The organism is Massilia sp. CMS3.1 (assembly GCF_051262535.1).
Lineage (GTDB): Bacteria > Pseudomonadota > Gammaproteobacteria > Burkholderiales > Burkholderiaceae_D > Telluria.
Genome location: NZ_JBIMES010000005.1, coordinates 113665 through 226509, shown reverse-complemented (window position 1 = coordinate 226509; position 112845 = coordinate 113665). Strand labels below are relative to the sequence as shown.

General features: G+C 61.9%; 108 protein-coding genes and 1 pseudogene (2 of these 109 cut by a window edge). 55 read left to right on the top strand and 54 right to left on the bottom strand.

Going from position 1 to position 112845, the window contains the following annotated elements:
- From flhF to ACHAC9_RS10555, 6 genes are all read left to right on the top strand, one after another.
- Positions 1 to 694: the end of a flagellar biosynthesis protein FlhF gene (gene flhF, locus ACHAC9_RS10580; protein ID WP_435759877.1), read on the top strand. 716 nt of this gene lie to the left of the window's left edge; 694 of the gene's 1410 nt are visible here — the last part of the coding sequence; its start codon lies off the left edge, out of view; the stop codon is at positions 692 to 694.
- Positions 687 to 1514 (top strand): MinD/ParA family ATP-binding protein, encoded by an 828-nt coding sequence (locus ACHAC9_RS10575; RefSeq protein WP_435759875.1) that lies wholly within the window; start codon positions 687 to 689, stop codon positions 1512 to 1514. The genes flhF and ACHAC9_RS10575 overlap by 8 nt, the downstream gene beginning before the upstream one ends.
- Positions 1515 to 1530: 16 nt before the next feature.
- A complete protein-coding gene (locus ACHAC9_RS10570; RefSeq protein ID WP_435759873.1) occupies positions 1531 to 2259 on the top strand; it encodes an RNA polymerase sigma factor FliA in 729 nt (242 codons plus the stop codon).
- Positions 2241 to 2984: a flagellar motor protein gene (locus tag ACHAC9_RS10565; RefSeq protein WP_435759871.1), complete on the top strand. Its 744-nt coding sequence runs from the start codon at positions 2241 to 2243 to the stop codon at positions 2982 to 2984. The genes ACHAC9_RS10570 and ACHAC9_RS10565 overlap by 19 nt, the downstream gene beginning before the upstream one ends.
- 1 nt (position 2985) lies before the next feature.
- Positions 2986 to 3711, top strand: coding sequence for a flagellar motor protein MotD (gene motD / locus ACHAC9_RS10560; protein ID WP_435759869.1), 726 nt, complete (start codon positions 2986 to 2988; stop codon positions 3709 to 3711).
- A gap of 101 nt (positions 3712 to 3812) precedes the next feature.
- Positions 3813 to 4304 carry a hypothetical protein gene (locus tag ACHAC9_RS10555; protein WP_435759867.1) on the top strand — a complete coding sequence of 164 codons (492 nt, stop codon included), beginning with the start codon at positions 3813 to 3815 and terminating at the stop codon, positions 4302 to 4304.
- 3 nt (positions 4305 to 4307) lie between these two features.
- On the opposite strand, the gene ACHAC9_RS10550 is transcribed toward ACHAC9_RS10555, so the two are convergent.
- From ACHAC9_RS10550 to flgA, 5 genes are all read right to left on the bottom strand, one after another.
- On the bottom strand, positions 4308 to 5411 hold the full coding sequence (locus ACHAC9_RS10550; RefSeq protein ID WP_435759865.1) for a M35 family metallo-endopeptidase: 1104 nt from the start codon (positions 5409 to 5411) through the stop codon (positions 4308 to 4310).
- A gap of 238 nt (positions 5412 to 5649) precedes the next feature.
- Positions 5650 to 6669 carry a M35 family metallo-endopeptidase gene (locus ACHAC9_RS10545; RefSeq protein ID WP_435759863.1) on the bottom strand — a complete coding sequence of 340 codons (1020 nt, stop codon included), beginning with the start codon at positions 6667 to 6669 and terminating at the stop codon, positions 5650 to 5652.
- A gap of 135 nt (positions 6670 to 6804) precedes the next feature.
- Positions 6805 to 7272 (bottom strand): flagella synthesis protein FlgN, encoded by a 468-nt coding sequence (locus ACHAC9_RS10540; RefSeq protein ID WP_435759861.1) that lies wholly within the window; start codon positions 7270 to 7272, stop codon positions 6805 to 6807.
- A 6-nt stretch (positions 7273 to 7278) separates the two neighbouring features.
- The gene (gene flgM, locus ACHAC9_RS10535) at positions 7279 to 7584 is read right to left on the bottom strand and encodes a flagellar biosynthesis anti-sigma factor FlgM (protein ID WP_435759859.1); all 306 of its coding nucleotides are present in this window, start codon (positions 7582 to 7584) and stop codon (positions 7279 to 7281) included.
- 146 nt (positions 7585 to 7730) lie between these two features.
- Entirely contained in the window at positions 7731 to 8429 is a 699-nt protein-coding gene (gene flgA, locus ACHAC9_RS10530) for a flagellar basal body P-ring formation chaperone FlgA (RefSeq protein ID WP_435759857.1), read from the bottom strand.
- 160 nt (positions 8430 to 8589) lie between these two features.
- Between flgA and flgB the strand changes: the two genes are divergently transcribed.
- The 11 genes from flgB (at position 8590) to flgL (ending at position 19342) form a co-directional block, all read left to right on the top strand.
- Positions 8590 to 9015 carry a flagellar basal body rod protein FlgB gene (gene flgB / locus ACHAC9_RS10525; RefSeq protein ID WP_435759855.1) on the top strand — a complete coding sequence of 142 codons (426 nt, stop codon included), beginning with the start codon at positions 8590 to 8592 and terminating at the stop codon, positions 9013 to 9015.
- A gap of 2 nt (positions 9016 to 9017) precedes the next feature.
- Entirely contained in the window at positions 9018 to 9419 is a 402-nt protein-coding gene (flgC, locus tag ACHAC9_RS10520; protein WP_435759853.1) for a flagellar basal body rod protein FlgC, read from the top strand.
- A 29-nt stretch (positions 9420 to 9448) separates the two neighbouring features.
- Positions 9449 to 10144 (top strand): flagellar hook assembly protein FlgD, encoded by a 696-nt coding sequence (locus ACHAC9_RS10515; protein WP_435759851.1) that lies wholly within the window; start codon positions 9449 to 9451, stop codon positions 10142 to 10144.
- A 34-nt stretch (positions 10145 to 10178) separates the two neighbouring features.
- Positions 10179 to 11714 carry a flagellar hook protein FlgE gene (locus ACHAC9_RS10510; protein WP_435759849.1) on the top strand — a complete coding sequence of 512 codons (1536 nt, stop codon included), beginning with the start codon at positions 10179 to 10181 and terminating at the stop codon, positions 11712 to 11714.
- 101 nt (positions 11715 to 11815) lie between these two features.
- Entirely contained in the window at positions 11816 to 12556 is a 741-nt protein-coding gene (flgF, locus tag ACHAC9_RS10505) for a flagellar basal-body rod protein FlgF (protein ID WP_435759847.1), read from the top strand.
- Between the two features lie 64 nt (positions 12557 to 12620).
- On the top strand, positions 12621 to 13403 hold the full coding sequence (flgG, locus tag ACHAC9_RS10500) for a flagellar basal-body rod protein FlgG (RefSeq protein WP_435759845.1): 783 nt from the start codon (positions 12621 to 12623) through the stop codon (positions 13401 to 13403).
- A complete protein-coding gene (locus ACHAC9_RS10495) occupies positions 13400 to 14044 on the top strand; it encodes a flagellar basal body L-ring protein FlgH (RefSeq protein ID WP_435759843.1) in 645 nt (214 codons plus the stop codon). The genes flgG and ACHAC9_RS10495 overlap by 4 nt, the downstream gene beginning before the upstream one ends.
- Positions 14045 to 14056: 12 nt before the next feature.
- On the top strand, positions 14057 to 15121 hold the full coding sequence (locus ACHAC9_RS10490; protein ID WP_435759841.1) for a flagellar basal body P-ring protein FlgI: 1065 nt from the start codon (positions 14057 to 14059) through the stop codon (positions 15119 to 15121).
- 9 nt (positions 15122 to 15130) lie between these two features.
- A complete protein-coding gene (gene flgJ / locus ACHAC9_RS10485) occupies positions 15131 to 16063 on the top strand; it encodes a flagellar assembly peptidoglycan hydrolase FlgJ (RefSeq protein WP_435759839.1) in 933 nt (310 codons plus the stop codon).
- A gap of 74 nt (positions 16064 to 16137) precedes the next feature.
- Complete coding sequence (gene flgK, locus ACHAC9_RS10480) at positions 16138 to 18096, top strand: flagellar hook-associated protein FlgK (RefSeq protein ID WP_435759837.1); 1959 nt, start codon at positions 16138 to 16140, stop codon at positions 18094 to 18096.
- A gap of 22 nt (positions 18097 to 18118) precedes the next feature.
- Positions 18119 to 19342 (top strand): flagellar hook-associated protein FlgL, encoded by a 1224-nt coding sequence (gene flgL / locus ACHAC9_RS10475; protein ID WP_435759836.1) that lies wholly within the window; start codon positions 18119 to 18121, stop codon positions 19340 to 19342.
- 21 nt (positions 19343 to 19363) lie between these two features.
- Here the strand turns inward: flgL and ACHAC9_RS10470 are convergent, their stop codons facing one another.
- On the bottom strand, positions 19364 to 19744 hold the full coding sequence (locus tag ACHAC9_RS10470; RefSeq protein ID WP_435759834.1) for a MerR family transcriptional regulator: 381 nt from the start codon (positions 19742 to 19744) through the stop codon (positions 19364 to 19366).
- A gap of 76 nt (positions 19745 to 19820) precedes the next feature.
- Here ACHAC9_RS10470 and ACHAC9_RS10465 point away from each other — a divergent pair, with 76 nt between their 5' ends.
- The 6 genes from ACHAC9_RS10465 (at position 19821) to ACHAC9_RS10440 (ending at position 26069) form a co-directional block, all read left to right on the top strand.
- Entirely contained in the window at positions 19821 to 20216 is a 396-nt protein-coding gene (locus tag ACHAC9_RS10465; RefSeq protein WP_435759832.1) for a hypothetical protein, read from the top strand.
- A 129-nt stretch (positions 20217 to 20345) separates the two neighbouring features.
- Complete coding sequence (locus ACHAC9_RS10460) at positions 20346 to 22319, top strand: type VI secretion system Vgr family protein (protein ID WP_435759830.1); 1974 nt, start codon at positions 20346 to 20348, stop codon at positions 22317 to 22319.
- 26 nt (positions 22320 to 22345) lie between these two features.
- Complete coding sequence (locus tag ACHAC9_RS10455) at positions 22346 to 23194, top strand: DUF2345 domain-containing protein (RefSeq protein WP_435759828.1); 849 nt, start codon at positions 22346 to 22348, stop codon at positions 23192 to 23194.
- The gene (locus ACHAC9_RS10450) at positions 23194 to 24744 is read left to right on the top strand and encodes a hypothetical protein (protein WP_435759826.1); all 1551 of its coding nucleotides are present in this window, start codon (positions 23194 to 23196) and stop codon (positions 24742 to 24744) included. The genes ACHAC9_RS10455 and ACHAC9_RS10450 overlap by 1 nt, the downstream gene beginning before the upstream one ends.
- A gap of 8 nt (positions 24745 to 24752) precedes the next feature.
- Positions 24753 to 25739 carry a hypothetical protein gene (locus ACHAC9_RS10445; protein WP_435759824.1) on the top strand — a complete coding sequence of 329 codons (987 nt, stop codon included), beginning with the start codon at positions 24753 to 24755 and terminating at the stop codon, positions 25737 to 25739.
- Between the two features lie 66 nt (positions 25740 to 25805).
- Positions 25806 to 26069, top strand: coding sequence for a PAAR domain-containing protein (locus ACHAC9_RS10440; protein WP_435759822.1), 264 nt, complete (start codon positions 25806 to 25808; stop codon positions 26067 to 26069).
- Positions 26070 to 26579: 510 nt separating this feature from the next.
- On the opposite strand, the gene ACHAC9_RS10435 is transcribed toward ACHAC9_RS10440, so the two are convergent.
- The 15 genes from ACHAC9_RS10435 to fliF form a co-directional block, all read right to left on the bottom strand.
- Positions 26580 to 26840: a DUF504 domain-containing protein gene (locus ACHAC9_RS10435; protein ID WP_435759820.1), complete on the bottom strand. Its 261-nt coding sequence runs from the start codon at positions 26838 to 26840 to the stop codon at positions 26580 to 26582.
- An 8-nt stretch (positions 26841 to 26848) separates the two neighbouring features.
- Positions 26849 to 29233 (bottom strand): sensor domain-containing protein, encoded by a 2385-nt coding sequence (locus ACHAC9_RS10430; RefSeq protein WP_435759818.1) that lies wholly within the window; start codon positions 29231 to 29233, stop codon positions 26849 to 26851.
- A gap of 165 nt (positions 29234 to 29398) precedes the next feature.
- Positions 29399 to 30253, bottom strand: coding sequence for a flagellar biosynthetic protein FliR (gene fliR, locus ACHAC9_RS10425; protein ID WP_435759816.1), 855 nt, complete (start codon positions 30251 to 30253; stop codon positions 29399 to 29401).
- A 12-nt stretch (positions 30254 to 30265) separates the two neighbouring features.
- Positions 30266 to 30535: a flagellar biosynthesis protein FliQ gene (gene fliQ, locus ACHAC9_RS10420; protein WP_435759814.1), complete on the bottom strand. Its 270-nt coding sequence runs from the start codon at positions 30533 to 30535 to the stop codon at positions 30266 to 30268.
- Between the two features lie 8 nt (positions 30536 to 30543).
- The gene (fliP, locus tag ACHAC9_RS10415) at positions 30544 to 31284 is read right to left on the bottom strand and encodes a flagellar type III secretion system pore protein FliP (protein ID WP_435759812.1); all 741 of its coding nucleotides are present in this window, start codon (positions 31282 to 31284) and stop codon (positions 30544 to 30546) included.
- On the bottom strand, positions 31274 to 32092 hold the full coding sequence (gene fliO, locus ACHAC9_RS10410; RefSeq protein ID WP_435759810.1) for a flagellar biosynthetic protein FliO: 819 nt from the start codon (positions 32090 to 32092) through the stop codon (positions 31274 to 31276). Before fliO ends, fliP begins: the two co-directional genes overlap by 11 nt.
- Positions 32089 to 32508: a flagellar motor switch protein FliN gene (gene fliN / locus ACHAC9_RS10405; RefSeq protein ID WP_435759808.1), complete on the bottom strand. Its 420-nt coding sequence runs from the start codon at positions 32506 to 32508 to the stop codon at positions 32089 to 32091. Before fliN ends, fliO begins: the two co-directional genes overlap by 4 nt.
- Before the next feature lie 15 nt (positions 32509 to 32523).
- Positions 32524 to 33504 (bottom strand): flagellar motor switch protein FliM, encoded by a 981-nt coding sequence (fliM, locus tag ACHAC9_RS10400; RefSeq protein WP_435759806.1) that lies wholly within the window; start codon positions 33502 to 33504, stop codon positions 32524 to 32526.
- A 20-nt stretch (positions 33505 to 33524) separates the two neighbouring features.
- Positions 33525 to 34040 carry a flagellar basal body-associated protein FliL gene (gene fliL / locus ACHAC9_RS10395; protein WP_435760060.1) on the bottom strand — a complete coding sequence of 172 codons (516 nt, stop codon included), beginning with the start codon at positions 34038 to 34040 and terminating at the stop codon, positions 33525 to 33527.
- Between the two features lie 131 nt (positions 34041 to 34171).
- The gene (locus tag ACHAC9_RS10390; protein ID WP_435759804.1) at positions 34172 to 35476 is read right to left on the bottom strand and encodes a flagellar hook-length control protein FliK; all 1305 of its coding nucleotides are present in this window, start codon (positions 35474 to 35476) and stop codon (positions 34172 to 34174) included.
- 7 nt (positions 35477 to 35483) lie between these two features.
- Positions 35484 to 35924 carry a flagellar export protein FliJ gene (fliJ, locus tag ACHAC9_RS10385; RefSeq protein WP_435759802.1) on the bottom strand — a complete coding sequence of 147 codons (441 nt, stop codon included), beginning with the start codon at positions 35922 to 35924 and terminating at the stop codon, positions 35484 to 35486.
- Positions 35925 to 35961: 37 nt separating this feature from the next.
- Complete coding sequence (gene fliI, locus ACHAC9_RS10380; RefSeq protein ID WP_435760059.1) at positions 35962 to 37278, bottom strand: flagellar protein export ATPase FliI; 1317 nt, start codon at positions 37276 to 37278, stop codon at positions 35962 to 35964.
- A 95-nt stretch (positions 37279 to 37373) separates the two neighbouring features.
- The gene (locus tag ACHAC9_RS10375; protein ID WP_435759800.1) at positions 37374 to 38096 is read right to left on the bottom strand and encodes a flagellar assembly protein FliH; all 723 of its coding nucleotides are present in this window, start codon (positions 38094 to 38096) and stop codon (positions 37374 to 37376) included.
- 22 nt (positions 38097 to 38118) lie between these two features.
- Positions 38119 to 39123 carry a flagellar motor switch protein FliG gene (gene fliG, locus ACHAC9_RS10370; protein ID WP_435759798.1) on the bottom strand — a complete coding sequence of 335 codons (1005 nt, stop codon included), beginning with the start codon at positions 39121 to 39123 and terminating at the stop codon, positions 38119 to 38121.
- Complete coding sequence (gene fliF / locus ACHAC9_RS10365) at positions 39120 to 40823, bottom strand: flagellar basal-body MS-ring/collar protein FliF (RefSeq protein ID WP_435759796.1); 1704 nt, start codon at positions 40821 to 40823, stop codon at positions 39120 to 39122. Before fliF ends, fliG begins: the two co-directional genes overlap by 4 nt.
- Before the next feature lie 193 nt (positions 40824 to 41016).
- Between fliF and fliE the strand changes: the two genes are divergently transcribed.
- Complete coding sequence (gene fliE, locus ACHAC9_RS10360) at positions 41017 to 41388, top strand: flagellar hook-basal body complex protein FliE (RefSeq protein WP_435759794.1); 372 nt, start codon at positions 41017 to 41019, stop codon at positions 41386 to 41388.
- 80 nt (positions 41389 to 41468) lie between these two features.
- Here fliE and ACHAC9_RS10355 read toward each other — a convergent pair whose 3' ends face one another.
- The 7 genes from ACHAC9_RS10355 to ACHAC9_RS10325 all read right to left on the bottom strand — a co-directional run bounded on the left by ACHAC9_RS10355 (position 41469) and on the right by ACHAC9_RS10325 (position 49240).
- The gene (locus ACHAC9_RS10355; RefSeq protein ID WP_435759792.1) at positions 41469 to 42218 is read right to left on the bottom strand and encodes a flagellar brake protein; all 750 of its coding nucleotides are present in this window, start codon (positions 42216 to 42218) and stop codon (positions 41469 to 41471) included.
- Entirely contained in the window at positions 42211 to 42573 is a 363-nt protein-coding gene (locus ACHAC9_RS10350) for an EscU/YscU/HrcU family type III secretion system export apparatus switch protein (protein ID WP_435759790.1), read from the bottom strand. Before ACHAC9_RS10350 ends, ACHAC9_RS10355 begins: the two co-directional genes overlap by 8 nt.
- The gene (locus ACHAC9_RS10345) at positions 42570 to 43616 is read right to left on the bottom strand and encodes a flagellar hook-length control protein FliK (protein WP_435759788.1); all 1047 of its coding nucleotides are present in this window, start codon (positions 43614 to 43616) and stop codon (positions 42570 to 42572) included. Before ACHAC9_RS10345 ends, ACHAC9_RS10350 begins: the two co-directional genes overlap by 4 nt.
- A 14-nt stretch (positions 43617 to 43630) precedes the next feature.
- Positions 43631 to 43960 carry a flagellar protein FliT gene (locus ACHAC9_RS10340; RefSeq protein ID WP_435759786.1) on the bottom strand — a complete coding sequence of 110 codons (330 nt, stop codon included), beginning with the start codon at positions 43958 to 43960 and terminating at the stop codon, positions 43631 to 43633.
- The gene (gene fliS / locus ACHAC9_RS10335; RefSeq protein ID WP_435760058.1) at positions 43957 to 44397 is read right to left on the bottom strand and encodes a flagellar export chaperone FliS; all 441 of its coding nucleotides are present in this window, start codon (positions 44395 to 44397) and stop codon (positions 43957 to 43959) included. Before fliS ends, ACHAC9_RS10340 begins: the two co-directional genes overlap by 4 nt.
- A 633-nt stretch (positions 44398 to 45030) precedes the next feature.
- The gene (locus ACHAC9_RS10330; protein WP_435759784.1) at positions 45031 to 46908 is read right to left on the bottom strand and encodes a putative bifunctional diguanylate cyclase/phosphodiesterase; all 1878 of its coding nucleotides are present in this window, start codon (positions 46906 to 46908) and stop codon (positions 45031 to 45033) included.
- 127 nt (positions 46909 to 47035) lie between these two features.
- Positions 47036 to 49240, bottom strand: a complete 2205-nt coding sequence (locus ACHAC9_RS10325; RefSeq protein ID WP_435759782.1) for a tetratricopeptide repeat protein — start codon at positions 49238 to 49240, stop codon at positions 47036 to 47038.
- A gap of 361 nt (positions 49241 to 49601) precedes the next feature.
- Between ACHAC9_RS10325 and ACHAC9_RS10320 the strand changes: the two genes are divergently transcribed.
- The 3 genes from ACHAC9_RS10320 to fliD all read left to right on the top strand — a co-directional run bounded on the left by ACHAC9_RS10320 (position 49602) and on the right by fliD (position 52270).
- The gene (locus ACHAC9_RS10320; protein ID WP_435759780.1) at positions 49602 to 50423 is read left to right on the top strand and encodes a flagellin; all 822 of its coding nucleotides are present in this window, start codon (positions 49602 to 49604) and stop codon (positions 50421 to 50423) included.
- Positions 50424 to 50515: 92 nt separating this feature from the next.
- Complete coding sequence (locus tag ACHAC9_RS10315; RefSeq protein ID WP_435759778.1) at positions 50516 to 50878, top strand: flagellar protein FlaG; 363 nt, start codon at positions 50516 to 50518, stop codon at positions 50876 to 50878.
- A gap of 39 nt (positions 50879 to 50917) precedes the next feature.
- Complete coding sequence (fliD, locus tag ACHAC9_RS10310) at positions 50918 to 52270, top strand: flagellar filament capping protein FliD (protein WP_435759776.1); 1353 nt, start codon at positions 50918 to 50920, stop codon at positions 52268 to 52270.
- Between the two features lie 71 nt (positions 52271 to 52341).
- On the opposite strand, the gene ACHAC9_RS10305 is transcribed toward fliD, so the two are convergent.
- The 4 genes from ACHAC9_RS10305 to ACHAC9_RS10290 all read right to left on the bottom strand — a co-directional run bounded on the left by ACHAC9_RS10305 (position 52342) and on the right by ACHAC9_RS10290 (position 56763).
- Complete coding sequence (locus tag ACHAC9_RS10305) at positions 52342 to 53913, bottom strand: GGDEF domain-containing protein (protein WP_435759774.1); 1572 nt, start codon at positions 53911 to 53913, stop codon at positions 52342 to 52344.
- 111 nt (positions 53914 to 54024) lie between these two features.
- Entirely contained in the window at positions 54025 to 54672 is a 648-nt protein-coding gene (locus ACHAC9_RS10300) for a response regulator (protein WP_435759772.1), read from the bottom strand.
- A gap of 19 nt (positions 54673 to 54691) precedes the next feature.
- On the bottom strand, positions 54692 to 56149 hold the full coding sequence (locus ACHAC9_RS10295) for a histidine kinase (RefSeq protein ID WP_435759770.1): 1458 nt from the start codon (positions 56147 to 56149) through the stop codon (positions 54692 to 54694).
- A 2-nt stretch (positions 56150 to 56151) separates the two neighbouring features.
- Positions 56152 to 56763: a hypothetical protein gene (locus tag ACHAC9_RS10290; protein WP_435759768.1), complete on the bottom strand. Its 612-nt coding sequence runs from the start codon at positions 56761 to 56763 to the stop codon at positions 56152 to 56154.
- A 99-nt stretch (positions 56764 to 56862) separates the two neighbouring features.
- On the opposite strand from ACHAC9_RS10290, the gene greB reads away from it, so the two are divergent.
- Positions 56863 to 57429, top strand: a complete 567-nt coding sequence (gene greB / locus ACHAC9_RS10285) for a transcription elongation factor GreB (RefSeq protein ID WP_435759766.1) — start codon at positions 56863 to 56865, stop codon at positions 57427 to 57429.
- A 35-nt stretch (positions 57430 to 57464) separates the two neighbouring features.
- Entirely contained in the window at positions 57465 to 58097 is a 633-nt protein-coding gene (locus ACHAC9_RS10280) for a biliverdin-producing heme oxygenase (protein ID WP_435759764.1), read from the top strand.
- A gap of 53 nt (positions 58098 to 58150) precedes the next feature.
- Here the strand turns inward: ACHAC9_RS10280 and ACHAC9_RS10275 are convergent, their stop codons facing one another.
- The 4 genes from ACHAC9_RS10275 to ACHAC9_RS10260 form a co-directional block, all read right to left on the bottom strand.
- The gene (locus ACHAC9_RS10275) at positions 58151 to 60388 is read right to left on the bottom strand and encodes a RelA/SpoT family protein (protein WP_435759762.1); all 2238 of its coding nucleotides are present in this window, start codon (positions 60386 to 60388) and stop codon (positions 58151 to 58153) included.
- A 78-nt stretch (positions 60389 to 60466) separates the two neighbouring features.
- On the bottom strand, positions 60467 to 60670 hold the full coding sequence (gene rpoZ, locus ACHAC9_RS10270; protein ID WP_435759760.1) for a DNA-directed RNA polymerase subunit omega: 204 nt from the start codon (positions 60668 to 60670) through the stop codon (positions 60467 to 60469).
- Between the two features lie 52 nt (positions 60671 to 60722).
- On the bottom strand, positions 60723 to 61367 hold the full coding sequence (gene gmk / locus ACHAC9_RS10265) for a guanylate kinase (RefSeq protein ID WP_435759758.1): 645 nt from the start codon (positions 61365 to 61367) through the stop codon (positions 60723 to 60725).
- A gap of 174 nt (positions 61368 to 61541) precedes the next feature.
- On the bottom strand, positions 61542 to 62429 hold the full coding sequence (locus ACHAC9_RS10260; RefSeq protein ID WP_435759756.1) for a YicC/YloC family endoribonuclease: 888 nt from the start codon (positions 62427 to 62429) through the stop codon (positions 61542 to 61544).
- 95 nt (positions 62430 to 62524) lie between these two features.
- Here ACHAC9_RS10260 and ACHAC9_RS10255 point away from each other — a divergent pair, with 95 nt between their 5' ends.
- The 5 genes from ACHAC9_RS10255 to hemW all read left to right on the top strand — a co-directional run bounded on the left by ACHAC9_RS10255 (position 62525) and on the right by hemW (position 67122).
- Complete coding sequence (locus ACHAC9_RS10255; RefSeq protein ID WP_435759754.1) at positions 62525 to 63535, top strand: serine/threonine protein kinase; 1011 nt, start codon at positions 62525 to 62527, stop codon at positions 63533 to 63535.
- A 30-nt stretch (positions 63536 to 63565) separates the two neighbouring features.
- Positions 63566 to 64489: a PP2C family protein-serine/threonine phosphatase gene (locus ACHAC9_RS10250; protein ID WP_435759752.1), complete on the top strand. Its 924-nt coding sequence runs from the start codon at positions 63566 to 63568 to the stop codon at positions 64487 to 64489.
- Between the two features lie 11 nt (positions 64490 to 64500).
- Positions 64501 to 65232, top strand: coding sequence for a ribonuclease PH (rph, locus tag ACHAC9_RS10245; protein WP_435759750.1), 732 nt, complete (start codon positions 64501 to 64503; stop codon positions 65230 to 65232).
- A 70-nt stretch (positions 65233 to 65302) separates the two neighbouring features.
- Complete coding sequence (gene rdgB, locus ACHAC9_RS10240) at positions 65303 to 65887, top strand: RdgB/HAM1 family non-canonical purine NTP pyrophosphatase (protein ID WP_435759748.1); 585 nt, start codon at positions 65303 to 65305, stop codon at positions 65885 to 65887.
- The gene (gene hemW / locus ACHAC9_RS10235) at positions 65884 to 67122 is read left to right on the top strand and encodes a radical SAM family heme chaperone HemW (RefSeq protein WP_435759746.1); all 1239 of its coding nucleotides are present in this window, start codon (positions 65884 to 65886) and stop codon (positions 67120 to 67122) included. The genes rdgB and hemW overlap by 4 nt, the downstream gene beginning before the upstream one ends.
- Before the next feature lie 3 nt (positions 67123 to 67125).
- Here the strand turns inward: hemW and ACHAC9_RS10230 are convergent, their stop codons facing one another.
- A complete protein-coding gene (locus ACHAC9_RS10230) occupies positions 67126 to 68109 on the bottom strand; it encodes a M28 family peptidase (RefSeq protein ID WP_435759744.1) in 984 nt (327 codons plus the stop codon).
- An 843-nt stretch (positions 68110 to 68952) separates the two neighbouring features.
- Between ACHAC9_RS10230 and ACHAC9_RS10225 the strand changes: the two genes are divergently transcribed.
- Positions 68953 to 69474 carry a PEP-CTERM sorting domain-containing protein gene (locus ACHAC9_RS10225; RefSeq protein ID WP_435759742.1) on the top strand — a complete coding sequence of 174 codons (522 nt, stop codon included), beginning with the start codon at positions 68953 to 68955 and terminating at the stop codon, positions 69472 to 69474.
- Between the two features lie 114 nt (positions 69475 to 69588).
- Here ACHAC9_RS10225 and ACHAC9_RS10220 read toward each other — a convergent pair.
- From ACHAC9_RS10220 to ACHAC9_RS10205, 4 genes and pseudogenes are all read right to left on the bottom strand, one after another.
- Positions 69589 to 70157: pseudogene (locus tag ACHAC9_RS10220) on the bottom strand (recombinase family protein).
- 389 nt (positions 70158 to 70546) lie between these two features.
- Complete coding sequence (locus ACHAC9_RS10215) at positions 70547 to 71983, bottom strand: efflux transporter outer membrane subunit (RefSeq protein WP_435759740.1); 1437 nt, start codon at positions 71981 to 71983, stop codon at positions 70547 to 70549.
- Complete coding sequence (locus tag ACHAC9_RS10210) at positions 71983 to 75144, bottom strand: efflux RND transporter permease subunit (RefSeq protein ID WP_435759738.1); 3162 nt, start codon at positions 75142 to 75144, stop codon at positions 71983 to 71985. The genes ACHAC9_RS10215 and ACHAC9_RS10210 overlap by 1 nt, the downstream gene beginning before the upstream one ends.
- Before the next feature lie 29 nt (positions 75145 to 75173).
- Positions 75174 to 76391, bottom strand: coding sequence for an efflux RND transporter periplasmic adaptor subunit (locus ACHAC9_RS10205; protein ID WP_435759736.1), 1218 nt, complete (start codon positions 76389 to 76391; stop codon positions 75174 to 75176).
- A 257-nt stretch (positions 76392 to 76648) separates the two neighbouring features.
- On the opposite strand from ACHAC9_RS10205, the gene ACHAC9_RS10200 reads away from it, so the two are divergent.
- Entirely contained in the window at positions 76649 to 77167 is a 519-nt protein-coding gene (locus ACHAC9_RS10200) for a TetR family transcriptional regulator (RefSeq protein WP_435759734.1), read from the top strand.
- Positions 77168 to 77254: 87 nt separating this feature from the next.
- On the opposite strand, the gene tal is transcribed toward ACHAC9_RS10200, so the two are convergent.
- Together tal and ACHAC9_RS10190 are read right to left on the bottom strand one after the other, a co-directional pair.
- Positions 77255 to 78184, bottom strand: a complete 930-nt coding sequence (gene tal / locus ACHAC9_RS10195; protein ID WP_435759732.1) for a transaldolase — start codon at positions 78182 to 78184, stop codon at positions 77255 to 77257.
- A 76-nt stretch (positions 78185 to 78260) separates the two neighbouring features.
- Complete coding sequence (locus tag ACHAC9_RS10190; protein WP_435759730.1) at positions 78261 to 78758, bottom strand: GAF domain-containing protein; 498 nt, start codon at positions 78756 to 78758, stop codon at positions 78261 to 78263.
- A gap of 278 nt (positions 78759 to 79036) precedes the next feature.
- On the opposite strand from ACHAC9_RS10190, the gene ACHAC9_RS10185 reads away from it, so the two are divergent.
- Positions 79037 to 80665, top strand: a complete 1629-nt coding sequence (locus ACHAC9_RS10185) for a methyl-accepting chemotaxis protein (RefSeq protein ID WP_435759728.1) — start codon at positions 79037 to 79039, stop codon at positions 80663 to 80665.
- Positions 80666 to 80686: 21 nt separating this feature from the next.
- Here the strand turns inward: ACHAC9_RS10185 and ACHAC9_RS10180 are convergent, their stop codons facing one another.
- Complete coding sequence (locus tag ACHAC9_RS10180; protein WP_435759726.1) at positions 80687 to 82987, bottom strand: choice-of-anchor I family protein; 2301 nt, start codon at positions 82985 to 82987, stop codon at positions 80687 to 80689.
- A 457-nt stretch (positions 82988 to 83444) separates the two neighbouring features.
- On the opposite strand from ACHAC9_RS10180, the gene ACHAC9_RS10175 reads away from it, so the two are divergent.
- The gene (locus ACHAC9_RS10175; RefSeq protein WP_435759724.1) at positions 83445 to 83849 is read left to right on the top strand and encodes a hypothetical protein; all 405 of its coding nucleotides are present in this window, start codon (positions 83445 to 83447) and stop codon (positions 83847 to 83849) included.
- 10 nt (positions 83850 to 83859) lie between these two features.
- Here the strand turns inward: ACHAC9_RS10175 and ACHAC9_RS10170 are convergent, their stop codons facing one another.
- Together ACHAC9_RS10170 and ACHAC9_RS10165 are read right to left on the bottom strand one after the other, a co-directional pair.
- The gene (locus ACHAC9_RS10170) at positions 83860 to 84255 is read right to left on the bottom strand and encodes an ASCH domain-containing protein (protein ID WP_435759722.1); all 396 of its coding nucleotides are present in this window, start codon (positions 84253 to 84255) and stop codon (positions 83860 to 83862) included.
- Positions 84252 to 86435 carry a hybrid sensor histidine kinase/response regulator gene (locus ACHAC9_RS10165; protein ID WP_435759720.1) on the bottom strand — a complete coding sequence of 728 codons (2184 nt, stop codon included), beginning with the start codon at positions 86433 to 86435 and terminating at the stop codon, positions 84252 to 84254. Before ACHAC9_RS10165 ends, ACHAC9_RS10170 begins: the two co-directional genes overlap by 4 nt.
- A 76-nt stretch (positions 86436 to 86511) precedes the next feature.
- On the opposite strand from ACHAC9_RS10165, the gene ACHAC9_RS10160 reads away from it, so the two are divergent.
- On the top strand, positions 86512 to 87258 hold the full coding sequence (locus ACHAC9_RS10160; RefSeq protein ID WP_435759718.1) for an SDR family oxidoreductase: 747 nt from the start codon (positions 86512 to 86514) through the stop codon (positions 87256 to 87258).
- Between the two features lie 46 nt (positions 87259 to 87304).
- On the opposite strand, the gene ACHAC9_RS10155 is transcribed toward ACHAC9_RS10160, so the two are convergent.
- From ACHAC9_RS10155 to pgi, 4 genes are all read right to left on the bottom strand, one after another.
- Positions 87305 to 88159: an SIS domain-containing protein gene (locus ACHAC9_RS10155; protein WP_435759716.1), complete on the bottom strand. Its 855-nt coding sequence runs from the start codon at positions 88157 to 88159 to the stop codon at positions 87305 to 87307.
- 17 nt (positions 88160 to 88176) lie between these two features.
- Positions 88177 to 89652, bottom strand: coding sequence for a glucose-6-phosphate dehydrogenase (gene zwf / locus ACHAC9_RS10150; RefSeq protein WP_435759714.1), 1476 nt, complete (start codon positions 89650 to 89652; stop codon positions 88177 to 88179).
- Between the two features lie 138 nt (positions 89653 to 89790).
- Complete coding sequence (locus ACHAC9_RS10145; protein WP_435759712.1) at positions 89791 to 90687, bottom strand: SMP-30/gluconolactonase/LRE family protein; 897 nt, start codon at positions 90685 to 90687, stop codon at positions 89791 to 89793.
- A 26-nt stretch (positions 90688 to 90713) separates the two neighbouring features.
- On the bottom strand, positions 90714 to 92354 hold the full coding sequence (gene pgi / locus ACHAC9_RS10140; RefSeq protein WP_435759710.1) for a glucose-6-phosphate isomerase: 1641 nt from the start codon (positions 92352 to 92354) through the stop codon (positions 90714 to 90716).
- Positions 92355 to 92584: 230 nt separating this feature from the next.
- On the opposite strand from pgi, the gene edd reads away from it, so the two are divergent.
- From edd to ACHAC9_RS10120, 4 genes are all read left to right on the top strand, one after another.
- Entirely contained in the window at positions 92585 to 94504 is a 1920-nt protein-coding gene (edd, locus tag ACHAC9_RS10135; RefSeq protein WP_435759708.1) for a phosphogluconate dehydratase, read from the top strand.
- An 8-nt stretch (positions 94505 to 94512) separates the two neighbouring features.
- Positions 94513 to 95139 (top strand): bifunctional 4-hydroxy-2-oxoglutarate aldolase/2-dehydro-3-deoxy-phosphogluconate aldolase, encoded by a 627-nt coding sequence (gene eda / locus ACHAC9_RS10130; protein ID WP_435760057.1) that lies wholly within the window; start codon positions 94513 to 94515, stop codon positions 95137 to 95139.
- A 5-nt stretch (positions 95140 to 95144) separates the two neighbouring features.
- Complete coding sequence (locus ACHAC9_RS10125; RefSeq protein ID WP_435759706.1) at positions 95145 to 95390, top strand: hypothetical protein; 246 nt, start codon at positions 95145 to 95147, stop codon at positions 95388 to 95390.
- A gap of 663 nt (positions 95391 to 96053) precedes the next feature.
- Positions 96054 to 96440, top strand: coding sequence for a hypothetical protein (locus tag ACHAC9_RS10120; RefSeq protein WP_435759704.1), 387 nt, complete (start codon positions 96054 to 96056; stop codon positions 96438 to 96440).
- Positions 96441 to 96909: 469 nt separating this feature from the next.
- Here ACHAC9_RS10120 and ACHAC9_RS10115 read toward each other — a convergent pair whose 3' ends face one another.
- Together ACHAC9_RS10115 and ACHAC9_RS10110 are read right to left on the bottom strand one after the other, a co-directional pair.
- Entirely contained in the window at positions 96910 to 97497 is a 588-nt protein-coding gene (locus ACHAC9_RS10115) for an SCO family protein (RefSeq protein WP_435759702.1), read from the bottom strand.
- A 25-nt stretch (positions 97498 to 97522) separates the two neighbouring features.
- Positions 97523 to 99193 carry a multicopper oxidase family protein gene (locus tag ACHAC9_RS10110; RefSeq protein WP_435759700.1) on the bottom strand — a complete coding sequence of 557 codons (1671 nt, stop codon included), beginning with the start codon at positions 99191 to 99193 and terminating at the stop codon, positions 97523 to 97525.
- Between the two features lie 771 nt (positions 99194 to 99964).
- On the opposite strand from ACHAC9_RS10110, the gene ACHAC9_RS10105 reads away from it, so the two are divergent.
- The 6 genes from ACHAC9_RS10105 (at position 99965) to ACHAC9_RS10080 (ending at position 104364) form a co-directional block, all read left to right on the top strand.
- Entirely contained in the window at positions 99965 to 100384 is a 420-nt protein-coding gene (locus tag ACHAC9_RS10105; RefSeq protein WP_435759698.1) for a hypothetical protein, read from the top strand.
- Positions 100385 to 100579: 195 nt separating this feature from the next.
- Positions 100580 to 100870 carry a hypothetical protein gene (locus ACHAC9_RS10100; protein WP_435759696.1) on the top strand — a complete coding sequence of 97 codons (291 nt, stop codon included), beginning with the start codon at positions 100580 to 100582 and terminating at the stop codon, positions 100868 to 100870.
- Between the two features lie 207 nt (positions 100871 to 101077).
- The gene (locus ACHAC9_RS10095) at positions 101078 to 101905 is read left to right on the top strand and encodes a hypothetical protein (RefSeq protein WP_435759694.1); all 828 of its coding nucleotides are present in this window, start codon (positions 101078 to 101080) and stop codon (positions 101903 to 101905) included.
- Positions 101906 to 102001: 96 nt separating this feature from the next.
- The gene (locus ACHAC9_RS10090; RefSeq protein ID WP_435759692.1) at positions 102002 to 102496 is read left to right on the top strand and encodes a hypothetical protein; all 495 of its coding nucleotides are present in this window, start codon (positions 102002 to 102004) and stop codon (positions 102494 to 102496) included.
- A gap of 250 nt (positions 102497 to 102746) precedes the next feature.
- A complete protein-coding gene (locus ACHAC9_RS10085; RefSeq protein ID WP_435759690.1) occupies positions 102747 to 103571 on the top strand; it encodes a toll/interleukin-1 receptor domain-containing protein in 825 nt (274 codons plus the stop codon).
- 271 nt (positions 103572 to 103842) lie between these two features.
- Positions 103843 to 104364 carry a Rhs element Vgr protein gene (locus ACHAC9_RS10080; protein WP_435759688.1) on the top strand — a complete coding sequence of 174 codons (522 nt, stop codon included), beginning with the start codon at positions 103843 to 103845 and terminating at the stop codon, positions 104362 to 104364.
- Positions 104365 to 104629: 265 nt separating this feature from the next.
- Here the strand turns inward: ACHAC9_RS10080 and ACHAC9_RS10075 are convergent, their stop codons facing one another.
- Positions 104630 to 105253 (bottom strand): recombinase family protein, encoded by a 624-nt coding sequence (locus ACHAC9_RS10075; RefSeq protein WP_435759686.1) that lies wholly within the window; start codon positions 105251 to 105253, stop codon positions 104630 to 104632.
- A 743-nt stretch (positions 105254 to 105996) separates the two neighbouring features.
- On the opposite strand from ACHAC9_RS10075, the gene ACHAC9_RS10070 reads away from it, so the two are divergent.
- Together ACHAC9_RS10070 and ACHAC9_RS10065 are read left to right on the top strand one after the other, a co-directional pair.
- Complete coding sequence (locus ACHAC9_RS10070; protein ID WP_435759684.1) at positions 105997 to 107172, top strand: reverse transcriptase family protein; 1176 nt, start codon at positions 105997 to 105999, stop codon at positions 107170 to 107172.
- The gene (locus ACHAC9_RS10065; RefSeq protein WP_435759682.1) at positions 107165 to 107386 is read left to right on the top strand and encodes a cold shock domain-containing protein; all 222 of its coding nucleotides are present in this window, start codon (positions 107165 to 107167) and stop codon (positions 107384 to 107386) included. Before ACHAC9_RS10070 ends, ACHAC9_RS10065 begins: the two co-directional genes overlap by 8 nt.
- A gap of 1811 nt (positions 107387 to 109197) precedes the next feature.
- Here the strand turns inward: ACHAC9_RS10065 and ACHAC9_RS10060 are convergent.
- Positions 109198 to 110889 (bottom strand): recombinase family protein, encoded by a 1692-nt coding sequence (locus ACHAC9_RS10060; RefSeq protein WP_435759680.1) that lies wholly within the window; start codon positions 110887 to 110889, stop codon positions 109198 to 109200.
- Between the two features lie 56 nt (positions 110890 to 110945).
- Between ACHAC9_RS10060 and ACHAC9_RS10055 the strand changes: the two genes are divergently transcribed.
- The 4 genes from ACHAC9_RS10055 to ACHAC9_RS10040 all read left to right on the top strand — a co-directional run.
- Entirely contained in the window at positions 110946 to 111239 is a 294-nt protein-coding gene (locus tag ACHAC9_RS10055) for a hypothetical protein (RefSeq protein ID WP_435759678.1), read from the top strand.
- Between the two features lie 146 nt (positions 111240 to 111385).
- The gene (locus ACHAC9_RS10050) at positions 111386 to 111880 is read left to right on the top strand and encodes a hypothetical protein (RefSeq protein WP_435759676.1); all 495 of its coding nucleotides are present in this window, start codon (positions 111386 to 111388) and stop codon (positions 111878 to 111880) included.
- Between the two features lie 74 nt (positions 111881 to 111954).
- Positions 111955 to 112329, top strand: a complete 375-nt coding sequence (locus ACHAC9_RS10045) for a BlaI/MecI/CopY family transcriptional regulator (protein ID WP_435759674.1) — start codon at positions 111955 to 111957, stop codon at positions 112327 to 112329.
- Positions 112330 to 112331: 2 nt separating this feature from the next.
- On the top strand, positions 112332 to 112845 hold the 5' end (the start) of the coding sequence (locus tag ACHAC9_RS10040; RefSeq protein WP_435759672.1) for a peptidoglycan DD-metalloendopeptidase family protein. The gene runs 953 nt beyond the window's last position; 514 of the gene's 1467 nt are visible here — the first part of the coding sequence; its start codon is at positions 112332 to 112334; the stop codon falls past the right edge of the window.

Here is a 112845-nt window from a genome sequence, read left to right as displayed (position 1 = left end):
CAAGGGCGGCGTGTTTGCCCTGGTCGGCCCGACCGGTGTCGGCAAGACCACGACCACCGCCAAGCTGGCGGCGCGCTGCGTGATGCGCCACGGCCCGGAAAAGCTGGCCCTGATCACCACCGACGCCTACCGTATCGGCGGCCACGAGCAACTGCGCATCTACGGCAAGATCCTGGGTGTGATGGTGCACTCGGTGAAAGACGAAGCCGACCTGCGCATCGCACTGAAAGAGCTGCGCAACAAGCACACCGTGCTGATCGACACCATCGGCATGTCGCAGCGCGACCAGATGGTGGGCGAACAGGTCGCCATGCTGCAGGGTTCGGGCGTCGACGTGAAGCGCCTGCTGTGCCTGAACGCGACGTCCACCAACGAGACGCTGGCCGAAGTCGTGCGCGCCTACCAGGGCAGCGGCCTGCACGGCTGCATCATGACCAAGATGGACGAAGCCGCGTCGATCGGCAACGTGCTCGATGTGGTGATCCGCCAAAAACTGAATTTGCACTACATCTCGAACGGCCAGCGCGTGCCGGAAGACCTGCACCTGGCCGACCGCGCGATGCTGGTCGACCGCGCTTTCCGCAGCCGCCGCGACGCCGCCAATCAGTTGGATGATGCCGACCTGCCGCTGATGATGGCAGGAACAAGCCATGTGAACCGCGACGAAAGCCTGCGCGAGGTGCGCTTTGGCTAGTTTTGATTTCGACCAGGCCGAAGGCCTGCGCCGGATGCTGGCCGGCCCCCAGCCACGCATCGTCACCTTTCTCTCGGCCACCCCGAGCGACGACAAGGGCGCGATGCTGGTCAACCTGGGCGCCTCGCTGGCACAAGCCGGCAACGAAGTGATGATCGTCGACGCCTGCCAGCGCGATTACGGTGTCGCACGCCGCCTCGAGATGGAGCGCCATGTCAGCCTGCTGCAGGTGGCACGCCAGGAGTGCGCGCTGAACCAGGTGGTGCAGAGCGCGCCGCAAGGTTTCAATGTGGCGCTGCTGGCGCGCGATGGCCAGGCCCTGACCCCCGGCAGCGATGAAGCGCGGCGTCTGGCGAAAGCCTTCGATGTGCTCGTGAAAAAGCAGGGCGGCATCGTCATCGTCGATGGCGAACTGAACCGCGAAGGCGGCTTTGCCGTGCCGCTGCTGGCCGATTCCGAAATCGTCATCCAGGTCTCCACCAGCGCCACCTCGATCACGAACGCGTATGGCCTGATCAAGCGTTTGGCGCAGGAATTCGGGCGCCGTCCGTTCGGCATCCTGGTCACGGGCGCCTCCGAGGCAGAGGCGCAAGTGGTTTACGATAATATGGCGGCAGCAGCAAGTCGTTACCTTGCAGTAACGTTGAGTTCGATGGGCTCGGTGCCGGCCGATGAGCACCTGCACCGCGCCGCGCGTCTCGGACGCTCGGTGGTCGATGCCTTCCCGCTGGCCGGGGCCTCGGTGGCCTTCCGCGCGCTGGCGGGGCGCTTCGCCCTGCCGCGCATGGCGCGCCAGAGTGGCGCCCATTTTGGTTCCTGAGAAAAAAAGCACAAGCATGTATACGGTCAAAGGGAAAGCGGACAAGAACCACCTGCTCACTGAGCACGCGCCGCTCGTGAAGCGCCTCGCGCACCAGATGAAGGCGAAGTTGCCGCCATCGGTCGAGGTGGACGACCTGATCCAGGCCGGAATGATGGGCCTGCTTGATGCCATCAACCGCTACGAAGACAACCACGGCGCCCAGTTCGAGACCTATGCCGTGCTGCGTATCCGCGGCGCCATGGTCGACGAGCTGCGCAGCAACGACTGGATGCCGCGCAGCACACGCTCGACCATGAAGAAGGTCGAGACCGCGATGACGAAGCTGCAGCAGCAACTGGGGCGTCCGCCGACCGAACTCGAGGTGGCCAAGTCGCTCGACGTGTCGCTCCCGGACTACCAGGAAATGCTGTTCGAAGGCGGCGGCCACCAGCTGGTCTATTACGAAGATTTCCACGATGAAGACGGCAACGACAGTTTTCTGGACCGCTATGCGGTGGACGACGACGATCCGCTGCGCGCGCTGCTCGACACCGACTTCCGTTCGGCCGTGATCGCCGCGATCGACGGCTTGCCGCCGCGCGAGAAGATCCTGATGGGCCTGTACTACGAAGAAGAACTGAACCTGAAGGAAATCGGTGCGGTGCTCGGCGTGTCCGAGTCGCGCGTCTCGCAACTGCACACGCAAGCAGTCGCCCGCCTGCGCGCTTCGCTCAAGGAAAAGCTGTGGACTTCGCCAGCCTGATCGGGTTGGGCCTCGCCCTGGCCGGTCTGTTCGTGGGGCATACGCTCGACGGCGGACGTTTTGCATCCTTGATCCAGCCGGCCGCGTTTGCGATCGTCGTGGTCGGCACCTTTGGCGCCGTGCTGCTGCAATCGGATGCGCGCACCTTCAGTCGCGGCATGCGCATGCTGCGCTGGGTCTTTTTCCCTCCAAAAAGCCGACGCCAGCCGCTCTCGCGCGAGATCGCGCTGTGGAGCCATACGGCGCGACGCGACGGCCTGCTCTCGCTCGAACAGTACATGGAAACGAAGGACCTGTTCATCCGGAAGGGCCTGCGCATGGTGGTCGACGGCATCACGCCGGATAAAATCCGCAACCTGCTGGAAACGGAAGTGAGCGCCATCGAATTCGCCGAGCGCCAGGCGGCGCGCGTGTGGGAAGCCGCTGCCGGCTACTCGCCGACGATCGGCATCGTGGGCGCGGTACTGGGCCTGATCCACGTGATGGAAAACCTGTCGGATCCGTCGCGCCTGGGTTCCGGCATTGCGGTGGCGTTTGTCTCGACGGTGTACGGCGTCGGGCTGGCAAACCTGTTCTTCCTGCCGTTCGGGAACAAGCTCAAGGCGATCGTGTCGGACCAGATCGCGCAGTACGAGCTTCTGATCGAAGTGTTCCACGACATCGCCAGCGGCAACCACACGCGCGTGGTCGAGGAGCGCGTGGCCAGCCTGCTGGCGAAGCGCTGACATGGCTCGCCGGCGCTACGATGACCAGGATGATCGTGAAAGCCACGACCGTTGGCTGATTTCCTATGCCGACTTCATCACGCTGCTGTTCGCCTTCTTTGTCGTCATGTACGCCATTTCGGTGGTCAATGTCGGCAAGTACAGGGTACTGTCCGATGCACTCGGCGACGCCTTCGGCGGCCGGCCCGACGTGCCGCAGGCCAGCTCCACGATCGAACAACTCCCCCTGGCGAACCTGATCGCGCGCAAGCGGGCGGACGCCGCGCGGCGTGAACGCGAACGCCTCAATACCCTGGCGCGCGAACTGAATGCGTCGCTGGCGCCCCTCGTGAAAAACGGGCAGGTGCGCGTGACCCAGACCGGGCGCGGCGTGACGGTCGAAATCAATGCGAAAGCGCTGTTCGAGGAAGGGCGCGCGGCCCTTGGCGGCGAGGCACGCGCGACGCTGGGAACGGTGGCCTCGCTCTTGAGAAACGATCCGCATGCGATCCAGGTGGAAGGGCACACCGACAACCTGGCGATTGCAAACCCGGCATTTCCTTCAAACTGGGAATTGTCGAGCGCGCGCGCGAGCAGCGTGGTGCGCTTGTTCATCGATAGCGGGGTCGCGGCGGGGCGTTTGACCGCGGTGGGGCATGCGGCGAATGTGCCGGTGGCGCCGAACACGGATGAGGCGGGCAGGGTGCGTAATCGGCGGGTGGCGGTGACGATCCTGGCTGCGATGTGAAATAAAATTTCATTTTCTCAGCGTAGATGAAATAAAATTTCATCCTTGGCTTTTCACTCCTGCGCCCGCACAATGGGCGACCCAACCATATGGAGCTGACAATGCAGCGCAGACCTTTCCTGCTGGCCGCCCTGAGCGCGTTCAGCCTCCTGCCCCTGTTTGCGGGCGCTGCCGGAGAACCCACCGTGGATGTCAAGCAACGCATCGAGATCGAAACGCCGCCCGGCAAGGTGCTGGTGAGAGTGACTTTCACGAACCAGGGCACGACCACCGTCTGGATTCCGCGCGAACTGGCGGTGGAAAAAGAATTGACCGGACGTCGTTTCGACGTCCGCGACTTCGGCAACAGGCCGCTCGATTACACGGGGAAGATGGTCAAACGTGGGCCGCTGACCGCCGCCGACTACCAGGCGATCGAGCCCGGGAAAATGCTGACGAACGTGATCGACATCACCAACGCCTACGCATTCAAGAAGGGCCGGCACAGCTACAACATTGGCTATACCGGCCCCGTGTTGCCCGATGTAAAGCGGCTCGACGCCCCGGCGGAAAGTCCCGCCCGGCCCGTTGCCTTCATCTACACCGGGCGCTAGCGTTTAGTTCAGTGCCGGCGTGTTCTCGGCAAAGTACTCGTGGTTGTCGGCGTTCTTCACGGCTGCGGCCGGATTGCTGATCGCCAGGCTGGCGGCGCCGCTCTGGCCATAGACGTTGTCGTCGGTATTGGCGACGATGTCGAAGTGGCTCATCTCATGCACCAGGGTGCCGCCCTTCGAGTCGGTTCCGCTCATCGGTGCCGACCAGAACGCATTACAGACATAGATACGGTAAGGCTGGGTCGGGTACACATAGGCGTAGTAGCTTTCCTTGCAGCTGCAGTCGACCACGACGTTCTGGGTGTCGAAAGCGTTCTTGATCTTCGTGAAGTTCGACTTGACCGTCGACTGGCGCGAGGCGTTGGTGGCGCCGAACCACTTCGTGTAACGCGGGCCCATGGTGGTGTTCGCCATATAGGTGACCGAGCTGTTCGACATCGTCTTGGCGGCCGCGATCGCCGAGGCGACCGTGCTCTGCTGCGAGGCGGTGCATGACGCGTAGCTCAGGCCCATCGGTGATACCGTGCCGCCGCCGGGACGCTTGAGCGCTTCCATGATCGGCGACTCGGTGCCGCGCGCCAGGCGGCCTTCGATATACAGCTGCGCCGTTTCCGACTGCAGTTCGCCGATGTCGTTGGCGGCGCCGGCTGCCATCGCCGAGGCGCGGCCATTGTTCGTTGCCAGGAACAGGTCTGGCGAGGCGGTGCGGTATTTGATCGCATAGTCGCCGCTGACGCTCATGTCGTAGAGCGACGACAGCTCGACTTTGACCGTATGCGAGGCGCCCGGTTTGAGCAGGTAGTAATCAGCCTGGGTCGGTTTGCCGCGCTTGATCAGGGCGCCCGTATAAGCCACCTTGGCGCCGTCGCGCGTGATGTCGAACAGCGGGGCGGACAGGCCCTCGAACGGGGTGCGCGCCTTGAGTACGTATTGCGGGGTGGACGAGGTGTTGGTGATGGTGACCTTGACCAGCACGTCATCGCTCGGGCCGAGCGCGGCCTTATCCAGGGCCACGTCCACCTTCACGCCGTTCGAGCCTGCCTGCGCGCCGACGGCGAGGCTCAATGCTGCGATACCAAATGCCGACTTCCAGATGCTGTTCTTCATGCGTGTTCTCCGTATGATGTGTGTGGCCGTATCGGCCATTCTTTTGACGAGTTTCCCCATAAAACCTGATTTCGATCTAAGGGAAAACGCATCCCCATACTGGCGAACTCATGAGCTGAGAGCAATGCAAATCGGATATGTGTGGCTTCGATTTGCGAAAATATTACAATCGTGCATTTTCTTCAAGTCGTGCTGGATTTCTTTTCCCCCGCGTGATAGCGCGACTCGACGCGCCCGTTTAATTGAGCGGCGGCGAATTCTCTCCAAAATATTCGTGCGAATCGGCGTTGTTGATGGCGCGCTGCGGCGCCGTGCGCGCCATGTCGGCCGCACCCTGCTGGCCGTAGACGTGATCGTCCGTGCCGGCGACGATGTCGAAGTGGCTCATCTCGTGCAGCATGGTGCCGCCTTTCGAGTCGGTCCCGGTCATCGGCGCCGTCCAGAACGCATTGCAGACATAGATCGTGTACGGCTGCATCGGATAGACGTAGGCAAAATAATCCTCGTCGCAGCCGCAGTCGACCTTGACGGGCTTGGTCTCGAAGGCATCCTTGATGGCCGTGAAGTTCTTGTTCACCGTCGCCTGGCGCGTGGCGTCAAGCGCGCCGAACCAGTTGGTGTAGCGCTGGCCCTGTTCTTTGCCGCTGGAGAGGTAGGCCAGGCCCTGGGCGGCCATCGCGCTGCCGGCCGCGACTGCTTCGGCGATCGTGTCCTGCTGGGCGTTCGAGCACTGCGCGTAGGAGAGGCCCGGCCCGGCCGGATTGGTCAGCATCGGCATGGCCGTGCCGCGCGGCAGGCGCCCCTCGATAAAGATCGCCGCGGTGTTCGACACGATGCCGCCTGTCTTGAGAGTAGGTGCGGCTTGCGTGCCGCGGTAGCGCACGGCATAGGCGCCGGTGGCGGCCATGTCGTAGGAGATCGACAGTTCGACCTGCGCGCTGCGGCTTTCGCCGGGAGCGAGCACCAGGAAATCGGCGTCGCGCGGTACCGGGCGTTTCACTTCGCGCCCGAGGTAGCGCACCGGCTGGCCGTCGCGCGTGATGTCGAACAGGGCGAATTCGGCGGGACCGAAGGGCGTGCGGGCTTTCAGGATGCGTTCCGGGGCGGTGCCGGTGTTGGTGAGAGTGACAGTCACCATGACGTCATCGCGCTTGCCGAGCGCCGCACGCTCGGGCGTGATGGTGACGGCGATGTCGGCCTGGGCGGGCAGGGCGATGGCCAGCAGGGTAGTAGCGATCAGGGTGTGCGTGCGGTGCATGGATTCCTCCGTCAGGGTTTGACAATCAGGAATACTTTCCGCTTGTTACGCAAATTGAGTTTGTGTTGCAGCAAGGTTTGCTAAAAACAACAACGGCCGCATGGGCGGCCGTCATCGGGAGAAGCAAACGCCAACTCACCCAACCACGAAGCGCCTCGACGGTGCACTGCCAAAGGTCTGCCCTTTTGCGCCATACAGCGTCGATTCGGGTGCCGCGGTCGGCGTGCGCAGCGCGTTGAGCACCGTCTGGTTATGCGCCATCTGGCGGTTGATCAGCATGCCGTTGACGCGGTTCAATTCCTTGGCCTCGGCGGTGAGCGCCAGCAGCTGGGCCCACGCGCTCCGTCCCGCTTCGTCGCCATGCGTCACCAGCCAGGGTTCCATGCCGGCTTCCGATGCGGCAAAGCCGGCACCGGCGAGTGCCGCGTGGCGTTCGCGCGACAGTTGCGCCAGCTCCTGTACCAGCGCCACCTTGCGCGGGGTGATTTCTTCCAGACGAATCGCATCCGCCGCCACGAGCAATTGCTGTTCCTGCTTCATCAATGCGACCAGCGCGTCGATGCGCTCGTGCTCAAGGGGAAGGGTGGCGTGCGGAAGGGTCATCGGTCGTTATCGGTTGCGTGAGTGGAGCAGGTCGCGCACGGTATCGAGCAAGCCGTCCGCGATCCTTTCGGAATTGACCTGGAATTGCCCATCGGCGATTGCCAGTTTAATACGTTCGACTTTTTTGGCATCGAACACCTGGGCGCTGCCAGTGGTGCCGGTCGCAGCCTGCGCCTGCGACGACAGGCGTACGCTGTCGGTCTGCGCGGGCGTGGCCGTTGCCGCGGCCTTTTCGGCCTGCCTGGCGTTCGCTGCCGTGGTATTCGGTTGCTGGAGACCTTGCGGGCCTTTGAGGGTATCGTTAATTTTCACAGCATCATCCTTCTCTGTTCGGAGCAGGAACTCCGGGATCTGCAGTGTGTAACGGCTGTTCGCCCACAAACTTTAGCGCAGAACCCAAACAAAGAAGCTTTTTCAAAAATACAAGCCCGGCAGGGCATCCGCCTGCCAAACGCTTCCTACAATGCCACTTCGACAATGCCGCCATGGCGCGCGGTGCCGCTGATGATCGCTCCGCGCGGCGTGCGCACCTGCACCACCTGGCCTTCGCCGGCATTCCCGATCGCCTTGCCTTCGCCCGAGACCGAGAAATTCTCACCGCGCGACACGATCCGCACCGCCTGGTTTTGCTGCACCACCGGCTTGCTCTTCAATGCGTCGAGGCGCAGCGGCGCGCCGGCCGGCAGCGAGACCGTCGGCGTGCGGCCGATTGCCTGCGCCATGTCGGTGATGATCCCGTTCGGCATGGCCGCGATATCGCCCTGCAAGGTGGCCAGCTGGCTGGCGTCGATCGCCTGGCCCTGGGCCAGCGGTACGGCAGCAGTCACGTAATCGGCCACCACGCTCACCTGCGCCTGCAGGAACATCGTCCACACGGGCGCCGTGCAGCGCACCCCGACCGTGGTCTTGCCCCAGGGCCGGGCGCCCGGTTGCTGGAAGGCTTCCGGCGCCGGGCAGGCGGCCAGGGACACGCGCGGGTCGACCGCGCCGACTTTAATCGTTACCTTGCCCGGCAAGCCGGCGCTTTGCGACTGCAAATAGCCCTCGGCGAGCGTGCGCAGCGCGGCGCCATCCTGGCGTTTTGCCGGGGACGACTGGGCCAGGGCCAGGGGCGCCGCGAGTAACAGGACCGACAACAGCTTGACATTCTTGAACATGGCGAACAGGCCCTTTCGTGATGAATGTCATCTTAGGCCCGTTGATGCCGTAGTGAAACTTTGAATAGCCGGGTGTTGGGGGTCCTGATCCTTCGATGGACTAGTGTTGCTCAAACGTATGATTCACGCTGTTCCAACAAGAAATCTCCCCGGAGGCGGCATGATCGGCAAACTCGACAACTACTTACGCTTCAACGAATCCGCGCTCTCCCTGCGAGCCCAGCGCCAGGAACTGATTGCGTCCAACATCGCCAACGCCGACACGCCGAACTTCAAGGCGCGCGACATCGACTTCGCCAGCGCCATGCAAGGCGCCCTGGCCAAAGCCAGCCCCGGCGCGGCAGCCAATCCGCTGGCGGCTACCAACAAGGGTCATGTCCAGCCCGGCGCCGCTGGCCATGCACTGCCCGACGGCACCCCGGTGCTGTACCGCGGCGTGGTGCAGGGCGCGGTCGACGGCAACACGGTCGACATGGATGTCGAGCGCAACCACTTCGCCGACAACGCGCTGCGCTACGAAGCCGGCATCACGATGATCAACCACCAGATCCGCGGCCTGATGGCGGCGATCCAGAACGGCCAATAATCATGTCGCTATTTAATATCTTTAACGTCTCCGGCTCGGCCATGAGCGCCCAGGCCCAGCGCCTGAACACCGTCGCCAGCAACCTCGCCAACGTCGACAGCGCGACGTCTTCCACCGGCGAAGCCTACCGCGCCAAGCAGGTCGTCTTCGAAGCCGTGCCGATGGCGACCGGCGGCACCGGCGTCAAGGTCAAGGAAGTCGTCGACGATCCATCGCCGATGAAGCAGGTTTATGACCCGAAGCACCCGATGGCCGACGACAAGGGTTACGTGTCGATGCCGAACGTGAACCCGGTGGACGAGATGGTGAACATGCTGTCGGCCTCGCGTTCCTACCAGAACAACGTCGAAACGATGAACGCGGCCAAGAGCATGCTGCTGAAAACTTTGACCCTGGGTCAATAACGTACTGAATAACTGAGCCGAGACCTTCCATGTCCACCGTAAATTCCGCCGCCCCCGCCTCGTCGATCAACGACCTGATGTCGACCATGAACGCCAAGAAAAAGGATGCGACCGACAGCGTCCAGGCCGATACCGACAAGTTCATGACCCTTCTGGTGACCCAACTGAAGAACCAGGATCCGCTGAACCCGCTCGACAATGCCCAGGTGACCAGCCAGCTGGCCCAGCTGCAGACCGTGACCGGCGTGAACAAGCTCAACGAAACGCTGGAAACCCTGAAGTCGAGCTACCAGTCGACCGAGGCGATGTCGGCAACCAACCTCATCGGCCATGGCGTGCTCGTCGAAGGCAGCGAGCTGACCCTGACTGGCGGCAAGTCGGTGTTCGGCATCGAACTGGCAACCGCCGCCGACAACGTGCAGGTGATCGTCACCGATCCGCGCACCGGCAAGGACGTGGCGACGATCGACCTCGGTGCAAGCGAAGCGGGCGCGGTGCCGCTGGCCTGGGACGGCAGCAGCGACAGTGTCGACGCCGCCGTGCTCGCTGACGGCCGCTATTCCTTCCGCGTCGTCGCCACGCTCGGCGGCCAGCCGATGACCGATGCAAAAGCCTTGAGCCTCGACACGGTCGCCAGCGTCAGCACGAATTCGAAGGACGGCGTCAAGCTGAACCTCGCCGGCAAGGGTGCCATCACCCTCGCCGATATCAAACAAGTCTTGTAATCAAGCCGCTTACCCATCTTTTCAGGAGCATCACATGTCTTTCCAACAAGGTCTTAGTGGCTTGAACGGCGCAGCCAAATCGCTGGACGTCATCGGTAACAACATCGCCAACGCCAGCACGGTCGGCTTCAAGAGCGGCCAGGCGCAGTTCGCCGATGTGTATGCCAGCTCGCTGAACGGCGCGGGCGGCGCGACGGCCGGTATCGGTGTCAAGGTCTCGCAGATCGCCCAGCAGTTCACCCAAGGCAATATCGAATCCTCGAGCAATTCGCTCGACGTGGCGATCAACGGCCAGGGTTTCTTCCGTACCGAGTCCTCGGGCATGGTGCAGTACACCCGCAACGGCCAGTTCTCGCTCGACAAGAACGGCTTCATGACCAATGCGCAGGGTGCCAAGCTGACCGGTTACAAAACCGGTCCGGGCGGCGAGATCCTGGCAGGCGCTCCGAGCCCGCTGCAGATCACCACCGGCGACCTGAAACCGGTCTCGACGACCAAGGTCGGCATCGAAATGAACCTCGATTCGCGCGTTGCGGCCCCGATCGTGACCCCGTTCGACGCGACCGACCCGAACAGCTATAACAAGCAGTCGCCGGTCGACGTGTATGACACGCTGGGCAACCCGCACGTGCTGTCGACTTTTTACGTGAAGAACGGCCCCGGCACCTGGGACGTGTACGCGGCCAACGACGGCACCGAAGTGACCAACCTGAAAGTGGCCCAGGCCGCGCAGGGCGACACCGCCCCATTTGCCGCAGTCAACGCGGCGCGCGCCGAATGGGATGCGGCGACCAAGGCGATTCCGCCGGTCGCCTCGACGATCGCGGCGGCACTGGCCAAGTATGCCGACGCGGCATCGAGCATGGTGGCGAGCGCTGCCGGCACGGCAGGTGCGGATGCGACCGCCCAGGCGGCGATCGTTGCCGCCGGTGGCGACGCGGCGCGTGTGGCCGGCAACTCGCCGGACCTGGTCGACAAGGCGATTACCAATGCGGTCAAGGTGCCTGCGGTGCCTGTCGGCACCTTGCGCTTCGACGAGAACGGCGCGCTGAACGCGGCGACCACCCAGAATGGCGGCAAGTTCAACATCGTCCTGCCGATCTTCCCGTCGACCGGTTCCGAGCCGACCCAGCAAATGGAACTCGCCTACACCGGCAGCACCCAGTACGGCACTTCCACGAGCGACAAGAAGCTGGTCCAGGACGGCTATACGGCCGGCCACCTGCAGCGCTTCTCGATCGGCGACGACGGCACGATCCTGGGCCAGTACAGCAACGGCCAATCGAAGCCGCTGGGGCAGGTGGTACTGGCGAACTTCACCAATTCCAACGGCCTCGAGCCTTTGGGTAACAACGCCTGGGCCGAGTCGGCCGATTCGGGCACGCCGCTGATCGGCACGCCCGATTCGGGCAGCCTGGGTGTGTTGCAGTCGTCGGCGGTCGAGACCTCGAACGTCGATTTGACGGCCGAATTGGTCAACATGATCACCGCCCAGCGCGTGTATCAGGCGAATGCGCAGACGATCAAGACGCAGGATTCGGTGTTGCAGACCTTGGTCAATCTGCGTTAATCGCCAGGTTTCATGCCGTGATACCGCGTGGGCTCGAGAGCCCACGCGGTGGAACAGCAGCACATCGAAACGCAAAAAAACGGCACGAACAAGGAAAACAAATGGATCGCTTAATCTACACCGCCGCCTCCGGCGCCAAGCACATCCTCGAGCAGCAAGCCACGACCTCGAACAACATGGCCAACCTGAACACCACAGGTTTCCGTGCCCAGCTCGACACCTTCCGCGCCGTGCCGGTGCAAAGCGAAGGCTTGCCGACCCGTACCTTTGTCGTCAACAACACCGTCGGCGCCGACTTCAGGGCCGGCCCGCTGCAAATGACCGGCCGCGACCTCGACGTCGCCATCAAGGGCCCGGGCTGGCTCACCGTGCAGAACCCGGACGGTACCGAAGCCTACACAAGGAACGGCGCCCTGCAGATGAGCCCAAACGGCGTGCTGACCACGACGAGTGGCGCGACCATCGCAGGCGAGGGCGGTCCGATCACGATTCCGCCCGACGTCATCGTCACGGTCGGCGGCGACGGCACGATTTCCACGATCTCGACCGCGGAGCGTCCCGCCGCCCCGGTGATCCTCGGCCGCTTGAAGCTGGTGAACCCACCGGAAAAGGACCTGGTGCGCGGCGACGACAGCCTGTTCCGCTTAAAAGATGGGGCGCCTGCCCAGCTCGATCCTGCGGTGCGCGTCGCCGGCGGCGCTTTGGAGGGCAGCAATGTGAATGCCGTCGATGCCATGGTGTCGATGATTGGCCTGGCGCGCTCGTTCGAGACCCAAATGAGCCTGATGAAGAACACCGAGAATAACGCCGCGAAAGCCAGTCAGATCCTTGCTTTGAATTAAGTGTTTCTCCAGCATAATTCTATTGTGCATAGCGGCCTTCGGCTGCCGCCAATAGGAGAAACCCATGATTCGTTCGCTGTATATCGCCAAGACCGGCCTCGAGGCACAGCAGACCAACCTCGACGTCATCACCAACAACCTTGCCAACGTCAGCACCAACGGCTTCAAGCGTTCGCGTGCGGTGTTCGAGGACTTGCTGTACCAGACCGTGCGCCAGCCCGGTGCCCAATCTTCGCAGCAAACCAATCTGCCCTCCGGCCTGCAGCTCGGCACCGGTGTGCGCGCCGTCTCGACCGAACGCATCTTCACCCAGGGTAATCCCCAGCAGACGGGTAACTCGAAGGACGTGATGGTCAACGGCTCGGGCTTCTTCCCGGTGCTCCTGCCCGACGGCACCCAGGCCTATACCCGCGACGGCTCGTTCCAGACCGACGCCAACGGCACCCTGGTCACGTCGAGCGGCTACCCGGTCCAGCCACCGATCACGGTGCCCGCGAACGCCGAATCGATCACGGTCGGGCGCGACGGCACCGTGTCGATCAAGGTGGCGGGCACCACTGCCACCACCCAGGTCGGCAACCTGCAGCTGATGACCTTCGTCAACCCGGCCGGCCTGGAGTCGAAGGGCGAGAACCTGTACATGGAAACGACCGCATCGGGCAACCCGAACGCGAACACCCCGGGCACCAACGGCGCCGGCGTGCTGATGCAGGGCTATGTCGAAACCTCGAACGTGAACGTGGTCGAGGAAATGGTCAACATGATCCAGACCCAGCGCGCCTACGAGATCAACAGCAAGGCGATCACCACGTCCGACCAGATGCTCGCGAAACTGTCCCAGCTATGAAGTCGCTTCTGTTCCCGATCCTGTTGGCCCTGGCCGGCTGCGCCGTCACTCCGACCACCATCGTGCAGGAAACGCGCAGCGCGCGTCCGGCCCTGGCCGAACTCGCGCCGCCGCAAGATGGCGCGATCTACAACGCCAGAAGCTACCGCCCGATGTTCGAAGACCGCCGCGCACGCCAGATCGGCGACCTGTTGACGATCAACATCGTCGAGAAGACCTCGGCCAACAAGGCCGGCAACAGCTCGGGCAACAAGACGGGCAGCGCCAGCTTTGGCTTGCCGGGCCCGCTGCAATCGAAGCTCGGCGCGAATATCGCCACCGAAGGCGGCATCAAGTTTGCCGACGGCGACAACCAGACTGCCAGCAACGCCTTCACCGGCACCATCGGCGTGACGGTCACCGAAGTGCTTTCGAATGGCAACCTGATCGTCGCCGGCGAGAAACAGGTCGCGATGAACAAGGGCATCGAGTTCATCCGCTTCTCGGGGCTCGTCAGCCCTGACACGATCCAGAACGGGAATGTCGTGTCCTCGACCCTGGTTGCCGACGCGCGCGTCGAATACCGTACCAACAGCCGTATCGACCGCGCCGAAGTCAATTCGATGATGTCGCGTTTCTTCCAGTCCCTGCTGCCGTTTTAATCCGGAGTGATCATGCGTTCGACTTTCCCGCTGCTGGCGCTGTGCGCCTTTCTTGCTGCCACCCCGCCAGCCGCTCACGCCGAACGCCTGAAGGACATGGCCAGCATCGCCGGCGTGCGCCAGAACCAGTTGTCGGGCTATGGCCTGGTGGTGGGCCTGGACGGAACCGGTGACCAGACCAGCCAGACCCCGTTCACGGTGCAGTCGATTATCGCCATGCTCCAGCAAAAAGGCGTGAACCTGCCGCCGGCCGGCCAGCTGCAACTCAAGAACGTCGCCGCCGTGATGGTCACGACCTCGCTGCCGGCCTTTGCCCAGCCGGGCCAGAACATCGACATCACGGTCTCGTCGATCGGCAACGCGAAAAGCCTGCGCGGCGGCACCTTGCTCATGACGCCGCTGCACGGCGCCGATGGCCAGGTGTATGCCATGGCCCAGGGTAATGTGCTGGTCGGCGGCGTGGGCGCCGCTGCCGGCGGCGCCCAGGTGCAGGTCAATCACCTCGCGGTCGGCAAGATTTCAAGCGGCGCCACCGTCGAAAAAGCGGTCGCCTCGAACCTGGGCGAAAACAACCAGATCCGTCTGGAGCTGAACCAGACCGATTTCGCGACCGCCAGCCGCGTCGTGACTGCATTGAACGACCAGTTCGGCGTCGGCACCGCCACCGCGCTGGACGGACGCGTGATCCGCGTGCGCACCCCGTCGTCGTCGGACGCCCGCGTGAGTTTTATTGGCCTGATGGAAAACATCGACGTCAAGCCGGCCGCGGCCGCCGCCAAGGTGATCCTGAACGCGCGCACCGGTTCGGTGGTGATGAACCAGTCCGTCAAGTTGGACACCTGCGCCATTTCGCACGGCAACCTGTCGGTGACGGTCGGCGCCGATCCGCTCACCGCCGCAACTGCCGTGGAAGTGAAAAAAGATCCGGGCAAGGTCTTGCTGGTCAAGGGCGGCGCCTCGCTGGCCGAAGTCGTGAAAGCCATGAACTCGATCGGCGCGACGCCGCAAGACCTGCTGGCGATCCTGCAGGCGCTGAAAGCGGCCGGTTCGCTGCGCGCCGAACTTGAAATCATCTAAGGAATCGGCATGATCGGCACTCCATCAAAAAGCAACCTGACCAGCGGCTTGGCGCTCGACACCCAGGGTCTCGGCGACCTGAAGCGTTCGGCCAAGGCCGGCTCGCTCGATGCCACGCGCGGTGCGGCCCAGCAGTTCGAGGCGCTCTTCATCAACCAGATGATGAAGAGCATGCGCGACGCCACGCCGTCGGAGGGCCTGAGCGACAACCAGCAGACCAAGATGTTCACCTCGATGCTCGACCAGCAACTGAGCCAGAACATGTCCAAGCGCGGCATGGGCCTGGCCGACGTACTGGTGCGCCAACTCTCCGCCCAGACCGATGCCAAAACGCTGGCGATCGGCGGGGCGGACGGTGCGGCGGGGATGAATGGCGCCGCTAGCGCGCTCGACATTCCAATGCTGCCGAAGGGGCTCGGTTCCCTGAAGGGCCTCGAGGAAGCCGCGCAGACGAATGGCCTGAGCGCCAGCGGCCGCACCCAGGCGCCGCACGTGCGCGCCTTCCAGGAAAAGCTCGGCTCGCACGCGGCCGAAGCGCAAGCCGTCACCGGCGTGCCGGCCAAGTTCATGCTGGGCCAGGCGGCGCTCGAGACGGGCTGGGGCAAGCGCATGATCAGGAATGCCGACGGCAGCAATGCCAACAACCTGTTCGGCATCAAGGCCGGCCCGGGTTGGAAGGGCAAGGTCGCCACCGCCGTGACGACCGAATACGTGAACGGCCAGCCGCACCAGAAGGTGGAGAAGTTCCGCGCCTACGAGACCCCGGCCGATTCGTTCAAGGATTATGCGCGCATGCTGGCGAACAACCCGCGCTACGAAAAAGTGCTGGACCACGCCGGCGACGCCTCGGCGTTCGCGCACGGCCTGCAGCGCGCCGGCTATGCGACGGACCCGCAATACGGTGCCAAGCTGTCGAAGATTATCAAGAATTCATTGGCATAAAAACAAGACCCGGTAATTAACGCTCAAGTTCTGGCGCGTTCTGCCGTAGAAGAAGAGTCAACGAAAGAAACCACATGTCCGGAAACCTCCTCAGCATCGGTAAAAGCGGATTGTTCGCGGCGCAAACCGCGCTGGCGACGACCGGTCATAACATCACCAACGCCAACGTGGAAGGCTATAGCCGCCAGGGCGTGGTGCAGGCAACCTCGACGACGATGGAGACGGGCGTCGGTTTTATCGGCACCGGCACCAAGGTGGCCGAGATCAAGCGCTACAGCGACGGTTTCCTGAACCAGCAAGTGCGCACGGCGACCGCGTCCACGGCCTCGCTCGATTCTTACTATGCCCAGATCAGCCAGATCGACAACCTGCTGGCCGACACCACCTCCGGCCTGTCGCCGGCGATCCAGAATTTCTTTTCGAGCGTGCAAAATGTGACGGGCAACGGCGCCTCGATCCCGTCGCGCCAGGCGCTGCTGTCCTCGGCGGAGACGCTGGCGGGGAGCTTCCAGCAAATCGACGGCCGCCTGGAAGAAATCGGCGCGGGCGTGAACAGCCAGATCGAAACCAGTGTCAACCTGATCAATACCTACGCCAAGCAGATCTCCGAGATCAACTCGAAGATCGGCTCCTACGGTTCGATCGAACAGCGTCAACCAAACGACCTGCTCGACCAGCGCGACCAGCTCGTCATCGAGCTGAACAAGCATGTCAAGGCGACGGTGACCCCCGGCAGCAACAATGCGCTCAACGTTTCGATCGGCAACGGCCAGCCGCTGGTCGTGGGCCAGCAAGCCTTCCAGCTGGCGGCGATGAAGACGCCGACCGACCTGACGCGCCTGACGGTCGGCTATGTCACCGGCGACAAGGTCACCGCGCTGCCGGAAAACGCCGTGTCCGGCGGCGAACTGGGCGGCCTGCTCGAGTTCCGTAGCGGCACGCTCGACCGCGTGCAGAATTCGATCGGCCGCCTCGCGATCGGCATGGCAATGACCTTCAATGACCAGCACAAGCTCGGCATCGACGGCGCCGGCCAGCAAGGCAAGGATTTCTTCGTGCAGGCCCCCGCGTATGTGGCAGCGGCCGCCGACAACGCCCGCCCCAGCTTGGCGAAGGTGGGGGCGGTGGTGACCGATCCGACCAAACTGACCGACAGCGACTACAAGGTCGAGTCCGACGGTGGCAGCTTTTTCGTCACGCGCCTGTCCGACAACAAGCGCACCAAGATCGAACCCTACAACCCGGCCGGCACGACCAGCAACATCGATGGCGTCGACTTCACCATTTCGGGCACCGCCCCTGCGGGCGACAACTACCTGGTGCGCCCGACCGTGAATGGCGCTTCGGGCTTCCAGGCCGCCCTGTCCGACGTCAGCCAGATCGCTGCCGGCGCGCCGATCGCCACCAGCGCGCCGATCTCGAACAGGGGCAGTGGGCAGATCAGCGCCGGCAGCGTCAGTGCGGACTATTTCGCGGCGCCGCCGGCACTGCCGGTCTCGCTCAGCTATGACAGCAGCGGCAGTGGCCAGCTGACCGGTTTCCCGGCGAGCGCCACGGTTACGGTGACCCTGAACGGCACCACCACCACCCACACCGGCGGCAGCGCGCCCTTCAAGGCCGGCGCCAGCTACAGCTTCAGTGGCGTCAACATGACGATGTCGGGCGCGCCTTCGAACGGCGACAAGTTCAACATCAACGCGAATGTCGCCGGCAGCGCCGACACGCGCAACATCCAGGCGCTCGGCGCCTTGCAGACCAAGAACATCTTCAACGGCGGCAGCGCCACCTACCAGTCGGCCTTTGCCCAGACCGTGAGCGCGGTCGGCAACAAGACGCGCGAAGTGCAAGTCAATGCCAGCGCCGGCCAGGCCCTGCTCAAGCAGGTATCGGGCGCCGCCTCGGACGTGTCGGGCGTGAACCTGGACGAAGAAGCGACCAATTTGCTGAAATACCAGCAGGCCTACCAGGCCGCGGGCAAGGTCATGCAGATCGCCAATACCATCTTCGACACGCTGCTGTCGATCGCACGCTAACGCGACGCAACGGAGTTAAACAATGCGCATCAGTACCAGGAACATCTACGAAAACGCAACGACCCAGCTCAATACGCTGCAGTCGAACATGGCGCGTACCCAGAACCAGCTGGCCACCAACAAGCGCATGCTGACCGCGGCCGACGATCCGATCGCCTCGGCGCGCGCGCTCGAGGTCACCCAGTCGAAATCGCTGAACGAGCAGTACGCGACCAACCGTTCGAACGCAAACAGCTCGCTGTCGCTCGTCGAAGGCGCGCTCAACAACAGTGGCGACCTGCTGATGGACGTCCAGACCCTGGTGGTGCAAGCCGGCAACGGTACGCTCTCGAAAGCCGACCGCAACATGATCGCCACCGAGATCGAAGCGCGCATGGACGATCTGATGGGCGTGGCCAACACGTCCGACGGCGCGGGCGGCTACCTGTTCTCGGGCTACCGCGGCACCACGATCCCGTTCGTCCAGACCGACACCGGCGCCGCCTACCAGGGCGACCAGGGCCAGCGCAAGCTGCAAGTCGGTTCCTCGCGCTCGATCGCGATCAGCGATTCGGGCAGCGCGATCTTCGAGAACAACCGCACCGGCAACGGCAGTTACCAGACCGTGATGGTCGACGGTAACCAGGGTGGGGCGGTAGGCCTCTCCGGTTCGGTGTCGGACGCAAGCAAGCTCACCGGCCACAATTACAAGCTCGAATTCAAGGTCGCCGGCACCCCGGCCGTGACCACGTATACCGTCACCGACAGCAGCGGCACGCCCGCCGGTCCGCTGCCTACCGACGAGCCGTATGTGAGCGGCAAGCAGATCAGCTTCGACGGCACCTCGTTCTCGATCAGCGGCGAGCCGGCCCACGGCGACAAGTTCGAAGTCAAGCCGAGCCAGAAGGAATCGATCTTCACCACCATGACCTCCCTGGTCAAGGCCCTGCGCGATTCCGGCGACGACACGAATGGCCGGGCCACGCTGTCGAACAAGCTGATCACGGCCAGCGAAAGCCTGAAATCCTCGCTCGACAATGTCCTGACGGTGCGCGCCTCGGTCGGCTCGCGCATGAAGGAACTCGACTACCTCGACAGCTCGGGCGCGGACCTCGGCGTCCAGTACGAAGCGACCCTGTCGAAACTGCAGGACCTCGACATCGTGAAGGCGATCTCGGAGTACGCGACCCAGCAGACCACGCTGGAAGCGGCGCAGAAATCGTTCAAGACGATGTCGTCGCTGTCGCTGTTCAATTACATCGGCTAATGACCCCCGGCCAGTGCCGGTTCAAGCCGCGCGCGCGGCATCAAGAGGACGCAGCGGGCAGTCGGCCCCGAGGTCCTCGATCTTGCCCGCGAGCACGGCGCGCAACTGCGCCAGCCCGGCGATCCGGACATCGATGTCATCGAGTTTGCGCGCCAGCGCCGCGCGCAGTTCAAGACCGGCATGTGCCGGATCGGCCAAGAGCGGCATCCCCGCTTCGATATCGGCCAGCGTAAAACCCAGCGTCTGCGCGCTGCGCAGGTAGCACAGCCATTCGACCGCCTCCGGCGGATAGTCGCGGTAGCCGTTCGCGCGGCGCCGCGCCGTGAGTAAACCGCGTGCTTCGTAGAAGCGCAGCGTGTCCCGACTGAGTCCCGTTGCAGCCGCCAGTTCGCCGATCCGCATACTATCCCCCGAAATGCCTTGACCTTCGAGTGTACTCCAGGGTTGAGGATGGTGCTTTCCATTCCAGGAGGCAGCCATGCAAGTGTCCACTTACCACTACCTGGTGCGCGCAAGTGCCGTCTACGACATCGTCTTTACCGTCGCGCTCGCTAGCTCTCCGACCCAGGCGTTGGTGCACGCGCTGATGTCGGACCTGAACGTCCAGCTCGGCGGCGCGGCGCTACCGGCCTTCGCGCCTTTCCACATGTTCATCGCGGGCCTGCTGGGCAGCGTCGTGCTGGTGTGGTCGCTCCTGCGCCTGCGGTTCCCGAGCCTGTTGCTCGGGCGCCATGACGGCATTGCGCGCTTCCTGTTTTCAGGCTGGATGATGTGGGCGCTGGCGCATACGGATGCGCCCATCCTCTGGCTGCTGCTGGTTCCCGAGTTTGCGTGGGGTGTGGCGCAGTGGTGGCGGGTCGAGCCGTCTCACTAAGCGCACAAAAAACCGTGCGGTGTATCCATCGGGAAGCTGTTTTGCATTTGCAATGATAAGCATCAAGTCAGATGTGTGTTCCGCATGGCACTTTCTTGTGCAGGTCTTTCGTATAGGAAGAAATCTCACATGAACTCGCTGAATGCAGTCGGTCTTAGATCCAGTTTGACGCAATTGAATCGCCCGATCCGAGTGCGTCTATGGCATCAGAATCGGGTTCTCGATGATGTTTTGCTTGTCAAGCATGTGAGCGGCCAGGAAACGCTATGCGGCGGCATTGAATACCGTTTGTTCTGCGTCTCGATGCAAGCCTCTCTCCCTCTGAAGGAATTCATCGCACTGCCGGTGGAGCTGCAATTCGTCACCGACCGGCGTCAGTTGCGTTCGGTGTGCGGCATCGTGGCACAAGCGTCCGCAGGACAAAGCGACGGAGGGCTGGCGACGTATCAGTTGATCGTGCGCGATGCGTTGGCGTTGATGGAGCAGCGCATCAATACGCGCATTTACCGCGACATGAACGTGGTCGATATCTCCGCGGCATTGGTGCGCGAGTGGCGCAACATCAATCCGATCCTCGCCAAGGCTTTCTATATCGATACCTCCGGCATTGCCGAACGCTATTCTGCACGTGAATTCACGAAGCAACACAATGAGTCGGATGCCGCCTTTTTACGCCGATCGTGGAAGCGCGAGGGGATTGCCTGGTTCATGCGACCTGGCCAACCGAGCAAATCGGGCAGTTCGTCCACACCCGCGCATACCCTTGTGCTGTTCGATACGTCGCATTCGCTGGCACAAAATACTGCCGGTACGGTGCGCTTTCATCGTGATGCCGGCACCGAGGCACGCGATGGCGTTATCAACTGGAGCGCCGTGCGCACCCTGAGTGCCGGCAGCATCACCCGACAAACTTGGGACCACCTGCAAGGCCGAATGGTGTGGGTCCAATCGCCGACCACCATGCAGCAGGGAGATAGCGGTAACCAGTTCGCATTCAGCCTGGACGACTATCTGATCGACGCGCCGCATGTCGGTGACGATAGGAACGATTACCGCCGGCTGGGAGAATTGCGCATCCAGCGCCATGAATACGAAGCCAAGTGCTTTCATGGCGAAAGCGGCGTACGCGATTTATGTGTCGGGCAGTGGTTCCGGCTCGACGACCATCCGGACATCGACACGCATCCGGACGACGAGCGCGAGTTTGTACTCACGGAACTGTCGGTGGCTGCCGCAAACAATCTCCCCACAGACATTCATGAGCGGGCGCAGCGCCTGTTCGCCGCCAACGGCTGGCACCAGGCGGAGGCGCAAGGCGCCCTGGAACAGGCAAGCGACGAGCGCAACGTCAAATACACAAACCGCTTTACTTGCGTGCGACGCGGCATACCGATTGTGCCGGCATATGACCCCCGTACCGATTTGCCTTGCGTGCAGTTGCAGTCGGCGATCGTGGTCGGGCCACCCAACGAAGAGGTGTATTGCGACCAATATGGACGCGTCAAGCTGCGCTTCCCGGGCACGCGCGATCAAGACCATCAGACCGGTGCCGGCGCCAGCAATACCGACCGCGATTCGGCCTGGGTGCGCGTCGCTACGCACTGGGCGAGCGACCGCTGGGGCAGCATCAGCCTGCCGCGGGTCGGGGACGAAGTGCTGGTGGATTTTCTTGGGGGAGACCCGGACAAGCCGATCGTCGTGGGCCGCGTGTTCGGCGGCAGAGCAGCCCCGCCAGCCTTCAGTCATGTGGGCGAACTACCCGGCAATCGCTTCCTTGCCGGCATCAAGAGCAAGGAAGTGCAAGGCATGCGCTACAACCAGCTACGGCTGGACGACACGCCCGGGCAGATCAGTGCGCAGCTCGCCAGTGAACATGGGCACAGCCAACTGAACTTGGGCTGGCTGACACAGCCGAGACGCGGCGGGGAGGGCAAGGCGCGTGGCGAAGGGGCCGAATTGCGGAGCGATCAGTCCGTGGTAGTGCGCGCGGCGCGGTTAATGCTGCTGACCACCCAGGCGATGCTCGGCGCAACAGGCAAACAGCTGGAGCGCGAACCGTTACAGGCGCTGCTCGAAGGCTCGCAGGCACTGCTCAAGGAGTAGGCGAGTTCGCCGAACAGCACCAGGCCATGCCGGTCGATCTCGCATCGCACCAGCAGTTGGCGGACGACCTGAAAAATGCCGAGCAAGGCAGTAGCACCGGGGGTACAGGGCAAGGCGGGGCGCCGCTGATCGCCCAGTATGCCGCTGGAGGCTTTGTCAGTGCTACCCCGAACTCTTCCGTCAGCTATAGCGGCCGCCAACAAAATATTATGGCGCAACAGCACATCCAGGCTGTCGCCGGGCAGCGCGTTAACATCAATGCCGGCAAGGGCATTTCGCTGTTTGCGCATCAGGATGGCATGAAGCATATTGCGCGCGCCGGCAAGCTGGATATTCAGGCGCAACAGGACAGCATCGGCATCGCCGCTGACCGTGACGTGAAGATCACTGCCAGCCAGGGCGACATCGTGATTGCGGCAAAAAAGAGCCTGACGCTGTTATGCGGTGGTGCCTACATCAAGATCGCGGACGGCAAGATCGAACATGGCTGCGCTGGCGAATTCCTTGTCAAGGCCGGCATGCACAAGTGGGATGGCCCGGCCAGGCAAGAGGCAGAGCTGCCGTTTTTCCCGGCCGCCGAACACACCAACTGGCTGAAGCTCGACCTGGACGGCTATGAAGGGGCAGCCATGGCCGGCGTTCCCTACACTTTGCATTTTGCGAACGGCCAGCAAAAACAGGGCACGCTCGACGGCAGCGGTATGGCCGAAGAACGCAATCTTCCGGACACGATCGACAAGGTCGTCTATCACAACTCCTCGTCGGCGAAAGACGAATCACGGCCGACCGTCGCCGATTTGTTGGCCAAGCTGGATCCGCTCGTGGCCCAAGAGCCAGACATGGTGAATGCTCCACGAGATCAGGGAGTCGAATAATGGCCGGAGCTGACGAGACACTGGACGGGTTGAATGAAGTCCACGGACAGGAAAAGCCCGACGACGTCGGGCTGGGTGAGTGGATCTGGACCGCGCTGCAGGGTGATTTCAATACCGAGCGGTCAACCGGGCAGATCGGATTCGACATGGTGGTCTCACTGATCCCGATTGTCGATACCCTGTGCGACGTACGTGATCTGTGCGCAAATATACAGAACTACCGCAAAGACCCGACCAACAAGATCACCTTGTTCTTCATGGCAACAACGGTGGTTGGCTTCATTCCGGAGCTCGGCACCGTCGTCAAGAGCGTGCTGCGTCTGGTCTGGGTCTACCTGAAGCCGTTGATCAAGCATGCCGATGACCTGACCAACACCAGCAAACTGATAGCGGCCGCCAATCGGGCCTGCGATTCTGCCCTTCCGAAAATCACCGAATATCTGCAGCATAACCGGGTGGCAAAATGGGCGACGAACGGCAAGCTACCGGATGTCTACAAGTTCGTTGCAAAGACCGTCCGTGAGGCGGCAGACAAGATCACCCCTGCAAAGCTGAGTAGCCTGTTGAATGAAAAATTCGACGGTCTGAAGGCACTGTTGCAAAAGATACGGTCCATTGTGCCGGCCACAATCCGTGAACCGATCGACGATCTCCTGAAATTTATCGATGCGAAGCGGCGCGTCATCGGCCAGGCGATTCAGGAGTTTACCCAGCCAGTGCGAACCGTACTGAAAGTTGTTGCCAAGAAGCTCGATGACCAGGCATGGCGTGCCCAGACATATCGGACCAATCGTGGCTGGATTGCGCCGATTTCAGAATCGGGGTCTGCGAAACTAATCAATGCAAAGCCGCCGAAGTGGGTTGAAAAGCGATCAAAGAACATGGCTTTTCCTCCATTGAAACTCAAAAGATCGAAATTTGAAGCCTTATTGAAAGCACATCCGAACCATCCACAGATTCAAGACTGGGTTGTTGGTACTTTTTCAAGAAAGGGAGGCGGGATGCGGGCTGCTGCGATCACAGGGCCAACAAAGCTTTATCGTATCGTCGACCCTTCGAATGAAGGCGCCGGTATTTTTTGGATATCGGAAGCGGAATTTAAAGCAATCAAGAACCGGGACGAATGGCGCAGCAAATTTGCTGTTAAACCTGAGTGGAACCAAAATGGCTGGTACGTAGAGTATGAAGTCAAAGCGGGTGAAACACTGCCGGTCTGGAGGGGGGCTGCGGGCAGTCAAAAGCTTGAAGGGACCGACTACTATTTAGTAGGTGGTCACGAGCAAATTGTTTTCTACCCTGGCAGCCGCGACGATATGGTCCAAGCAATGCCGAGAATTGATCGCGAAACTGGACAGCCGGTAATGGAGGTGGGTAGGCCCGACCAGCGAGTAGAATTTACTGACGTAACAGGGGAGATCATCCCGACAAAAATACGTTCGAGAATAACAGAATCAAGTATTAAAGGACCATTTGTAACTGGCTGGGGAGCGACAGACTACTCACCTCAGGAAGCCAAACGCATCCTTTTGACTGTCCCTAAGTCACCTTAATCCGAATAATGAAAAACGAGAAGGAATATATGCGAAACCTAAATTTGGAAGCCGCTATCTGGTACCTGTTCACCTCAGCAGAATTCTTTGAAGCCGCCGCATGTGAGTGTGAGAAAACCATGGAATGGTTTGGATCCCTCGCTATTTCACGGAAAGTTTCTGATTTTGGCAGAAATAATCAGATTTATGAAAAATTTAAACAGCGCGCTCGTGATTTTAAGCGTGGTGCCGAGTTGGCGAGGCTTGGTGACTACGAGCTGATATGGGAGATTGCCGGCTGCATCAATGGTGATGTTCGCGGCATGATGGAGCAACCACTACATAGTTGGATGACCGAGGCCGAACATCGAGAATTCGAAAGAGTTAGGATTGGCCGTTTGATAACTTATGCTGGGCAAATCGAAAGCGCGCTCAACAATGCAATGACTGGAGCAGAAATCTTCCTCGATGAAGGTTCGGGGGGAGATAGTGATGACAATGGTTTTCCAGGAGAAGAAATTGTTGAGTGGTATAACGAATATATCAATTTTTATAAGGATCCGATATTTCAGAAGCTTCCAGATCCGCTACCGGAATACGTGGTTGACACATCAGTTGCATGCCGAACAGGAGACGAGGTGCCGTGGACGGGGGTATGGTATCCCAGTACCGGTTTGGAACACCATAGTCTGACCTTTGCTATCAAGGGCCTAAGGATGCAGCCGGCATATAAGGTTATTAAGACAAATGAAGAACTCGAAGCCGAAGGAGGTTCGTGCGCCACCCCAGAAACAGTTGCAGTAGCTACTACTTGGCACCCGATTATCCCTTCCGGCCGTCAAGCTGAAGCTGAAAAGGAACTGCGGGCGAAAGCAGGTGAACTCTGTCCGAAAACCGGTATCTGGAAGCCTTTAGAGCCGGGCGCAGCTCAACGAACCTACAAAGTGGGTGAAGCGATGGCCAATCTTGGGTCCGCATACGGGATTACTGTATGGTGTTGGATTGCGGATTGCTGAGTAAGTATAAGTTCGTCCTTGCCAAACCACCATCAATGGTATGCGAAGCAATATAGAAGGAAAAACATGAAAGGCGTGATTCGACTCGGTGACCTGACCAGCCACGGCGGCAAGGTCGTTGCCGCTTCCGGTACATCGTTGGTCCACGGTATCCCGGTGGCGCGGCAGGGAGATGCCTGCATTTGTCCGATCAAAGGACATGCATCCTGCGTTATCGCGGAAGGCGATTCACATGTGCTGGCCGGCGGCATACCGGTGGCCTTCAATGGGCACAAAACGTCATGTGGCGCGACCCTCATCTCGTCCGCGCTGACGTCGGTCAAGGTTTGATTTCACTGTCACGGCAAACGTGCAAGCTCTTCTCACAGCCTACCTGGGCTGGAAATGGAACCACTATTCGATTATCCTGCAGACCAAATTGACGATGCCACGACTGATCGTTGGCCTTGCGATACAGTAGTTGAAACTCCTTCAATATCTTCGTTTTTAAGCAGACTGAGCCTTGCTGCGGAGGCAGAAGGAATTTCCTGCCTGGCCCCAGTTGGGAAAATTGGCAAGCCAGCTATCCGTTCGAATGCTGCCACGGTATCAATTCAAACGCAGCGCTTCGTTTGTGGTTCAGCATCGGATTTCCTGTCCCGAATGCCTGATGCCGAGCGTCTTGCAAAACTCAAGCAGTTTGCAGAGTCTAAAGGCGGCGAGTGCCTGGAAACGGCGTGGCTAGGCGGTGGCGTCCGACATCGATCCCAGTGCGCACGCGGGTGGCTGGCTAGGTGAGAAGAGGACTTTAGTGTCCCGTTTTCGCACGTTCCAGCCAAGTGAAAGTAGCGCAAGCGATAGTCACCCCGGCGCCGGCCGGCTCCAGACCAGTTCGCCATTGCGCGCCACTTCGCGCACCCGGTGAAACGGCACCATGCGCGCCTCGCCATCGCGACCGATCAGGTCGAACCCGAAATGCTGGCCGCGTTCGATGCGGATGCGCTCGAACGAGACCCGCACGATGCGTTTGAACACGCGGTCGTAATAACCGATGACGACATCGGCGTTGCCAAATTCGGTATCCCACACGATGCGGTTGATAATCTCGTGGATGGGGGTCATGCCCACTTCTATCCCGCCAGCCGCGCATCGCTGCAGACCATCTCTTCAAGCGAGCGTTGCGACAGCGCCGGGCTGAAGTAGTAACCCTGCATCTCGTCGCAATCGTTATCGCGCAGGAAAGTCAGCTGTTCCAGGGTTTCCACCCCTTCGGCAATGACTTTCAGCTTCAGGTTGTGCCCCAGGGCGATGATGGCGCGCGCGATCACGGCATGGCCGTCGTCGCTGACCTCGCCGATGAAGGAACGGTCGATCTTGATGAAGTCGACCGGGAATTTCTGCAGGTAGGCCAGGCTCGAGTAACCGGTGCCGAAGTCGTCGATCGACAGGCGCACGCCCAGGGCTTTCAGCTCCGCCAGCGCTTCCATCGCTTCTTCCGGATGGTCCATCAGCTGGCTTTCCGTCACTTCCAGTTCCAGGTTCGCCGGGTTCACGCCCAGGCGCGCGAGCGTGCGCGCGAGCCCTGCTGCGAACTGGCGCTGGCGCAGCTGGCGTGCCGACAGGTTCACCGAAATCACGAAGTCGGTGATGCCGAGCGCCTCCAGCGCCTTGAGTGCGCCGCAGGCTTCGATGATCACCCATTTGCCGAGAGGGACGATGAGCCCGGTTTCCTCGGCCACCGGGATGAATTCATCCGGCGGCACCATGCCGTTTTCCGGATGATTCCAGCGCACCAGCGCTTCGGCGCCCACCATTTTTCCGGTGCGCAGATCCACCTTCGGCTGGTAGCCGAGCACCATCTCGTGATTGCGGATGGCCTTTGACAGGCTCGCTTCGAGCATCAGGTGCTGGTGTACGACCTGGTTCAGTTCGTCCGAGTAAAACTGAGAATTGTTCTTGCCCATGGCCTTGGCGTGGTACATCGCCGCGTCGGCCGCGCGCATCACGCGGTCGACCGACTCGCCGTCGTGCGGGAAGCGGGCGACGCCGATGCTGGTGCTGGGCAGGATCTCGCGTCCGCCCACCGCGATCGGGCTACTTACGCGCAGCCGGATGCGTTCGATGAGGTCGGCCAGCTGATCGTCGCCCGGCTGGTTGTTGATCACGAGGACGAATTCATCGCCACCGACGCGCGCCACCGTGTCGTTGTCGCGCACGCTCGCTTTCAGGCGGCTGGCGACTTCGCGGAGCACCACGTCGCCGGCCTCGTGGCCGAAGTTGTCGTTGATGTGTTTGAAGTTGTCGAGGTCGAGAAAGGCGAGCGCCCCCAGCACCTTGTTGCGCACCGCGAAATCGATGGAAAATTTCAGCTCGTCCTGCAGCAGGGTCCGGTTCGCCAGCCCCGTCAGCGGGTCGTGGTGGGCCAGGTGGTGCAGGCGCCGCTCGTAATGGCGCGCTTCGGTGATATCGCTGATCACGCCGACGAAATGGGTAACCTCGCCATCTATATTGCTGACCGGATCGATCCGCAAGTCATTCCAGAATACTTCCCCATTCTTGCGCGTATTGCGCAGGATGACCTGCACGCTTTCCCGCTTTTGCAGCGCATCGTGGACGCGCTTCTGTTCGGGCAGGTCGCAGCCTTCGATGCGCATGAAACGCGGATCGCGGCCCTTGATTTCGGCCAGCGTATAGCCGGTCATCTGCTCGAAGGCCGGATTGACGTATTCGATCGGATTCTTGCCGTCGCTGCAGCAGGTGATGACGATCGCGTTTACGCTCGAATAAATGGCGCGCTCGCGCACCCGCAGGCCTTGCTCGGTCTGCTTGCGCGCGCTGATGTCCAAACCCGTTCCGAAGACGACGGGCAGGTCGCCCAGGCTGGTGCGGGCGCAGTGAAACAGCAGGCTGCTGCGTTTTCCGTGCTTGCCGACGAGTTCCGCTTCGTGGGAGGAGTGGCCAATCTCAAACGCGTCGAGAATCTTTTGCATGGTCTGGGGACGGTCCTTCTCGTCGAAGAAAAGCTCCACACTCATCGTTGGCATTTCTTCGGCGGTCATCTCGAGCGCGCTTTCCAGCTGCCGGTTCCAGAGCAGCAGATGGCCACTCTGGTCGATCACGTAGAACACGCAGGGCAGGCCTTCGATGATGTCGGCCGTCGGCAAATCCTGGATCAGTGCATAGCGCGGGGGCACCAGGCCGGCGCGCGGAATGACGATGACGCTGAAGGTGTCGAGCTGTTCCGGGTCGAGCGATTGTGGGGCGATCGTGATGCGTACCGGCAGGCGGCGGCCATCGACGCAACGCAGCTGGCCGGTGGAGTCGATCTCGACACGGGCGGCGATCGACAGCGGGGACCCGGAAATGGCGTCGAACTCGATGATTTGCTCGAGCGTCTTGCTGCGAATGTCGGCCGCAGTATAGCCGGCCAATTTTTCACAGGCCTTGTTCCAGCTGGCGATGGCGCCGTCGGCATCGACAACGAAGACGGCGAGTGGTAACGGTGACAGATTCAACACGTTCTCCAGCAGTGGCGTGTCATGACTTGCTTCTATGAAAAATCTGGCATGCACAAGGCATGATAGTCCAGTGAGCTGACCTGAGCGAGCGGTTTTCGTTTGAAGATATAAAAGGGGAAACCTAGGTTTCCGGCATTTCCGTGCCGCCCTGTGCGGGTGCGTTTACGGAACGCCAGGTGCGGGGGCGGGCGCGGCGGGCACGGTAGGTTGCGGTGCGAGTAGCGGCGGCACACGCTCGGCCGCCGCCCTCGGAATCCTGCGCCCGGCTTCGATACCCTCGTTGAACAGGTTCTGGATCGGCGTGTTCAGGTAGGGCAGGACCATGGAGAGCGTCAGCATGCCGACGCCAAGCGTGATCGGGAAACCGATGCCGAAGATGTTCAGCTGGGGCGCGGCGCGCGTCAGGATGCCGAGCGCGACGTTCGTAATCAGCAGAGCGGCGATGATCGGCAGCGAAATCTGCAGGCCGGCCGAGAAGATCCGGCTGCCCAGGCGCGCCAGCTCCAGCGGCGCGGCTGAAGACAAGGGCGTGCTTGAAATCGGCAGGCTGATGAAACTTTCCGACAGCGCTGCCAGCAGCACCAGGTGGGCATTGACGGCAAGGAAGGCCATGGTCGCCACCATCGACAGGAACTGGCTGATCGCGGCCGACCGGCCCTGGGTGTTGGGGTCGAAGAAGGAAGCAAAGGAAAAGCCCATCGTCGAGCTGGCCAGTTCGCCGGCGTACTCGATGGCGGCAAACACCAGGCGCATGGCAAAACCCATCGCCAGCCCGACCAGCAGTTCCTGCACCAGGATCAGGATGCCCGCATACGACATCGGATCGATCGCGGGAATCGCGGGCACGGTGGGGGCGATGATCAGCGCCAGCAGGACGCCGAGGAGGACTTTCACCTGGTTCGGCACGCTGGCGTGGCCGAACAGCGGCGCCGACGCGAGCATGCCGAGGATGCGCGTGAGCGGCCACAGCAAGCCCGCGATCCAGGCATTGATCTCGATCGAGGTCAGCGTCAGCACAGGGGGAACAGCCTAGTTGACCATGCCCGGAATCCCGGTGAACACTTGCCGCATGTAGTCGAGCATGACGGACAGCATCCAGGGCCCGGCGATCACGAGGGCGACGAACACGCCGACCAGTTTCGGGATGAAGGAGAGGGTCGCCTCGTTGATCTGGGTGGCGGCCTGGAAGATGCTGACCACGAGGCCGATGATCAGCGCGATCAAGAGCAGCGGCGCCGACACCAGCAGCGTGATTTCCATGGCCTGGCGGCCCATCGTCATGACGGATTCGGGCGTCATCGGCTTCCCTAATTAAAACTCTGGGACAGCGAGCCCAGCAGCAGTTGCCAGCCGTCGACCAGCACGAACAGCATCATCTTGAACGGCAGCGAAATCACGGCCGGCGACATCATCATCATACCCATCGCCATCAGCACCGAGGCCACCACCATGTCGATGATCAGAAACGGTATGAAGATCGCGAAGCCGATCTGGAACGCCGTTTTGAGTTCGCTCGTGACAAAGGCCGGAATCAGGACGCGCAGCGGGATGTCTTCCGGACCCTGCAGGGCTGGGGTCCTCGAGATCTTGACGAACATGGCCAGATCCGACTGGCGCGTCTGCTTGATCATGAAATCCTTCAGCGGCTGGGCGCCGCGGCTCATGGCCTCGGTCATCTGGATCCGGTCTTCCTGCAAGGGAAGGTAGGCGTCGGTATAGATCTTGTCGAAGGTCGGGCCCATCACGAACAGGGTCAGGAACAGGGCCAGGCCCACCATCACCTGGTTCGGCGGCGCGGTCTGGGTGCCGAGCGCCTGGCGCAGCAGCGACAGGACGATGATGATGCGGGTAAAACTCGTCATCATCAGCAATGCGGCCGGCAGGAAGGTGAACGCCGTCATCAGGAGCAGCGTTTGCACCGGCAAGGTGTAGGTGGTGCCGCCGCCGGGGCTTGGCGCGGTGGTGAATGCCGGCACGCCGGGCGCCGCGAGCACGGCCAGCGGCAGCAGCACCAGGCCGGCCGCCAGCAGGAGTTTCTTATTTCGCATTACGTTTGTCGATCGTCTGTTTCAGCCAGTCGGAAAAATTCGATGCCGACGGCGTGTGACCGGCGAGGGCTGCGCTGGCTGCGGCATCGCCCTTCGGCATCGTGGCCAGCGCGTTCACGCGGCCCGGCGAAGCACCCACCACGATCCACTGGTCGCCCACTTCGATGACCATGATCCGTTCGCGCCCGCCGATGTTCAGGGCCCCGACCATGCGCAGGTTGGCCGTGCTGCCGGTCACCCGCGGGCCGTAGCGCTTGGCCGCCCAGGCCAGCGCCGCCAGCAGGGCCAGCACGAGTACAAGGGCGAAGATGGTCTGCAGCAGGGTGCCGGTCGAGGGACCGGGCGCCGCCGCATTCGGCGGCATGCCCGGGTTGGCCGGCGTACCGGGAATGGCGGCCGGCGCGGCGGGCATGCTTGCCACCTCGGGTGCCGGCGACGCGGGTGTGCCGGCCACGGTCGGCACTTCGCCGACGGTGGTGGCACGTTCGGGAACGGGGGTGTTCGCGGGGGCCGGCAAGCTGCCCGTCGTCGTGTTCTGTGGCGTAGTACGAACCGCAGCGGCAGGCGCCTGCACCGCTGCGCCGCTGTCCTGCCGGCCTGCCGTGCCGCCGTCCTGCTGGCGTGCGGGTGTCACGGCGTTCGCCTGAGTGGCAGGCTGCTGCACGGCCGCCGGCGCGGCTTGCGAAGCCGCGCCGCTGCTGGCCGGCTGCATCGCGCAGGCGGCCAGCGGCAACAGGAACATGGTGGCCAGCAGCGCGCGTGCGGACGAAGTGACGGGAGGGCAGGCGGGGGCGCGCATCGACATCATTTATTCAATTTTCTGATCCGTTCCGAAGGCGTGATGATATCAGTCAGGCGGATGCCGAACTTGTCGTTCACGACCACCACCTCGCCCTGGGCGATCAGGCAGCCGTTCACCAGCACGTCCATCGGTTCGCCGGCAAGCCCATCCAATTCGACCACCGAGCCCTGCGCCAGTTGCAGCAGGTTCTTGATCGCGATCTTGGTGCGCCCGAGTTCCACGGTGAGCTGCACCGGGATGTCGAGGATGAAGTCGATGTCGTTCGGGGTGTCCGGACGCACGTTCTTGGTGCCGAAGTCCTGGAACACGGCGGCGCTGGCGGTTCGCTGTTTTTGCAAGGCTGCGGCCTCTGCCGCTGCTTGTTCCGCGATCGCGGCGCCCCAGTCGTCGTCTAAAAATTGGTCGTCCTGATTGTCAGACATGGTGTTTCTCCTGAATTACTTGAAGCTGTCGCTGTTGGCCAGCAGTTTTTCGACCTTCAGCGCGTACTGGCCGTTGAAGACGCCGTATGAGCATTCCATTACCGGGACGCCGTCCACCGTCGCCTGGACCGATTCCGGGACCGTAATCGGAATCACGTCGCCGACTTTCATGTTGAGGATTTCATCGAAGTTCGCCCTGCCGTGGCCGAGTTCGGCCACGATTTCGACTTCGGCCACCTGGATCTGCTGCGTCATCAGGCGGATCCAGCGCTTGTCCACTTCCAGCGCCTCGCCCTGCAGGCTGGAGGTGAGTGCATCGCGGATCGGCTCGATCATCGAATACGGCATGCAGAAGTGGATCTGGCCCGATACCGGGCCCAGCTCGATCGTGAAGGTGGACGATACCACGACTTCATTTGGCGTCGCGATGTTCGCGAACTGGGTGTTCATCTCGGAGCGGATGTACTCGAATTCGATCGGATACACCGGTTCCCACGACTTGCCGTAGGCCTCGAAGACGATGTCGAGGATGCGCAGGATGATGCGCTGCTCGGTCTGGGTAAAGTCACGGCCCTCGACGCGGGTATGGAAGCGCCCGTCGCCGCCGAACAGGTTGTCCACCAACAGGAACACCAGGCCCGGATCGAAGACCATCAGCGCGGTGCCGCGCAGGGGTTTCATGTGGATCAGGTTCAGGTTGGTCGGGACCACCAGGTTGCGGATGAATTCGCTGTACTTCGAGACGCGCACCGAACCGACGGACACTTCGGCGCTGCGGCGCAGGAAGTTGAACAGGCCGATGCGCAGCAAGCGCGCGAAGCGCTCGTTGATGATCTCGAGCGTCGGCATGCGGCCGCGCACGATCCGCTCCTGGGTCGCCAGGTTGTAGGTGCGGACTCCCGAGGTGTCTTCAGGCGCGGAAACGTCGTCCTGATCGCCGTTGACCCCCTTGAGGAGGGCATCGACTTCTTCCTGTGAGAGGAAATTATCGGCCATGTTGTTTCTTTACTGGATGCTTACTGGATAATGAACGAGGTGAACAATACGTCCGAGATGTCTTGTTCGTCGCCGTCCTCGTCGAACGGCACCTGGACCGCGGCCTTGATTTCGCCCGCGAGCTGCTGCTTGCCTGCCACCGTATTGATTTCCGATGCCTTCTTGCCCGACAACAGGAGCAGGACGCGGCTGCGCACCTTGGCCATGTTGTCCTTGACGAGCGTGACCTGTTCGGGGCCGTCGACCTGCAGTGTAAACTGCACTTGCAGGTATTGGTCGCCATTCTCGGGCTGCAGGTTGACGGTGAAGGATTCGACCGGCACATATTCGGCCTTGACGGCCTCCTTGTCCTTCTTTTTCTTCTTCTTCGGCGTGTCTTCGGCATGCGCCGCCTCGGCATTGGCGCCGCCTTGCAGGAAGAACCAGCCGGCGCCGGCGCCACCGCCGAGCACAAGCACGCCCACGATCGCCATGATCATGAGCTTTTTCTTCGAGCCTGAGGCCGGTGCTGCCTCGGCCTTCGGGTCAGCCTTCATTTTCGGATTCGCTTTCAAGTTGCCTCTGGTGCTGATAGGGGTTGCGTGATGATGTCATTATCGAGAAAAAGTGCGCGGCGGCAAGCTTCGAAAAGAGAGGGGAAGGCAGGTCAGATTGGGGCTTGTGTTCTTTATGCGAAGGTATCGACCGCTCCGGCGCCGCCGAGGATGCTCGTGCGCTGGCGTGGCGTGACTTCGGCCACATCGCTGTCGCCACCGTTACCGCCCTTGCCCCGGCCCGAACGGCCTGAACCTTGTCCATCCTGCCCCTGGCGGCCTTCGGTGCCGGCGTTCACCGTCGCATTGCCGAGCGCGATGCCGCTTTCGTTCATCATTTCACGCAGGCGCGGCAGGGCGTTTTCCAGGGCCTGGCGAACTTCCAGCTGCTGCGACGTGAAGGTCACGCTGGCCATGTCGTTCGACACGTTGAGCACCACCTGCACGGGACCCAGGTCCGGCGGGTTCAGCTCCAGCGTGGCGCTCTGGTCCGCGCCGCCGACCATCCAGATCACTTTCTGGCCGACCTGGTTGTCCCAGGCCGGGGTGCCGACGCGCGCGCTCAGGCGGTCAGGCGGTGCGCTGCCGGCCGCTTGCGCGTTCTGCAGGGCGGTGGCCTGGGCGTTCAGGCTGGTCAATGCTTCGGTGCCGGGCGCCGTTTCCTTCATGCTGGCCGCCTGGGCAGCACTGTCGCGCAATGCGGCCGCGAAGTCGGCGCTATCGAGCGGCAGTTTGCCGGCGTCGCCAGCCTTGCCCGTCTCGAGCGCACGCAAGTCGATGCCGGGTGCCGCCTTGTCCTGCAAGGCATCGGTCGCCGCGCCGCGGACGGCGTCGGCGTCGAGTTTTACGAGCAGCTCGGTGCCGTCTGTTACCTTGCCCTGGGCACTGCCCGGCAAGGCATCTTCCTGGGCGGCTGCCTGCGCAGGGACCGCTACAGCCTGCTGCGCCTGGTTGAAGCTGGCGAGCAGCGCCAGCATGTCGACCACCGCGTCCGCCACTTTCGCATCGGCCGACGTCGTTTCCTCGCTCTTTTCGCCCGTGGTGGCGACCGTCTTGTCCGCGCCGCCCGCAGCCTGCCGGGCCTCGGCTTCCCGCGTCGCGGGGGGGTGTTCAGTTTCTTTGGCAGCCTGCCTGACTATCTCGCGCGACGCCGCTTTCGCTTCGTTCGCGGGGGGCTTGGGTGCCGGCTGCGGTTTTGGACCGGCGACGGCCTGCTGTGGCATGTTCGGTTGCGGCTGCGGCCGCGGTTGCGGCTGCGGCTGGACCAGCGCCTGGCGCCCCTCCATCTGGCGTTGCTCGGTCTGGCGCTGTTCGATCTGACGCGTCAGCGCCGCACCGAAGTTCACGCCGTCGAGCGTGCCCGGGGTGCTGGCGCGCGGGTTCGGCGTCGGGGAGGGGGCGTTCAGCTGGACTGGAAGGGAATTGGTTTGCATCGTCATAGTGGCTTTAGCGGTTGGCGCGGACGGTACGTGCCGCGTGGTCGTCCATCATTTTCTGGTCGCGCTTGTTTTCGATCTTCAAGGCTTCGGCGGCCGCGCGGTCGTTCAGGGTGCGGTAGGACAGGCGCTTGCGTTCGCTTTCCTGCCAGGTGGCCTTTTCCAGGTCACTCTTGTATTTCGCGTGTTTGAGTACTTCTTGCTGACCATTGATCGCGTTGTCGAGCTTGCCGACGAAGGCGACGAAATTGGCGTAGGCGAAGGGCGTGATGCCGGCCACCTGCGCCTGGTCGAGCCGGTTCGCGTAGTCGTCGCGGTAGCCCAGCAGCATCTGCAGTTTCTGCTCCGCTTCTTCGACCGCCTTCAGGGCCGCGCCGAGGCGCTTGGCGGCGTCGTCGGAATCGCGTTGGGCCAGTTCGATCAGGGTTTCAAGAGCGGAGGGATTTGCCATGGTGAACTAAAGTATACCGCTGGCAATACATAACCGATCAGCCGAACAGAGACGTCAATTGCCCCAAGCTCTGGCCCATATTCGTGTTTTCGTGGATTTCCTGGCACAGGAATTCTTCGATCTGCGTGTTCAGGGCGATCGCCTGGTCGAGCACTGGGTCGCTGCCGGGGGCATATGCGCCGACGCTGATCAGGTCGCGCGAGCGCTGGTAACGCGAATACAGTTGTTTCAGCTTGCGCGCGGCCAGCTGGTGCTCGTGCGAGGTGATGCCGTGCATGGCGCGGCTGATCGATTGTTCGATGTCGATCGCCGGGTAGTGGCCGGATTCGGCCAGGTGACGGTTCAGGACGATGTGGCCGTCGAGAATACCGCGCGCCGCGTCGGCGATCGGATCCTGCTGGTCGTCGCCCTCGGACAGCACGGTGTAGAAGGCCGTGATCGAACCACCGCCCTCCAGCCCGTTGCCGGCGCGTTCGACCAGCACCGGAAGTTTTGCGAACACCGAAGGCGGATAGCCTTTGGTGGCCGGCGGCTCGCCGATGGCGAGGGCGATCTCGCGCTGGGCCATCGCATAGCGGGTCAGCGAATCCATGATCAACAATACGCTCTTGCCCTGGTCGCGGAAGTGCTCGGCGATCGCCGTGGCATAGGCCGCGCCTTGCAGGCGCATCAGCGGTGGACTGTCGGCCGGCGCCGCCACCACGGCCGAGCGCGCCATGCCTTCCGGTCCCAGGATCTGCTCGATGAATTCCTTGACTTCGCGTCCGCGCTCCCCGATCAGGCCGACGACGATCACGTCCGCCGTCGTGTAGCGCGCGATCATCCCGAGCAAGACCGACTTGCCGACGCCGGTGCCGGCGAACAGGCCCAGGCGCTGGCCGCGGCCGACGGTGAGCATCGCATTGATGGCGCGTACGCCGACGTCGAGCGTATCCTTGATCGGGGCGCGGTCGAGCGGATTGACGGGACGGGCATTGATCGGCGCGACTTCATCGGTACCGAGCGGGCCCTTGCCGTCGAGCGGACGGCCAGCGCCGTCGACCACGCGGCCCAGCAGCGCCATGCCGACCGGCAGGTGGCGCGCGCGGTCGCTCGGGCGGCGGCGCGGATGCGTCACCGAACCGGGGCGCGGAATGGAGGGTTCGACCGGATGCACGCGCGAACCCGGCACCACGCCTTCAACGTCGGACTGTGGCATCAGGAACAGGCGCTCGCCCTCGAAACCGACGACTTCCGCCTCGATCCTGGCGCCGTTCGGCAGCGGGATGGTGCAGGCGCTGCCGACTGCCAGGCGCAGGCCGACGCATTCCATCACCAGGCCCGCCACGCGCGTGACGCGCCCCGACACCTGCATCGGCTCCACAAAACCGAGCAGCGAATCGCAGTCGGCCAGATAGGATTTCCAGCGCGCCGTGTGGCGGTCGGGCGTGGTGTTGGAAGGGGTGTCCACTAAGCGAGCCACTCGACGTTCTTGCCCAGCGCATGGGACAGGCGTGCCCAGCGCGCGCCGGCCTGGGCGTCGATCTGGTTGCTGGCGGTATCGACCTTGCAGCCGCCACGGCCGATCTGCGGGTCGGCCACGACGCGCCAGCCACCCTTGTCGAGTTCGTCGGACAGGGCGGTGCGCACGATCTCGATGTCCTCGGGATTCAATGCCAGGATCGCCGGCTGCTGCAGCACCGGCAGATAATCGATGGCTTCGCGCACGATCGGGATGATCAGTTCCGGACGCACCGTCAAGGTGGTGCGCACCATCGAGCGCGCCAGGTGCAGGGCGAGCTCGAGCACGTCGGAGGCAATCGTTTCGTCGGCGGCGGTCACGGCGCCGCTGAAGGTGGAGGCGATTGCGCGCAGGGTTTCCATCTCGACGGACACTTCCTGGCGCCCGGCTTCAAGCGCCTCGGCATGGCCCGCGGCGCGGCCTTCTTCCAGGCCCTCGGCATAGCCCTCGGCACGCGCATCTTCGCGCAGCGCTTCGAGTTCGGCCGCGGTCGGGAACTGTATCGCCGGCGCGGCGGGCGTGGCAGGGGTGTAGGCAGCAGCGGCCGCTGACGCCGCGATCGTGGCCGCGCGCTCTTGCTCCTGGATACGCGCCGCAAGCGAACTGGGGCGCTCGTCGCCGAAGGAGGTCATTTCCCAGCGCTTGAAGGCGCCCTGTGTGTCTTTGCTCATCTTTTACCGTCGAATTGTCGAATCAGACGAACGAATCGTCGCCCTTGCCACCCAGCACGATCTGCCCTTCGTCCGACAGGCGGCGCACGATTTGCAGAATCTGCTTCTGCTGCGCTTCCACTTCGGACAAGCGCACCGGACCCTTCGATTCAAGGTCTTCGCGCATCATTTCGCTGGCGCGCTGGCTCATGTTGCGGAAGATCTTGTCGCGCAGGTCTTGCGAGGCGCCTTTCAAAGCAATGATCAGCATATCCGACTGCACTTCGCGCAGCAGCAACTGGATGCCGCGGTCGTCGATGTCGATGATGTTGTCGAACACGAACATCTCGTCCATGATCTTCTGCGCCATGTCGTTGTCGTAGTTCTTGATGTTCTCCATCACCGAGCCTTCCTGTTCGCCGGTCATGAAGTTCAGGATCTCGGCCGCGGTGCGCACGCCGCCGAGCGACGATTTCTTGATGTGTTCGTTACCCGACAACAGTTTCGTCAACACGTCGTTCAGTTCGCGTAAAGCAGCAGGCTGCACGCCGTCGAGCGTGGCGATCCGCAGCACGACGTCGTTGCGCAGGCGGTCCGTGAAATGGCTCAGGATCTCGCAGGCCTGGTCGCGCTCGAGGTGCACGAGAATGGTCGCGATGATCTGCGGGTGCTCGTTGCGGATCAGTTCGGACACCGACTGCGAATCCATCCACTTCAGGCTTTCGATGCCCGAGGCATCCTTGCCGCCCAGGATGCGGTTCAGCAGCACGGCGGCCTTGTCGTCGCCAAGCGCCTTGGTCAGCACTTCGCGGATGTATTCGTCCGAATCGAGGCCGACGGTCGAGTGGGCATCGGCTTCGTCGCGGAAGGCCTCGAGCACGCTGACCACCTGCTCGTGCTGCACCGACTTCATGGCGGCCATGGCCCCACCCAGTTTCAGCACCTCGCGCGGGCCGAGGAATTTCATGACCTCGGACGCTTCCACCTCGCCCATGGCGAGCATTAAAATTGCGGCCTTGGTGATGCCGTCCTTGTCCTTGTCGCTCATTCCGAACCCACCCATGCCTTGATTACGTTTGCCACGATGCGCGGATCTTTCATCGCCATCTCTTTTGCCATCGCCAGGTTGGCGCGGTAACTGCGCTCCCGCGGTGCTTCTTCTTCCTCGAGCGGCATGCCGTCCGGTCCCAGCTGCGGCACCGGCTTGCCGTTGATGTCGACGATCGCGTCTTCGTCCTCGCCGTCTTCCTTCTTTTCCTCTTCCGGTACCGCGGTCGCTTCGTCGAACTTGCGCACTACGGGGCGCAGCAGCGGGCGCAGGATGCGGAAATACAGGAAGGCGAGGATGGCGGCGATCAACAGGTATTTGCCGATTTCCATGGCCAGCGGCAGGTTCGATGGATCCTTGTACCAGTCCGGGCCGTTCTCGTCCGGGCGGTCGACCCCGTCGAAGGGCGCATTCGCCACGTTCATGGTGTCGCCCCGCGCCTGCGAGTAACCCATCGCCTGCTTCACCAGCTCGTTGATCTGGGCCACTTCGGCCGCCGCCAGCGGTTTCACGGTGACCTTGCCGGTAGCCGGATCGACCGAGCGGCGGTAGTTCACCACCACGCCCACGGTCAGGCGCTTGATGCCGCCCATCGGACGCTGCTCGTAGCGGATCGTCTTGTCGAGTTCATAATTGGTCGTTGCGTTCTTGCTGCCCGGGCCGGTCGTGACCGGCGGGACGGCACCGGGTGCACCACCACCATCCAGGGGGGCGGTGGCCACGCCCGGCGGCTGGTTCGACAGCGCGCCCGGAATGCCGTTCGCCGGGCCGCTGCTCGCGCCGGTCTGCTCCGAGGTCTGCTGGCTGCGGATCGCCTGCGGCTCCGGCGGCGAATTCGGCTTGTACATCTCGGCGGCGGTGTCGACCTGGGCGAAATCGATGTCGGCGGTCGCTTCGGCGCGCACATTGCCCTTTCCGACAATCGGGGTGATGAGCGACTCGACCTGCTTGATGATGTTCTGCTGGACCAGTTCGACGTATTTCAACTGCGTCGCATCGAGCTGCTTGCCGAGCGCGTTCGCCTTCGGCTGCTCGGACAGCAGGTTGCCGTTCTGGTCGACGACGGTGACGTTGCCGGTGGTAAGTTCCGGAATGCTCGACGCCACCAGGTGCACGATGGCGCTGACTTGGCCCGGATCGAGCGCGCGGCCCGATTGCAGGTTCAGCAAGACCGACGCGGTCGGCTTTTGCTGGTCGCGCACGAACACGGACGGTTTCGGCAGCGCCAGGTGGACGCGCGCGCCGGCCACCGAGCCGAGCGACTGGATCGAACGGGCCAGCTCGCCTTCGAGCGAGCGCTGGTAATTGACTTGCTCGAGGAACTGCGAGACGCCCAGCTTCTGGTTTTCCATCAGCTCGAAGCCGACGTTGCCGCCTTTCGGCAAGCCCTGCGACGCGAGCTTCAGGCGCAGGTCCGGGACCTGCTCAGCCGGCACCAGGATGGCGGTGCCGCCTTCGGAGAATTTATACGGTACGCCCATCTGGTCAAGCGAGGCGGTGATCGCGCCGCCATCCTTGTCGCTGTAGTTGGCGTACAGCACCCGGTAATCCGGCGCCTGGCTCCACATCCAGATGGCGACCACCACCGCCAGCACGGCCGCCACGCCACCACCGATGAGCACGTTGCGGCCCATCGCGGTTTTCAGGAACGGTTGTGGAGCGGCAGGAGTGTCGATCAGGTCGTCGGCGGTTGCGGCCATGTTGTTGTCCAGGGGAAAAAGGAGATCAGGGTCGAATTATGAAGCCTTGTGGCAACATTCAAACGCGGGAATAGGGGCCGCTTTCCCCTCCTGCTCGACCCAGCAGCTTGCGCGGCGGCTGGTAACCTGCAAGCCTGACATCGCTCCCGTACACCTCGTGCCGGGGCAAGCACGGGATACAACAGGAGAACCCATGAACGTAGGCGGAATCGACAGCAACCGGATCGAGGCGATGATGGCCCAGCTCAAGGCTGCGGCCACGAAGCCGGCCGCCCCTTCGCTGGCCCCCGGTGCGTTGGGTGGCGTCGGCGGCGCGGGCGCCGTCAACGAAGGACCGTCGAAGGTCAGCTTCTCCGACACCCTCAAGAATTCGCTCCAGCAGGTCAGCAATTCACAAAAGCACGCCGAAAAGCTGGGCGAGCGTTTCGCCATGGGCGACAACAGCGTCAGCCTGTCGGACACGATGATCGCGATGCAAAAGTCGAGCATTGCCTTCCAGGCGACTGTGCAGGTGCGCAACAAGCTGGTGTCGGCGTATCAGGAGATGATGAATATGCAGGTGTGATCCGGACTGTCCGGATCATGCGAAACGGGCCGCTTCCTCGACAGGAACGCGGCCCGTTTTCATTGTTGGCTACACAGCGGCTAACTTAATCCCGCCAGGCGCGCATTGCGCTCACGTTCGAGCTTGGTGATATACCGCTGCACCGCCGCCATGTTCCCGCGCGAAATGTCGACGAACATGCAGCCGATCCGACGGGTGGGCTTGTTGTTGAGCATCGTCAGGTCCAGCGCATTGCGCACCTGGAGCGAGGTCGTGACCGGGCCGATCTCGGGCAGGTCGATGCGGCAATGGGACAAGGTCTGCCCGACCGTCGAGTTCAGCTGCAGCTTGTTGTCGAGCAGGGAGATGCCGCCGCAACTGATGTCGGCCAGCGGGAAGCTGGCCTTGCCACCGCCCAGGTCGAGCGGCAGCGCAATCAACACCGGCACCGGAGTCGTCAAGGGCGTCGGCATGCGGTAGGACTCGCGCCGCTGCAGGCGGATCAGCGAGGCCGGGAGCGCGGCCGCCAGCGCGCCTGAACCCTTGAACTCGACGTCCTGGAAGCCGCCGACGCTGAACAGGATGCGGATCTTGTCGAGATAGGTTTCGCACAGCACGCTGTTTGCCGCCACGATGCGCTCGTTCTGCTCGCGGTTGATCGAACGGTCGAGGATGAATATACCCTCGTCGGCGTCGACGTCGAGGATCGAGGTGACGCAGACATCGGCCTCGCCCTTGATCTTCATCCGGATCAGCTGCTTCTTCTCGCCGATCTGGCGCAGCAGCGCCACGATCTCGCGGGGCGACTGTACCTCGTAGTCGTGCCAGTTTTCCAGTTCTGCGTCATGCATTGTTTGCATCTTGTTCCGCCGATAGTACAGGTGAGTCGATCAGGAGAGCGCTGTCGGGCGGCGCCGGGAGCGGCCGGCCGAGTTGTTGCGCTGATTCAATATGATATAGCCATGCTAACAGTTCCGCAATTGCGCGGTACAAGGCAGGCGGAATCTGTCCGTCGAGGTCGATGTCCATCAGCAGCGACACCAGCTCTTTCGACTCGTGGACGAACACGCCGGCCTCCTTCGCGCGCTCGATGATCTGGTCGGCGACCAGGCCGCGGCCCTTGGCGACGACAGTCGGTGCACCCGACCCCTCGGCATAGGCCAGGGCCACCGCGCGCTGCTGGCGCCCGGGAGAACCGTCGTTCACGCGCCCTCCCGGTCGCCGATGCGCAAGGCGGCGAGATCGTTCCCGGCCGCGCCGAGCGCTTCCTGCAGGCGCGGGGCATCAAAGCGCAGCAGGGCGGCAGCGCCTGGTGCGGCCAGCAGTTCGATATGCAGGCGCGTGCCGCGCAGGCTGACGCTCGCTTCCACTTCGCCGAGCAGGGCAAAGCGCATGCGCAGGCCGCTGTGCCAGACGGCGCCGTCGGCGTCACGCCCGGGTCCGGATGCATCGTCTTCCTCGCGCGTGATTTCCCAGCGCATCGGCTGGTCTGGACCGAGCCGGCCCTGCCAGACCAGCTGGCCCGACTCCTGGGTCGCCAGCTGCTGGCTGATCAGCTGGGCGGTGGCAGGATCGGTCGGCGGCGTGCCGGGGCTTTTTTGCGCCTGCGGTTCGGCCATCAGCTCCCCCAGGGGACGCTTGCCTTCGGCCCATTGGGCCAGGTGCGATTCGTAGAACAGGCCGCTTTTCGCGACGGCCTGCTGCAGTTGATGCGCCAGCTGCGCCGCATCTGGCGCGCCTCCCGGCGCGAGCGGGGCGGTCGGATTCAGGGTGCCAAGGGGCGGCGCGCCGGCGGCGCTCTGCAGCACCTGGCTCAGCAGGCGCGCGGCCGGGCTGAGGTCGGCGGTTTGCGACTGGCCGTTCGAGTGCAGCAGGGGCGAACTGGCGGCGGCGACGCTGGCAGCGAGCGAAGCGGCGGTCGCCGAGAGCGGGATGGGGGTGCCGTGCAGGGTCGCGTCGCCCAGGCCGAAGGTCGGCTGCGGCGACGCCGCGAGGACGGTCAGGGTCAGCTGCGTACCGGGCTGCGTGCCGGGCGGGAGCGCCATGCGCACCGGCATATCGGCCACGCGCACCATGAAGCTGCCGTCTTTCATGAGCGCCAGCACCGAGACCGGTACCTGGCTGCCGAGCATGCTGGCGAGCGTGCGCTGGAATGCCTCGGTGCGGGCGTCCGCCGTGCGTTCGACCGGTGCCGCAGGCCGGACCGGCAGCGGGGCGCTGACGCCGGGACTGGGGATGCGCTCGACCATGGAGGACTATCGGGTCAGACGCTGCCGTAGGCGTTGGCGAGGCGGCGCTGGGTGCCGGAGTTGTTGATCATGGCGGACAGCTGGGCCATCCAGGGCATGGTCAGGTCGCGGATCTTGCGGTCGTCCGCGAGGATGCGCCGGATGCAGTCGATCTTCGCCTGGCGTCCCGAGGGATTCAGTTCGACCGCGCTTTCCGCACTTTTCAAGGTGTCGACGTGCGCCGTGCATTCCTGCTCGAGGACGACCATGTGGTCCCAGTCGCCGGCTTCGGCGGCAGCGAGCATCTTGCCGGTCAGGTCGGCGACCGCGGCGTATTCGGAGAGGACATCCTGGCCGGTCATCATGCGCTCGCCATCACGGGGTAGTGCGACATGGTGTTCTGCATCACCGGCTTTTCGCCGATCTGCGACCAGGCGTCGCGCAGGTCGACCAGCAGGGTTTGCACTTCTTCCAGCAGCGAGGTTTTGTTTTGCAGGCTGGCGGTGAGCAGGCGCTCGGTCATGTACACGTACAGGGCGTCCAGGTTGCGGGCGATCTCGCCGCCGGCCTTCTTGTCGAGGCTGGCGCGCAGGCCGTTGTTGATGATGTCGAGCGCTTTCGACACCGCGGCGCCTTTCTCGACGATGTTGCCAGCCGCCATATGACTGGCCGCGCTCTTGATCGCCGCGAGGGCGCCGTCGTACAGCAACACGATCAGTTTATGCGGCGACGCCGACATCACCGAGGTTTCCATTCCTACTTTGGCATAAGCATTCACGCCGCGCTGCATCGATCCAAACATCATGACCTCCATTGCTTCAATGTGGGAGGACCGCACCGATGGGCGTTCCTCCAAGTTCGTGCCGGAGCTGGTCGGGTGCGGCTGTCAAGGCCGGCCTGCCATTCTTCAGCGAGGGTAGTTTACTTGCTTAACGGCAGGTTCTAACCGGACTTGAGAGGCAGGAACACCCGGCTTTCTCAGGCTTTGTCATCTCGATAACGGATTTGGCAGGCCAGGCGGGCGATCGACAGAGGAGGGCGATGGTATTACGCGGCGCCAGCGAATGTGTGTGCGCCCCTTGAAAAAAATCAGAAAAAATCAGTCGTTGCGGGGATATTGACGGCGTTCATGGTGCCGTCGCAGTTCGGGCGACTGCAGTGCGCGTGTCAGGATCGTGCGCGAAACATTACATGAGTCGAGATACGTGAGGGCGAACGCGACCCCGCGAATGTCTACCAGGTAGAGAGCGTATTCGGCGGTCAGCGCCGTTTGCTCGTCGGTTCTTCGTTGGATCATCAAGCTACACCATGGACTGCACCGACAACCGGCCGGACGTGGCATACGTCCCCCCGTGTCGCGTTAGCACAATGATATCCATGTCGGGGGCGCGCACCGACTTCAATTGTTAAAAATTGTTTCTGTTGTAAAGACGATTCAGTGACGCCCGATCGCGGGCCCGGGCCCCAGGAAACTGCCGGCGTCGGCCGCATCGAGCGGGCGCGCATAATAATAACCCTGGGCCTGGTCGCAGCCGGTGTTGCGCAGTGCCAGGGCCTGGGCCTGCGACTCGACGCCTTCTGCCACCACGCGCAGGTGCATGCGGTGCGCCATGGCGACAATCGCCTGCACGATGGCGCGCGCGTCCGAGCTGTGCACCATGTCGTGCACGAAGGATTTGTCGATTTTCAGCTTGTCGATCGGCAAGCGCTTGAGGTGGCTGAAGCTCGAGAAACCGGTGCCGAAGTCGTCGATGCTGAGCGTGACGCCGAGCGTGCGCAGGCGGTGCATGATCGCCAGGCTGCGCTCGGGATCGGCCATCGACAGGCTTTCGGTCAGCTCCAGTTCGAGCAAGTGTGGCGCCATATTCGCTTCAAGCAGCAGTGCCTCGACCAGGGCCACCACATCGCCTTGCAGGAACTGGCGCGCCGACAGGTTGACCGCCACCGGAATTTCAGGCAATCCGGCGCCCTGCCAGGCCGCCATCTGCGCCACGGCCGTGCGCATGATCCAGTCGCCGATCGGGACGATCAGGCCGGTTTCCTCGGCGATCGGAATGAATTCATCCGGCGACACGACGCCATGCTCGGGATGGCGCCAGCGCAGCAGCGCCTCGAAGCCGACCAGGCTGCCCGTGAGCAGCTCGATCTTTGGCTGGTATTGCAGGAACAGTTCCCCGCGCTCGAGCGCCCGGTGCAGCTGGTGTTCGAGCGCCATGCGGCGCCCCGGCGCGCGGCGCTGCCCGGGGGCGAAGTGCTGCAGGCGCGCCCCGCCCGTTTCCTTGGCATGGCGCATCGCGGTATTTGCGTTGCTCAGCAGGGTATCGGCATCTTCGCCATCCTGCGGAAAGCAGGCGAACCCCAGGCTGCAGGTGATCGCAATGTCCTGGCCCGACCAGGGGACGCTGCCGTTGACGTTTTCCATCAGCAGGCGCAGGCGGGCCAGCTGCGCCGCTTCGCCGTCGGGGTGGGTCAGCAGCAGCACGAATTCGTCGCTGCCGGTGCGCGCCAGCACATCGTCGGCGTCCAGTCCCGCCTGCAGGCAGCGCGTGACGGCCACCAGCACTTCGTCGCCGGCGGCGTGCCCCAGCGCTTCGTTGATGCGCTTGAAGCGGTCGATGTTCAGGCAGGCGACGACCGCTGGCGTGGCGCGGCGGCGCCAGCCGGCCACGCTGTCATGGATCGTGCCCAGCAATGCCTGGCGATTCGCCAGCCCGGTGAGCGTGTCGTGCGTGAGCAGGAATTCGACCTGGCCGGCGGCGTCGGCCAGCCGGGTGCCGGACGCGTCCTGCTGCAGCTGGTCGTGCAGCCGCTGCGAGGCGATCGCCAGCTGGCGGTGGTAGATCAGTTCCTCGACCATGCGGGCCAGTTCGTGCAATTCGGTCAATTCGGCGGCGCTCAGTGCGCGCGGCTCGCTGTCGATGATGCACAAGGTGCCCAACTTGGCGCGCTCGACCGAGTACAACTGCACCCCGGCATAGAAGCGCACATGCGGTTCGCCGACGACGATCGGATTGCCGACAAAGCGCGGGTCGCGCATGGCATCGTTGATCACCATCGGCTGGTCGGTAAGGATCGCATGGCCGCAGAAGGAAACGTCGCGCGAGGTGCTCTGGATGGTAAAGCCGCAGCGCGACTTGAACCACTGGGTGTCGCTGCCGACCAGCGAGATCAGGGCGGTCGGCACCTTCAGCAGCTTGGCCGTCATGCGCGTGATCCGGTCGAACGCCTCCTCGGCGCCCGTGCCGAACAGCTTGGTTGCGTGCAGGGCGGCGAGGCGCCGCGCCTCGTCTACCGGAATCTGTGGTGTCATCATGTGCAGGTCGGACCGTATCGTGCCGATACGGTTGAGTTCGTGATCCAGCCTGCATTACGCCAGAACCTCTGAAATTTTGCAATTGCCACGTAAATGTAAAATCCTGTGTGTGGCTTATGCGTGCTGTTCAGGGGTGGGGCAGGGCGCCGAGGGCGCCCTTGACGGCGCCCATCACGCCCTCCCAGTCGCCGGCCGCGCCCTGGCGGAACAGGCGCGCGCTCGGATACCAGGGCACGTCAAGACGCTCGGTCAGCCAGCGCCAGTCGGCCACGTGAGGCAACAGCACCCACAAGGGTTTGCCGAGCGCGCCAGCCAGGTGGGCCACGCTGGTGTCGACTGAAATGACCAGGTCCATCAGTTCACACAGGGCTGCCGTATCCGAGAAATCGTTCAGGTGCGCATCCATGCGCAGGATGCCCGAGGCGTCGAGCGCCGCGCAGTCCTCTTCGCGGTGTTCCTTTTGCAGCGAGACGAACTGGCAGTCGAGCGCAAACAGGGGCGCCAGCTGCGCGAATGCGATGCTGCGATTGTGATCGTTCGCATGATGCGTGTTGCCGCTCCAGACCAGGCCCACGCGCGGGCGCACATGGGCGCCCAGGCGCGGCAGCCACTCGCCCAGGCGGGCGGCTTCGGCCGCCAGGTAGCGCGTCGGCGCGGGAATCGAGCGCAGGTCGGTGCCGAAGGCGAGCGGCAAGGTCATCAGGGGGGCCTGGAAGTCGAACGGCGGCAGCGGATCGCCGTGCGCCACAATCTGTTCGACGCCGTCGAGCTGTTTTATCAATCCGACCAGCGACCGCTGCACTTCGAGGATGACGCGCGCGCCGCGTGCCGCCACCAGGGGGGCGTAGCGGCAAAATTGCAAGGTGTCGCCCAGGCCCTGTTCGGCGAACAACAGGATGGTCTTGCCTTCGAGCGGCTCCTGGCCCAGCCACAATGGCTCGGTAAAATCGCGTTTCTGGCGGTAGACGGAGAGCGCCTCGTTCTTCCAGCGCCATTCGTAGCCGCGCCAGCCTTCATCGAGGCGGCCGTGCTGGAGGTTGAGCAGGGCGCGGTTCCAGTGGGCGATCGCATATTCCGGGCTGAGCGCGATGGCGCGCTCGAAGCAGGCCAGGGCGTCGTCGTACTGGCGCAGGGTCTCGTAGACATTGCCGCGGTTGTTCCAGAGCGGCGCCGTCTCGCCCTTGATGCGCAGGACCTCGTCGTAGCAGGCCAATGCCTGTTCTGTCAGGCGGAGGTCGCCCAGCACGTTGCCGCGATTGAGCATCGCGTCCATGTGATCGGGGTCGATCTCGAGCACCTTGTCGAAACTTGCCAGTGCATCGTCGAATCGGCCCAGGCGCTGCAGCACCAGGCCGCGGCCGTTGTGCAGGGCCGGGAGGCTGTCGTCGAGCGCCAGCGCGGCATCGAAGCATTCGAGTGCGCCATGGAAGCGCCGCTGTTCGTGCAGCATGCTGCCGAGGCTGGCGCGGAAGGGTGCCGAGTCGGGCTTCAGGATGACCGCGCGCTCGAAGTCGGCCAGCGCCTCGGCGCCGCGCTTGAACTGGCGCAGCGTGTCGGCGCGGCCGTGCCGGGCGTCGGCCGAGTCGGGGGCCTCGGCCAGCGCGGTGTCATAGGCCGCCAGCGAATCGTCGAGCCGCCCCAGTACGCGCAGTACCTGGCCCAGGTTGACGCGCGCTTCGGTGTATCCCGGGCGCAGCACGATGGCTTGCTCGAAACTGCCGATGGCTTCGTCGGCGCGGCCCAGCGCCACCAATATGTTGCCGCGGTTATTGAAAGCCTCGGCATGGCCTGGATTGAGCGTGATCGCGTGATTGCAGCTGCCGAGCGCCTCCTCGAAGCGCTTCAGCTGCTGCAAGACGACCGCGCAATTGTTCCAGGCTTCGACGTCGCCCGGCGCCAGCGCGATCGCGCGGTCGTAACTGGCCAGCGCTTCCTCGTAACGCTTCAGCGCCTGCAGCACATTGCCGCGGTTATACAGTGCGTCGACATTGTTGGCGTCCAGGGCAAGCGCCTGCTCATAGCTCTGCAAGGCCGCTTCCTGCTCGCCGATCGCCTTGAAAATATTGCCCAGGTTACTGTATACGGTCGAGACCTTGGGATTGACCTCGATGGCGGCCTGGATGAATTGCAGCGCCAGCTCGTAGTTGCCGATCTGGTAACCGAGGATGCCGAGGTGGTGCAAGGCGTCGAAGTGGCGCGGCGCACGCTGGAGAACGCCTTCATATGCGGTGAACGCATCGTCGAGACGGCCATCCTGGTGGGCGGCGAGGCCGGTGGCGAAGAGCCGGTTGGCCTCGTTCTGGGGCGTATTATGGTGGAGTCTGGTTTTCATTCGTGTGCGTTCGTCTCGGCCGTTGCCGGCAGCGTGCCCTGGTTCATGCCCCGTGTGGGCGCCCGTCCCGAGTGTAGCGCATCCGTCTGGCGGCGTGCACCACGGCAGCTTGCCCGTAGAAATTCCGTAACGTGCTCAAGGTTTCCGGCGCCGCGCCGTTGAAGCTGGTGTCGCGGTCGGGATGTCGCTTTCACCGGTCCGCTGCAGATGCAAAGTTGCCCGCAAACATTTTTTTTTAAAAAAATCCTCAAGGTTTTGCAGAGGGCTCCGTTAAAGAATACAAGCAAGCGGAAACGCGGCGCAAGAAACCAACCGAACCCTGATAGCAGCACCAAACTGAACTGCCCACTGGAGAATGACCATGACTTCGATCAACACCAACCTGTCCTCGCTGAACGCACAACGCAACATCACCAAGTCGGCCGGCGAGCTGTCGACCTCGATGCAGCGCCTCTCCTCCGGCCTGCGCGTCAACAGCGCCAAGGACGACGCAGCCGGCATGTCGATCGCGACGAAGATGGATGCTCAGGTGCGCGGCATGTCGCAAGCATCGCGTAACGCCAACGACGGCATCTCGATGATCCAGACCGCCGACGGCGCGCTGTCGAACATCTCGGACGCCCTGCAGCGTATGCGTGAACTGGCAGTCCAGGGCTCGAACGCCACCAACGGTTCGGAAGAATGGTCGAACATCGACACCGAAATCAAGGCGCTGAACACTGAAATCGGCCGTATTGCCTCGGACACCAAGTTCAACGGTACCGCACTGCTGACCGGTACGGCTGTCACCAAGGACATCCAGGTGGGCGCCGATTCGGGCCAGAAGATCACCGTCAGCTTTGGCTCGAACACCGCCTACGCTGGCTTGGCAGCGGCCAGTGTCGACGTCAGCGACGTTGCCAGTGCATCGGACGCCATCACTGCGATCGACGGCGCCCTGAAGGCCCTGAACACCGAGCGTTCGTCGCTGGGTACCGCCCAGAACCGCATGGGTTACGCCATCAGCAACCTGGCAACCTCGATCGAGAACCAGTCGGCAGCGAAGAGCCGCATCACCGACACCGACTACGCTTCGGAGACGAGCAAGCTGAGCCGCTCGCAGATCCTGCAGCAGGCAGGGACCGCGATGCTGGCCCAGGCCAACTCGGCCCCGAACAACGTGATGTCGCTGCTGCGTGGTTAATCAAGCAAAATAATCGATCGATTCGATAGTCGATTGATGAACTGACTTTGCGGGGCATGGCCCCGTAAAGTCGTTCTTACGGAGGTGTTCCGATGTTGCAATCGTTAAACGCTGGAAGCGCAATGGCCGTCGCCGGCAACGGCCAACGGCCATCTGTCGATGGGGCCGGCAAGATGGCCGCCTACGCTAGCGCTGCGCCTGCCGCGCCTGTCGACACCGGCAGGCCGCCGCAACGAGCTGAACTGAGCAACGCGGTCGCCGACCTCAACAAGGTGGCCCAGGCTGCTTCGCAGGGTGTACGTTTTTCGATCGACGAGGAGACCGGCCGCACCGTGGTCAAGGTGGTCGACACCCAGACCGACAAGGTGCTGCGCCAGATTCCGACGGTTGAGGCGCTCAAGCTGTGGCGCTCGATCGAGCAAATGCAAGGCGTGATGTTGCGCGACACGGCTTGAGGCGCGGCGCGCCCCCGGCCATATTGATGGGAGAATCACATGGCGATTAGTGGTGCAGGCATGTTGTCCGGACTGCCGGTGGACGATCTCGTCTCGTCCCTGATGAGGATCGAACAGCAACCGCTGGCGAATCTGCAATCGAAACAGACCAGCTTCAATTCCAAGCTCTCGGCCTTCGGCACCCTGAAAAGCGCCGTGTCGGCTTTCCAGACCGCGGTCAAGAACGTCTCGGGCGACGCGCTGGCGTCGCTGACGGCCACGTCCAGCAAGGCCGACACGATCGGCGTGTCCACCGTCAAGGGTAGCGGCGCCACCGCCGGAACGTATGCCATCGAAGTGAGCCAGCTCGCGCAGAGCGACAAGCTGGTGTCGGCCGGCGTCGTCGCCGGGACCAGTTTCACGGCAGCCGGCAGCTCGATGGCCATTTCCATCGGCGGCAAGACGACCAACCTGACGCTGACCGACATGACGCTTGCAGGCTTGTCCGGCGCCATCAACAAGGCCAATGCCGGCGTCACCGCGACCATCCTGAACGACGGCACGAGCGACCGCCTCGTCATCACCGGCAACGACACCGGCAGCGCCAATAACGTCTCGGTCGCCGCCAGCGGCAGCCTGGCGATGTTCGCCACGGGTACCGGCAGCACGATGACGAAATCGCAAACCGCGCAGAACGCCGAGATGAAGATCGACGGCATCCCTGTGTCGAAACCGTCGAATACCGTCAGCGACGCGATCAAGGGCGTGACCTTGAACCTGGCCCAGACCAATGTCGGCGCACCGGTCAAGGTCAGCCTGGCGAAAGACATGACCACGGTCACGAAAGACATCACCGCCTTTGTCGACGCCTACAATACGCTGGCCACGGCGGTGAACAAGCAGACCTCGTATAACGCCACCAGCAAGACCGCGGCCGTCCTGAATGGCGATGCTTCGGCGCGCTCGATCCTGACGAATATCCGTGCGGAACTGGGCAAAGCGGTGGGTGAGGCCGGTGGCCTGAAGACGCTGTCGGACATCGGCATCTCCTTCCAGCGCGACGGCACCCTCAAGCTGGAAAAGCCGGACAAGCTGAAAACCGCGCTGGAAACCAATTTCAGCAGCGTGTCGAGCCTGTTCTCGTCGAGCGACGGCTTCGGTACCCGCTTGGCCAAGGTGACTGAAGAAATGCTGGGTTCGAAAGGCGTGTTCAAGACCCGCACCGACGGCCTGAACGCCACCATCGACAGCCTCGGCGATAGCCGGGACCGGATGGAGCTGCAGCTGGCCCAGACCGAAAAGCGCTACCGCGCCCAGTTCAGCTCGCTCGACACGATGATGGTCAAGATGCAGAGCATGAACAGTTACCTGACCCAGCAGCTGTCGGCGCTGGCGGCGAATTCGGGATATTGAATCCGGTTGGTGCGTAACAAAAAAATGCCCGCGATGCGGGCATTTTTGTTGCGGTGGTCAATAACGGCGCATCACTGCGCGACGACGACCCGGTTCTTCCCCGTCTGCTTCGCCTGATACATCGCCCGGTCCACCCTCGCCGTCAAGCTCGCCTGGTCTTCGTTCGGCAGCCGCAAGGCCACCCCGGCCGAGAAGGTGATCAGGACCTTCTCGTTTTCGTGCAGGAAGAAATGCTTGGTCAGCTCGCGCTGCAGCCGCACCATGGTCTGCACCGCCGCCTCGACCGGGGTTTCCGGCAGCATGATCATGAATTCCTCGCCGCCGAAGCGGGCGATCACGTCGATCGAGCGCAGCGTCGCTTTTACCACTTTCGCCAGGTGGCGCAGGGCATTGTCGCCGGCCAGGTGGCCGTAGGTATCGTTCAGGCGCTTGAAATTGTCGAGGTCGAGCAGGGCGACGCACAGCGGCGTGTTGCGGCGGTCGGCACGGGCGCTTTCGCGCTCGAACACATCGTCCAGGCCGCGCCGGTTCAGCGTGCCGGTGAGCTGGTCCTCGCGCACCAGCTCGCTCATCTGGCGCAGCTGGGCTTCCAGGTCCTTGATCTTGCTTTCCGCTTCCTGCACTTCGCGGTGCGCGGCCAGCATGCGGTCGCGCGAGGCGAGCGCTTCTGCCTGCGCCTGCTTCGTTTCGCTCAGCACTTCGTCGAGCACCGCGTTCAGTTCCGTGATGTCGCCGGCATGGCGGATGCGGTCCGAAAAGCCGCCCAGCTTGTCGTGGTAGTCGCCGGTCGAGGCCGCCACCGAACCGAGACGTTCAATGAAGGTCATCATCATGTTCTTGACGGTCGACTTCACGTCCGACAGGGTGTGCTTGAGCTGGCCCTGCTTGTAGACCACGTCCTTCAGGCTGCGCGTCGCGTCTTCCAGCGCACGCACGTCGATCGGGCCGGCGATCAGTTCCTGCACGGCGTCGATCTGGCCGCGCATCCAGCTGTCGTCGTCCAGCAATTCGCTGACGTTTTCCAGCAGCAGTTTAAACAGGCGCAACAGCAATTCCTGCTGTTCGCCGGCGTCGCCGCTGTGCAGTTCGATCTGGAAACAGAGTTCCTTCAGGCGCGTCGCGATTTCCTGCAGCGCCGCTTCGCCATGGGCCACTTTCACCGCCGCGCCGAGCGACTCGGCCTCTTTCGAGAGCGTCGGACTGGCCGGGAGCAGCGCGGCCAGCGCGAATGCGAGCGTGCGGCTGAGCAGTTCGCGCAGCAATTTCGTGTCGTTGCTTTCCATGCCGTAGGTGACGCCCGGCGGAATGCCGCGCCGCAGGTGCTTTTCGACCAGTTGCGACAGCGCACGCGCATACCCATCCCAGTCGCGCCCCTTCACGGCGCGGTTCAGGCGGCGACCGTAGTCGGCCAGCTCGCCCGGGGTATCGGTCAGCTGCGTCGCGAAGTCGCCGAGAACAAGTTCTGCCGCGCCATTGGCCGGGGTCACGGGCGCTGCCACTGGTTTCGGGACGCCCGCGATTTCGTCGTAGATGTCGCGGTAGGCGTCCGGCGTTGGCGCGATGCGGCGCGTGGCCAGGCGGCGGAAGGCTTCGCGGGCGATATCGACGGGATTCTGGGGAGGTGGGGCGTGTGGGTTAGGCATGGTGCGAGACGATGTATTTACTATGCAGCCATCATAATCATCTTTTCTTTTCGTCATTGCCCGAAAAGAGACGGGAAAGGGTCTTACTTAGCGGCAATGCATAAGGCCTGCTTATTCGACCAGTTGATTTCTAATTGCGTAATGGGTCAGCTCGGCGCTGGTTTTCAGGTTCATCTTCGCCAGCAGGCGCGCCCGGTATTCGCTCACGGTCTTGACCGACAAGGACAGCTCGCGCGCGATCTCGCTCACCGTCTTGCCCGACGCGATCATAGTCAGCGTCTGGAACTCGCGGTCCGACAGGCCCGCGTGCGGCGGCCCGTCGTGGTCCGCGCCGACCTGGCTGGCCAGCGCCTGGGCCAGCGTGGCGCTGACGTATTTCTGGCCGTCCGCGACCTGGCGGATCGCCGTCACCAGCTCGCGCGGCGCGCTCTGCTTGGTCAGATAGCCGGCGGCGCCGGCCTTCAGTGCGCGGATCGCATACTGGTCTTCGCGGTGCATCGACAGCATCAGCACGGCCAGCTCGGGCCGCTCCTGCTTGATCTGTTTCAGCACCTCGATGCCGTTACGGTCGGGCATGGAGATATCGAGCAGCATCACGTGGCAGCGCGATTTACGGAACAGCTTGATGGCATCGAGCCCGTTCTCGGCTTCGCCGGCGACGACGATGTCGCGCTGCTCGGCCAGGATCTGCTTCAAACCCTCGCGCACGATGGCATGGTCGTCGGCGATGAATACGCGGATGGTGGCTTTGTCGGTCATTGTTCCCTGAAGATTTTCACTAAGCGCTACGGGAGGCCGCAAACGGGGCCAGCCTGATCTTGATCGTCACCATCGTGCCACCTCCCGGCGCCGCCGACAAGGTCAACGTGCCGCCCAGCGCGCGCGCCCGTTCGCTCATGCCGCGCAGGCCGAAGGAGGCCGGTTTCAGGCGGTCCGCGGGCGCGATGCCGCGGCCGTTGTCGCAGATCGCCAGGGTCAGGTGCTGGCGCTGGCGGCGCAGGGTGGCGGTGACGCGGGTCGCGCCGGCATGCTTGGCGACATTCGTCAGCGCTTCCTGGAAGATACGGAACAGCGCCGCAGCATGGTCCGGGTCGAGCTCGATCTCGCGCTCGGCGCTGCGGAAGATGCAGGCGATGTTCGATCCCTTCTCGAATTCGCGTGCCTGCCACTCCAGCGCGGCGACAATCCCGAGGTCGAGCGTCGAAGGCCGCAGGTCGAGCGAGATCCGGTGCACCGCCTCGATCGTGCGGTCGACCAGGTCGTCGAGATAGCTCGCCTTTTCCAGCAGCGCGGGTTGCTCGGACGGCACGCGTGCGGCCAGCATCGACAGCGCCATTTTGATGGCGGTGAGGTTGCCGCCCAGGTCGTCATGGATTTCGCGCGCGATGCGTGCCCGCTCCTGCTCCTTCACCTGCTCGATGTGGTCGGTCAGTTCGGCCAGCCGCGCGCGCGAACGCAACACGTCCTGCTGCTCGATCTTGCTGTCGGTGATGTTGGTCATGATGCCATCCCACTGGACCGCGTTACCGCTTGCAGCATGCGGCGTGGAGCGCAGGTTGATCCACTTGACGTCCTTCCAGGCGTCGATCCAGATCCGTCCTTCCCAGTTCCAGGCCGACAGGGATATTTTCGAGACCGCCATCGCTTCCAGGTAGCCCTTGCGGTCTTCCGGCAGGATCAGGCGCAGGAACAGGTCGGGATCAAGCTGGAGTTCGGCAGGCTGCACCCCGAGCAGCGGCGCGCAGCCTTCGCTCAAGTAGGGGTAGCTGTGGCGCCCGTCGGCGCCCAGCGTGAACTGGTAGACCAGGCCCGGCGTGTGGTTGACGATCGCGTTGAAGCGCGCCTGGTACTGGGCCAGTGCGTTCGACGCGGCCAGTTCCGGCGACAGGTCGTCGCCGACCGCGAGCAGGAGCGCGCGGCCGTCGCGCTGGATGCGCATGAAAGTCAGCTTGGCCGGATAGCTGCTGCCGTCGGCGCGGCGCAGCTCGGTACGCAGGCAGCGCTGCTCGCCGGCGTCCTCGCTCAGGCTCGCCAGCAGCGCGCCGAGCACAGCATCGTCCAGGCTGGGCGCGATATCGGATGCGCGCATGGTCGTCAGGGCGGCGGCGTCGTAGCCGAGGTTCGCGCGCGCGCTGGCGTTGACGTCGACCAGGGCCAGCGTGGCGGCGTCGATCAGGACGATCTCGGCCGGGGCGGCGTGCATCGGCGCGGCCAGCAGCGGTTCGAAGCTGGTCACGGTTATTCGTCCGCGGTCGGTTTGCGGCCGCGACGCCACAGTGACACGAAGCGGCGCAGGGCGCGGGCGCTGCGCGTCGCGTGGCGGCTGCCGAAGGGCACCGATGGCCGCAACTGGTAGCGCATGCGGCGCAACAGGCGCCGCATGCTTGCAAGCGAGCGGCGCAGGCCGGTATAGGCAGGGCTGGCGCGCAGGTAGACGATAAGCTGGTTCTTGAGCATGATGATCCGATTGTGCCACCGCGCGAACCAGACGAGCGCCAGCAAGGATGGCAGGGTCAACACATAAATACGGGCGACGATGACCGCACCCCCGACCTTGGCGAGGACGAACACGCTCCCGCCCCACAGCAGGTGGCCCTGGGCCATTGCCAGCAGCGCCAGCAGTTTGACCGGCATGAGCAACAGGCCGGGCAGGGCGAAGACCAGCAGCGCGGCATACGACGGCAGGCGCCGCACCGCGTCTTCGAGCGACTGCAGCGGCGGCCAGCTAGCCAGGAACGCGGCGAAGCGGCTGCCGAGGCGCCACAGCCATTCTTCGGCCAGCAGCACCAGCGCCGTCAGGTGCAGGAGCGGCGCGAGCAGGAGGCTGCGTGGAGAAGAAACGTTCGTCATCGCCCCCATGATACGGTAGTTGGGTTGCGCACCACCACCACATTCCTCCCGTCCGCAACGGTTTCTCGGCGCGCCCGATCTGGGGCTACAATAAGGCTTATGAACAAGGCATTTGTAAAAGAGTCAGACAACGACGACGATGACGAAGCGGTCGCGCTGGCGCAGGCGATTCCCTTAGGGGCCAAGAATTACATCACCCCTGCCGGCTATAAAGCCATCAAGGATGAACTGCTGCAGCTGATCGACGTCGACCGGCCGGAAGTGGTGCGCGTGGTGCACTGGGCCGCCTCGAACGGCGACCGCTCGGAGAACGGCGACTACATCTACGGCAAGCGCCGCCTGCGCGAGATCGACCGCCGCATCCGCTTTCTCACCAAGCGCATGGATTCGGCGTTCATCGTCGACCCGAGCGTGCATTACGGGAACGAGCAGGTCTTTTTCGGTGCCACCGTCCGCTATCTGAACAAGGCCGGCGAAGCGCATACGGTCACCATCGTCGGCATCGACGAACTCGATCCGCTGCGCGGGCGCATCAGCTGGGTGTCGCCGGTGGCGCGCGCGCTGACCAAGGCGCGCGAGGGCGATGTCGTCACGCTCGAGACGCCGCAGGGCAGCGAGGAACTCGAGATCGTCTCGGTCGACTATCCGGAGCCGATCGCGGACTAAGGCGCGTCCCCGCCCATCGCCGCTTTCCGCCTCACATGAACCGGTCCCCCAACACCGCATGCGCGCCCGACGTCCTGGCCGCGCTGCGGCATGCCACCGCCGCACGCCACGAGCGGCTCGACAGCGCGCTGCCCCTCTCGAGCGCCGACGCCACCCTGGCCGACTATGCGTCGCACCTGCATCTGCTGCGCGACTGGCTGGTCCCGCTCGACGACTGGCAGCGCGGCTACAGCGACGGTCCGCAAGGCCCGGCCGGCCTCGCGCCTGCGCCGCACCTGGCGCTGATCGAAGCCGACCTCGCCGAACCGACGCTGGCCGCCTGCGAAGCGATCGCGCATCCGGACACCACGCCATGGCCGCATGGCGCGAGCGCCGCCTATCGCTGGGGCGTGGCCTATGTCGTGGAGGGCTCGCAGCTGGGAGGCACGGTGCTGTACAAACGCCTGGCGGGGCAGCTGGCGCCGCACCCGCTGCGCTACCTGCGCGGTGCGAGCGAGGAGGGGCCGGGCCCGCGCTGGCGCGCCTTCATGCTCGCGTTGCGTGAACAGGTCAGTACGCCGGAGGGCAGCGGCGAGGCTTGCCGGGGCGCCTGCGACGCCTTCGACCGGATCCTGGCGCTCGCGTTCGGCGAGGACCCGACCACCCTGCGTCCGCGTACCGATTCATGAAAAAGCCCACTGAATTAGTGGGCTTTTTTAATGACAGCAACAACTGAATAAACTCAGGCGCGTTCGCGCTCCACCCGGTTCACACCCGCCACGCGCCGCAAGTTGCGGATCAGGTGCGCCAGGTGCACGCGGTCCTTCACCTGGATCGTGAAGCGCAGCTGGGTCATCATGTTCTCGTCGTCCTCGTCCATGCCGACATAGGTGATGTTGCCGTCCGACTCGCCGATCTCGGCCGCCACGCGCGCGAGGATGCCTTTTTCGTTGTTGATCAACAGGCGAATCCGGCAATCGAAGCGGCGGTTCAGTTCTTCTCCCCACTGCACGGCGATCCAGCGGTCCGGTTCCTTCACGCGCAGGCGTTTGGCCGGGAGACAGTCGCAGGTGTGCACCACCAGGCCCTGGTCGCGCCGCAATTGGCCCGTGATCTGGTCGCCCGGGATCGGCAGGCAGCATGGCGCCAGTTGCACCGAGACGCCTTCGCTGCCATAGATCGTGACCGGATCGATGTCGCCGCCCATTGGCAGGTTCGAAGGCACGGTCAAGGACTCGCCTTCGATCAGGCCGAAGATGTGGCGCGCCACCAATGCCGGCATGCGCTTGCCGATGCCGATGTCGGCGTACAGCTCATCCATCGATTTGGCCGAGGATTCGGCCAGCAGCCTGTCGACCGTGGAGGAGGAGAGGGTCGGCTCGATATTCCGGGCGGCCAGTGCCTGCGCCAGCAATTCCTGGCCCAGTTCCACCGACTCGTTGACGTTGATCGTGCGCAGGTGGTGGCGGATCGCGGAGCGCGCCTTGCCGGTGCGTACGTAGCTGAGCCAGGTCGGGCTCGGGCGCGACTCCGGGTCGGTGACGATCTCGACGATGTCGCCGTTGTGCAGCTCGCTGCGCAGCGGCTGGGTTTCGTTGTTGATCTTCACCGCCACCGTATGGTCGCCGATGCCGGTGTGGATCGAATAGGCAAAGTCGAGGGCGGTGGCGCCGCGCGGCAGGGCGATGATCTTCGACTTCGGCGTGAACACATAGACCGAATCGGGGAACAGGTCGACCTTCACGTGCTCGAGGAATTCGGCCGAGTCGCCGGTCTGCTGCTGGATGTCGAGCAGCGACTGCAGCCAGGCGTGGGTACGCTGCTGCAGGTCCGACATGTTCTGGTCGCCCGTCTTGTACAGCCAGTGCGCGGCCACGCCGCTTTCCGCGGTGCGGTGCATGTCCTGGGTGCGGATCTGGAATTCGACCGGCGTGCCGTAGGGGCCGATCAGGGTCGTGTGCAGCGACTGGTAGCCGTTGAGCTTGCGGATCGCGATGTAATCCTTGAACTTGCCCGGCATCGGCTTGTACAGGCCGTGCAGGGTGCCCAGCGTGACGTAACAGTTCGGCGCGGTGTCAACCACGACGCGAAAACCGTACACGTCGAGCACCTGCGAGAACGACAAATGTTTGTTCCGCATCTTCTTGTAGATGCCGAACAGGGTTTTTTCGCGGCCGTAGACTTCAGCCTGGATGCCGCTGACCGCCAGCGTGTTCTTCACCGACTCGAGGATCTTCTTGACCACTTCGCGCCGGTTGCCGCGCGCCGACTTGACCGCCTTCGAGAGCGTGCGATAGCGCAGCGGGTACAGGTGCGAGAAGGCCAGGTCCTGCAGCTCGCGGTAGATGTTGTTCAGGCCGAGGCGATGCGCGATCGGCACATACACTTCCATCGTCTCGCCGGCGATGCGGCGCTTTTTCGCCGGGGCCATCACGCCCAGCGTGCGCATGTTGTGCAGGCGGTCGGCCAGCTTGATGAGAATGACGCGCACGTCGGACGCCATGGCGAGCAGCATCTTGCGGAAGTTTTCCGCCTGCGCCTCGACCAGGCTCTGGAACTCGATTTTTTCCAGCTTCGACAGGCCGTCGACCAGGGTCGCCACGGGCGAGCCGAAGCGCTCGATCAGCTCTTCCTTCTTGACGTCCTGGTCTTCGATCACGTCGTGCAGCAAGGCGGCCATGATGGCCTGGGCGTCGAGCTTCCACTCGGCACAGATCTCGGCGACGGCGATCGGATGGGAAATGTACGGCTCGCCCGACTTGCGGACCTGGCCAAGATGCATCTCGTCGGAGAAGCGGTAGGCTTCCTTGACCTTCTTGAGTTCGACGGGAGTGAGGTAGTCCGAGAGCTTGTCGATCAAGTGGCTGACCGAGGCGACGCCGATGGCGGGGGGCTCAGGGACTTCTTGCGGCTTGCCCGGGCGCTTGGCCCGGGTGGTGGTGTTGCCTGATTGAGTCGAGTCCGGGGGGAACAGGTTCATACGTTATGTCGATCAGCCGCAGTGTTGTGGTGACAGAATAACAGAATTAGGGGTCGACACATTCAGGCGCACCGGCGATTACATCGGTACTTTTTTCAGCATCTCGACGCCGACTTTACCGGCGGCGATCTCGCGCAGGGCGACGACGGTCGGCTTGTCCTTGGCGTCGACTTTCGGGGTGTGACCTTGCAGCAGCTGGCGCGCGCGATAGGTCGCAGCCAGGGTCAGCTGGAAGCGGTTAGGGATATGCTTGAGGCAATCTTCGATGGTGATACGGGCCATGTGTAGCTCCTGAATAGACAATGTTGTCGACGCGTCCGAGGAAACGCGATGCTTACATTGGTTGGTGTACGTGGATTCCCAGCTGGGCAAACAGCGAGGCGTTGCGGGCGGCCTGTTGGGCGAAGCGGCAACGTGTCGCCTGGACAATCGCCCGCAGCTCGGACAGGGCGACGTTGAACTCTTCGTTGATGATAGCATATTCGAACTCGGGAGCGTGAGCGATCTCACCCCCGGCAGCGAGCAAACGACGCGTGATGATGTGCGGTTCGTCGGTGCCGCGCTTGTGCAGGCGTTCTTCCAGCGCCTCGATCGACGGCGGCAAAATGAAAATGCCGGACGCATCCGGAAACTGCTTCTTCACCTGACGCGCGCCTTGCCAGTCGATCTCCAGCAAAATATCGGTTCCGGACTTCATTTTCTCTTCGACGCTGGCGCGGCTGGTGCCGTAGTAATTGCCGTGCACTTCAGCCCATTCCAGGAACTCGCCCTTGTCGGCGCGCTTGACAAAATCCTCGGCGCTCGTGAAGTGGTACTGGACACCATCCTGCTCGCCCGGACGCGGCGCGCGCGTGGTGGTCGAGATCGACAGCTGGATGCCCGGCTCCTGCGCCAGCAGCGCATTGACCAGGGTCGATTTGCCGGCGCCGGATGGGGCGGCGACGACGAACAGGCTGCCGGAGAAAGCGGTGGTGATCATGGGGTGGTCCTTTGTTTCTGCGACATCATGTCGCGATTGTTCATGTGTATAAGTCCGCGTGGGCACAAGTGCCCACCCTACCACTTCCCGTAGGGTGGGCACTTGTGCCCACGCGGTACGACGTTTGCACGTCGTGCGGCCGAAAAATGCACGCGGCCGCTGGTTGTCGTGTATTTACTCCAGGTTCTGCACCTGCTCCCGCATCTGCTCGATCAGCAGCTTGAGCTCCATCGACGCATCCGCCAGCTCCTTGACCGAGGCCTTCGCGCCCAAGGTGTTCGCTTCGCGGTTGAGTTCCTGCATCATGAAGTCGAGGCGCTTGCCGACCTGGCCGCCTTTTTTCAGGATGTGGCGCGTCTCGTTCAGGTGCGCGGACAGGCGCGACAGCTCTTCCGAGACATCGATGCGGATGCCGTACAGCGTGACTTCCTGGCGAATCCGCTCGAACACTTCCTGGCGCGTCAAGGTCGACGGGTTGCCATGGCCGGCCAGGCCCAGCGCGTCCTGCATGCGCTCGACCGCCTTTTGCTGGAACTGCGAGATCACCTGCGGAATGAGCGGCGTGATGCGCTTGACGATCGCTTCCATCGAATCGATGCGCGACTGCAGCATCGTTTCCAGGGCCGCGCCTTCACGGCGGCGGCTGTCGACAAACGCGGCAATGGTTGTCGCGGTGAGGGCGGCGACGTCGGCCTGGAGCGATTCCTGGCCGATGTGCGCTTCCTCGACCACGCCTGGCCAGCGTAGCAGCTCGGCAACCGTCATCGGCTGGGCTTGCGTGAAGTGTTGCGTGACCTCGGCCTGCAAGCGCGCCAGGTCAGCCAGCAACTCCTGGTTCAGCGCCTGGGCGCCACCGGCGACCTTGCGCCCGAAGGACAAGCGCGCTTCGACCTTGCCGCGCGTGATGGCAGCCATGATGGCGGCGCGCAGGTCCGGTTCCAGCGCGCGCAATTCGTCGTTGATGCGAAACTGCAGATCGAGGAAGCGCGAATTGACGCTCTTGATTTCGATCGTGAGAGTGCCCGCAGCGCCTTCGCTGGTGGCAACTGCATAGCCTGTCATGCTTGAAATGCTCACTAAAGTCCCCGGTTTTTTTATTCTTTACAAAGCCGACATTTATCCACACAATCGCCGTGTTATGCAAGGGACTCTTCAGTATGGCCGCACAAAATAACGCACCCTTGCCGGAAGGGCTGGAGATCGCCGGATATCGTATTGTAAAGAAAATCGCGTCTGGCGGGTTCAGTATCGTCTATCTTGCCTATGATGCCGAGGGCAGCGCCGTCGCCATCAAGGAATACCTGCCGAGCGCACTGGCGCTGCGCCAGCCGGGCGAACTGGCGCCCAGTATCTCCCGCCCGAATCAACCGCTGTTCCGGATCGGCCTGAAGTGCTTTTTCGAAGAGGGGCGGGCGCTGGCGCGCATCAATCATCCGAACGTCGTGCGTATCGTGAATTTCTTCCGCGCCCACGACACCGTGTACATGGTCATGGCCTATGAATCGGGCCAGTCGCTGCAGGAACAGATCGCACGTGCACATGGCAAAGGCGGCAAAGGCGGCAAGGACAGCCGTCTCGGCGAAGGGTTCATTCGCAAGACCTTCGATGGCGTCTGCCGCGGCTTGCGCGAAACCCATGCGAACAAACTGCTGCACCTGGACCTGAAGCCTGCGAATATTTATCTGCGCAGCGACGGCTCGCCCATCCTGCTCGACTTCGGCGCGGCGCGCCAGGCGGTGGGCCTGGATGCGCCGATGCTCGCGCCCATGTACACGCCGGGCTTCGCGCCGCCCGACCTGTACACGAAGGGTGCGCCGCTCGGACCCTGGTCCGACATCTACAGCCTCGGCGCGGCCATGTACGCCTGCATGACGGGCGCGCCGCCGCAAGCGGCCGATGCGCGCAAGGTCGACGACAAGCTCGGCGCGCAGTTCGACAAGCTGCTTGGGGCCTATTCGCCCGAACTGATCACGATGGTGCGCGCCTGCCTCGCCCTCGACCCGATGGCGCGCCCGCAGAGCGTGTTCGCGGTGCAGAAGGTGCTGCAGGCGGTACCAAGCACACCGATCGCCGCCGAGCCCGCGGCAAGCGCGCCGCCCGCCGGCGGACTGCGCGGCCTGTTCGGCCGCATCGGTACGTTCGGCCGCAGCCGTAACGGCGGCCAGTAAGCCATCCCACACAGGCAACCAGGAGCCACGATGCAGTTTTCCGTCTACCAGCACAGCCATATCGGCGGACGCAAGGTCAACCAGGACCGCATGGGCTACTGCTTTACGCGCGACGCGCTGCTGCTGGTGCTGGCCGACGGCATGGGCGGCCACCAGCATGGCGAGATCGCCGCCACCATCGCGATGCAGACCCTGTCGATGATGTTTCAAATGCAGGCGCGCCCGTATATCAAGAAGCCCGAGCGCTTTCTGGAGGAAGCGCTGCTGCAGGCGCACCGCGACATCCTGGCCTATACCGCGCGCCACCAGCTGCCCGAAAGTCCGCGCACCACGGTCGTCGCCTGCCTGGTGCAGCACAACTGCGCCGTGTGGGCGCACTGCGGCGACTCGCGCCTGTATTGGGTGCGCGGCAACGGCGTGTTGGCGCAGACGCGCGACCACTCGCACCTCGAATACCTGATCGCCAAGGGCCTGGCCAGTCCCGCCGAGCGCAGCACCCACCCCGACCGCAACAAGCTCTATAACTGCATCGGGGCCACCACCGCGCCGCGCATCGAGCTGTCGCGCCAGGCCAGCCTGGAGATGGACGACGTGCTGCTGCTGTGTTCCGATGGCCTGTGGTCGATGGTGCCGGATGCCGAGATCGTGCAAAAGCTCGCCACGCAGACCGTGGTGCAGGCGGTGCCCGAGCTGGTGTCGATGGCGGTGGCCATCGGCGGCCCACGCGCCGACAACACGACTGCGCTCGCGATCAGCTGGCAGGGCGCCGATGATGCGGGAGGCGCCGGCCCGAACGTGATCTCGACCCAGATGCTGCCGGAAGACCAGGTCAGCAGCACGATCAGCAATGTGGCCGCTTCGCTCGACGCCGATCCCTTCGACGAGGACGAGATCGAAAGGGCGATTGCCGAAATCAACCAGGCGATCGAGAAGTCGTCCCACTTACTCAAATAATGAAAGCTCCCATGACCTTTGAAACCCGCCCGAGCGGCCGCGCCGTCGACCAGCTGCGCGCCATCCGCATCACCCGCCAGTACACGAAGCACGCCGAGGGTTCGGTGCTGATCGAGTGCGGCGACACCAAGGTGATCTGCACCGCCAGCATCGAAGACAAGGTGCCGGGCTTTTTGAAGGGCAAAGGGCAGGGCTGGCTGACGGCCGAATACGGCATGCTGCCGCGCTCGACCCATACGCGCATGGACCGCGAAGCCGCACGCGGCAAGCAGTCCGGCCGCACGCAGGAAATCCAGCGCCTGATCGGCCGCTCGCTGCGCGCCGCGTTCGATCTGGAAGCTTTTGGCGAACGCACCCTGCACCTCGACTGCGACGTGATCCAGGCCGACGGCGGCACCCGCACCGCCTCGATCACCGGCGCCATGGTCGCCGCTTACGACGCCTTCAACGCGTTGGTCGCGCGTGGTGTTTTAACTGCGGTGCCGGTCAGGCATTTCGTGGCCGCGATTTCGGTCGGCGTGGTTCAGGGCATGCCGGTGCTGGATCTCGATTACGTCGAGGATTCGGGCTGCGACACGGACATGAACGTCGTGATGACGGAAGCGGGGCATTTTATCGAAGTGCAGGGCACGGCCGAAGGTGCGGCGTTTGACCGCGACGGAATGAATCGCCTGCTCGACCTGGCGCAGGGAGGCATTGCAGACTTGGTGCGGATGCAGAAGGAAGCGCTGAACATTACCTGAGCTCACGGGTCTGTCGTCTTGCGTGCGAAGGGGTAAAATAACCCCCTTCCGCTCGATCCACACGCCCACCATGACCCAACGCCTCATCCTCGCCTCCAACAACGCCGGCAAGCTCAAGGAATTCCAGCAAATCCTCGGGCCCATCGGTTTCACCCTGCATCCGCAAGGCGAATTCGACGTCCCGGAAGCCGAGGAACCGCACGCGACCTTCGTGGAAAACGCGCTGGAAAAGGCCCGCCACGCCGCGCGCCTGACCGGCCTGCCGGCGCTGGCCGACGATTCGGGCGTGTGCGTGAATGCCCTCGGCGGCGCACCGGGCGTCTACTCGGCGCGCTTTGCGGGCGAGCCGAAATCGGATGCGCGCAACAACGAAAAACTGGTGGCGGACCTCGCCGATAAAGCCGACAAGTCAGCCTATTACTACTGCGTGCTGGTCTACGTGCGCCACGCCGACGACCCGCAACCGGTGATTGCCGACGGCCGCTGGGATGGCGAAATCATTGCCACGCCGCGCGGAGAAAACGGCTTCGGCTACGACCCGCACTTCCTGATTCCCGCACTCGGCAAGACCACCGCCGAGCTGACGCCCGCAGAAAAAAACGCGCAGTCGCACCGCGGCCAGGCCCTGCGCGCACTGGTCGAGAAACTGCGATGATCCCGATTAAAATCGCGGGCGCGCCGACCGGCGTTCCCCGTTCGGCGCAAGCCGCGCTGCAATACCTGCAGCCGGGCGCCCTGAACCTGACCGCCTTGCCGCCACTGTCGCTCTACATCCACTTCCCGTGGTGCGTGCGCAAATGCCCGTATTGCGACTTCAATTCGCACGAAGCCAAGGGCGAGCTGCCGGAACAGGAATACCTCGACGCCGTGCGCCTCGACCTGGAGCAGTCGCTGCCCCTGATCTGGGGCCGCAAGATCCACACGGTGTTCATCGGCGGCGGCACGCCGAGCCTGATGTCGGCGGCGGGCCTCGACCGGCTGCTGTCGGACGTGCGCACGCTGCTGCCGCTGGAGATCAATGCCGAGATCACGATGGAAGCCAACCCCGGCACCTTCGAGATCGAAAAATTCCGCCACTACCGCGACAGCGGCGTGAACCGCCTCTCGATCGGCATCCAGAGTTTTAATGGCGAGCACTTGAAGTCCCTGGGCCGCATCCACGACGAGCGCGAAGCACTGCGCGCGGTCGAGATTGCGCATTCCACGTTCGACAATTTCAATCTCGACCTGATGTACGCGCTACCAATGCAAACGCTGGCGCAGGCCGAGTTGGACGTGAAGACGGCGCTGTCGTTCGCGCCGCCGCACCTGTCGCTGTACCACCTGACGATGGAGCCGAACACTGTCTTCGCCAAGTATCCGCCAAGTTTGCCGGACGACGATGCCAGCGCAGACATGCAAGACATGATCGCCGAGACGATGAGCGCGGCCAATTTCGACCACTACGAAGTCTCGGCCTACGCCCAGCCCGGCCGGCGTGCGAACCACAATCTGAATTACTGGAATTTCGGCGATTACCTCGGCATCGGCGCCGGCGCCCATTCGAAGATCTCGTTTCCGCACCGGATCCTGCGCCAGGCGCGTTTCAAGCAGCCGGCGTCCTTCATGGAAGCGGCAAAGCGCGGCAACCCGGTGCAGGAAGAACACGAAATCGCACGCGCCGACATGGGCTTCGAATTCATGCTCAACACGCTGCGCCTGACGGGCGGGTTCGACCCGAACCTGTTCAACGAGCGCACCGGCATGAGCATCACGGCGATCGGTAAAGCACTCGACGCCGCCGAAGCGAAGGGTTTGCTCTACCGCGATTTCAAGCTGATTCGTCCGACGGAGCTGGGCCAGCGTTTCCTCAACGATCTACAGGAAATGTTCCTGGGCGAGACCAAATAAGACTCAGCCACGTGCGGCGCCTGCCAGCGCGGTAATGGTTTTTGCCAGGCCCCTCACCACCCGCGCCATGCTCTCGTAATCGAGTTGATCGGGCATGTCCTCGGCCATGTGGTAATACGGATAGCGCATGAAGGCCGTATCGGTAATCATCAGCGCCGGATACCCGTGGCGGTTATAAGAGCTATGGTCCGACAGCGTGACGCCGGTGGTATGCGCTGGCGCTGCCAGTCCGTGCGCCGGGAAGTCCGACGCTGAGCGGAAGGCCGCCAGCGCCTCGCGCACCAGCGCCGACGATTCGAGCGTGCCGACGAAGGCGATGAAATTTCCGGTACTCGGATACCGGCCCTCCAGGCCCGGCGGCAATTTCTGGCTGTTCAGCTTGTCGGTGTAGTAACCCATCGTTTCGAGCACCAGCGCGCCCGCGACATTGCGCTGCTGGTGCTTCATCTCGGCCGCGTGCACCATGCTGCCCATTTGCTCGCCCATGAACCAGGGCGGTTCCTCATTCACGAAAAACACGAAACGCACTTCGGTGCCGGCGCTTGGGCGCATGGTTTTCAGCAGGCGCGCCAGTTCCAGCACGGCCGCCGTGCCGCTGCCGTTGTCGTTGGCGCCGGGCGCACCCAGGGCCGAATCGTAATGCGCGCCCACGATGAAGATGCGCTCGGGCCGCTTGCCCTTGGCCACATTGCTGACCGCAACCTCGATGTTGCACACCCGTTGGCCGCCGGCCTCGTACTCCTTGCGCGAAGGCTGGTAGCCGGCACGCGCGAGCGCGGTTTCGATATGGACGGCGGCGCGTTCGAGCTGCCTGGGCTTGCGTGTGTTGTGCTCCTCGGACGCGACTGCGCGCACATGCTGACGCATGCGCTCGGCCAGGTCCGGCGCCGCGTCGGCGGTGTTGGGGCCTAGCGTCAAGGCAGCCACCAGGATGAGCAGGACGAGCGCAATGATGACTTTCCAGTGTGAGTGAAAAAAGTGTCGCATGGCGGTCTCTCGGCGTCGTGGATGACTTCATCTACTGATAGACCGGTTCAGTTTAGCCAAGTTCAGGAAAAGACGGGCACACGGGCAGGCAGCAGCGTGGCGTTTGTGCAGCGGTCGTAATGGACACGAGCGACGCAAATTAAAAAAAGGGAGATGCCCGTTTGTCCGGGCACAGCCGAATGGTGATTCAGTGGGCCGCTTGCGCTTGCGAAGCCAGTTCGCTCCAGCCACCCAGCACGCGGTGCGACCTTACCTGGCTCTGCAGGCACTGCGCGTTCGCCTGCACCCGTCGACTGCTGCAAGGGGAAATGGGCAGGGATGGCATAAAGGCAACTCTTGATAACGTGTTTTATCAAGAGTGAAAGTCTAGCTAGGGACGAGCTATACCCTAACCTGATGTCAGATTAGAATTCTCCATGCGTCAGAATAGGATAGTTTTTCTAATTTTTGACAGATGTGGGGGCGGAGAGTGGCCGGTCATGAAGGTTTCAGCCGTTTCTTAAACGGGGGGGGGGGGCGCCGATCTCTAGTCCGGATGCGGCGAGCCCTTCGGTAATAAATCGTATTATCGTCGTTGCATTTTTGAGACCCACTATCTGTGCGGTTTAGGCGGAGAAGCTCGGCGCGCCCATGCTCAGTCCCTCTTCAACGATAAGTGGTAATCAACGACAAACTGTCGGCAATCCTTACACTGGAACTTATGTGTACTTGTGAGACCGATATAAGTGGCTGATTCCAATAGGAAATAGTTAAGTGGCTCAATTTTTGCTTGTGTTCGTACTGAACTGCGGTGTACTGACAGTACTAAAACAACAAGCCATCCGGCTATCAACTAGGATACCCATGAAAAAGATCATCACCGCGCTCGCCAGCGCTGTCTGCCTACTGTCCGCAACAACTGCGCAAGCTGGTGTTTATAAACTCGACTTCACAGCAACGAATTTCCAGCCGGATCGATTTGCCAATTCGCCAGTTCCACAGAACCCGGTGTCGGGCTCGATCGTATTTAGCGCTGATTCCCTTGGATCGCCGGTGATTTCGATCGACGGGATCGATCTGACAATCGCTGGCCACGTGTACAAAGTAGATGAAATTGGAGCCTTTTCTTACTCAGAAAACGAGTATCTTTTGGGTGGCAACGCCGCCGGTGTCAATGGAATTGTATCGGGCACTAACGACTTCTATCTTTATGCGACAGGGGGAAATAACGGCATCATGAGCTATACGGTGCTTGGGGGCGTAGGGTTTTGGGACAGCTTCAACGTTACGAGTTCGATCGCCGAAGTTCCGGAGCCGGGAAGTCTGGCCTTGCTGCTAGCAGGTGTTGGCGGCTTGGGCGCGCTACGTCGCCGGCGCCGCACCTAACGGACCTGTCATGGGACCTAAGTGCTTAATAGCGGCCTGAAGGGTGGTAACGGCCTTCGGGCCGTTTTTTACGCCGGCGCCCTTCGATGATAAGTCGTATTGTCATCGTTGTGTTTATGGAGGCTTCACGATCCGCAGTACGCTTGCCCTCGAGATGCCGTAGGCCTTGGCCAACGCGCTAACTGATTCCTTTGCCTGGTAGCGATCGCATATCGCGGCGCGCTGCTCGTCGGTCGTCTTGGCCGGCCTGCCCAGTGTCTTTCCTGCGGCCTTGGCGCGTGCCAGTCCGAACTGCGTACGTTCCACCAGTAGATCCCGCTCCATCTCCGCTACGGCCGCAAGCATAGTCAGCATCAGCTTGCCCGCAGCGCTGGTTAGATCAAGCTTGCCCAGCTGGAGCACGATGACCTCGATGCGGCGCGCCGCTAGCTCTTGATCGTGGCGCCCACGTTTTGGGCATTTCGGCCTAGACGGTCGAGCTTCGTCACAACCAAGCGTTCTCCGTCCCTGATCTGGCTAAGCATCTTGGCGAACTGTGGCCGCTGCAGCGCTGGGACCTTGCCCGACACTCCGTCGTCGGCGTACCAGTAGTCGACCGCGTACCCAGAGGCCTCGAGCTCTAGGCGCTGATTCTCTGTGGTCTGTTCTTTCGTGCTGACCCTGCCATAGCCAAACGTCGCCATTTCACTCTCGCATATGTTCAAAAACCACCATGCTACATATGAACATGCACAAAAACAAATAGAGTATTTTATGGACAGTGAAACTTATCAGAATTGATAGGTGTTCATAAACGGTCGATTTTGAATAGGTGTCTTGATTTCATAGGTGCTACCACGTGACATATAATACGAAAGCGATTGTCCACGCTCTCAGACCGCAGGCTTACCACCATGGAGTTAGCAGAGCAAACATGTGATGCCCACTTGTATCATCACCTGCCAAGACGTTACACGCGCAGAGGGAATAACGAACACATCTTGCCTTACTCTGACCGAAGCGTCATCCATAAAAAACGGGGCCAGTTCAAGTTCAAGCGGCCCCGTTCGTCAAACCAGCAATGCACGCGATGTCAGCGCGCCGCCTGCGCCGGCGCCCCCGCCGGGACTTCACTCCACCCACCCCCCAGCACCCGATACAGCGTCACCTGATTCTGCAACCTCTGCAAATTCGCTTGCACCGCCAGCTGCTGCGCCTGGAACAGCGAACGCTGGGCGTCGAGCAGGTCGAGGTAGCTGGCCGCGCCGCTCTTGTAGCGCAGGTCGGACAGGTTGAAGCGGTCCTGCTCGGCGATGGCCACCGCGCGCTGGGCGCGCAGCTGTTCGCTGAAGGTGGCCTGGCCGGCCAGCGCGTCCGCCACTTCGCGGAATGCGGTCTGGATCGAGCGCTCGTACTGGGCCACTGCGATGTCGCGGCCGGCACGGGCCGAATCGACGCCGGCGCCGATGCGGCCCAGGTCGAACAGCGGCAGCACCGCCTGTGGCGCGAAGGTCCAGCCGAAGGAACCGCTCTTGAACAGGCCGGAGAGTTCCGTGCTGGCGCTGCCGACCGAACCGGTGAGCGAGATGCGCGGGAAGTAATTCGCGCGCGCCGCGCCGATGTTGGCGTTCGCCGCGATCAGCTGCTGCTCGGCCGCACGGATGTCGGGACGGGCAGCGAGCAGGTCGGACGGCATGCCGGCCGGCAGGTCGGGCAATTCCGTGCTTGCCAAGGTGGTGCCGGGCGCCAGGTTTTCCGGAATCGGCTGGCCCACCAGCAGGGTCAGCAAATTCGCGTCCTGCGCGCGTTGGCGCTGGAACTGGGCCAGGTTGGCGCGCGCCGTTTCGACCAGCGAGACCGATTGCTGCAGTTCGAGTTTGGAGACGACGCCGTTCTCGAAACGCAGGCGCGTCAGGCGGTCGGACTCTTCGCGCGTTTTGAGGGTCTGCTCGGTGATTGCCAGCAGTTCGTCGTCGGCCAGCATCGTCAGGTAGGTGTTGGCCACCGACGCGATCAGGCTGATCTGCGTCGTCTTGCGCGCGTCCTCGGTGGCGAGGAATTGCGCCAGCGCCGCTTCGCTCAGGTTGCGCACGCGGCCGAACAAATCGAGCTCAAAGTTCGATACGCCAAAGCCGGCCTGGTAGATGTTCTGGGTCGGCTGATCCTCGCCCGTCGCCTGGCGGCTGCCGGAAACGATGCCCGACACCGTCGGCACGCGGTCGGCGCGCGTGATGCGGTACTGGGCACGGGCCTGCTCGATGTTCAGGATCGCCAGGCGCAGGTCGCGGTTGTTCGCCAGCGACAGCTCGATCAGCTGGCGCAGGCGTGCATCGGCGAAGAAGCGCTGCCAGGACAGGTTGCTTGGCGCTTCGCTGGTGGCCGTCGGCAGCGTGGTGCCGCCGGCCTTCGGCAGTTCAGGGAAGCTTGCTGCGACGGGCGCCGCCGGACGCTCGTACTTCGGTGCCAGCGACAGGCAGCCGCTCAGGATCATCGCCAGTGCCAGGGGAGTTGCGAGTTTAAGTGTTCTCATTAAATTTTTTCCTCGATTGCCTTGCTGGTGTCTTCTTCATGGGCGTACTTCTTGCGCTGGCGCTCGCTGCCTTTGAAGAGCGAGCGGATCACGACGAAGAACACCGGCACGAAGATCACGCCGAGCACGGTTGCCGTAATCATACCGCCCATCACGCCGGTACCGATCGCGCGCTGCGAAGCCGACCCCGCGCCGCCGGCGATCACCAGCGGCAGCACGCCGAGGATGAAGGCCAGCGAGGTCATGATGATCGGGCGGAAGCGCAGGTGCGCCGCTTCGATTGCCGCTTCGATCGGGCTGCGGCCCTGCGCTTGCAGGTCTTTCGCGAACTCGATGATCAGGATCGCGTTCTTCGCCGCCAGGCCGATGATGGTGATCAGGCCGATCTTGAAGTACACGTCGTTCGGATAGCCGCGCATCATCGCCGCGGCGATGGCGCCCAGCACGCCGACCGGCACCACCAGCAGCACCGACACCGGAATCGACCAACTCTCGTACAAGGCAGCCAGCGCCAGGAACACCGCCAGCATCGCGAATGCGACCAGGATGCCCATGGTCGAACCGGACAGCTTCTCTTCACGCGACTGGCCGGTCCACTCGAAGGCGAAGCCGGGCGGCAGTTTCGCGGCCAGCGCTTCCATCTCCTCGAGGGCGGCGCCGGTCGAGTAGCCAGGGGCGGCATCGCCCGAAATGCTCATCGCAGAGTAGCCGTTGTAGCGCAACGTCTGCATCGGGCCGGTCACCCACTTGGTGCTGGCAAACGACGACAGCGGGACCGGCTGGCCCTGCGCGTTCATCGCGTTCAGGCGCAGCAGGTCGTCCGGCTGCATGCGGTCCTTCGCATCGGCTTGCACCACCACACGCTGCAGGCGGCCGGCGTTCGGGAAGTCGTTCACATAGCTCGAACCGAGCGAGGTCGAGATCGCCGTGTTGATCGCACCGAAGGACACGCCCAGGGCTTGCGCCTTGTCGCGGTCGATGTCGAGCATCACCTGCGGCGCGTCTTCCAGGCCTTCCGGACGCACGCCGGTCAGGATCTTGCTCTGCGACGCCATGCCCAGCAGCTGGTTACGGGCTTTCAGCAGCGCGTCGTGCCCGTTGCCGCCACGGTCCTGCAGGCGGAACGAGAAGCCCGTGCCGCGGCCCAGTTCCGGGATCGGCGGCGGGCTCAGTGCGAAGATGAAGGCGTCGCGCTGCGAGCCCATCATGGCGCCGGTGATGCGGCCGGCGAGCGAGCCTGCATCCTGGCCGTCGCCCTTGCGCTCATCCCAGTCCTTCAGTGGGATGAAGGCGAGCGCCATGTTCTGGCCCTGGCCCGAGAACGAGAAGCCCAGCACGCTGACCATGTTGGCCACTTCCGGCTGCTTCAGGATGAAGGCTTCGGCGTTGCGCATGACCTGGTTGGTGCGCTCGAGCGTGGCGCCCGGCGGCAACTGGATGTTGGCGATCACATAGCCCTGGTCTTCGTTCGGCAGGAACGAGCTCGGCATGCGCGTGAAGAGCAGGGCGACCACGCCGACGAGCAGGACGAAGACGACCATCGCACGGCCGGTACGGCGCAGCAGGCGCGCCACGAAGCCTTCGTAATTCTTGGCGGTACTGGAAAACTTGCGGTTGAACCAGCCGAAGAAACCCTTCTTCGTATGGTGATGACCAGCTTCCACGGGTTTGAGGAAGTGCGCGCACAGGGCCGGCGTCAGCGTCAATGCCATGAAGGCCGAGAAGGCGATCGCGGACACCATCACCGCCGAGAACTGGCGGTAGATGTTGCCGACGGCGCCGCCGAAGAAGGCCAGCGGCACGAACACCGACATCAGGACCACGGTCACGCCGATGATGGCGCCCGAAATCTGGCCCATCGCCTTGCGTGTCGCTTCCAGCGGCGGCAAGCCTTCCTCGCTCATGATGCGTTCGACGTTCTCGACGACCACGATCGCATCGTCGACGACGATACCGATCACCAGCACCATGCCGAACATGGTCAGCACGTTGATCGAGAAGCCCAGCGCCAATAATGTTGCCAGTGAACCCAGCAGGGCGATCGGGACCACGATGGTCGGAATGATCGTGTAGCGGAAGTTCTGCAGGAAGATGTACATCACGACGAACACCAGCAGGATCGCTTCGATCAGGGTGTGCACGACCTGCGTGATCGAGATGTCGATGAACTTCGAGCTGTCGAACGGAATGGTGTATTTCACGCCGGCCGGGAAGAACTTCGACAGTTCCGCCATGCGCTCGCGCACCAGGCGCGCCGTTTCCAGCGCGTTGCCGGAGGGCGCCAGCTGCACGCCGATACCGGTCGATGGTTTACCGTTCAGGCGCGCCGAGGTCTGGTAGCCCTGGCCACCGATTTCGATGCGGGCCACGTCTTTCAGGCGCACGGTCGAACCGTCAGGATTGGCGCGCAGGACGATGTTGCCGAACTGCTCGACGGTGCTGAGCTGGCCGGTCACGACGACGGTTGCGGTGATTTCCTGGCCGGCCGCCAGCGGCAGGTCGCCGATGGTGCCCGAGGCCACTTGCGCGTTCTGGGAAGCGATGGCGAGGTTGACGTCGGCCGGCGACAGGCGGAAACCCACCAGCTTGGCCGGGTCGAGCCAGATGCGCATCGCGCGCTCGGTACCGAACAGCTGCGCGGTACCGACGCCCTTGATACGCTGGATCTCCGGCAGCACCGTGCGCGAGGCGTAGTCGCCCAGCGCGATCGGGTCCCATTTCGGGTCGTCCGAAGACAGGATGGTAAACAGCAGGAAGTTGGCGCGGACCTTGTCCACGCGCACACCTTGCTGGTTCACGGCCTGCGGCAAGCGTGGAGACGCGCGCGACAGGCGGTTCTGGACGTCGACCTGGGCCAATTCCGGATTGGTGCCGGTTTCAAAGGTCAGGGTGAGCGAGCCGGTGCCGTTGGCCTGGCTGCTCGACTCCATGTAAATCAAGCCGGGCGAGCCGTTCATTTCGCGTTCGATGACGGAAATGACCGAGTCTTCCAGCGTCTGCGCCGACGCGCCTGGATAGGCGGCGTTGATCACGATCGACGGCGGTGCCACATTCGGGTACTGCGCGATCGGCAGCTGGGTAATCGCTACCCCGCCCATCACCATGATGAACAGTGCGATCACCCAGGCGAAAATAGGGCGGTCAATAAAAAAGCGTGCCATTGGAAAGTCCTGTTTCTATGCGTTGCGGCTTAGCGGGCGGCCGTTGCCGGCGCGGCGGCGGCCGGATCCACGATTTCGCTCTTCGGCGCGGTCCAGGGCACGGCTTTCACCGGCGTACCTGGTGGCATCATCTGCAGCTTCTGGAAGCCGTCGACGATGACGCGCTCGCCGGCCTTCAGGCCATCGAGCACGACCCAGTTCGAACCCTGCTGCGAGCCGATCTTGACGGTGCGCGGGGCAGGCTTGTTGTCGGCGCCGACGACCATCAGGGTGTCGCCATTCGCGCCGCCGCGGGTGACGGCTTGCTGCGGCACCAGGATGCCGTTCGGCAGCGAGGCCTGCGACAGGCGCACGCGCACGTACTGGCCCGGGAGCAGGGCATTGTCCGGATTGTTGACTTCGGCGCGCAGGGTGACCTGGCCGGTGGTTGGATCGACCGTCACGTCCGAGAACAGCAGGCGGCCTTTTGTTGGCAATTCCGTGCCGTCGTCGAGCATGACGCTGACCGGCGCGCTGCCGTTCTGGCCGCCGGCCTGCTTGCGCAGCCGCTGCAGGTCGGTCGCCGACTGGGTGATGTTCAAGAACATCTTGTCGGTCTGCTGGATGACGGCCAGTTCGGTCGCTTCGGCGCTCGATACGAGTGCGCCTTCGGTCACCAGCGCGCGGCCGATGCGGCCCGAGATCGGCGCCGTCACGTTCGCATAGCCGGCACTGATCTGGTTGATTCTCAGCTGGGCGCGTGCCGCGGCGACATCGGCTTCACCCGTTTTCTGGGCGGCGACGGCGTTGGTGTACTCCTGCTTGCTGATGGCGTTCGCCTCGACCAGGGGCTTGTAGCGCTCTGCCGTCGCCCTGGCCTGGTTCAGGTTTGCCTGCGCACGGCCGAGAGCCGCCTGGGCAGCGCTGACCTGGGCCTGATACGGTTCCGGGTCGATCTGATACAGCGACTGGCCCTGCTTGACCACGCTGCCCTCGGTGAAATTGCGCTTCAGGACCACGCCGTTGACACGGGCGCGCACTTGCGCCACACGGACCGGTTCGGCGCGCGCAGGCAGTTCGGTCTGCAATGCGACCGGCTGGGTGGTGGTGGTGATCACGCCGACTTCGGGCGGCGGCATCTTGGCGCCGGCGCCGGCAGCGGCTTGGGCGTCGTCTTTCTTGCCGCAGGCCGACAGCAGGGCCACGGCCATCAGCGTGCAGGCGGCGATCCGGGTCAGGGACAGGGGAGAGGAGTGGGCAGAGCGCATTACGTGCTTCCTTCTGGATTTTTTGGGAAAGACGCAACCGCCCTCAGGTATCCTCTCGGTCCTGCGCACGCTTGCATCACTGGCTTTTGCGGATTTTTTTATATACTATCACGAGTGTATGTTTAACGTGCAGGACCACTTAAAAACGGAGAAGAGACATGGCCCGCAGGACAAAAGAAGAAGCAGCGGCCACACGCGACAGCATTTTGGATGCTGCAGAGAAATTATTTGTTGAGCAAGGGGTCTCAAGAACGACCTTGCAGCATATCGCAACCGAAGCCGGTGTGACGCGCGGCGCGATTTATTGGCATTTTGACGACAAGGGCGCGTTATTCAACGCCATGATGGAGAGGGTGACACTGCCGTTCGAGTGCGCGCTGAGCTCACTGGGCAAGTCGGACGCGACGACCGTCCTGGCCGACGTACGCCAGTTCTTCGTCGAAATTTTTCGCGTCACGGAAACGAATCCGCAGGCACGCCGCGTGCTCGAGATCGCTTCATTGAAGGTGGAGTTCGTCAGCGAGATGGATGCGGTGCGCGTGCGCCGCCGCCAGAGCAAGGGCGACTTGATCGCCCAGGTGGTCGAACGCCTCAAGCTGGCCCAGGACGGCGGCCAGATCAAGCCGGATGTCGATCCCCAACTGCTGGCGACGGGCCTGTGGGCATTGATGGACGGCCTGATTCGCAACTGGATGTTCGAACCGACCTCGTTCAGCTTGATCGACCTCGGCGACAAGATGATCGGCACCATGCTGGAAGGAATTCGTACGAGGTAAGCGCGAGCATGTACAACAAAACGCCGGCATCGAGCCGGCGTCCATATCACCACGCAGCGCCAAACCGCCGCGCGCAGGCTGAAAGCATCAACGCATTTCTTCGATCATCTTCTTCAGCTTCTTCGAATCCACCACGAACGCGCGAATCCCTTCGGCCAGCTTCTCGGTCCCCATCGCATCTTCATTGAGCATGAAGCGGAAGCTTTTCTCGTCGAGCGCAATCTTCTCGATCGACGCATCGCCGTCATCGGTGAGCTTGCGCTCGACCGGGGCATCGCTGTCGGCCAGCTTCTGCAAGAGGTCCGGCGAAATGGTCAGCAGGTCGCAGCCCGCCAGTTCCAGGATCTGCGAGGTATTCCGGAAGCTCGCGCCCATGACTTCGGTCTGATAACCGAACTTGCGGTAGTACTGGTAAATCCCCTTGACCGACTGCACGCCCGGGTCGTCCGCACCCGTGTAGTCAGTACCGGTCGATTTCTTGTGCCAGTCATAGATGCGGCCGACGAAGGGCGAAATCAGCTTCACGCCCGCTTCGGCGCAAGCGACAGCCTGGCACAGCGAGAACAGCAGGGTCAGGTTGCAGTGGATGCCATCTTTCTCCAGGATCTCCGCGGCGCGGATGCCTTCCCAGGTTGACGCGATCTTGATCAGCACGCGTTCGCGCGACACGCCGGCTTCTTCATACAGCGCAATCAACTCGCGGCCTTTGGCGACGGTCGCTTCGGTATCGAACGACAAGGCCGCGTCGATCTCGGTCGACACGCGGCCCGGCACGAATTTCAGGATCTCGACGCCGAACGCGATCAAGAGGCGGTCGACGATTTCATCAAGCGAGCCGCCGTCCGATTCGGCCACGGCCTTTTGCAGCAGCGGCAGGTATTCCGGCTTCTGCACGGCTTTCAGGATCAGCGAAGGATTCGTCGTCGCATCCTGCGGCGCATACGCCTTGATCGACTGGAAATCGCCGGTATCGGCAACGACGGTGGTGTATTGCTTGAGTTGGTCGAGTTGGTTCATATAATTTGCCTAATCAGTATTTATTGCAAATATTATTTGCATTCGTGGGTGGGCACGCGTGCCCACGGGTACGGCTTCAGCACTCGGTCGCTTCAACAAACGCCGCCACCATCGCCTCTAGTCCCGCCCGATCCTGCTCCGAAAACCGATCCAGCACCGGACTATCAATATCGAACACCCCCACCAGCCTGCCATCCTTGAGCACCGGCAGCACGATCTCCGACGCCGACGCCGAATCGCAAGCGATATGCCCCGGAAACGCATGCACATCCGGCACCACGATCGTCTTGCGTTCAACGGCGCTCGTCCCGCACACCCCGCGTCCGAACGGAATGCGCGCGCACGCTGGTTTGCCCTGGAACGGCCCGACCAGCAAATCTTGGCCTTCGCCTTTTTTCGACGGCACGGTGAAGTAAAAACCGGCCCAGTTCAGGTCGGCAAGGGTGTCGTACACGAGCGCGGAAAACTGGGCCGCGTTCGCGGTCAGGTCGCGTTCGCCTTCGAGCACACTGACGACCTGGCGTACCAGCAGGTCGTAATCGGGACGGGTGCTGCGTTCTGGATTGATGTGCATGGATTGGGCCGAAAGCTGAGACGAAAAACGCTATTTTACAGCGCGCATGTTGATTCTGATCCCAGCTGGTTGATTCGACATGATGAATGCAAAGCAGTCATCAAAGCGTTGTGAATAGGCGACCTTTAGTTGTGCGTTGCACCACAGCACACCTATTTTTAACACACCGACGAATCATCGCGTTCTGTAGGAGTTATCTTACGTAAACTTTCCGCTAGTGTGTCCTTACAGGTCTGCATATAGCCCACGCTCATCCAGAACCTTTTGGTCCCATCCTTATGAAAATAGCGAATCTTAAAATCGGCACCCGTCTCAGCGGCGCTTTTGCGGTCCTTCTCCTGCTGCTCGGTGTCATGCTGTTGAGCGCCTTGTGGCAGCTCGGTCGCATCCATGAGGCCAAGACGGAGATGGCGGGAGCAAACCACAAGGCGAAACTCGCTGCTGCATGGCGCGAAGGGCTCGCAACGAATAGTGTACGGACACTGGCCAAGGCAAAAAGCACGGATCCGGCCGATGAGCAGGCGCTCGACAGCGAAATGAAAGCTGTCAGCGCGCAGGTCAGCAAGCTGCAGGAAGAACTCGAAGGCCTGGTCACGAGCGAGAAAGGCAAAGCCAACATGCAGGCCGTTGCCGCGCAGCGCAAGGTCTATGTCGCGGTGCGCAACGAGATCTTCAAGCGCAAGGCCGAGGGGGGCATCAACGAGGAACTCAAGGCTGCGGTCGCCGAAAAGCTGCTGCCCGAGATGAAAAAGTACCTTGCCTACGTCGAGGACGTCGCCGCTTTTCAGGATTCACTGTTCCAGGCTGCGAACCAGCGTATCGATGAGGTGTATGCCAGCTCGCGAACCTTCCTGATCGCGCTCGGCATCGTCGCTCTGGCGTGCGGAATTGGCTTGGGCCTGGTGCTCACCCGAAGCATCACGCGCCCGCTGGCGCGTGCGGTCGGCCTCGCGCAACAGGTCGCTTCCGGCGACCTGACCGCCGATATTCAGGTGTCGTCGAACGATGAAGTCGGCGTGCTGCTCTCGGCCTTGAAAGACATGAATGGAAGCTTGCTCAAGACCGTCTCCGAAGTGCGCTCCGGTACAGAGACCATCGTGACGGCGTCCCGGCAAATCGCTGCGGGCAACCTGGACCTGTCGGCCCGCACGGAACAGCAGGCAAGCTCGCTCGAAGAAACCGCTTCATCGATGGAGGAACTGACCAGTACCGTCAGGCAGAATGCAGACAATGCACGCCAGGCAAACACGCTGGCGCAGAACGCCTCGGGTATCGCAACACGCGGCGGCGAGGTCGTCTCCCAGGTTGTCGAGACGATGGCGTCGATTAACGCATCGTCGAAAAAAATTGCCGACATCATCGCGGTGATCGACGGCATCGCCTTCCAGACCAACATTCTTGCGCTCAATGCCGCAGTCGAGGCAGCACGCGCCGGCGAGCAGGGCCGGGGCTTTGCCGTTGTCGCGTCGGAGGTGCGCAACCTGGCGCAACGATCGGCGGCCGCAGCCAAGGAAATCCGCGGCCTGATCACCGACTCCGTCAGCAAGGTCGAAACTGGCGGGCATCTCGTCGAGCAGGCCGGCTCCACCATGCAGGAGATCGTTCAGGGCATTACCCGCGTTACCGTGATCATGTCCGACATCGCCAGCGCGAGCGCCGAACAGACACTGGGCATCGAGCAGGTCAATGCCGCTATCACGCAGATGGACGACGTCACCCAGCAGAATGCGGCGCTGGTCGAAGAGGCTGCGGCTGCGGCCACGTCGCTTCAGGATCAGGCGGCGTCCCTGGCCGAGTTGGTCAGCACCTTCAAGCTCGATACCGCCGGTGAGCACCCCGGCGCCGCGGCGCGCCACAGCCAGGCGAGGGCGTCGGGTTCAGCGTCACGACAACTGGCGCTGGGATAAGCGTTCCGACGCCTGAACGGATCAGTTCAGCCCGATCTCGAACATCGACGTCGTCCCGCTGATCTCGTTCGCCACCACCAGCATTGGCCTGCCCGTCGGGGATGTGGCCGCCGGGATCACGACCAGGCCTTCCGGACCGCGGTCGCCGCCGTTGACGATGCCATTGTCGCCGTTCGCGTTCTTCACCACGACGCCGGCGCCGGCGCGGGTGTTGATGTAGGTGACGAACTTCGGCGATGCAGCCACGCTCACGTCGTACACCATCACGCCGCCGACGCGTTCGAGTCCGATGAAGGCGAAGGTCTTCTTGCCGAAGCGCTGCAGCACGACGCTTTCCGGTTCCGGCCCCTTGTTCGGGCTGCGTGCGTCGAGCGCGTCGGCTTCGTCATGGCCCGTGTTGAACGGGAAGTCGAAGCCCGGCTTGCCCGCCAGTTCGGCCGTTTTGACCTCGAACGCATCGCCCGAATCGTACACGCGCTTGCCGCTTTGCGCATTCCAGATCGAGAACGAGCGCCCACCGAAGGCAAGCAGTTCGGTGCACTGGCCGGCGCTGTTCTTGCCGTTGCCGCCGCCGTTCGGCGTGGTGGTGATGCGCAGGCGCCCCAGGTTCGAGTCGCGCGTCAGGTTGGCGATGTCACCGCTGAAACGCGATGGATCCAGGCCCAGGGTGCCGCAATAGTCGCGCACCCGGGTTTCTTCGTTGAAGCCCGGCCAATCGGCCCGGGCGTCGCCTTCATTCGCGGTCACGAGATAGGTCACGCCGCCGACCGTGTAGTTGGCAATCCCGTCCGGCAGGTACATGCCCTTCACCGGCACTGGCGCAATCTTTACCAGTGGGGTGCCGCTGTTCGTGTTGGCGCCGCCGTCCTCATTGCTCACGTCCATGCCGAAGCCGGCCAGGTCATGGTCCTTGTAGCCGAGCGGGCGTATCGCATTGACCCTGGCGCCGGCGATGTCGACCACGGCGATCGCATTGTTTTCCTGCAGCGTCACGTAGGCCGTCTTGCTGTCGGCGCTCACCGTCACGTATTCCGGTTCCAGGTCCTGGGCCACGCTGGCGCCCGGACCGAAAATGCGCACGCCGCTGGCGCGCAAGGCCGCTGCCTGGTCGTTCAAGGCGGTAAACGTCGCCTTGCGCTCGACGGGATTGCGGATGTCGGCGATGTTGACGATGCTCACCGAACCTTCCGGGTCGACGGAATCGGCCAGTCCGTAGCTGTTCGGCTCGCCTTCATTGGCGACCACGACGTGCATGCCGTCGGGCGTGAAGGTGAGCATGTCGGGCAGGGCGCCGACCGCGACCTTCGACAAGGTACTCAGGTCCGATGCATTCACGAACACGACGCTGCCGTTTGCCGTCTTCGGCGTACCCTGGATCGCCAGCGCGACGATGCCATTGCGCACCGCGACGCTGTTCACGCCGCCGAGGCCGCTGCCGAACGCTTCGGTACGCAGGGTGCCCACCTGAACCGGGTTGCGCGGATCGGCGATGTTCCAGACCTCGACGTTGCCGGTGCCGGAACCGTTGACCACGAACAGGCGCCTGGTCAGCGGATCGTAGGCCGGGATTTCGTGCGTATCGACCAGCTTGCCGTCGACCAGGTCGCCACCGAAGCCGCCAATCCGGGCCAGGGTCAGCGTGACCGGCGTCGCTTCAATCACGGGCAGTTTGGCTGCTGCTTGCGCCAGCGCATCCGTCAAGCTGATGTCGTTCTCGGCCAGGATGCTCTGGAGCCTGACCAGCAGCTGGTCGACCTGGTTATCGCTACGCGCGGCAAACGCGGTCGCGACCGGGTCGAAGCCGGATGGCAGCGCGAGCGAAGCGGGCAGCTGTGCCGCCAGGCGGCCTGTGGCGCTGGCCGCCGCCGCGGTGTCGATCGTGCGCAGGCCGGTCGGATCGGTCTTGAGCCGTGCATACCAGGCGGCCGGCTCCTGGCCGGTCATGACAGCCGTCTGCAGGCTGCTCAAGGTGGTGACGTTCGCCACGCCCGGCGTGGTGGCCACCGCGTGCAGGCGTTGCGTGTTGTCGACGCCCGTGCTGCTGCCGACGCGCCCACCGCTCACTTCAATCGCACAGGGCAGGGTCAGCGTCACGGATGCCGGAATCGACCAGCTGCCGTCAGCGCCGGTCGTGGTAGCGGCCGGCGTGCCTGTAATGCAGTGCAGGGCGACGCTGGCGCCGACCAGCGGGGCGCCCACTGCAACGACGCCGTGCAATTCCAGCCCCTCCACGGCATCGGCGCCGCCGCCACACGCCTGCAACATCACCATCGTCGCGACCGCAGCCGCGATCGACGCCTTGCGCCCTCTGAATGCCTGCATGTCTGATCTCCTTGAATGGGCTTGCATTTTAGGAAAGGCAGATGACAGGATCGTGACGAAATGCAGACTTCGGAGTCGCCTCGGCCCCTCGCGACAGTGCGCGTCGAGGCTGTCCATCGACCATGCACATACCGGGGAATTCGTCGTTCATTCCTGGTCAAGGAGCGGCCCTTCGATGTCGGCGTCGACCCTTACAACAAGATGACCGACCGCGTGTCGCGCGATAACCGCAAGGAAGTGAGCATCGACTGAGCGCTGATGGGCGTGGCGAGTGAGGCTGCTCCCCGACGCGTGCGTCGGAAGCTCGCCTGGTCAGGTACCCTGACTTGCCAGGCTCAACTGTCCTGGCAATTCGAGACACTCCCATTTGCATAGGATCCAGTAAATTATGACAATTCCCAGCCTGCTCCCCTCCGCCCTGATTGGCGCCGTCGCCAGCGCGCGATCGATGACGCCCATGGCCACCATCGCCGCGGCACGCCTCGCCGACCGTCGTACGCCGGGCGAGGTATTCCTGCTCGATCGCCCGCTATTCAAATACGGTGCGATGGCGATGGGCGTCGGAGAACTCTTCGGTGACAAGATGAAGACTGCGCCCGACCGTACTGTCTTCCTGGGGCTGCTGGCGCGCGTGATGAGCGCCGGAATCGCTGGTGCCGCCCTGGCGCCACGCGGGCGGGAGGGGGCCGGAGCGGCGGTCGCGGTGGCAACCGCCGTGCCGCTTGCCTACCTGACGCTTGCCGGGCGCAAGCAGGCCATGGCGCGTATCGGTCAGACGCGTAGCGGACTCATTGAAGACGCGCTGGTCATCGCCGCGGGTATGGCGGTGGTAGCGCTGTCAACGAGGTCGAATCACGATTAGCCGCGGCACATCAAGGCGAGGGTGCTAAAGCGAGCAGTTCGAAATGCAGGGTCACGAACTCGAACCCGTCGTGCAAGTCAAGGTGCGGCAAACAGCGAATATGGACTTCCCTGAATTGTTCGGCGCTTGAAAACGTCTCGCCGCGCCAGACGTCTTCCGGAATGTCGCCGAAGCGGATGACGCGCACTTCAAGTGCGCGGATCGTGCAGCGCGGACGTCCCTTCAGGTCATGTACGTCGATGATGTCGCCCACCAGGTAGCCGCCGTCCCCCAGCTCGCCATAGCCCCTGTGGTAATCCTCGACCGTGTCGGCTGTTACGGTCTTGCGTCCCGCGATGACGTCGCGCACGAGGCTGTCGTCGTTCTCGTCGACGCCATGGAAAGTCAATTTTTTTCGCTTCGTCATGCGCTCACTCCCACCACGCCCGATACGGCCCGTTCCAGGTCTTCGAGCGAGGCCGGCTTGGTGAGGTGCAGGTCAAACCCCGCTCCGGCGGCGCGCTCGACGTCCGACTTTTGCCCGTAACCGGTCAGCGCCACCAGCCGCGGCGCGGCGCCGCTGCGGCGGATCGCGGCGGCCAGCGCATAGCCGTCCATGTCGGGCAGGCCGATGTCGAGGATCGCGACCGACGGCCGGTAGCGTGCGACCGCTTCCAGCGCCGCCGCGGCGGTGTGGGCGACGCGCACTTCATGGCCGAACTGTTCCAGCACCAGCGCCGTCGTCATGGCGGCGTCGACGTTATCGTCCACGATCAGCACCTGCTTGCCGAGGCCAGGCTGGCGGGGCGCCAGTTCCGGCAGCGGCGCCTGCGCGGCAGCCAGCGGCAACGCGACGGTGAAACGGCTGCCGGTGCCGGGGCCGTCGCTGTGGGCCGAGACGCGTCCGCCATGCAGTTCGACGATCTTGCGCACGATCGCCAGGCCCAGTCCCAGGCCGCCGGTGCTGCGCGCGACTTGCTGCGGCGCCTGGTAAAACGGTTCGAACACACGCGCCAGCAGTTCCGGGTGCATGCCGATGCCGCCGTCGCTGACCTCCAGCTGCGCCATGCCCGCGCTGCTTGACAAGGTGATGCGGGTGGCGCCGTCGCCGAAGCGTTCGGCGTTCGAGAGCAGGTTATTGAGCACTTGCGCCAGCCGGCTTTCGTCGCCTTCGACCCAGAGCGCTTCCGGGGCGATGAGTGCGACCGGCGGACCGGGGCGGCTGGTCGCGGCATGGCGCACCACGTCGGCCAGATTCAGCGCGCGCAGTTCAAGCTGCATCTTGCCCGAGGTGATGCGCGAGACGTCGAGCAGGTCGTCGACCAGGCGTTTCAGATGATTCACCTGGCGCCGCATGATGGTGCGCTCGCGCTGGCTGGCGCTGTCGGCGCGCAGGTCCATCAGGTCGAGCGAGGCAACGATCGGGCTCAAGGGATTGCGCAGCTCGTGGCCGAGCACGGCCAGGAATTCGTCTTTCACCACGCTGGCGTCGCGGCTGGCCGCCAGCGCGTCTTCCAGCGAGGCGAGCAGGCGCGAACGTTCCTCCTCATGCGTGGCGTGCTGTTTCGCCGCCGCCGCCAACGCCTGGCCCATCAGCTTGAGCTCGCGGATGCGCGAGGGCGCGAGCCTGACTTTCTCCCCCGCGCCAAGCGCAGCCGCGCCCTGCTGCAGGTTGGCGACACTGCGCGCGATGCGGTTCGAGAGCAGCGAGGCCAGGCCGATACAGGCCAGCAGCGAAGCGGCCAGGCCCCAGGCATATTGCGCAATGCCCCTGAGTGACGCGGCGCCGATGGCCGGCTGCGGCACGCCGATGGCGACCGTCCAGCCGTAGCGTGAGACGCGCGTAAAGGCGCTTGCAAGGGTTTGGCCCTCGAGGTTGACAGTGCTGCCCACGCCTTCGGGCGCGGCTTCCAGCATCAGCTGCTCCAGCGACGGGCTGGGTGGACCGGCCACCCGGTTGGCGTGATCGCGCGAGCGGGCCACGATCGAACCGGAAGCGTCGAGGACGGTAATGACGGACCCTTCGGGCACGCGCTGGCGCTTGATGACGGCGAGAATCCGGTCGGGCTTGATCACCGCACTGAGCGTATACAAGCGGCCGGTCTCATCACGGATCGGCACGCGCACCGGGAATGCGATATTGCCCCGCAGCCCGCGCGCCACACGGCCAACCAGCGGCTTTTGCACCGCCAGCAACTTGCGCAGGCTTTCCGGATCGGTGAGGCGCCCGGCCGGTTCGCCGAACGGGGTCGTGGTGCGAAACAGGATCTTGCCCGAGGCGTCAGTCAGGATGATCGCCAGCCACTCCGGCTGGGCGGCGACCTGGTCGCGGGCGATAGCGTAGAAGGCGCGCAGGTCGCCGCCGTCCATGGCGGGCGCCCGTGCCAGGCTGGCCAGGGTCGCGATCGCACCGTCGAGCTCGGCATCGACGGCGCTCGACAGGGCACGCGCCTGGTCGAGCATGGCGCGGTTCTGTTCGCGTTGCTGGTACTGGCTGGCCGTGTGCAGCGACCATAGTCCCAGCAAAGCCAGGGGCAGCAGGCCGATCGCGCTGAGCAGGATGAGCAGTCGACGCAAGGAGAGGGTGAAGCCAGTGGGCGGCTGCATGGCGTGACTTTTTGGTAAAAAAGCATTATATGTTGAAACGCGCGCCGACTGATCGGCGACCTCACGGGACTGCACCATGACGAAAACCATCCTCATCACCGGCGGCGGACGCGGCATCGGTGCCGCCTGTGCGCTTTTGGCGGCCGAACAGGGCTATCGGGTCTGCATCAACTACCGCAGCGACGACGCGGCAGCCTCGCATGTCGTCCGCACCATCGAGGATGGGGGAGGGGAGGCATTCGCGATCCGCGCCGATGTCGCGCAAGAGGCCGAGGTGGAACGCCTGTTCGCGCTGCTGGACGCGCGCTTCGGCCGGTTGGATGCGCTCGTCAACAACGCCGGCGTGCTGGCGCCGCAGATGCGCGTGGAACAGATGGATGCGGCGCGCATCGGGCGCATCATGGCGACGAATGTCGTCGGCAGCTTTTTATGCGCACGCGAAGCGGTGCGGCGCATGTCGACGAAACAGGGCGGCAGCGGTGGCGCGATCGTCAACCTCTCCTCGCGCGCGGCCGTCCTGGGCTCGCCGGGAGAATACGTCGATTACGCAGCATCGAAGGCGGCGGTCGATGCCCTGACGATCGGGCTGTCGAAAGAGGTGGCAGGCGAGGGCATCCGCGTCAATGGTGTGCGTCCTGGCCTGATTCATACGCAGATGCATGCCGATGGCGGCGAACCGGGGCGGGTGGAGCGGCTTCAATCATCGGTGCCGATGGGACGCGGCGGCGCGCCCGACGAAGTCGCCCGCGCTGTCCTGTGGCTGCTGTCGGATGCGGCGTCATACACCACCGGCAGTTTCATCGAGGTGTCGGGTGGACGCTGAGTAAAAGTAGCTGGGGTCAGGGACCCCAGGTGTTCACACGTTTTTGTCAGCCGATGAACGAATCGAACTGCATATCGAATTCCTGCAGCGCCTTCTGTGCGTTCTGCATTTTTTTGCGGAACTCCGGCCCGCGTTGCAGCGCCAGGCCCACGGCCAGCACGTCGATCACGACCAGGTAGGCCAGGCGCGCCGAGATTGGCGTGTAGGGGTCGATGTTGAAGACGAGATCGATCGGAATCAGGACGCTTGCCATGTCGGCCAGCGGCGTGCCGGACGGCGCCAGTACGATGACGTCGGCGCCGCCGCGGCGCGCCAGTTTCGCGGAACGCACCAGCTGCGGGTTGTTTCCGCGCTGCGAGATCGCCACCACCGCATCGCCTTCGCGCAATAAGGCGGCCGCGATCGAGTGGATCGCCGGGTCGGCGTAGGCCACCGTCGGCACGCCCGAGCGGAAGAATTTATGTTGCGCGTCGGCCGCGACGATGCCGGACGTGCCCTGGCCGTAGAACTCGATCTTGTTGGCACGCGACAGGATGTCGAGCGCCTTCTGCACCGATTCCGCGTTTAAGTTGTTGCGCAGGTCGAGCAGGGTGTTGATCGAGCGGCTGCAGATCTTGTTGACCAGGTCCGCGGCCAGGTCGTCCTGCGCCGGCTGCTCGTTCGCGCTTGGCAGCGCCAGCGCCAGGCCTTGCGCCAGTTTCAGCTTGAACTCGTGCCAGCCGTCGTAGCCGAGCGTGCGGCAAAAGCGCACGACGGTGGGCTCGGACACGCCCGCATTTTTTGCCAGCGCCGTGATGTTCTGGCTGACGGTGGCGCCGGGGGCCTCCAGCACGGCCAGTGCCACCTTGCGCTCGGACTTCGAGAGCGAGTCGAGCTGGGTGCGGATCGAGTCGAGCAGCATAGTCAGCCTGTGATGAGTCAGTCTTCCGGCAAGGCTTCTTCGCGCCACTGCAGGCCGTCGCGCCCGATCAGGGCCGACGACGACGCCGGACCCCAGGTGCCCGATGCATAAGGCACCGGCGCCGTGTCGTCCTGCTCCCAGTGATTCAGGATCGGCTCGACCCACTCCCAGGCCGCTTCCAGTTCGTCGCCACGCATGAACAGGGTAAGCTGGCCGCGCAGCACATCGAGCAGCAGCCGTTCGTAGGCTTCCATGCGCGGCGCCTTGAACTGCTCGCGGAAGTCGAGTTCGAGTTCGGCCTGCTTCAGGCGCATGGAATCCCCTGGCGTTTTCGCCATCAGGTTCAGCGACAGGCCTTCGTCGGGCTGCAGGCGGATCACCAGGCTGTTCGGCTGGAAGCTCGACGTCGGCTGGTTGAAAATCGAATGCGGGATCTGCTTGAAGCGCACAACGATCTCGGCCAGGCGGTCCGCCATGCGCTTGCCGGTGCGCAGGTAGAAGGGTACGCCGGCCCAGCGCCAGGTGTCGATCTCCGCCTTCATGGCGACAAAGGTCTCGGTCTTCGACTGTTTCGGCGCATCCGGCTCCTCGCGGTAGCTCGGCACGGCCTGGCCGTCGACAAAGCCGGCGCGGTACTGGCCGCGCACGATGTTTTGCGAGAGCGTGGTCGGGGTAAAACGCTTCAGCGAACGCAGTACCTGCAGCTTGGCGTCGCGCACGGCGTCCGGGGAGATCGAGGTCGGCGGCTCCATCGCCACGATGCACAGCAGTTGCAGCAGATGGTTCTGCAGCATGTCGCGCAGCGCGCCCGAGGTGTCGTAGTAGCCGAGGCGGTTGCCCACGCCGATCTTTTCGGCGATGGTGATCTGGACGTCGGAAATCCACTCGCGCCGCCACAGCGGCTCGAACAGCACGTTACCGAAGCGCAGCGCCAGCAGGTTCTGCACGGTCTCCTTGCCGAGGTAGTGGTCGATCCGGTAAATCTGCGATTCGGCGAACACCTTGCCGACGTCCGCATTGATCTGCCTGGCCGAGGCGAGGTCGCGCCCGAGCGGCTTTTCCAGCACCACGCGCGAATGCGGCGTGGCCAGGCCGGTGGCTTTCAGGTTGTCGCAGATACGGGCGAACAGGTGTGGCGGCGTCGCCAGGTAGTACACGCGCGTGATCGCTTCGTCGTCGCGCAGGGCATCGACCAGCGGGCCGTAGCTCTTGACGTCGGTGGCGTCCTGGGCGACATACGTGATGCGCTTGAGGAACTGCTGCCACTTGCCCTCGTCGACGCTTTCCTGGTCCTTGATGTGCTGCTTCGAATGCGCGTCGACGAAATTCAGGAATTCTTCCTGCGAGCTCTCGTCGCGGCCGACGCAGATGATGCGGGCGGTCTGCGGCAGGTCACTGCAGACGTCGCGTGCGTACATCGCAGGCAACAGCTTGCGCATCGCAAGGTCGCCGCTGCCGCCAAAGAGAACGAGGTCGAAATCGGAAATTGCCATAGTTATTCGTGTCGCAAAGGGGAAGGGGAGCTGTTCATGTAAATTTACTACATGAATATGCGCTTAGCAAGAAATTCTACTACGTAAGGCGGTGCGTTCACGAATCGGTGACCGAAGGGACGTAACCGGTTCTGTCAATCAGCGCCGATACTCCGGCTGCACCAGGCCAGCCACATCCACCTTCATGCACAGCACCTTGCCCGTCAGCGGATACTGGGCGATTTCAGCCGCCGAGCGTCCATGGCTGGCGCTGGTGATATACAGCGTGCGCAGGCCGGTGCCGCCGAAAGCGAGCGCCGTCGGGCAGCGTAACGGCAACACGATTTCTCGCAGCAGTGCACCCGTCGGCGAGAGCTTCAGCAAGCGTCCTCCTTCGAACATCGCAATCCAGTAATTGCCGTCGGCATCGACCGCCCCGCCATCCGGACGCCCGCCATAATCGGCCGCCGTCTTGTCCGTCGAGAAGGTCATCAGCGTGCGCCCGTTCGCCACGGTGCCGGTCGCGGCATCGAAGTCGTAGCGGTCGATGCGGTGACTGGTGGTGTCGGCGTGGAACATGGCCTGCCCATCACGCGACCAGGCCAGCCCGTTCGAATTGGTCATGCCGCCCGACCAGGCCAGGCGCAACGCGTCGCGCTCGAGCACATACATCTCGGCGGCCGGCTTGTCGCGCGGCTCGTACATGGTGCCGACCCAGAAGCGCCCCTGTGGATCGACGCGGCCGTCGTTGAAGCGGGTGATCGCCGTGTCGTAGGGAGCCGCGCAGATATCGGTGATGTCGCCGCTGGTCGTGTTCAGGCGCACGAAGCCGGTGCGGGTGGCGACGACCAGGTTGTTGTCGCCGTCGGCAGCGATGGCGGACGGTTCCGAGCCCATTTTCCAGGACGAGAATTTGCCGCTGGCCGGATGCACGCGGTTCACGGTGCGCCCGTCGATGTCGACCCAGTACAGGGCAGATTCGACGTCGTGCCAGAGCGGGCATTCGCCCACCAGCATCGGTGCGTCGTGGAGGACGTCGATTTTGAAGTTCTTCATGCTGTGCTCAACGCTGTGATTCAACATTAAACGGCGGCCTTCGCGCGCGCGATCAGGCCATTCGTGGAACTGTCGTGCTGCGCGGGCTGCCGCTCGCCGGCCAGCTCGGCCTCGATCTTCTTCGCGAGGACCTTGCCCAGCTCGACGCCCCACTGGTCGAAACTGTTCAGGTCCCACAGCACGCCCTGCACGAAGGTCTTGTGTTCGTAGAGCGCGATCAGGGCGCCGAGCGTGGCGGGTGTCAGGTATTCCATCAGGATCGTGTTGCTCGGACGGTTGCCCGGGAAGGTTTTATGCGGCGCCAGGCGCTCGATCTCGGCCAGCGCCAGACCCTGTTCCTGCAAATCCTTGCGCACCTCGTCGATCGTCTTGCCCTTCATGAAGGCTTCCGATTGGGCGAAGCAGTTTGCGAGCAGGGCGGTGTGGTGGTTGTGCAGCTCGTGCGCCGGACGCAGCGCCGCGATGAAGTCGATCGGCGTCACGTCCGTGCCCTGGTGCAGCAGCTGGAAATAGGCGTGCTGGCCATTGGTGCCCGGCTCGCCCCAGATGGCAGGGCAGGTCGGCGTGTCGACCAGCTCACCGCCTTTTGTCACGCGCTTGCCGTTGCTCTCCATGTCGAGCTGCTGCAGATAGGCCGGGAAGCGGTTCAGGTCCTGGTGGTAGGGCGCGATCGAGACCGAGGTGCAGCCGATGAACTGGCGGTTCCAGAAACCGACCAGCCCCAGGAGCATCGGCATGTTTTCCTCGACGGGCGCGCTGCAGAAGTGCTGGTCCATGGCATGGGCGCCGGCCAGGAAATCCGTAAAGTAGCCGAAGCCGACGGCGAGGGCCACCGGCAGGCCGATCGCCGACCACACCGAATAACGCCCGCCGACCCAGTCCCAGAACGGGAACATGTTGGCCGGGTCGATGCCGAAGGTTTTAATCGCTTCCACGTTTGTCGACACCGCCACGAAATGCTTGGCGAGCGCCTCTTCCTGCGCGTGCGCCAGGAACCAGCGGCGCGCGGTCTGCGCGTTCATCATGGTCTCGGCCGTGGTGAACGTTTTCGAGGCGACGATGAAGAGCGTGGTTTCCGGGTTCACTTTCTCGAGCGCGGCGTCCATGTCGTGGCCGTCCACGTTCGACACGAAGTGCAGGGTCAGGCTCGGGTGGCTGTACTGGCGCAGTGCCAGGCAGACCATTTTCGGGCCGAGGTCGGAGCCGCCGATGCCGATGTTGACGATGTCGCTGATCGGTTTGCCGGTGTGGCCGCGCCAGTCGCCGCTGCGCACCGCGTCCGTAAAGGTCTTGATGCGGGCCAGCACGGCGTGCACGTCAGCCGGCACATCCTGGCCGTCGATGCTGAGCTGCGCGTCGCGCGGTGCGCGCAGGGCGGTGTGCAGGACGGCGCGGTTTTCGGTGTTGTTGATCTTTTCGCCAGCGAACATGGCGTCGCGCTGCGCTTCCACGCCGCGCTCGCGGGCAAGCGCCGCCAGCAGTTCAAGCGTGCGCCCGTCAAGACGGTTTTTTGAATAGTCTAGGAACAGGCCTGCGGCCTCGGTCGACATGCGCTCGAAGCGCTGCGGGTCGGCTGCGAACAGGTGCCGCATCTCCCAGTCTTCTGCCAGGGTGGCGTGGGTTTCGAGGGCCTGGAAGCTGGTCGTGCTGGTGAGTGGCGTGGTCATGAGAGCGTGCGCGATGTTGTTTTAAACAGATTATCGAATGATACAGGAATGGCGCGTAAATTCACTACATGATAAGGCGTGCGGGCGCTTGGTTTTGCGCGTGACCTTGACACTGATCGGTCTGTGCCCACGCGGTACATTGGCTCCAACGCCTCAAACTGAGAGGCTCGCCACAACCCCCATCCCCACTTTGTAGTAAAATTTCAGAAAACAATTTCGAAGGAACGATTATGGCGCTGCACCCCGTAGTTGAACAGGTAACGAACCGGATCATCGAGCGCAGCCGCGCCTCGCGCGCGGCCTACCTTGCGCACCTCGAGGCGGCGCGCATCGCAGGTGTGCAGCGCGGCGCGCTGTCGTGCACCAACCTGGCCCACGGTTTCGCCGCCTTTCCCGCCAACGACAAGCTGAAACTGCGCGAAACCAAGAAACCGTCGGTGGCAATCGTCTCGTCCTACAACGACATGCTGTCGGCACACCAGCCGTTCGAATACTTCCCGAAGGTGATCAAGGACGCCGTGCGCGAGATCGGCGCCGTGGCCCAGTTCGCGGGCGGCGTGCCGGCCATGTGCGACGGCGTCACGCAAGGCCAGCCGGGCATGGAGCTCTCCTTGTTCTCGCGCGACACCATCGCCATGTCGACCGCCGTCGCGCTGTCGCACAACATGTTCGACAGCGCGCTGTACCTCGGCATCTGCGACAAGATCGTCCCGGGCCTCCTGATCGGCGCGCTGCACTTCGGCCATATCCCGGCTGTGTTCGTGCCGGGTGGTCCAATGACGACCGGCCTGTCGAACAAGGAAAAGGCGCGCGTGCGCCAGCTCTACGCGCAAGGTAAAGCCACGCGTGAAGAACTGCTCGAGTGCGAATCGGCCTCCTACCACGGCGCCGGCACCTGCACCTTCTACGGCACCGCCAACAGCAACCAGATGCTGATGGAGATGATGGGCCTGCACATGCCGGGCGCCGCCTTCATCACCCCGGGCACGCCGCTGCGCGATGCGCTGACGCGCGCCTCGTCGCACCAGGCGGTGGCGATCTCCCAGCAGGGCGGCAACTACATGCCGGTCGGGCACATCGTCGACGAGAAGAGCATCGTCAATGCCATCGCCGCGCTGCACGCAACGGGCGGTTCGACCAATCACACGCTGCACCTGGTCGCCATCGCGCGCGCGGCCGGCATCGTCATCGACTGGAACGACTTCGACGAACTCTCGAAAGTCGTGCCGCTCCTGAGCCGCATCTACCCGAACGGCGACGCCGACATCAACCACTTCCAGGCCGCCGGCGGCCCGGGCTTCGTGATCCGCGAACTGCTCGATGCAGGCCTCGCCCACGACGACGTCAATACCATCCTCGGCCACGGCTTGCGCAAGCACTGCAAGGAACCGTTCCTCGATGATGCTGGCCAGGCCGTGTTCAAGGACGTGCCGCTGCAGTCAGGCGACGAATCGGTGCTGCGTCCGCACACCGACCCGTTTAGCAGCAATGGCGGCATGGTGCTGGTGAAGGGCAATCTCGGGCGCGCCGTGATGAAGGTCTCGGCCGTCAAGATCGAACACCAGACCGTGGAAGCGCCTGCGCTGACCTTCAATTCGCAGGAAGACTTCATGCACGCCTACAAAGCGGGCCACCTGAACCGCGATTTCGTGGCCGTGATCCGCTTCCAGGGCCCGCGCGCGAACGGCATGCCGGAGCTGCATGCGCTCACCCCTGCGCTGTCGAACCTGCAGGACGCCGGCCACCGCGTCGCGATGGTCACCGATGGCCGCATGTCGGGCGCTTCGGGCAAGGTGCCGGCGGCGATCCACGTGTCGCCGGAGATCCTGGCCGGCGGTCCGCTGGGGCGCGTGCGCGACGGCGACATCATCCGCGTCTGCGCCGCTACCGGCACGCTCGAAGCCCTGGTGCCGGCCGAGGTATGGGCCGCGCGCAAGCAGGTCACGGCCGACATTTCGTCGTCCCACATCGGCATGGGACGCGAGCTGTTCGCCATGTTCCGCAATTCCAGCAGCGCGGCGGAAGAGGGCGCGGCGACCTTCCCGCTGCCCTCGCCACGCCACACCACCGTGCCGTTGCATGAAGGCGCCGACAGCGGCGAAATCATGCCCGGCTCCGACGAAGACTTCCTGTTCAGGACCCCGAAGTGACTACTACCATGACCATGACCGTACTTGACATCATGCGCTCGGCGAGCGTGATTCCCGTGATCGCCATCGACGATCCAGCCCACGCCGTGCCGCTCGCGAAAGCCCTGGTTGCCGGCGGCATCCGCGTGCTCGAAGTAACACTGCGCACGGCGCACGGCCTGCAGGCAATCCGCGAGATGGCGCAGGTCGAAGGCGCCATCGTCGGCGTCGGCACCCTGACGCAAGGCGAGGAATTCGCCGCCGCGCGCGACGCCGGCGCCGTCTTCGGCGTCTCGCCCGGCCTGACGAACGCATTGATCGAAGCGGCGAAAAAAAGCGGCCTGCCGCTGCTGCCTGGCGTGATGACGCCCTCCGAAGTGATGGCCGCGCGCGAAGCGGGCTTTCGTGAGTTGAAACTGTTCCCGGCCGTGCCGGCGGGCGGCGTCGGCATGCTCAATGCGATCGCAGGCCCCTTGCCGGACGTGACCTTCTGCCCGACCGGCGGCATCTCGATCGACACCGCGCCCGCTTTCCTGGCCTGCAAGAACGTGGCCTGCGTCGGCGGCTCCTGGCTCACGCCAAAGGACGCGATCATGGCCGGCGACTGGGACCGCATCACCGCGCTGGCCCGCGCCGCGTCGGCGCTGCGCAGATAAGCTGCATGAAACAACGCTGGCGTCCTTTGAGCGCGGGCGAAATCGCGATGGCGTCCCTGCTGTTCCGGGATGCCGTCGACTATGCCCGCGTGCGCGTGTTCAGCCGGCGCTACCTGCCTTACCTGCAGCCGAAGAACTGCGCGATGACGCCGAACGGCAGTCTCTATTTCCACCATTCCTGCTTCCTCGACGACTACGCGCAGGCGAACCTCACCGGCCAGCACTGGTTCATGTACGAGATGGTCAAGTAGTGGCAGTTTACACACCGGAAATCGACGTGCACGCGACTGAGACGAACTGGTGCTGCGTCTAACTAGACTTGTTGCTTGTTGCTTGTGCTGTATGTAACATCGTCATACATTGAGGCATTCTAACCGTCCGGTATCGGTCTTCGCCGGTGCACGCGCCCGAATCCGAGGCTGGCAAGATCAAGCTCTTCGACAAATATATCGACGACGCGAACCGAATTGTCCTCACTCACCTAAGTACTCGCCCAGAAATAAATGTGTTTTTGGCTGCCAGAACCGGCGCGTTGCTGCGTTGCCTCGTGCTTGCAGTGCTCGCACTGCGGCGCACTCGCCGCCTTGCACCGCATCCGGTTCTGTTTGCCAAAATTCACATTTATTCCCGGTCAAGTACTTAGTCGTTCAGGTGCTCAGGCAGTAGCGTACCTTGTCCGCGTTCCTCGCCTTGAATAAAGCGCTTCATGGGGCACCCGTAGCGATGAGATACTGGCTCAACGTTTACCGATGTCGTTTCGTTTACATTACCCTACGTCTTGACACAGGATGGGCCAGGAGCAGACGTTCGGATCAGGGCGATAGTCTTCCGGTTTACGGACCGCTGCTTTTGGCAACTGCGCAATAACAAAAAGTAATTTGCCTGCGCCACGGATTTGACTTAGCCTTTTTAATATGAAACCTTCTACCCGCTTTTCACTTGTGGGAATTGCAGCACTTGCGGTTCTGAGCCTGGTCCATTTCGCGCGGCGGTTCGAGCATGATCCAGGAGTTGTTGCCTACCTACTGGGTGTGCTTCCAAACGTTACAGCCGCGATCGCGATCCCGTTTGTCGCCCTGAGCATATGGGCGGACCAGCGGCCCGCTGAGACCTACCTGGCGGCGCGGCAGGTGTTTATATGGCTCTTGCTCGCGACTGCGGCCGCCCTGATTGGTTGGGAAATGATGCAGCAAACGAGTCGCACATTGATTTATGATCCTCACGATATTGGCGGCACCTTCGTTGGCTTGGCCGTCGCGGTATTCTTGTTTAATTTGACAATGAAAACTCGCTCGCGCTGAGTAAAACGTGGCAGCGGTAGCGTGACATAGGCGCGCGTCATGTGCGTCTCAATCAGCAGGCGTAGCGCAAGTTTTTTCGGGGCGACGGCGGCGCCAAAGTGTCACACCTCATTGATCAGGCGTCATGCCCATTTTCCATATTGCTAATTTTGTTATGACTCGTGTTGAACGATTGTCGTTGAAAGCATTCCTGCTTAACACTTACAAAGTCCGGAAAATGCGATCTAAGTACTTATCCGGAATTAAATGTGAAATTTTGGCAAACAGAACCGGATGCGATGCAAGGCGGACGCTGCGCCGCAGTGCGAGCACTGCAAGCAGGGGCCAACACAGCAGCGCGCCGGTTATGGCCGCCAAAAATCACATTTATTTACGGGTAGGTACTTAGCAGAGGGGCGCCGAGCCCGGGGCGGGATTGCCGCCCCGGGCGTTCGGGCAGCGTATACGCTCGCCGCCAACGTCCGCCGCTTTAACGCGCAAGATCGGCGACGGTCCTGGCCAGCCTGGCCGGCGGCATCAAGGAAGGCATCATGGACCAGCGGTCCAATGCCTGGTTACCGATCCGGACCATCCCGCCGTGCTGCGCCAGGTCGGCATCGACCGCGGGATCCGGGTCGAAAAATCCCAGCTTGCGCCGTATCTCGTCGATGTCACGGCGCGTGCCGGTGAGGAAAGTCCAGCCTGCACCGATGCGAAAGCGCCGGACGTAGGCCTGCAGGTCGCGCGGGCGGTCGATCTCGGGCTGCAGCGTCAGCGAATAGAAATGAATATCCTTTCCCATCCGGTCGCCCAGCAGCCTGTGCATCTGGAGCAGGTTGGCCGTGTTTGGCGGACAGATGTTCCGGCAACTGGCATACATCATATTAAACAGCAGTGCCTTGTTTCCCTTGACCACGTCGTCATAGAAGCGGACACGCTGTCCCTCGTGTGTCAGCAGCAGGGGGTTGGGGAAATCGTCGACGCGTGCGCCCGCCGCCGCGCGTGCCGAGCTGCCCGATATGGCGGGCAACACGGCCCCGCCGATGCCGGCTGCGATGAAACCTCGTCTGGCATTCATTTCACGATCCTTCACGGTGAGCGGTTCAGGGAACGACATCGAAACGGATCATCATCGCGTGATCCTCATGCATGTGATGATGGCAGTGCATCATGTACTTGCCCGTAAAATCACGGAATTCGATCAGGATCTCGATTTCCTGCCCCTGCAACATGGACACCGTGTCCTTGCGCCCGCGCCACTCCGGCGGCGGTGCCTTGCCGTCGATGGACAGGATGCGGAAGTCATCCAGGTGCACGTGCACCGGGTGCGCCCAGCCGCCGCTCGTTTCGAACCGCCAGATTTCCGGTACGCCCAGCCTGGGGGCCGCATCGACGCGGTCGGGATTGAAAAAGCGGTCGTTGATCGTCCATTGCCCGTTCTTCCGCCCGAACTCGAACAGACGTCTGCGGGCAACCCGCGACCTGTCGATGGGAGGCAAGGGACGCAGGAATGCCGGGATCACACTGTTGTCCGGCGCGGTGCGTGCCACGACATCGAAACGGAGCATGCGGATGCCTGGCGAGAGCCGGTCGTCGTCGGGCTTGCGCGGGTCATCCTGGGCCATCCGGTTGACCAGGTAAAGCTTCGTACCCGGCGGATAGGAGGAGAAATCGACGATGATATCGGCACGCTCAGCCATACCAAGCAGGATTTTCTTGAGCTTCAGCGGACGCTCGAGCAAATTACCATCGCTGGCGATGAAGTGGAAGTCCTTGTAGCTGTTGGATTCGTCGGCAATCCACATCTCAAAGTAACGGGCCATGCTGGCGTTGAGCATGCGGAAACGGTACTTGCGCGCCTCGACCTTGAAATACGGCTGAACCTTGCCGTTGACCAGGAAATGATTGCCCAGGAAGCCTTCCTGGTCGAACTGGCCGTAGACGATCCGGCCTGACGAATCGAATTTCTTATCCTGCAGCAGGAGCGGAATATCGTACTTGCCCACGCCGCTGGGCAGGCGCAGTCCGGTCATCTCGTTTCCAGTGTCAAGCGGGTCGAATGCAATGTAGAAGCCGGCGAGGCCCCGGTACACATTCGGCGCCGTGTAATCCTCGCGGTGGTCGTGGTACCACAGGGTGTTCGTGGTGGCGTTCGGGTTCTGGCCGGGCGGGAAGTTCGGGAAATGGTGGTCGAAGAACGCGCCGGGGTAGGCCAGGCTCGACCCGCATTTCGTTCTGCTGTACCAGCTGTCGGCAAAGCCGTCGGATGCCGGACCGACATGACCGCTGTGCAGGTGGGTGCTGATTTCGGGCGTGCCATAACCGATATGGTCCGGCGGCAGCTCGTTGTGCACACGCACCACGATCGGGCTGCCGGCATTCACAACGAAAGTCGGCCCCGGAATCTGCCCGTCGTAGCCCCAGCAGGTTTCCTCGGGCAAGTGGGCGTGGTACTTGTGGCGAAAAGCCTTTACACGCAGCTCGTAGGTAAGCTTCGGAAGGAATTCCGCCCAACGCTGGTGCGGATCGCGGCCCGCCTCGCCGGGCACTGCCCGTTCGCCGGGCGCTGGCGTGAGGACGCTGGGCGTCTTTACCCGTGCGATGGGGAGCGGATCGACGAACGGTGCGAGATAAGGGATGGTGGTGGTTTGGGCCGCACCGGGATTCGGCCGAAACAAGCCATACGCTGCACCGAGGCCGCCGGCGACGGCGCTACCCTTCAAGAGCACCCTGCGGCCGGGCTGGGGCACGCCGCTGGTGGAAGAGACATCCATGACCACTCCTTCAGAAAAGTGCGTCCTGCTCGCTTCCCGTCCATGTCATGCAGTACGCGGTTCCGGGCCGGCGGTTGCCGGTGCCTGTTCAGCATCTCCATGCTAGGCTTTCGCGCAATGGGACAAACAGGTTTTGAGAATCTCATGTAGAAAATAGCCGGGACAAACCACAGACACTGCTGGCGCAGCGTGATTCAGCAGTCCTGGCTTTGCTTGCCGGCACTGCGAGCCGGCACGGACCTGATCGGGACAAATCCCGGACACTGCCGGCGCAACGTGAGTCAGCAGACCTGGCTTTGCTCGCCAATATCGCGGGAGGCGCGGAGCGGGCTGCTAAGTACCTACCCGTAAATAAATGTGCTTTTTGGCGGCCATAACCGGCGCGCTGCTGCGTTGGCCCCTACTTGCAGTGCTCGCACTGCCGCGCAGCGTCCGCCTTGCATCGCATCCGGTTCTGTTTGCCAAAATTTCACATTTAATTCCGGATAAGTACTTAGAAATTTGGTCGCAGCCCGAGTCTTAGTCCAGGTGCCGGCGATGAAATCGCTGTAGAGCATTTGGTTAGCAGTAATCCAAGGAATGGAGCGGCGTCGAAGCATTCGCTTTGCACACCGATGATCAGGTACCGGCAACCGAATCGGAACTGATGCCGCGTCTAACAAAATTTCTAGCTTGTCCCGAGAGTAACTCCGCCATAGACTGAGGGATGCTGACCGTCCGGTATCGGGCCAGAGGCAGACCTTCGAAAGCGCAGCAACTAAGAAAGGCAAGATGAAGAGTTTAATTCTCGCCATGGCGCTGGCATACGTTCATGCAGCTAACGCGACCCCGCCAGCGAAAGAGCATTTCCAGGACAGGGTGCATCCGGACACGACCGCGGCCAAACCGAACATGCCAGATAACATTGGTACCGCAACAATGCTAAAGGACCGGACGATCGTGCTCGCCCTGATTTTCTGGTTCCCGGGGGGAGGACATACAACACCTACCGACATGAGATACAAGCCGGGCCACCCCGAATACGAGGAAATTTTACGCCACCTCGGCGGAATGACACCAGGTGAGTCCAAGGGCGTTAAGCCATGGCCAATGACAAGTAATACTCCTCCTCCAGACTTCAATGCGCCGCTGGATCTCAAGAATCTCAAGGATTTTCAGTGGCCGGAAACAAGTCAGGCTCCAAATAAGTAGATTGCGTGATGTTGTACGGGCGGTTTCAGCAACCACAAACGGAAGCCCGTCGACAGCCCGTTGGTTCGGTCCCGTCGCGACGCTCTTTATGAAGGGTAGCTGTCAGGCTGTGTGCTCTCAAGACGCTGTGCAAAACGGTATCCGAGCAATCTAAGTTAAGCTTGGCAAGCCTCTCAACTTTGCAAAAGTCATCCGATGGATGCCGTACCTTTTCGCAGCCTGCAATCGCATCGCTGGCGCCCCCTCACCGAGGGCGAAATCGCCATGGCCTCGCTCCTCTTCCGCGATGCCGTCGACTATCGGCGCGTGCGCATCCATGCCCGCCGCTATATGCCCTTCCAGCCGAAGAATTGTGCGATGACGCCGAACGGCCATCTGTACTTCCACGCATCCTGCTTCCTCGACGACTACGCGCAGGCGTCCGTCACCAACCAGCACTGGTTCATCCACGAGATGGTCAACTTGTGGCAGTCTGCACACCGGTAATCGAAGTGCTTGCGACCGAAATGAACTACGCTGCGTTTGACAGCACTTCAGGCGTGTCCGGTGAGTGACATTGCCATACACTTAGGCATTCTGAGCGTTCAGTAGCTGGGCCAGAAGCAGTCATTCATGCGTTCCGCGTACGCGGTGTTACTTTGGAAACATTGCCATGGTAGGATAAGGTTCGCTTACCTTCACAAGAGCCTTGCAATGCCTGAGATACCGAAAAGACTTGCCCCAACACGTGAAACATTGAGAGAGCTCTATTTAAAGTCTGGTAATCGCTGCGCGTTTCCGGGATGCAAAAAGGCGCTATTTAATGCGAAGGGCATCTTTGCCGGACAGATCTGCCATATCGAGGCCGCTGAACCTGGCGGTCAACGTTTTAACAAGCATCAAACAAATGAGCAGCGGCGCCATCCTACTAACTTGGTGCTTATGTGTTATGACCATCACGTGGAAACGGACGATGTTCTGAAGTTCGACGTGGATCGCATGAAGCGAATCAAGGAAGAACACGAAAAATTATTTTCTGATGTCGTCGGTTCAATGCTGAAGACTGTAACGGACCACACGACACTGATAGAACCGCTCTTTGCGAAGAACCTGAGAAAGCTTGATCGAGTTCTTGGCTGGAAAAGTTCGGATGACGAACTTGCGGAAGCATTGAAAGAACTGCAGCCCCTGACCGCCAAGCTTGCGAAAATACCAATGCCGTCTAGGGAGCTATTCGTAATCCTCGTAAATCGAGGGGCGAAGGGACAGTTTTCAGCCGCTCTGGAGGTTTCAGTTCCTGAAGTGAAGCAGGCCACCAACCTCGCATCGAATGAATTACGGGAGTGTTTTTCCATCTTGGACAATCACGGATTCACGTATGATAACGGCACCAATGATTTCGGCGTCCAAATGGCTGGGATAGCATCGCCATCTTCTGGATGGCCTCTTTGGGCAGATATCAAGCGTTTCTGCAAAAAGGAAAAAACTGATCTGTCTCAAATCATCATCAATTTAGACTTTTCAGTCCTTGATGAAAGCTAACTTGAACGGTTGAGCGGCAGCCTACGGCAAATCACTACGTCTGCTTTGGGCTGAGAACGGGCGCTCATGGACCTAAATTTAAGGCAGAGAACAATAATGGTTCAAATTGCAAACGGCAGTGATCGTCAAGTCTGGGCGGCTCATCTCGGGCGAATTATTTTTTCATTGAATGAAATTGATTGGCTCTTCGAACTCATCTATACCAAAGTGCTGAAAGAAGAACTTCCGTCCAATTGGCATAAGAAGACCTTTTCCGAACATATTGATATAATTCTCGAAACAATAGGGCGGAAGCCTGGATCGCCCGCAATGGACGAGTTGAAAAATCTTGTCGCCCGCACTCTACCACTCAATGAAACTCGAAACCATGTTGCTCATGGAACCCTCGCGTTGGTGGGAGCACCTGATGACGCTCCGCGAGGCGCGTCGTTTGAAATGCTGCGCTACCACAAAAAATCGGGTGAGATGCGCACGGTTACATTCGCAATTTTAGTAGAGCAGACTGCTTGTGCCATGCAACTCAGTGACGATTACTCGCGATTCCTTGCGATGTGCGAATTACATGCTGAATTTATTGCACCTTATGATTGAAGCGATAACCCATGTGGAGAGACGAAACATTCCACAAAAAGCGTTCGAATAGGTGCCAAGACATAAAACGTGAGTGAGTCTTCGACTCCTAAAAGATTGACAATATTGAATCCGTCTCATAATTAAAGATAAAGTTACCTTGAATATGTTACGCTTGTTACCATAAAGAATTGATTTGCAGCCTTTCTCTCAAGGAAATAAAATCCTTTGAGTCTTTTTAGTGTGGCACCTAAAATTTTTGAGCCTACTCATGCCTACCACGTATAGAGATTTTGTCTGGGAATGTGATTACGGAGAGCATTCGTTTGTGTTGAATCGCTTAAAAGAGGTTCTTGCAACTCAGAACGCGTATCAGCTTGCTTACTGCTTTCTTTATGCCAACAACAATCCCTACAACTTAGAGTTTTACGTGGTCTTTGGTTATGAGACTCCGGTAGAAGGACAGATTGATGAGATGAAAAAGGCGATGGCGGCATGCGGAGCGAGATATCGTTCAGACCTCACTAACGACGATCTGTTTAGCGAACTGACAAACAGCCGATTCCAGCATGCCACGACAGCTGGCCCCGATAGCGTTGACATCGTGGCAACTCACCTTTTTTGGTATAAAGATCGATCAAAGGTTGCGTCTGCTATTTCCATGAAGCCGCTGGGTAAAACACTCCCCGTATTCTTAAGCCATTCGTCCCATAACAAACCGTTCGTAGAGGATTTGATCCCATACCTGAACAGCAAGGGACTACCCGTTTGGTATGATAAAGTGAATATTCAATATGGAGAAACAATTGTGGCTGCCATTCAAGATGGCATCGTTGAATCTGGGGCAGTGATTTTCTTTGTTACTCCTGAATTTTTGGCGTCGTCCTGGTGCAAGACCGAAATGGAAGGGTTCTTGAATCGCTATGGGAGCGGGCATAAGGTTTTGCTCTTATGCGTTGTTGCGAATGATGTGGCTCATGACCGATTGCCTCCATTCCTCCAAATGAAGAAATACCTCAGGCTAAGTGATAGTTTGACTGTTGAGCATGTTGCCAATGAGCTTACACCAGCACTGAAAATGCACTTTGGCCTCTAGCATTCCGCCTGACCGCCACAAAAAGTCGAGCAGGCCAAGTTGCTACACGTTGAACGTCCGCTTGGTGCGGGCCGAAAGGACGGCTTCGGGTCTTTACGAAGGGCGTCTGTGACGCGGTGATGTTATCGAGAAGCTGTTCAAAACGGTATCCGCGCAATTTGAGTTAAGCTTGCCAAGCCTTTCGACTTTGCAAAAGTAACCGATGGATGCCCTACCTTATCGTCGCCTGCATTCGCCTCGCTGGCGTCTCCTCACCGCTGGCGAAATCGCCATGGCCTCGCTGCTGTTCCGCGATGCCATCGACTACCAACGTGTGCGCATCCATGCCCGCCGCTACATGCCTTTCCAGCCGAAGAACTGCGCGATGACGCCCAACGGTCACTTGTACTTTCATGCGTCCTGCTTCCTTGACGACTACGCCCAGGCATCCGCTACTAACACGCATTGGTTCATTCACGAAATGACGCATGTATGGCAATTTCAGTTGGGATACGCGGTGCGCCTTCGGGGCGCGGTGCGCATCGGGCTGTCATACGCCTACGCTCTGGCACCGGGCAAGAAGCTAGCAGACTTCAACATGGAGGCGCAGGGTGATCTGCTGGCCGATTATTTTGTGCTCAGGCACTTGCGTTCTCCGGTAGCCATGCGCCAGCAACGCTACGCAAGCAGTCTGCCGCTGTACGAGGAAATACTGGCTGGCTTTCTTGACGATCCCGCCAGCGTGGCGAATCTGCCGGGCGGTTATGGTCGCTGCCTGCTGCCCCTAAGGCACCTAGCAAGACGTAAGGGCTAGCCCCGTAAACTGGAATTTTCGATCAGGGCTTCGGGGTGAATTCGATGCGGGAATCTGCCGAATATCCAGAGGGTCGGAAACCTAGCGGGATCGAACGCTTGGCTGAATGAGTTTGGGTGGGGTGTTGAAAAGGCTGGTCTGGCTGGCAAAATATACAAGAACGCTTTAGCGGGCCTGTGGCGCGTCTAGGATCGTTCTGGCTGGGTTGATATTGATGAGTTACCGTTCGACCCTTGGTGATCCTCTGGTGTCTTCCTAGCGGCACTCAGGCTGCCTGTTCTGCCTTTAGGATCGCGGCTTGCTTCGCTACCGTGCCACGGCTGCACCCTACCAGTTCCATAATTTCGGCCCAGCTTGATTGGCCTGCTTTCAGGTGGCGCTGAATCAGGGCATTGCGCTCGGTGTCTTCGATGCGGCCCTTGTACTTGCCTTCTGCCTTAGCCTTCTGCACGCCTTGAGCGGAGCGTTCGCGGCGAGTGGTGTAGTCCTTGCGAGCGATAGCGGCCAGCATATCAAGCATCATTTCGTTGATAGCGGAGAACATGCGGCTAGTAGTCTCGTCCGTGGTCGTCAGCATCCACGAAGTAGGCAGGTCGAGCGCAACAACCTTGATCTGCTTTTCTTTCAGTGCTGCTTTCAGTGCATCCCAGTCCGATTCATTCAGGCGCGACAGACGGTCTACCTGTTCAATCAGAAGGATGTCGCCTTTCGTGGCGTCTTCGATCAGTTCAAACAGCTTAGGGCGTTGCAGCGATGCGCCAGATTCGCTCTCGGTGTAGAACTTGGCGATGGTCAGGATGCGTTCAGCGGCGAATGCTTCAAGCTGGGCTTTGGCACGGTTGGCATCTTGGCCCTTGGTCGATGCTCGGAGATAAGCGCGTACAAACATGGTGTAATCCTTTCAGGTTGCTGTGTCGACAAGTCTATTATACACAGTCTATTAAGTATGGTCTATTTTAATTGGTGCATTTTGATTTCCGTACCGTGGAGCTATCGTCAGACTGCTGGTCTAGTTGAGCCATGGTCAAAATAAACCGATGCAGCAAAACAGTCGACTTTTGGTAATGATATTTCTTTACAACTAGAAACCGCTGTTGCTATAGTTAGAGAATCAGGTGGATACCTGAGGGTGTTCAAGGTGCAAACTACGAATCGAAGGATACGTGCCTCTGTTTTTAGGGGCGATCAAATCCTTTGGGAAGCGATCACGACCGGGAGCCGGGCGCTAAGCGAATGCTTGATGCCCTTGCTTACGGGAGCCGACCTAGGGTCTACCCCAGTTAGGCGTAATGACGTGAGAGGGAACTGCCGCGCCGGTTATTGCCTTCGATAGCAAATCTCAATGTTAGGCAAGTCCCACAATCCTGTGGGGCCTACATCAGAAATGGTGTCTACTTGAAAGAAAGCTATTATGGATAATCATAGTCCCGTAGTGAACATTGTTGTAAAGAACTTGGTTGTGGTGAATCGGGAGATTCCCATTAACGACAAACCCGCCGGCGCTGGCAAGTTTAAATCCGTACTCGTAAGCATTGTTATTGCTTGCGGGCCGTATTTAGTTAGCGAAGTACAAAAGTGGATGTCTTACCTTAATATCAGCTAACCCCTCTCACTGATTTTCCATCTGTGGTTATGGCAGGTTCTCATAAAATCTTCTATGTCGGCGCACCAATCGGCAGTATTTCCGCTCTTGCGCAAACGCTTAACGTTACCGAAAGACGCCTCACTACTTTGGCGAGTCGTGGTGAGAAAAACTATTTAATCTTTGACAAGCTGGTTAAAGGAAAAAATAGGGAGCTTTCCGAGCCGAACTTGGAACTCAAGGTTCTGCAAAAGCGTATTCTCAATCGGATTTTTTGCCACCTTCGATATCCGAGTTACCTGCACGGGGGGATCAAAGCGTCAACCCCGCGAGATTTCTACTCCAATGCGGACGCTCACAGCAACGCTGACGTGGCTGTCATGGTTGATATCAAAAGCTTCTTTCCATCTATCACAATAGAGTTGGTAGAGAAGACTTTTATGCTACTTTGCAAGTTTCCTCCGGACGTGGCAAAGGTGCTTGCCCTATTAACTACGCTCAACGGAAGACTGCCTCAAGGATCGCCTACCAGCTCCGTCATTTCGAATCTCGTCATGTTCGAAGAAGAGTACAAGCTTGCGTGTAGTTTCGAAGGTCAAGGTTTCGTCTATACACGACTCATTGATGATATAACAATCAGTAGCCAGAAGCCTGTCTCGACCGTTCGGTTAACGAAAATTATCAACCGGGTTTCGAAGATGGTTGCTTCTTACGGCTTTCATCTACATCCCAAGAAAACCCAGGTTCGATCAAAATCCAACCCAGAGGATCTTATGTTGATAACCGGGCTATGGGTGAATCGGGGGGCGCCGAAGTTAGAGCCGGAAAAGCGAGTTGCAATTGCGAGCGAGGTAATTAAACTAAGACGGAAAGCCCTGGCAGAGGGACGATTCGCCGATGACTACCATCAGCAGTACCTCTCTGTGTCAGGTAAGGTGGCTTTGTTGTTGCGGTTGAAGCATAAGAGAGCGATGCGATTGCGCCTTTTGTTAGACGACATCCAACCAATTTATGACGATCGTGGCGTAGCAAAAATCGCTAATTTAGTCGAAAAGTATTGCCGACGAGGTAAGGACAACGGCACCATAGGCTACGTAAAAAAATACTACAAACTTCAGCATCGCATTGCCATCGTTAAACGTACTCACGTGCAAGTTGCAACCAGACTACAACAAACGTTAAATAAAAAACGTCCTGTTAAAACCTTGAGATCATTCTATGAGTGAAATTCTTCGTGGTGTATTGAATGCTTACGACCCGATAAAAGGAGTGGGGTTCATTCGACGGGAACAAGGAAAGGACGTGTTTGTCCATTATAGTGATTTCATCGGAGACGACCGAGATGCGAAGGCAGCGTTGGGCTCAATGGTCGAGTTTCAACTGGAGCAACCTTCTAATCCTAAGGGGCCGCGTGCTCGGAACGTAAGCATCATTGGGTGACACTCAGTTTAATTGGAAGTGAGTGCGATTACGTTGACGCAGTCACACATTGAAAACGGTTGCGGGAAAAGTTATCTGGGTCAGCAGTATCCCCTGAGCGACTGATGTACTCTGAACGACCTAGCTGCGATGCAATCGGGATACGAGCATTAGGGATTATGACACGGCTACGCCATTGCTCATGCACTGGAAGGAGATACCCGTAGGTGTAGTACAACATGGCTACGCCATGGCTTTGTACTGGGTCGGGATTCCCGTAGGGTGTCGTAGGGAGATTTGTAGATTAAGAATACGCATGAAATGCTTCTGGGAAAAAGTAGTGGCAATAATTCTCAACGGCCTACCGGCTCGTGCTTCCAGCACTTCCTGCGCAACCATGAACAAACAGACATAACGTATTGCTGCCTCGCTTCCGCACGGCTTCTTATAGGTGTCGTTTAATCCGAGTCGTCGTCGAACGTTGACCAATTGTCCGTCGAGAAGGCGTCCAATGTTGTGTCGGTGTCGAATGCGACGTCCTCGACTGCAAACATGCTGGCACTGCCGTCTCCGGAATCATCCCGTTCAGCAGGCAGACTCCATGCTGAGGCTAGAGCTACGCCACTGCGACAAATCGTACAGGTGGCTTTGCCACACGGCGGGATTTGAGGCGCTGCGCTTCCGTCGTTTTCTTCGAACTGATCCGGCTTGGGCCATTGCGTTCGAGCCAGCTTCGCAGCCGCTTTCTCAATGACACGAAGGCATTGTGCAAGTCGTTGAGCGTGACGCAAAGTGCACTGCCTCAAGGAGCAATGCATGTAGGCTTGTACCTCGGCTGAAGAGATAACGTCGATTCGTCGTAGCAAAACCAAGACTAGCTTTTTGCTGAGCGGCCGTGTATTGCCGTAATAGTCAAGATTCACTGCGCCAGTTACGGCGTCGTCCAATCCTGGCAGTCTTGACAAAGCATGGCCGGGCGCACTAAAGCTGGCTAGATGCGCTTTTATTGAGTTTGTATAGAGTATTGCTGGTCTGCCCCTTGTCCGTTCCCTGGGCGTCGTCGATGAAGTCTTTAGCCAACGAGAAGGGGCCTTAACAACCACTGGAAGCGGTCGGTACTGAGCGTACTGTGGAGCCTCGTAGAAGTTCAGTGGCAGAAACGGGGGATAGTTACCACGTTGGAGGGGGGATGCAGTTTTGATCATATGTTTCCTTTCGGTTGGTGCCGCGAACGGCATTTGTTGACTTGTGCATGGGAGCTTTCAAGGCGAAAAAAAACCGAACTGTCCAATTAAGGAAGAAGTTCGGGGCTGTAGAGGATGGGCGGCCTTAGGGCGTTAGAGCTTACCTAGTGCGGTTGCCACCGGAAAACGGATTCTCGCATGTCAGATCTAAAAAGTCAAATAAATGCTTGACTTGACCGTAAATTCATGATTCAAAATTCTAGACGGACCGTTAGCGTTTTGACGGAAAATGCATCGCGAGCCTGCTGTCGCATATAGGCAGCTATGCTTTTCATAGAGAGAACGTTGCATAAAGATGCGGTATCACTGAGCAAATGTCGGTTCTTCTATAGGTTCGATAGAGTTTCGGCGTGCACTAGCAGCGCCAGAACCGACGACCCCCTCAGCGCTAGAGGCCAACTCAACTTACGCGATGGGACCGCTGAGAGCATGTTGAGAGCGTCTACACGCTTGATGCTGCTTTGCCATGTGCAACGCGAATACGCAGCGTGGCCGTGCCTTAAAACGCGTTTAAGCTGTCTCGTCAAGCCGGTTCGCGTTTTGCCAGGTCGTTGGTGAAGTACGTAGAGCGAGTAGCCGGGGGGCGGCCTAATAGTCTCGGCTGTCGTGGCCCTCGCTCTCGTAATCGGGTTCCTCGCCGTTGTCGTCGTCAGCAAGCATCGGGGTCCACGTGCCGTCCTGTCGCTGGATAATGCCGGATAGCTCGCTGTTAGCGGGATACGCCAGGAATTCTTCGCCCCTCTTGTGTACGAGGTCGAACACTGGCACGCCAGCTTTCCGTACGTGGAAGCGTCGCTGCGCCGGGTCGATCCTTACTTCTACCTGCAACCGTTTCAAGATGCTGTTAGCTCTCGATCGGCCGGTGAATGTGTGAAGGTCGAGGCGCGCGAAAAAGTCGGCCTTGTCTACGATCTGGTCGGCGGCTAGGCCGGCAAGGTGTTGCTGTTCCTGTGCTACCAGTAGGGCTATCCGATCTTCTGTTTCGTACATCAGGTCTCGGATCGTGTTGGATCGTCGGGCGGCGTAGTCGGCCTTGAAGTCTTCCAGCTTGGCACGCTCGGCTACAAGCTGGCCTGTTACTACTTCCAGCTTGGCATTAATCGCGCTGGCGCTACTCTGCACCAGTGCAAGGATGTTCAGCTTGGCGAGGATTTCCGCGAACACTGGTTCGATGCTCTGAACTGAGATGCTCCCGGCTTCGCACTTGGCCTTCTTCGCGTTGTAGCATCGCATCCAGCGTGGGGCGCTCTGGCCTTCTTCCTTGGCCTTTCTGCCGTTGCCGTAGGTGTGCAGCGGGCTTCCACAGTGGGCGCACTTGGCGATTCCCTGCCAGATCTGGAAGTCTGGTGTTTGCTTGCGGGCCTTGGTAGCGTCACGGCCTGCTGTAGCGGCTCTGGCAGCGTCAAACGTCGCACGGTCGATTATCGGCTCATAGAACATGAACGCTTCGCCGCGTGGCACTCGCTTGCCGTCATCGCCCGTGGTGTACGGCTGGTAAAAGCCCAGCACAGATTCATTGTTCAGAATTTGATGGATAGTGGATTGGCCCCAGCCGGTCTTCGTGCGGAAAGCTGGAATCTTGGCTTCGTTCAGCATACGGGCGATTGCGTTCCTGCCGCATCCGTCGCGTGTGTACTGGAAAATCTGCCGCACTACGGCTGCACGGTCAGCGTTCACCCTGAAACCTACGGCCTTGGCCTTCTCGTCGGGCTTCTCGGTCGATCCGTTAACATACACAAGGTCGAGCCATGCGGGCTTCGTTTTGCCAAGTGGGACGCCTGCCTTAGCCTGTTCCTGCTTCGCCTGCCACCTTGATTTGATGCGCTTGGACTTGATTTCTGATTCGGAGTGCGCACGCGACATTTCCATGATTGATTGGAACAAGTCGAACTGGTCGTAGTTGTCGGCGTGGTAGGTCTTGTTACCGTGCAGGGTATGTATCGTTATGCCAGCGTTCAGCAGGTCCATGAAGCGGGGCAGGGCTTGGCGTACGTGTTCCCGGCTCAGTCGGTCGAGGCTTTCGACTATGAGCGTAGAACCTGCTGGAATCTCTTTTGCCTGTACCAGTGCAAGGAACCGGGAAAGCTCGGTGTTGTCGTCGCGGAGCTTGCCGGAATAGGCTGATACGCCCCTGTCGAAAAACATGTAATCGCTGTCGCTGACCAGTTGTAGATTGTTTTTCTGGCAGTAGGCGAGTGTGTCGGCAAGCTGGCGGCGGTAGCTGTCGCCCTCGGCCTGTCGTGGGTCTGAAAACCTTATATAGCTATAGACTTTATTCATGGTGTGTAGTCTATCAGAAGTGAGTCCACGTCTGGCAGCACCAGCTGGGTTACCCGGTGCGCCTGCGCGGCGCCGTGCGCATCGGCCTGCCGTACCACTATGACCTGCGTGACGATGCGACGCTTGCCGACTACAACATGGAAGCGCAGGGCGACCTGCTGGCCGATTATTTTGTCTTGAAGTTTTTAGGGCGGCCGGAGGCGATGCGCCAGCGCCGCTATCAGAACGACCTGGCGTTGTACGAGCGGGTGCTGGCGGGATTTCTTGCCGATCCGTCCAGCCGCGACAATCTGCATCGTGGTTTTGCACGCAGGCTCGCAGGCTTACCGCTTAGTCGCCGGGCGAGATAAGGGCCGACAACCAGCCTTCGCGGACCACGCCATTGTCGAGCACCATTTCACCACACCGCAGCTCTGAGTTTGACATTCCTCAATGCTGCTGCATGGCAACATAATAGGCTTACTCCTCTTTCCCCTTCCCGTTTTCCGAACCTGTCATGAAGCTCTTTCTGACACTCTGCCTCGCCATTTTCCTCACACTTCCCGCAAGTGCCGCACGCCGCATTGGCGAAGCGCAGGTTCGCACTGGCAAAAACGACCTGCCATGCTTCACGCTCGCCGAGCGCGAAGAACAGCGCAACGGCATCCCGGAATTCCAGTCGGTGACCGTCAGGGACGGCGAGCGCATCGTATGGCATATGTCGATGCCGCCCGAGCGCACCTTCCCGCTCGCCTCCAGCATGTGCATCACCTATGGCGGCATGGTGCAGGCCCTGCCGCAAACACCGGCTGCGGTATTGGAAAGTGGAATCGTCTACACGGTGCAGCTCGAAACCCGTCCCGGCAAGAGTGCAGCGATACCCCTGCGCTATGTGGCGCGCTTCTGCCTGGCGCGCCAAACCGACGGCAAGACGCTTGTGCAGCACATTGGTGCGAGCGGGCGTCGGGAGCAGGATCTGCGTGGCTGCCACGAAGAAAAAGCCAGGCGCTGAACGCCGATAGCGGTTGCCGCCGTGTGACAAATGTCGTAAGCTTGCGTCATTAGTCACACGGCGGGAGCCCGATCATGTCCATTCCATCCGTTACAGAACTTACGCTGCTGAAGTGCTTATGGCGGCAGCACCCCTTGTCCGCCCGTGAACTGCACGAACAGGCCGAGCCGGAGCTGCACTGGTCGTACTCGTCCACCCGCAAGACGCTCGAACGGATGGTGGAAAAAAACATGGTCACGCTGCATGCCGTGCACGGCGTAAACGTGTACACGGCTGCGCTCGATAAAATCGAGACCCTGGCCGGCTTCGCACGCGATTTTGGTCGCCGGGTAATGGAAATGGATGAGCCGCTACCCGTGAATATGTTTACCGGGTCCAAGCTCGTGAATCACGCCGAACTGGCCGAGCTGGAACAGTTGCTGCACGACTGGCCCGACGGCAGGCAGTGAATATGACGTTCTCCCATTTTCCGCTCCTGTTCCTGCAGGCGAGCATCAGTGCCATGATCAGCTCCGGCGTCGCCTGGGCCCTGTTGCACCTGGCGCGGCGGCGCTGGCCCGGCCTGGATGCACGGCGTACTCCCTGGCTGCTCGCGCAACTGACAGCTGCCCTGACGCTGGTGTTGGCGATGCTGCCGGCGGCGTCGCAATGGAGCCTGTTTGCAGCAGCATCCGAGCCTGGCGTGGCAGGATGGGCATGGCATGTGCCCAGCGGCGAGGTAACGGATTTCCTGCAGGCGGAGGCCGGCGAACTGTCGGGCGTGGATCTGCTGCCGGCGCTCGCATGGCTTTGGCTGATGTCGTGCGTCTCCGGCGCCGTCTGGCATGCGCTGCGCTGGCGGCGCGTCGGGCGCGACCTGCGCGCGCTGCTGTTCGTCGCAGATCGCCTGGACGCTGCAGCCCTCCATGCTCACCCGGCGTTTGCGCGGCACCGAGGCGCCTTACCGCCGGTCCTGGAGATCGATG

Bases quoted from the DNA above. Each gene is read 5' to 3' on its own strand.
- ACHAC9_RS10090 (WP_435759692.1), top strand. From the start codon at position 102,002: ATGGTTCAAATTGCAAACGGCAGTGATCGTCAAGTCTGGGCGGCTCAT.
- ACHAC9_RS10325 (WP_435759782.1), bottom strand. From the start codon at position 49,240: ATGAAAACCAGACTCCACCATAATACGCCCCAGAACGAGGCCAACCGG.
- greB (WP_435759766.1), top strand. From the start codon at position 56,863: ATGAACAAGGCATTTGTAAAAGAGTCAGACAACGACGACGATGACGAA.
- ACHAC9_RS10230 (WP_435759744.1), bottom strand. From the start codon at position 68,109: ATGCGACACTTTTTTCACTCACACTGGAAAGTCATCATTGCGCTCGTC.
- ACHAC9_RS10165 (WP_435759720.1), bottom strand. From the start codon at position 86,435: ATGCAGCCGCCCACTGGCTTCACCCTCTCCTTGCGTCGACTGCTCATC.
- ACHAC9_RS10145 (WP_435759712.1), bottom strand. From the start codon at position 90,687: ATGAAGAACTTCAAAATCGACGTCCTCCACGACGCACCGATGCTGGTG.
- ACHAC9_RS10300 (WP_435759772.1), bottom strand. From the start codon at position 54,672: ATGACCGACAAAGCCACCATCCGCGTATTCATCGCCGACGACCATGCC.
- ACHAC9_RS10460 (WP_435759830.1), top strand. From the start codon at position 20,346: ATGAACTCGCTGAATGCAGTCGGTCTTAGATCCAGTTTGACGCAATTG.
- fliS (WP_435760058.1), bottom strand. From the start codon at position 44,397: ATGTTTGGATCGATGCAGCGCGGCGTGAATGCTTATGCCAAAGTAGGA.
- ACHAC9_RS10190 (WP_435759730.1), bottom strand. From the start codon at position 78,758: ATGCACATCAATCCAGAACGCAGCACCCGTCCCGATTACGACCTGCTG.
- ACHAC9_RS10470 (WP_435759834.1), bottom strand. From the start codon at position 19,744: ATGCGGATCGGCGAACTGGCGGCTGCAACGGGACTCAGTCGGGACACG.
- flgK (WP_435759837.1), top strand. From the start codon at position 16,138: ATGTCCGGAAACCTCCTCAGCATCGGTAAAAGCGGATTGTTCGCGGCG.
- ACHAC9_RS10290 (WP_435759768.1), bottom strand. From the start codon at position 56,763: ATGACGAACGTTTCTTCTCCACGCAGCCTCCTGCTCGCGCCGCTCCTG.
- ACHAC9_RS10445 (WP_435759824.1), top strand. From the start codon at position 24,753: ATGAAAAACGAGAAGGAATATATGCGAAACCTAAATTTGGAAGCCGCT.
- fliO (WP_435759810.1), bottom strand. From the start codon at position 32,092: ATGATGTCGATGCGCGCCCCCGCCTGCCCTCCCGTCACTTCGTCCGCA.
- flgG (WP_435759845.1), top strand. From the start codon at position 12,621: ATGATTCGTTCGCTGTATATCGCCAAGACCGGCCTCGAGGCACAGCAG.
- ACHAC9_RS10510 (WP_435759849.1), top strand. From the start codon at position 10,179: ATGTCTTTCCAACAAGGTCTTAGTGGCTTGAACGGCGCAGCCAAATCG.
- fliI (WP_435760059.1), bottom strand. From the start codon at position 37,278: ATGCAGGTGTCGGGGCGCGTCACGCGCGTGGCGGGCCTGGTGATGGAA.
- ACHAC9_RS10450 (WP_435759826.1), top strand. From the start codon at position 23,194: ATGGCCGGAGCTGACGAGACACTGGACGGGTTGAATGAAGTCCACGGA.
- ACHAC9_RS10330 (WP_435759784.1), bottom strand. From the start codon at position 46,908: ATGATGACACCACAGATTCCGGTAGACGAGGCGCGGCGCCTCGCCGCC.
- fliJ (WP_435759802.1), bottom strand. From the start codon at position 35,924: ATGGCAAATCCCTCCGCTCTTGAAACCCTGATCGAACTGGCCCAACGC.
- ACHAC9_RS10555 (WP_435759867.1), top strand. From the start codon at position 3,813: ATGCAGCGCAGACCTTTCCTGCTGGCCGCCCTGAGCGCGTTCAGCCTC.
- ACHAC9_RS10345 (WP_435759788.1), bottom strand. From the start codon at position 43,616: ATGGTCGAGCGCATCCCCAGTCCCGGCGTCAGCGCCCCGCTGCCGGTC.
- ACHAC9_RS10160 (WP_435759718.1), top strand. From the start codon at position 86,512: ATGACGAAAACCATCCTCATCACCGGCGGCGGACGCGGCATCGGTGCC.
- ACHAC9_RS10205 (WP_435759736.1), bottom strand. From the start codon at position 76,391: ATGCGCTCTGCCCACTCCTCTCCCCTGTCCCTGACCCGGATCGCCGCC.
- ACHAC9_RS10250 (WP_435759752.1), top strand. From the start codon at position 63,566: ATGCAGTTTTCCGTCTACCAGCACAGCCATATCGGCGGACGCAAGGTC.
- fliN (WP_435759808.1), bottom strand. From the start codon at position 32,508: ATGTCTGACAATCAGGACGACCAATTTTTAGACGACGACTGGGGCGCC.
- ACHAC9_RS10180 (WP_435759726.1), bottom strand. From the start codon at position 82,987: ATGCAGGCATTCAGAGGGCGCAAGGCGTCGATCGCGGCTGCGGTCGCG.
- ACHAC9_RS10255 (WP_435759754.1), top strand. From the start codon at position 62,525: ATGGCCGCACAAAATAACGCACCCTTGCCGGAAGGGCTGGAGATCGCC.
- ACHAC9_RS10305 (WP_435759774.1), bottom strand. From the start codon at position 53,913: ATGCCTAACCCACACGCCCCACCTCCCCAGAATCCCGTCGATATCGCC.
- ACHAC9_RS10085 (WP_435759690.1), top strand. From the start codon at position 102,747: ATGCCTACCACGTATAGAGATTTTGTCTGGGAATGTGATTACGGAGAG.
- ACHAC9_RS10125 (WP_435759706.1), top strand. From the start codon at position 95,145: ATGAAACAACGCTGGCGTCCTTTGAGCGCGGGCGAAATCGCGATGGCG.
- ACHAC9_RS10545 (WP_435759863.1), bottom strand. From the start codon at position 6,669: ATGCACCGCACGCACACCCTGATCGCTACTACCCTGCTGGCCATCGCC.
- zwf (WP_435759714.1), bottom strand. From the start codon at position 89,652: ATGGCAATTTCCGATTTCGACCTCGTTCTCTTTGGCGGCAGCGGCGAC.
- rpoZ (WP_435759760.1), bottom strand. From the start codon at position 60,670: ATGGCCCGTATCACCATCGAAGATTGCCTCAAGCATATCCCTAACCGC.
- fliP (WP_435759812.1), bottom strand. From the start codon at position 31,284: ATGCGAAATAAGAAACTCCTGCTGGCGGCCGGCCTGGTGCTGCTGCCG.
- ACHAC9_RS10170 (WP_435759722.1), bottom strand. From the start codon at position 84,255: ATGACGAAGCGAAAAAAATTGACTTTCCATGGCGTCGACGAGAACGAC.
- ACHAC9_RS10280 (WP_435759764.1), top strand. From the start codon at position 57,465: ATGAACCGGTCCCCCAACACCGCATGCGCGCCCGACGTCCTGGCCGCG.
- flgF (WP_435759847.1), top strand. From the start codon at position 11,816: ATGGATCGCTTAATCTACACCGCCGCCTCCGGCGCCAAGCACATCCTC.
- motD (WP_435759869.1), top strand. From the start codon at position 2,986: ATGGCTCGCCGGCGCTACGATGACCAGGATGATCGTGAAAGCCACGAC.
- ACHAC9_RS10455 (WP_435759828.1), top strand. From the start codon at position 22,346: ATGCCGGTCGATCTCGCATCGCACCAGCAGTTGGCGGACGACCTGAAA.
- ACHAC9_RS10275 (WP_435759762.1), bottom strand. From the start codon at position 60,388: ATGAACCTGTTCCCCCCGGACTCGACTCAATCAGGCAACACCACCACC.
- ACHAC9_RS10515 (WP_435759851.1), top strand. From the start codon at position 9,449: ATGTCCACCGTAAATTCCGCCGCCCCCGCCTCGTCGATCAACGACCTG.
- flgC (WP_435759853.1), top strand. From the start codon at position 9,018: ATGTCGCTATTTAATATCTTTAACGTCTCCGGCTCGGCCATGAGCGCC.
- ACHAC9_RS10045 (WP_435759674.1), top strand. From the start codon at position 111,955: ATGTCCATTCCATCCGTTACAGAACTTACGCTGCTGAAGTGCTTATGG.
- ACHAC9_RS10440 (WP_435759822.1), top strand. From the start codon at position 25,806: ATGAAAGGCGTGATTCGACTCGGTGACCTGACCAGCCACGGCGGCAAG.
- flgB (WP_435759855.1), top strand. From the start codon at position 8,590: ATGATCGGCAAACTCGACAACTACTTACGCTTCAACGAATCCGCGCTC.
- ACHAC9_RS10355 (WP_435759792.1), bottom strand. From the start codon at position 42,218: ATGCATGACGCAGAACTGGAAAACTGGCACGACTACGAGGTACAGTCG.
- ACHAC9_RS10060 (WP_435759680.1), bottom strand. From the start codon at position 110,889: ATGAATAAAGTCTATAGCTATATAAGGTTTTCAGACCCACGACAGGCC.
- ACHAC9_RS10550 (WP_435759865.1), bottom strand. From the start codon at position 5,411: ATGAAGAACAGCATCTGGAAGTCGGCATTTGGTATCGCAGCATTGAGC.
- ACHAC9_RS10390 (WP_435759804.1), bottom strand. From the start codon at position 35,476: ATGACGATGCAAACCAATTCCCTTCCAGTCCAGCTGAACGCCCCCTCC.
- flgJ (WP_435759839.1), top strand. From the start codon at position 15,131: ATGATCGGCACTCCATCAAAAAGCAACCTGACCAGCGGCTTGGCGCTC.
- fliE (WP_435759794.1), top strand. From the start codon at position 41,017: ATGAACGTAGGCGGAATCGACAGCAACCGGATCGAGGCGATGATGGCC.
- ACHAC9_RS10225 (WP_435759742.1), top strand. From the start codon at position 68,953: ATGAAAAAGATCATCACCGCGCTCGCCAGCGCTGTCTGCCTACTGTCC.
- ACHAC9_RS10185 (WP_435759728.1), top strand. From the start codon at position 79,037: ATGAAAATAGCGAATCTTAAAATCGGCACCCGTCTCAGCGGCGCTTTT.
- ACHAC9_RS10105 (WP_435759698.1), top strand. From the start codon at position 99,965: ATGAAGAGTTTAATTCTCGCCATGGCGCTGGCATACGTTCATGCAGCT.
- ACHAC9_RS10155 (WP_435759716.1), bottom strand. From the start codon at position 88,159: ATGCTGCTCGACTCGATCCGCACCCAGCTCGACTCGCTCTCGAAGTCC.
- ACHAC9_RS10095 (WP_435759694.1), top strand. From the start codon at position 101,078: ATGCCTGAGATACCGAAAAGACTTGCCCCAACACGTGAAACATTGAGA.
- rdgB (WP_435759748.1), top strand. From the start codon at position 65,303: ATGACCCAACGCCTCATCCTCGCCTCCAACAACGCCGGCAAGCTCAAG.
- hemW (WP_435759746.1), top strand. From the start codon at position 65,884: ATGATCCCGATTAAAATCGCGGGCGCGCCGACCGGCGTTCCCCGTTCG.
- ACHAC9_RS10215 (WP_435759740.1), bottom strand. From the start codon at position 71,983: ATGAGAACACTTAAACTCGCAACTCCCCTGGCACTGGCGATGATCCTG.
- ACHAC9_RS10495 (WP_435759843.1), top strand. From the start codon at position 13,400: ATGAAGTCGCTTCTGTTCCCGATCCTGTTGGCCCTGGCCGGCTGCGCC.
- ACHAC9_RS10375 (WP_435759800.1), bottom strand. From the start codon at position 38,096: ATGAGCAAAGACACACAGGGCGCCTTCAAGCGCTGGGAAATGACCTCC.
- eda (WP_435760057.1), top strand. From the start codon at position 94,513: ATGACCATGACCGTACTTGACATCATGCGCTCGGCGAGCGTGATTCCC.
- ACHAC9_RS10320 (WP_435759780.1), top strand. From the start codon at position 49,602: ATGACTTCGATCAACACCAACCTGTCCTCGCTGAACGCACAACGCAAC.
- rph (WP_435759750.1), top strand. From the start codon at position 64,501: ATGACCTTTGAAACCCGCCCGAGCGGCCGCGCCGTCGACCAGCTGCGC.
- ACHAC9_RS10100 (WP_435759696.1), top strand. From the start codon at position 100,580: ATGGATGCCGTACCTTTTCGCAGCCTGCAATCGCATCGCTGGCGCCCC.
- ACHAC9_RS10340 (WP_435759786.1), bottom strand. From the start codon at position 43,960: ATGATGACCGGCCAGGATGTCCTCTCCGAATACGCCGCGGTCGCCGAC.
- ACHAC9_RS10570 (WP_435759873.1), top strand. From the start codon at position 1,531: ATGTATACGGTCAAAGGGAAAGCGGACAAGAACCACCTGCTCACTGAG.
- ACHAC9_RS10465 (WP_435759832.1), top strand. From the start codon at position 19,821: ATGCAAGTGTCCACTTACCACTACCTGGTGCGCGCAAGTGCCGTCTAC.
- fliD (WP_435759776.1), top strand. From the start codon at position 50,918: ATGGCGATTAGTGGTGCAGGCATGTTGTCCGGACTGCCGGTGGACGAT.
- ACHAC9_RS10110 (WP_435759700.1), bottom strand. From the start codon at position 99,193: ATGGATGTCTCTTCCACCAGCGGCGTGCCCCAGCCCGGCCGCAGGGTG.
- tal (WP_435759732.1), bottom strand. From the start codon at position 78,184: ATGAACCAACTCGACCAACTCAAGCAATACACCACCGTCGTTGCCGAT.
- ACHAC9_RS10065 (WP_435759682.1), top strand. From the start codon at position 107,165: ATGAGTGAAATTCTTCGTGGTGTATTGAATGCTTACGACCCGATAAAA.
- ACHAC9_RS10175 (WP_435759724.1), top strand. From the start codon at position 83,445: ATGGCCACCATCGCCGCGGCACGCCTCGCCGACCGTCGTACGCCGGGC.
- ACHAC9_RS10540 (WP_435759861.1), bottom strand. From the start codon at position 7,272: ATGACCCTTCCGCACGCCACCCTTCCCCTTGAGCACGAGCGCATCGAC.
- ACHAC9_RS10050 (WP_435759676.1), top strand. From the start codon at position 111,386: ATGAAGCTCTTTCTGACACTCTGCCTCGCCATTTTCCTCACACTTCCC.
- ACHAC9_RS10115 (WP_435759702.1), bottom strand. From the start codon at position 97,497: ATGAATGCCAGACGAGGTTTCATCGCAGCCGGCATCGGCGGGGCCGTG.
- ACHAC9_RS10435 (WP_435759820.1), bottom strand. From the start codon at position 26,840: ATGACCCCCATCCACGAGATTATCAACCGCATCGTGTGGGATACCGAA.
- ACHAC9_RS10070 (WP_435759684.1), top strand. From the start codon at position 105,997: ATGGCAGGTTCTCATAAAATCTTCTATGTCGGCGCACCAATCGGCAGT.
- fliL (WP_435760060.1), bottom strand. From the start codon at position 34,040: ATGAAGGCTGACCCGAAGGCCGAGGCAGCACCGGCCTCAGGCTCGAAG.
- fliQ (WP_435759814.1), bottom strand. From the start codon at position 30,535: ATGACGCCCGAATCCGTCATGACGATGGGCCGCCAGGCCATGGAAATC.
- fliM (WP_435759806.1), bottom strand. From the start codon at position 33,504: ATGGCCGATAATTTCCTCTCACAGGAAGAAGTCGATGCCCTCCTCAAG.
- edd (WP_435759708.1), top strand. From the start codon at position 92,585: ATGGCGCTGCACCCCGTAGTTGAACAGGTAACGAACCGGATCATCGAG.
- ACHAC9_RS10120 (WP_435759704.1), top strand. From the start codon at position 96,054: ATGAAACCTTCTACCCGCTTTTCACTTGTGGGAATTGCAGCACTTGCG.
- flgA (WP_435759857.1), bottom strand. From the start codon at position 8,429: ATGTTCAAGAATGTCAAGCTGTTGTCGGTCCTGTTACTCGCGGCGCCC.
- gmk (WP_435759758.1), bottom strand. From the start codon at position 61,367: ATGATCACCACCGCTTTCTCCGGCAGCCTGTTCGTCGTCGCCGCCCCA.
- fliG (WP_435759798.1), bottom strand. From the start codon at position 39,123: ATGAGCGACAAGGACAAGGACGGCATCACCAAGGCCGCAATTTTAATG.
- ACHAC9_RS10210 (WP_435759738.1), bottom strand. From the start codon at position 75,144: ATGGCACGCTTTTTTATTGACCGCCCTATTTTCGCCTGGGTGATCGCA.
- ACHAC9_RS10490 (WP_435759841.1), top strand. From the start codon at position 14,057: ATGCGTTCGACTTTCCCGCTGCTGGCGCTGTGCGCCTTTCTTGCTGCC.
- ACHAC9_RS10080 (WP_435759688.1), top strand. From the start codon at position 103,843: ATGGCCTCGCTGCTGTTCCGCGATGCCATCGACTACCAACGTGTGCGC.
- flgL (WP_435759836.1), top strand. From the start codon at position 18,119: ATGCGCATCAGTACCAGGAACATCTACGAAAACGCAACGACCCAGCTC.
- ACHAC9_RS10260 (WP_435759756.1), bottom strand. From the start codon at position 62,429: ATGACAGGCTATGCAGTTGCCACCAGCGAAGGCGCTGCGGGCACTCTC.
- fliF (WP_435759796.1), bottom strand. From the start codon at position 40,823: ATGGCCGCAACCGCCGACGACCTGATCGACACTCCTGCCGCTCCACAA.
- ACHAC9_RS10075 (WP_435759686.1), bottom strand. From the start codon at position 105,253: ATGTTTGTACGCGCTTATCTCCGAGCATCGACCAAGGGCCAAGATGCC.
- pgi (WP_435759710.1), bottom strand. From the start codon at position 92,354: ATGACCACGCCACTCACCAGCACGACCAGCTTCCAGGCCCTCGAAACC.
- ACHAC9_RS10315 (WP_435759778.1), top strand. From the start codon at position 50,516: ATGTTGCAATCGTTAAACGCTGGAAGCGCAATGGCCGTCGCCGGCAAC.